We start from the raw sequence: 88,860 nt of genomic DNA on the forward strand, positions 1-88,860 counted from the left end.
AGGTACTCCTCGGTCCAAGATCCGGGAGCGTCGCCGAGCGGGTGCTCGAGCAGGTAGGTCAGCGTCGGTTCGAGCAGGAACACGAATACGAGGAACGGCACTCCGAGGCGCAGCAGGCGGTCGACAGCGAACCGCCGCACACCCTTACGCGCGACAGAGCCGGGTGTGAGCAGTCCGGCGACCAGGAACAGCAGCGCGATCAGGAAGAAGCCGAACGGTGCGACCAGCACGATCAGCACGGCCTCGGTGATCGGATTCAGGGTCACTTCCCGGAATTCGGTGTACGTCCAGACCTCGACCGTGCTGGCGTAACTGAGGACACCGTGGATGGCGATGATGGCCGTGATGAGTAGCACCTTGAGGTTGTCGAGCCACGGCCGCCGGGTGTGCTCAACTCGGCCCGCCAGGGGCAGGTGATCCTCGGTGGCCCGATCCGCCACGAGTCCAGTGTCCCGCCACGGGTCTGCCCGGGGCAACCCGCTAGGCCGCCCGGAAGACCTCCAGCAGGTCGTGGGAGAAGAGCACGAAGGTGACATCGATGGATGCACCGGCGGTGGCCTCGCGCACGGTGTCCACCGCGATCCGCGCCGCCGCCTCGACGGGGTAGCCGAAGATCCCGCAACTGATCGCCGGGAACGCGATGGAATGCAGGCCGTTCTCCTCGGCCAGCCGGATCGAGGAACGGTACGCCGAGGCCAGCAGCCGTGCCTCGTCGTGCTGACCGCCGCGCCAGACCGGCCCGACGGTGTGGATGATGAAACGCGCCGGCAGGTCGAAGCCCGGGGTGATGCGGGCCTCGCCGGTGGGGCACGGTGCCACCGCCCGGCAGGCAGCGGGCAGTTTCGGACCGGCGGCGCGGTGGATGGCCCCGTTGACCCCGGCGCCGTCGGACAGCGCTTCGTTCGCCGCGTTGACCACGGCGTCGACCGCGATGGTGGTGATGTCGCCGAGCACGAATTGCATACCGTGACCGTACTGCGCTGTCCGGACCCCCAGCGCGTACCGTCGGGGCATGGATGTGACCGAACGCCCCGGTGGCGTGGCTGTGATCGGCGCCGGACCGCACGGCTTGTCCGCGCTGAAGGCACTGCTGCAGGTGGGAATCCCCGCGGACGGCTTCGACCGCGCCCCCGACCTCGGCGGCAACTGGAACTTCGGCGGCCCGACCTCCCGGGTCTACGAATCCACGCACCTGATCTCCAGCAAGCCCTTCACGCAGTTCCCGGACTTCCCGATGCCCGACGACTACCCCGACTACCCGAACCACCGGCAGGTCAAGGCGTACTTCGACGCTTACGCCGCGCACTTCGGCCTGCGCGAGCGGATCTCGTTGCGCAGCAGCGTCGAGCAGGTGATTGCCGTCGGCGACGACCGGTGGGACGTCACCGTCGAGCGGGACGGGACCCGGCACACACTGCGTTATGACGCGGTGGTGGTCGCCAACGGCCACAACTGGTTCCCGAAGATGCCGGCGTATCCCGGGCAGGACGACTTCGCCGGGCAGATCCTGCACTCCGCGGACTACAAGAGCGCCGAGCAGGTGCGCGGCCGGCGGGTGCTGGTGGTGGGGGCGGGCAACACCGGGTGCGACATCGCGGTGGAAGCCGAGCAGAACGCAACGGCCACGTTCCATTCCACACGGCGTGGTTACTACTACAACCCGAAGTTCGTGTTCGGCAAGCCGTCGGACCAGATCGCCGACCAGTTGCTGGCGATGCGGGTGCCGCTGCCGCTGCGGCGGCTGGCCTTCGGGGCGACGCTGCGAACCACGATGGGCCGGTTCGAGGACTTCGGCCTGCAGAAGCCCGACCACGCGTTCTTCGAGACGCACCCGATCGTCAATCAGCAGTTGGTCTACTACGTCGGCCACGGCGACATCACCCCGGCACCCGACGTGGACCACTTCGACGCGGCGGGGGCGGTCTTCACCGACGGCACCCGCGCCGACGTCGATCTCGTCGTGTTCGCCACCGGCTACCTCGCCGTGTTCCCGTTCCTGGCCGACCAAGAGGCGCTCGACGCCGGGGACGGCCATCCGCGGCTGGCCCTGCAGATGGCCTCGCCCACCTCCCCGACCTTGTGGCTGTCCGGGCTCATCCAGCCGGACTCCGGGCAGTGGACCATCGCCCACTGGCAGGGCATGGCCATCGCACAGTTCCTGAAGTTACGGGCCACCGATCCGGCGGCGGCGGCCCACATCCATGCCCGGCTCAACGCCCACCGCGAGCAGCGCTTCAGCGGTGGCGCACACTACAAGGAATCGACCCGGCACTACTACGAGATCGCCCACCAGGACTATCTCGCGGCGCTGCAGGACTTCCTCGGTGAGGTGGCCGCGTGAGCAGGGGGCCGCAGGTGCTGCGCCGGGGGGAGTGGGCGTGGCCGACCAAGCCGGTGCACCTCGAAGTCGTGGCCGAGGAGGTGCCCGGGTCGGACCGGCCGCCGCTGTTGTTTCTGCACGGCCTGGGGCACGGCGCGTGGTGCTACGCACAGCACTGGCAGGGCGTGGCCGCCGGACGCGGCTACTCGTCGTACGCCATGTCCTACCGGGGTCACGGCGGGTCGGGCGGGCAGCGGGAACTGCGCCGGGCCACGCTGCGTGACTACATCCACGACGTGCTGCAGGTGATCGTCACACTGCCGCAGCCGCCGGTGATCGTTGCGCACTCGCTGGGCACACTGGTGGCTCAGCGTGTACTGCAGCGATATCCGGCGCGGGCCGGCGTGCTGATGACCCCCATACCTACCGCCGGCATCCCCGCGACGGTCGTGCAGGGCATGCGGCGCAGGCCGGTGGACTTCACCCGCGCGGTGCTCGGCGCGACGCTGCGGCTGACCGCTGAGGACCTGTACGCGGACCTGCCGGCCGAGGTGGCCGCCGGCTACGTGTCGCGGATCGGCCGGGAGTCGCCGTGGGCCCAGTACGCGATGTTGCGTCCGGAGCGCCTCGGTCCGGTGCAGTCGCCGGTGATGGTCGTCGGGGCGGTGCAGGACCGGCTGGTGGCCGCCGCCGACGTGCAACGGTGCGCCCGGGCGCTGGGCGAGCAGGTGGTGTGGGTGCCTGGCGGTCATGACGTCATGCTCGACGGCCCCTGGCGCGAGGTGCTGGACACCGTTCTGGGCTGGGTTGACCGGACCTGCCCGCCCGGGGCGCCGCTGCCGGGTGCCCGCGCGCTTCCGCCGCTGCACATTTCCTGAAAATCGGTTCAAAAACGTTGCATCCAAAATGGTGGCTGGGGGAGAACTCCTGTGTGTAAGCCAATCGCACCCTGGAGGAGCAATGAACATCAAGATCGCCGCGGCGGGCTTCGCCGTCGCCTCACTGGCACTGGTGGGTTGTAGCAGCGGGGATTCCACCGCTGAGACGACCCCGAGCGCCGCCGCCACCAGCGCGGAGGCCTCCCCGATGGCCACCGCCAGCGCCGACACCATCGTCGACGTTGCGGCCGGCAACCCCGACTTCAGCACCCTGGTGGCGGCGGTGGAGGCGGCCGACCTGGCCGAGACCCTGAGCGCCGAAGGCCCGTACACCGTCTTCGCCCCGACCGATGCCGCCTTCGAGGCGCTGCCGGCCGGTGTGCTGGACGCGCTGTTGCTGCCGGAGAACAAGGAACTTCTCACGGAGATCCTCACCTACCACGTGGTGGCCGGTGAGGTGATGTCGACTGACATCGAGCCCGGCGAGGTGCCCACGGTGGAGGGTCAGGACCTGACCATCGAGGTCACCGACGGCACGGTCACCGTGAACGGTGCCACCGTCGAGGCCGCAGACGTCGAGGCCAGCAACGGTGTCATCCACGTGATCGACGAGGTTCTGGTGCCGCCGAACGTGGACGTGACAGCGCTGACCAGCTGATCCCCCCAGCCGACGAGCCCCTGGAGATCCGGTTCTCCAGGGGCTCGTCGTTGTCCCGCGACGCACACCCCGCGGCGAAGGGCGGGAGACATGTCCGGGTCGCTCCCGGATGGAGCTGGCGGGGCGGCGTCAGCGGGCACAGCGAAGGGCGGGAGAGAAAGGGATGGGCGGGAGCGAAAAGGACCGGGTGGATCGCTCCCGGGTTGAGGTTCCTCTCCCGGATGGAGTTGGCGCGGCGGCGTCACGGCACAGCAAAGGGCCCCGGCTCTCTCGAACCGGGGCCTCGCGTCGAAGTCCTCTACTTACGCGGAGCCTTCGAGTCAGGGACGAGCGCGGACTTCTTCGTTACCGCGTCGTGCAGGTGTGCCTTGTAAACGCTGTTGTTGATGTTCAGCTGGTTACTGGTGTTCTCACCCTTGTGTCCGTACATGCTCTACTCACCTCCTCGAAGTTCGTTTGTGGCTTCACTATACGTTTATACGCATACGCCTGTACAGCGGTGGGGACGTGATCTGGCTCACTTCACCCGGACGGCTGACTGCAGCGCCGCGGCCTCGAACGGGCCGAACCCCTGCTGCTCCTCGACGTAGTGCAACATCGCCACCGAGAAGATCGCGCGCATGGCGCTGATCACGACCTGCGCGGCGATGACCACGATGACGCCGAGTGCCGACAGCGGGACCCCGACGGCAGGCGTGCCCGCCATGGCGACGAACCCGCCGACGACGGCGAACAGGATCCCCGGCAGCACCGCGATCAGTCCGATGAGCCCGCCGATGCGTACGCCGCCGGCGATCTGCATGCCCCAGGTCGCGCGGATCACGCTCACCGACTGCTTGATCGCGGCCACAGGGCCCTTGCCGCGCAGGATGATCAGCGGCAGGACGAAGAACGTGATCACCGACCACGCGACCGCCAGCAAGGAGGCGAGCACGAGCCGCAGGACGGTCACAATGACGTTGTTGTCACTGCCGTTGCCCCGCACGGCGGACAGCAGCCACCCCACGGCAGTCTGGATCCCGGCCCACCCCATCAGGGCCGGGAAGCGGCCCATGGCCGCACCGAGGCCGGCGCCGAAACTGGAGTCGCGGCCCTGCAACTCCTCGTCGGCGCACTTCACCAGCCCACCCATGAAGACCTGCGTGATCAACGTCGCCACGTACGCGGCGATGATCAGGATGACGATGCCGACGATCGCGGTGCTGGTCGAGACCTCCCCGCTGGCCGCGGTCTCCTCCACGCCCCGCCAGCCCAGGGCCGCCACGCCGGCCCCGCCGATGACGAGCACGGCGATGATCGCCAGGACTGCGCTCACCACTGGGAAGAGCAGCATGTAGGGGTTCTACTTGATGACCCCCCACGCCTGCTTGGTCACCACGCGGCTTTCGGCCCAGGATCCTCGTGCCATGGTTCTCCTTCGGTCGGGGAGTCTCAGGGTATGGCCCTCGGTAGCCTGCAGGGGTGCTCGGCGCGCTGGTGTGGGCGGTCATCGGCGTGACCTGCGCGGTGCGGCTGTGGGTGATCTGGGGCAGCTTCTTCTGGCAGGACGACTACATCCACATCTGGACGGCGTGGAACGCTCCTGTCGCCGATGTCGTCGGGCAGAACTGGAACGGCCACCGGGAGCCCGCCTCGTTCGCGATGCAATGGCTGCTGGCGAGGGTGGCGCCGCAGGTGTGGTGGCCGGCCGCTCTGGTGCTCAGCGCCATCGCCGTGGCGACCACCGTGGGTTTCTGGCTGATGCTGCGCAGGTGGGGCGGGGTCACGCCCGCCACCGCGGCCGCCGCGATCCTGTTCGCCGCCTGGCCCGCGACCATGCTGGCGCAGTCGTGGCTCTCCGCTGGTCTGGAAACGGTTCCGCTGGTGCTGATGTCCGCCGCCGGGTGGGTCCTGGCCCGGCCGGCACGATGGACCCCGCTGGTGGTGGGTGGGCTGGCGGCGGTGGCGTGGTTGTTCCACGAACGGGCCGTCTTCTTCCTGCCGGTGCTGCTCGCGGTGGCCTTCTTCTTCCACGGCGTACGGGCCTGGCGGGAGAACCGGAGCTCCTGGCTGGTGCTGGCCGCGGTGACGGTGGTGGCCCTCGTCCTGCGGGCGCTCGACGACCTGCCCGGCCGCGCGAGCGGGACCAGCGTGCCGGGGTCGGCCTGGTACGCGGGGCCGGGATCGGTGCTGCGATCGGTGCTCGGCTGGCTGCCGTACGACGCCCGCACGCCAGTGCCCGTCGATGCCGGGCTGTGGGCGCTCGCGGTGCTCGTGGTGTGGATGGTGCTGCTGCTGATCGGCCTGTCATTCGACCCGCGGCGCACGCTGCTGGTCGGTGCGGTCGTGATGGCGTTCCTCGCCGTAGAGGTGCTGTCGTTCGTCACTCTGCGTGGCGGGTTCGCCGGTAGCGTCCTGGCCTCCGACCCCCGCTTCACGTTCATCACCGGCACGGTGCTGCTGGCCGGCCTCGGGTCCTTCGCAATCGACTGGCGGCCGGTCGTGTGGCTGACCACCGGGCTGGCCGTCGTGGGTTGCTGGAGCATGTGGAGCATCGGGGGTCCTGTGGACCCGGGCCGTGATTGGCTGGCGGCCGCGCGCCAGGTCCGCGGCGACCTCGCTCCCACCCCCAGCCCACCGGCGATGCTGGGGCACTTCTTCTTCACCACCGAACCGCCGGTGTACGAACTGGGCACGACTCGCACGCTGCTGCAGGTCGGCCCGCTCCCTGCCCGGTTCCCGCAGCGGTCGACCGCGCCCTTGCAGGTGGACAAAACCGGGACGATCGGACCGCTCCGGTTCACGCCGTTGGTGGTCGCGGAGGGCCGGCAGTGCGGGACGGTCGTGGTGCCGCAGTTCGACGCCGGGGTGCGGGTGGTGCGGCTCGGCGACCTCTACGTCTTCCCGCCGCCCGGGCCGATCGCCCCGATCGCCATCGAGGGGTGCACCGACCGTGTGGAGGTCGGGATCCCCGGTCGGTGAGAGGGTGAGGGCATGAAGAGGTGGATCGCCGCGGGTGCGGCCGTGGCAGCCGGAACCGTGGCGGTGCGCAAGGGCCTGCGCACAGTGCCGCCGCCGTTCGGTCCCTTCGACCGCCCGGCGCCGGAACTGCCGCGCGCGCCGATCCCTGAGGGACTGCCGGAGCCGGTGCAGCGCTACCTCGAGGTGGTTGTCGGCGACACCCTGCCGCTGCAGGATTCCGCCGTGATCAGCGGGCGGATGTCGATGCGTCTGGGCGCCGCGCTGCCCGGCCGCTTCCGGTTCAGCCACATCGTGGGCCGCGGCTACCGCCACTACATGGAGGTCATGCCGTTCGGCCGCAAACTCATGACAGGGCAGGAGTGGTACCTCGACGGCCACGCCCGGCTGGACCTGCCGATGGGCCTGGTGGAGAACCAGCCACGGGTGGACCGGGCGGCGAACCTCAGCATGTGGGGGGAGTACGTCTGGCTGCCCGGGGCGCTGGTGGATCCGGGGGCGCGCTGGGAGCCGATCGATGCCGTCAGCGCCCGCCTGGTGGTACCGCAGACCGACGGCCCCGACGCGCTCGTCGCGTTCTTCGACCCCGCCACCGGCCTGCTCGAGCGCTGGGAGGCGTTGCGCTGGCGCAGCCCGCAGGACGCAGAGCCGATCCGCTGGGTGAGCCGCAACCACGCCTGGACCCGCATCGGCGGCATCGGGGTGCCAGCCCTGTCATCGGTGCAGTGGGGCGACCAGCGCCAGCCCTGGCTGAAACTCAGCCTCGACGATGTCGTGTGGAACGCGGACCTCGCCGGCTACCTGGAGGCCACCGGCCCCTGAGGCCTAGCGGCCGTGGCCGTGCAGCCCCGAGGTGATTCGGCGCACGATCTCCGTGGTGCGGGGGTGCCGGGCGAAACTGGTCAGCGTCAGCGGGCTGGCGAAACGCTCGCGCACAGTGGCCTTGGACCGGGCGAACTCGCGCAGGCCGTCCGGGCCGTGGATGCGCCCGAACCCCGACTGCCCCACCCCGCCCCAGGGCAGCGCCGACACCCCGGCGTACATCACCCAGGAGTTCATGCTCACCATGCCGACCCGCAGCCGGGATGCGGCGCGCTCCATCGTCGAGCGACTGCTGGAGAACACCGACGCCGCCAGCCCGAAGTCCGCGGCGTTGGCCCGGTCGACGGCCTCGTCCATGTCGCGCACGGGATTGACGACCAGGGTCGGCCCGAACGTCTCCTCCATCACTGCCAGGGAGTCCTCCGGGACCCGCGCCAGGACGATCGGCGACACGACCCCTTCGCCGACCGATTCCGGCCCGCCGACCACCGCGGTCCCACCGCGCTCCAGGGCGTCGCGCACGTGCTCGCGCACCACCTCGATCTGAGAGGGCATCGTCATCGGCCCGTACGAGGAGTCCGGCCCGTGCCCGGGGGTCAGCGCCCGTGCCTTCTGCGCGACCAAGTGCAAGAACTCGTCGTACACGCCCTCGTGGACGTACACCCGCTCCACGCCCACGCAGGTCTGCCCGGCATTGCTGAACGCGCCGAACGTGGCAGCGTCCGCGGCCTTCTCGAGGTCGGCGTCTGCGTCCACGAGCACAGCGTCCTTCCCGCCGCACTCCAGCAGCACCGGCGTCAGCGACTGCGCGCAGGCGGCCATGACCTTCTTGCCGGTGGGGGTCGAGCCGGTGAAGGAGATCTTGTCCACGCCGCTGGCGCACAACGCCGCGCCGGTCTCACCCTTGCCGGTGATCAGCTGCGCGACGGGCTGCTCGGGGACGACCTCGCTGATCGCGTCGACCAGCCACTGACCGACCGCTGGGGTGAACTCCGAGGGTTTGAAGACCACGGCGTTGCCGGCGGCCAGGGCGTAGACGATCGAGCCGATCGGTGTGAACACCGGGTAGTTCCACGGCCCGATCACGCCGACGACACCGAGCGCTTGGTACTCCACACGGGCATCGTGGTTGATAGTCAGCAGACCCGGCTTCACCCGGCGTCGCCGCAGCACCTTCTCGGCGTTGAGCGCGGCCCAATTGGTGTGCTCGACGGAGAGGATGATCTCCAGCAGGGCATCGTCGGTGGGCTTGCCGTTCTCGGCGTGCACGAGCTCGGCCAACTCCCGGGAGCGCCGGGCCAGCAGCCCCTTGAACCGCAGCAGCCTCCGGCGCCGCTCGTCGAAACCTAGACCGGCCCACCAGTGCGCCGCGATGCGCGCGCGGTCGACGGCCTCCTGCACGCCCGCGGCGTCCATCATCGGGTAGGTGCCGATCACCCGGCCGTCGGCCGGGGAGTGGCTCTCGAAAGTCTGCGTCGTCGTGGGCATGCGGCAACCGTACCCGCGATTCGGCGTTCGGCACCTCGGGATCGGGATGGCCGCTTGGCCGAGGACGGGAGAGGTTCGGACATCGGGGAGTGGAAAGGCGCGGTTGGATCGCTCCCGGCTGTACGTTTCGCTCCCGCCTTGCGCTGCTGCGGCGGGGTCAGCTCGTCGCCGCCGGCGGCGGTCCGGGACGCATCTCGACCCGCGCCCCCTCAGCCGCCGATCGCTGGGCGGCCAGTGCGAATCCCAGCAGGTCCCGGCCCTGCTCGCCGGTGACCACCGGGTCGTGCCCCTCGAGCAGGGCATGCACGAAGTGCCGGCCGGACTTGACGAACGAGACCCCCCAGTCGGCGTCCATGTCGTCCATGTGGATCGTCCGCTGGTCCTTGTAGAGCACCACCGGGGCGACGTCGAGCATCCGGCCGTGCCCGCGGGTGACCCAGATGACCCCCTTGCTGCCGGTGATCTCGATGCGGTCGTCCTGCCCGTAGTAGTTGCCGTGCAGGCGCAACTCGGGGGAGAAGGTCGCATCGAAGGTCCCGACGGCGCCGTCGGCGTACTGCCAGGTGACCACCGACGGGGAGTCCAGCACGCCGTTGAAACTGCTGCCGATGTAGGCATGCACGGACTGCGGGAACCCGTGCAGGTACCACGACGACGAGAACTTGTGGTGGCCGTCGTCGAAGACCTGCGCCCCGCCGCCGCTCTTACCCGGGTCGAACCGCCAGGCCATGGCCTCGGCCGGCACCTGCCAGCCCTCGGTGGAGTAGCCGGCGGCCGACTTCAGGCGGATGCTCAGGACGTCGCCGATCTCCCCGGCGTCGATCAGGTCCCGGGCCCGCTGGATCGGTGGGTAGAACACGAAGTTCTCGAAGATCTTCAACGTCACCCCCGCCCCGGCCGCGGTGGCGATGATGCGGTCGGCCTCGTCGACGTCCAAGGCCATCGGCTTCTGCAGCGAGATGTGCTTGCCGGCGGCGGCGGCCTGCTCGGCGATCTGCTCGTGCAGATGGTGCGGCACCAGGACCTCGACCATGTCGATGTCGTCGCGGGCCAGCAGGTCCTCGGTGTGGGTGTGTCTGGCATCCTCGGGCACGGCCCAGGCGGCTCCGCGGGTGGCCAGGTTCTCCTCGTTGGGATCCGCGATGGCGGCGATCGTCGCTTTCTTGAAGTGGTGGTACGCAGCCGCGTGCAGGTCCGAGATGCGGCCGCAGCCGATGATGCCGACGCGGATCATGGCGCCTCCCATAGGTCGAGGTCGGCCCCGAGATGGGCCTGTTGGACTCGTTCGGTGTGCAGCCGCCGCCAGCCGGTCCCCGGGTGCGCCGGGGGGACCCACCCGGCCCGCCGGCGCTGCAGTTCGGCGTTGTCGACGAGGAGGTCCAGCCGGCCGGCCGGCACGTCCAGGCGCAGCCGGTCGCCGGTACGGACCAGGGCCAGCGGCCCGCCCACAGGATGGTCTTCAACCCGTTGTCCGGCGCTTTCTCCGACCGCACGTCCGCCAGGCTGGGCCGCCGCCGGCCGTGGATCATCGCCGGGTCGTTGACCGCTGCCGCGCTGATGGTGGTGATGTCCTACCAGGACAGCATCGTCGGCCTGGCCTTGATGTGGTTCGCTGTGCTGGCGGCGGCCAACGTGGCGTTCTCGGCGATGACCGCGTACATCCCCGACCAGGTGCCGGTGAGCCAGCGCGGCTTGGTGTCTGGCTTCGTCGGCCTCGCCCAGGTGCTCGGCGTCGTGATCGGGGTCGCACTGGTCTCCTTCGTCGTGCCGGACCTGCAGCAGGGCACCTGGCTGGTGGCCGGGGTCATGCTCGTCCTGCTCATCCCCATGGTCGTGTTCGTCCCGGACGCCCGGCTGCCCCGGGAGGCCGTCGCGCCGTTCCACTGGGGCCGGTTCTGGTCGGGCTTCTGGGTCAGCCCGAAGCGCCACCCCGACTTCGCGTGGGCGTGGATCACCCGGTTCCTGGTGTGGCTGGGGACCGCCCTTGCCACCATCTACCTTCTGTTCTACCTGAAGGACTACCTGGAGTACCCGCAGCCGGAACAGGGGCAGACGACCCTCATCGGCCTGTACGGCCTGGGGACCATCGTCACCGCGGTGATCGGCGGGCGGATGTCCGACCGGTCCGGGAAGCGCAAGATCTACGTCATCGTGGCGTCGATCGTGATGGGACTGTCGGTGCTGATCCTCGCCTTCGTGCCGGTCTTCGCCGCCGCCTGCGTGGGTGCCTTCCTGCTGGGCACCGGATACGGCGTCTACCTGGCCGTCGACCAGGCGCTGATCACGCAGGTGCTGCCGACCGCCGAGGACCGGGCCCGCGACCTCGGGGTCATCAACATCGCGAACACCGCGCCGCAGATCCTCGCCCCGGTAATCGCAGCGCCACTGGTCACCCTGCTGGGCTACCCCGCCCTGTACCTGGCGACGGCGGTGGTCATGGTGCTGGCCGGGATCCTGGTGCGCTTCATCCGCGGCGTTGCGTAGCACCCGCGCTGGCCTACCGTGGGAGCCATGACCCTGCTGGTCTCCAACGGCGACAACGAGTTCGTCGGCAAACTCATGGACGCGCTGGCCACCAAACACGGCGTCGACGTGACCGCGCTGGTGCCAGAGGGTGGTGAAGCGTCGGTGCCCGGCGTGGCAGTGGCCACCGAGCCCGGCGACCACACGCATGTCCTGGTGACGATGCCCACGGACGACGCCGCGATGCGGCGGGCGATGGACCTGGTCAACTCCCTCGACGACCAGCACGTGCTGTTCATCGCCAATGAACTCGACCCCGAACACCACGAGGTGATGGATCACATCAAGGGTTCCGGCCGCGCGTGGACGATCGTGCCTCCCGTGTCGATGATGGACTTCTCGTTCGCCGCGCTGCCCCCGCAGATCTTGATGGCCCGTGCGGTGTTCGGCATCTCGGGCAACAGCCGCATCGGGTTCGTCGCGGCGTCGGACATCATGCGGGTGCTGTCGGTGGTCATGGCGGAGTCCGGCCACGACGGCCGGGCGTACGTCTGCACCGGCCCGGAGGCGGTGGACATGCCGACGGTGGTGGCCCAGCTCTCAGCGGTCGTCGGGCGCCGGATCGACTACATCGACCTGCCCGAGGACGAGCTGAAATCGCTGATGGTCCAGTACGGCCGGCAGGATCCCGACGTCATCGAGAGGCTGGTCATGAGCCACTTGCGCGCCTGGCGGGACGGGCGTGCCGATGTGGTCACGACCACCGTCGCCGACATCACCGGCCAGCAGCCGCTGAGTGTGTCCGAGTGGTTCGAGGCGCACGCCGACACCTTCGGCAAGGGCCCGTCGCTGGCGCAGCGGGCGGCGAGTGCGCTGGTGAAGGCGCGTTACCGCGACCGGATCCTCGGGGCGGGCTGACCCGCCAGGCGCGCTTCCCCGGCCATCCGCGCCGGCGAGGCGACCAGCGCGAACCGCAACACGCGCAACGCGGCATCGGCCAATGTGCGGTCCACGGCGGCGGTGCGCGGCGACGAGCCCAGCATCGTCAACGCCCACGGCGGCAGGCTGTCCCAGGCCGCGCGGGCCAGCACCCGGTACCCGGGCTTGAGACTGGTCGGCAGTGGTGCGCCGAGGATGAAGCGATGGGTGCGCCGCACGTCGTGATCCACCCGCAGGTCCGGGCCGAACGCGAGCAGGGCGGCGTCCAGACCGGCACGGCTGGTCGGTGGGTCGAGGACGCCCATGGCCCGTGCGACGACCGCCATGTCCGCCACGTACCCGTCGGGGTCGATCGCGCCGTCCCTGCCGAAATCCAGGTAGGCGCGCAGCATCGAGTCGGTCAGGGCGAGGTGCACCCACAGCAACAGGTCCGGGTCCTGCGCGGAGTAGGCGCGGCCATCCGGAGCCGTACCCTGCACCCGGGTGTGCATGGAGCGCACCGCCCGGACGGTCTGCTCGGCGAGGTCCGTCGAGCCGTAGGTGGTCGCGGCGATGAAGGCGCCCGTCCGCTGCAACCGGCCGAAGGGGTCCTCGCGGTAGGAGGAATGCCGGTCGACGCCGGCCAGCGCCAAGGGGTGCAGGGCCTGCAGCAGCAGCGAGCGGATCCCGCCGAGGAACGTGGCCACCGACCCGTGCACCGTCCAGATCGCGTCGTCCGGGGTGAACCAGCCCGGGGCCCCTGTCGGCCGGGCGATCGCACGCGCGACGTCGCTGGCGCCATCCGTGCGCCCGGACAGCACCTCCCGCACCTGACTTGCCAGCGGTGCCAGCGTGGCCTGCATTCCCATGACCCCACCGTCGCAGCCAGTGGCAGGGGCCGCAATCGCGGCGCCGACCCGACACACTGGTGGGCATGCGCGCAGCGGTTCGGCATGAGTACGGCGGTCCGAGGTGGTGGCGGTGGCGGAGGTCGACGCCCGCGGGGGTCCGGGGGGGGGGGGGGGGGGGGGGGGGGCGGAGGGGGGGGGGGGGGGGGGGGGGGGGGGGGCGGGGGGGGGGGGGGCCGGGGGGGGGGGGGGGGGCGGCGCCCGGGGGGGGGGGGGGGGGGGGGGGGGGGGGGGGGGGGGTCGGGGGCCCCCCGGCGGGGGGGGGGGGGGGGGGGTGGCGCCGGGGTGAGTGGGCTGGCTGTGGGCGACGAGGTCTGCGGCATCGGCCGGGGTGCGCTGGCGGAGTTCGCGGCTGCCCCGGCGGCGAAGATCGTGCCCAAACCGCCCGAGGTCGGTTTCGCCGACGCCGCTGCGCTCCCCGTCTCCGGGCTGACGGCCCTGCAGGCCGTGGAGGCGGCGGGCGTGAGCGCAGGTCAGCGGGTGCTGATCCTGGGTGGGTCGGGTGGCGTGGGCAGTTACGCGGTCCAGATCGCCAAGGCCACCGGCGCCCATGTGACGGCGACGTGCAGCCCGGCCAAGGCCGATCTGGTCCGGGAGCTCGGCGCCGACGAGGTCGTGGACCACGCCGCACCGCTGCCAGCCGGGGGTTTCGACGTGGTGCTGGCCATTGGGGGAAACCTGCCGGTCCGGCGCCTGCGCGCCCTGCTGGCCGAGCGGGGCACGCTGCTCGTGATCGGCGGTGAAGGGGGCGGCCAGATCCTCGGTGTCGGCCGCCAGATCCGGGCCGTGGCATGGAACCCGTTGGTCCGGCAACGGCTGGGGATGCTGGTGTCGAAGGAGTCGGGCGCCGACATCCAGCGGCTGGTGGACATGGTGGCGGCGGGCCGGTTGCGACCGGTGATCGGCGCCCGGTTCAGCCTGGACGAGTGCCGCAGGCGCTGGCCGACATGGCTGCGGGCCGCCTGCGCGGGAAGGCCGTTGTCGAGGTGGGCTGACGGCGCCGCGACATCGCACTACCGTCGGGGCATGGAGATCTTGCGCACACCCGAGGACCGGTTCGACGACCTGCCGGATTTCCCGTGGCAGCCGCAGTACGTCGACGTCAACGGGATGCGGATGGCGTACATCGACGAGGGCGAGGGCCAGACCGTTCTGTGCTTGCACGGTGAGCCGTCGTGGGGTTACCTCTACCGCAAGATGATCCCGGTCTTCCTGGCGGCGGGGATGCGGGTGGTGGCGCCGGACTGGCTCGGTTTCGGCCGCAGCGACAAGCCGGTGGCCGATGCCGACTACACCTGGGACTTCCACCACTCCTCGATGCTGCACTTCGTCGATGCGCTGGGTCTGGAGGACGTGACGCTGGTGGTGCAGGACTGGGGCGGCGTGCTCGGGCTGACGCTGCCGGTGAGCCACCCGGATCTCGTGTCCCGCCTGCTCATCATGAACACGGGCCTGGGGGTGGGGTCCAGGCCCACCGAGGGGTTCCTCGCCTGGCGGGATTACGTGGCGAACACCCCGGACTTCAACGTCGGGGAGCTGATGGCCCGTTCGGAGCCCGGTCTGATGCCCGCCGAGGTGGCCGCGTACGACGCGCCGTTCCCCGACTCCCGCTACAAGGCCGGGGTGCGGCGGTTCCCGATGCTGGTGCCGATCAGTGAGGACATGGCCGGGGTCGAGGTGTCACGGGCCGCGGCGGTCTGGTGGGCCACGCAGTTCAGCGGGCAGTCGTTCATGGCGATCGGGACGAAGGACCCCGTGCTCGGGGAGCCGGTGATGCAGCGGATGCGCCAGATCATCAAGGGCTGCCCGGAGCCGATGCTGGTCGACGCCGGGCACTTCGTGCAGGAGCACGGGGAACCGATCGCGCGGGCGGCGCTGGAGGCCTGGGGACTGCTCTAGCCCCGGTCTCTACCGGTACTCCGGGTTCGGGTGGTCGGGCACCGTCAGGTCCCAGTTGCGGGTGTCGTTGCCGTGCGAGGGGATGCCGCCGGCGTCCTTCACGGCCCGCGCCATGTGCAGCAGGTTCCAGGTCATGAACACCGTGTTGCGGGTGGTCCAGTGGTTGTGGGCCCCCTGGTTGTCGTCGAGGTAGCTCGGGCCGGGGCCCGCCTCCCCGTTCCAGTAGGCGTCGGCCTGCGGCGGTATCAGCAGACCGATGTGGCTCAACGCGTAGAGCATCTGCGCGGCGCAGTGCTTCCCCCCGTCCTCGTTGCCGGTGATCAGCACGCCGCCGACCTTGCCGTAGTACGACCACTGGCCCTTCTCGTTGACGTCGCCGGACCATCCGTACAGCCGCTCGATCGCCAACCGGGTCGTCGAGGACTGGTCGCCCAGCCAGATCGGCGTGGCCAGCACGACGATGTCCGCGGGCTCGATGAGTTCGCGGTAGATGCCCGGGAAGTCGTCGCGCTCCCAGCCGTGCTCGCGCATGTCCGGCTGGACCCCGGGAGGGATCACGTGGTCGACGGTCCGGACGGTGTCGGTGCGCGCGCCCACCCCTTCGAGGATGTGGCGGCTGACGGCGATCAGTCCCTCAGTGTTGCTGGTCTCCGGGGACCGTTTGAGGGTGCCGTTGAGGTACACAGCACGCAGGTCGCTGAAGTCGGTGGTGTTGGCGGCGATCTCGGAATCGATGAACGCCTGGACGTCGGCGGGGAGCATGGGCGGAAGTCTAGGCGCGGTACATGGTCTGGGTCACGCGCCCGGGTCGCCACAACCGGATCCGCAACCGTGGCGGCTTCTCATCGGTCAGGCCGGTGTGGACCGCCGAGGTGAGGTCGATGCGGAACCGCACGGCGTGCGGCGGGTAGTCCGGTGGCGCGGGCACCTCGACGGCGACTCCGGACAGTTTCGCCTCACCCGCCCACGCGCCGTCGGGGCCCGGGTCGCGGGTCGGGCTGTGGACGGCCACCCGCGGGTCGCGCCGCAGGTCCAGCGTCTTGCGGGCGTCCGCGGCGGTGCCGAAGAAGATCCCGTCGTCGGTGAACTCCACCTCCGTGCCGCTGATCCGCGGTGCCCCGTCGGCGCGCAGCGTGGCCATGGTGCAGTGCTTGCCGACCGCGAACGCCGCGCGGACCAGTTCCGCCAGCTCCGGGTCGTCATTGAACATCCAGGACCTCCGCCTGCAATTCCTCGATCGACTCCAGGAAGAAGTCGAGGATCCGCTCGGGGTCCTCGGTGATGCCGGTGTCGGAGTGCACGGAGAAGTTCAGTCTCCCGTTCAGCGTGTAGATGCCGAACGACAGGTTCATGTTCCCGCTCAAGCCCCCCATGCCCCAGCTGCCGAGCACCTCGCCGCCGGCGACGTAGATCGGATGGCGCGGACCGGGGACGTTGGTGGTCACGCCGATCGAGTGCTCCTGGGTGACCTTGTGCAGCAGTCGTTCGACGTCCGGGGTCATCAGCGAAGAGACCGAGATCAAACCGAACGACACGACCGGCATCGGCGACTCCTTGAGGTCGTCGAGCCGACGGCTGATCTCCTGCAGCTGTTCCACGGCGTCCTCGATGCTCACCGGCAGCAGGACCGGGATGAGGCCGAAGCGGTTGCCCAGGGTGCGCGGCAGGTCCGCATCGGGCCGGCGCAGGCTGATCGGCACCGCGGTGAAAAGGTCCTCGACGGTCAGGGCGTCCTTCTCGACGAGGTACTTGCGCAGGGCGTTGGTGAGCACGGCGAGCAGCACGTCGTTGATCGTCGTGCCGGTCGCGCGGCCGATGTCCTTGATGGGCTGCAGGTCCACCGGCTCGATCCAGTCGACCTTCTTCTCGCCGCTGACCGGCCCGTGCAGGATGGTCTTCCCGGGCCGCGGTGCGAACAGGAACTCCACGGCGTTCTTCGACACCTCGGCGGTGTCCTCCGCCACACCCAGGATGCCGGTGCCGAACTCGATGAACCGCTTGGGGTACAACGCGACCGACAGCGTCTCCTGCACGAACTCCACCGGGTTGCGCACGACGTCCACCACCGGGGAGGCCACCTTGCCGACCAAGTCGCGCTTGCGGCGCCGGGGTTTGTCCACCGTGACCGGCCGTTGCACGGTCTCGGTGTCGTCGCACAGGCTGAGCACCAGCCGGACCAGGGCCCAGCCGTCGGCGATGCTGTGCTGGATGCGGCTGTGGACGGCCGTGGTGTTCCCGCGGTAACCCTGGATCACGTACATCTTCCACAGCGGCCGGTCACGGTCGAGCAGTTGCGAGCGCTGCTGCGAGACCAGTTCGGCCAACTCCTCCTTCGTCCCCGTCTGCAGGTGCAGCACCTCGACGTGGTGGGCGATGTCGAAGTCCGGGTCGTCCTCCCAGTGCGGGAGGTACACCGGGTTGCGGGAGGGCCGCAAGCGCTGGCTGAACGTCGGGTACTTGTCGACGATGCGTTCCTGCACGATCGTGGCGAACACCTCGGGATCGATCTCGCGGTCCAGCCACATCAGTGAGGAGACGGTCTGGTTGTTCTTCTCCCACTCGCTGTAGAGCCAGGCTGCGTCGGCGGGGGACAGTCTGCGTTCGGCCACGCAGACGAGTCTAGGTCTCTGGACAGGATCGCCGCCGAGTGAACAGATCCCGACGACGAGCAATGGGGAGTCCGGCCTGACCGGCGTCTTCGAGGGGGTGTCCCGCGCGCCACAACTGGGCGACGAACGCCCCACACGGCCGGAATTCGCCCAGTTGTGGGCCTGAAATGCCCTTTGTGCGGCATCTTGGCCCACGTTTCGGCACCACAAGTGGGCGCCTGCAGACCCGCCGCGCCCACTTGTGGCGGCGACCGCCCCGGAACCGTCTGCCTCGGCCAGCCGTACCCTGAATCCGTGGAGTTCACCGGCACCCAGGCGTATCTGACCAACCCCGCGCTCGAGGCGGCCGTGCGCTGCGCCTTGGTGCTGGAGAAACCCCTGCTGGTGCGCGGTGAGCCCGGGACGGGGAAGACCTTGCTGGCCGAGGCGGTCGGGCAGGCGCTCGGGATGCCCCTGATCACCTGGCACGTCAAGAGCACCACCCGCGCGCAGGAGGGGCTCTACCACTACGACACGGTCCAGCGGCTCTACGATTCCCGCTTCGGCGACCACGACGTGCGCGACATCCGCGAGTACATCCACATGGGTGCGCTGGGCCGGGCCTTCCAGTCGCCGGAACGCGTGGTCCTGCTGATCGACGAGATCGACAAGGCCGATATCGATTTCCCCAACGACCTGCTGCACGAACTCGACCGGATGCGGTTCACCGTGATGGAGACCGGTGACGAGGTCGCAGCCGCGCACCGCCCCGTGGTCATCATCACGAGCAACGCCGAGAAGGAACTGCCCGACGCGTTCCTGCGCCGATGCATCTTCCACTACATCGACTTCCCGGACCGCGAGCTCATGAGCCGCATCGTCGAGGTGCATCACCCGGGCCTGGATCAGCAACTGCTCGAGCAGGCGCTGACAGCCTTCTTCGCTGTGCGCGGCATGGACCGCATCCGCAAGCCACCGAGCACCAGCGAACTCGTGGACTGGATCGCGATGCTGCAGGCCACCGGTGTGGACGAGGTGGCACTCGGCGACGACATGCCGTTCCTCGGCACGCTGCTGAAGAAGGAGCAGGACATCGAGGCGTTCCACGCACGGTCCACCCGGCGGTACTGATGTTCTTCCTCGGCCTGCTGTACCGGCTGCGTGACCAGGACGTCGCTGTCGGGGTCACCGAGGCGCTGGCCCTGTCCGCGGCGCTGAAGGCCGGCGCCCACGACGACACGGTCCGCGGCTTCTACTACGCCGCTCGCGTCACATTGATCCACCACGAGGGTCACCTTGACGCCTTCGACCGCGCGTTCCTCGCCGAGTACGGCAACCTCGACTGGGACACCTCCCTGACCGAGCAACTGCGCGAGTGGCTCGACGAGCAGAACACCCGCCTCAGCGAGAGCAGCGACGAGGAGCCCGACTTCGCCGGGTTGCTCGAGATGTTTGAGCAGCGCAAGCGCGAGCAGACCGAGCGCCACGACGGCGGGCCGCACTGGATAGGCACCGGGGGCAAGTCCCCGCTGGGCCAGGGCGGCTCTGCGCTGCAGGGCGTGAGCACGGGCAGTTCCGGCGGCGGGCGGGCGGCGATCCGCATCGCGGACATGCGCTCCTACCGTCCGTACCGCTCCGACGTGACCCTGGACATCCGGCAGATGGAGGTGGCGCTGCGGCGGCTGCGGGCGTTCGTGCGCGAGGGGGCGCAGGTCGAGCTCGACATCGACGCGACCATCGATGAGACCGCGCGCAACGCCGGCGAAATCGAGGTCGTCACCCGCCCGCCGAGCAAACCCAACACCCACGTGGTCCTCATGATCGACGTCGGCGGGTCGATGTTCCCCTACTCGACCTTGATGAGCCAGTTGTTCAGCGCCACGAAGAAGGCCACGCATTTCAAAGAACTACGGACCTACTACTTCCACAACTGCGTCTACGGCAAGGTCTACGGGACCGAACGCTTCACCGAGCCCACGTGGGTGCACGACCTGCTGCGCGAATGCGGGCCGCACTACAAGCTGATCATGGTCGGCGACGCGTTCATGGCACCCTACGAACTCGGACAGGCGGGGCCATGGAGCGCGACCGACTCCTCCCGGGTGCCGGGCCTGGAGTGGCTGCACATCCTGGCTGACCACTTCCGCGATTCCTGCTGGCTCAACCCGGAGCCCCTGAGCCGCTGGAACGGGACCACCATCGAGGACATCGGCCGGGTCTTCGAGATGTTCCCGTTGACGACGGAGGGGTTGACCGAGGCGATGGCGCACCTGAACCGGGGGACCCCGCAGCGCCGCTGATCCCGGGCTGAGCGGCGCAGATGCTGACCAATCGGACCTGACTGCCGGGCTCCGCAGGGTCTAGTGTTGACCACCTGTGCCGGCAATGGCCAACTCGGTGACGGGTCGACAACCGGCAGCCCCACGCCCATCCCGGTCGACGTCTCGGGTGTGCTCAGCGGGAAGGAGGTGACCACCATCAGAGCCGGCGGCGGCCACACCTGCGTGGTGGCAGCATCCCGGGCGTACTGCTGGGGATGGAACGCCTTCGGGCAGATCGGTGACGGCACTATCGCGGCCTCGATGCCGCTGCCCACGGCGGTGGACACCTCCGGCGTGCTGGACGGGAAGAACGTCACAGCGGTCCGGGTGGGTGCCTATCACACCTGCGCGCTGGCCGACGGGGAGGCGTTCTGTTGGGGCGAGAACGTCGACGGTCAGTTGGGGGATGGCACAACCACAGACAGCAAGTCCCCGTCCCGGTCACCACTGCGGGGGCGTTGGCGGGTAAGACGGTGGGCGGCATCACCGTTGGCAACTCGCACGCCTGCGTTCTGGCGGACTCCGAACTCCTCTGTTGGGGGCGCAACAGTTTCGGCCAACTCGGAGACGACTCGACAACCATGAAGTCGACACCGACCCCAGTGGACACCTCCGGTGTTCTCGCCGGGAAGGCGCCCAGGACATTCAGCGCCGGGTTCATGCATGTGATGTTCGTGGCGGCCCAGGTGCCGACCGCTCCCCGTACCGTGGTCGCCGCGACAGGCGCGAGCGAGGTCACTGTGATGTGGCAGCCCCGAAAAACGATGGTGGGCGCGTGATCACGGGTTATCGCGTGTCCGGCGCTGGTGCCTGCGAGACGACCGGCCTGTCGTGCACGGTGGCGGGGTTGGCGCCGGGTGACTACATGTTCAGTGTGGTAGCGCGCAATGAGATCGGGGATTCGACCGCGGCGACCGTGACCGCGACGGTTCCTGCAGAGCTTGTGCCGCCGGTGGCCAAGTCGAAGCAGTCGTTCTCCGCGCCGAAGCGCATCAAGAACCGCGGCGTCACGGTGATCGTGAAGAAGGCCGCGAAGACGGACGCCGGTCAACCGGTGACCACCAAGGTGACGAAGAAGGGCAACGTCAAGGTGATCCGCAAGAAGGGCGCGATCAAACTCCGCACCTTCGGGAAGAAGGGGTGGCGGGTGACCGTGACCCAGGCCGCGCCCGGTACCGATACGCATGAGCCGTTCAGCCAGCGCGTGGTCTACGTGAACGGGAGACGCCGCTAGCCCGCGCCGCCGAGCGCAACACGACACTCGTCCCGGCACGAGCCCCACAGAACCGGTCCCGCCCGCCGCCGGAGCCCAAGTACGGTGAGCCCATGAAGACCGCATGTGTGATCGGGGCGGGGGCGGCGGGTCTGGCGACCGGCAAGGCCCTCGCCGACCGTGGAATCAAATTCGACTGGTTCGAGAAGGGCAGCTACGTCGGGGGGCTGTGGCAGATCGACAACGACAACGGGGGCGCCGCGGCCTACCACTCGCTGCACCTGAACTCCAGCCGCCCGCGCACCGAGTACCCGAGCTTCCCGATGCCCGAGGACTGGGCCGACTACCCGCCGTACTACCAGGTCGCGCAGTACTTCGAGGACTTCGCCGACCACTTCGGCCTGCGTGAGCGGATCACGTTCAACACCGAGGTCACCAACGTGGAGCCGGTCGACGACTACTGGCGCGTTACCACCTCCGACGGCGAGACCCGTGATTACAAGAACGTCCTGGTCGCCAACGGACACCACTCCAGCCCCAAGACCCCGCACTTCGAGGGGACATTCACCGGGGAGTCCTTCCACGCCCACGACTACCGGGACCTGTCGGTGTTCGCCGGCAAGCGGGTGCTCGTCATCGGGGTGGGCAACTCCGGCATGGACATCGCCTGCGACGCCGCCCGCAACGCCGATGCGGTCTACCTGTCCACGCGTCACGGCGTGCACGTCATCCCGAAGTACGCGCTGGGCAAGCCAGTGGACCAGCTCAGCTCGCCGCTGATGGCCTACATCCCCTTCCCGGTGGAGCGGCTGGCGTACGAGGCGATCGTGCGTGTGGCCACCGGCCGCCCGCAGGACCGCGGCCTGCCCAAGCCGGACCACAAGCTGCTCGGCGCGCACCCCACCGTGTCTGCCGAGCTCTACGACCGGGTCGGCCACGGCGACATCACCATGAAGCCCGACATCGAGCGTTTCGACGGGGAGAAGGTCGAGTTCGTCGACGGGACGGCCGAGGCCGTGGACCTGGTCGTCTACGCCACGGGCTACAACATCACGCTGCCGTTCCTCGACCCGTCGGTCTACAGCGCCGAGCAGAACAAGATGCCGTTGTACCTGCGCATCGTGCCGCCGGACCGCCCTGGCCTGTACTTCATGGGGTTCATCCAGACCGTCGGGTCCGGCATCCCGCTGACGGAGTACCAGGCCGAGTGGGTCGGCGACCTCATCACCGGCGAGGTCCCGATGCCCTCGCGCGACGAGATGCGCAAGTGGATCGACAACGACCAGAAGGCGATGGCCAAGCGCTACCTGCGCTCCGAGCGCCACACCATGCAGGTGGACTACTGGCGTTACATCAAGACCATGAAGGAAGCCCGCGGCAAGGGCGGCCTGCTCAGCAAGATCCCGGGTCTGCGGTGAAGGCGGTCCTGGCCGACCTGTCCACGCCGCGGTACCTCTGGACCGCGGCAGCCGGCAAGGTCAAGCACGACGCGGGCTGGGGTCCCGGCGGGCTGATGCGCCTGGCCGATGTGCCGGAGCCGGCATTGCCCAAGGGTGATGGCTGGCTGCGGATCAAGCCCGAACTCAGCGGTATCTGCGGCAGTGACGTGGGCCTGGCGCACGCGAAGTCCTCGTTCGTGATGTCCGCGTTCTACGCCGAACCGAAGGCCATCCCCGGCCATGAGATCGTCGGGGTGGTCACTGAGGGGGCGCTGGAGGGGCAGCGGGTCGTCCTCGACCCGATCCTGTCCTGCGTGCATCGCGGTTTCGAGCCGTGCCGCACCTGCCGGGAGGGCCGGCCGTACGCCTGCGAGCGGTTCGACGAGCCCGGCATCACCGGCTGCCACGCACCCGGACAGGGGTTCTCCGACACCATCGGCGGCGGCTGGGGGGAGTCGCTGGTGGCCCACGAAACGCAGTGCTTCGGCATCGGGGACGTGCCCTCGCGACGGGCGGTGCTGGCCGAGCCGGCGTCGATCGGGCTGCACGCGGCGTTGCAGTGGCAGCGGACCGGCGACCGGGTGGTCGTCATCGGCCCGGGCACGATCGGACTGCTGGTCACCGCCGCCCTGCGAATGCTGCACCCGGACCTGGACATCGCCATGGTCAGCCCGGGGGACTTCGGTTCGGCGAAGGCGACCGACGCCGGCGCGACCCGGATCCTGCCGACCGGGGCGGCGGCGGTGGAGGCACTCGCGGCCAGCGACGGCGGCCGGGTGGTGCGCCCGCGCATGACGAAGATCCCGATCCTCGAGCAGGGGGTGGATGCGGTGTTCGACTGCGTGGGTTACCCGGACACCATCGACCTGTCGCTGCACCTGTTGCGGCCCGGCGGCATGCTCGTGCTGGTCGGCGCGGCGGGCAAGCAGAGCGTCGACTGGAGCCTGGTGTGGAGCCGGGAACTCACAGTGCAGGGGACCATCAACTCCGGCCCGGAACCGTCTTTGGCAGGCAAGCGGACCATGGCTCAGGTGGCCGAGTGGCTGGCCGACCCCGGCTACCGGGTGGACGGGCTGGTGACCCACCAGTACGACCTCGACGAGTGGCAGCAGGGGTTGAGCACGGCGTCGGCCGGGCCGGGTGCGCAGGCGGTGAAGGTCACGCTGCGGCCCAACGCCGACGTACCGCTGGTGTAGCGGGGCTCAGGCTGTCCGCTGCGGCAGGTGGAACTCCGGCTCGGGTCGCCACACGTCGGGCAGGCGCAGGTGGGCCAGGGCCGAGACCGGCTCGCCGGCGATCGCCGCGGCGGTCATCATGCCCCCGCCCAGGGTCCCGCCGATGCCGTGCATGAACCGCGTGTCCGCCCCGACCATCCACAAGCCCTCGACCGGGGTCTTCGCGCTGGGCCGCTTGAGCATCATCTGCGACGGCGTCGCGGCCAGGCCGTAGGACGTGCCGCCGGTGGAACGGACGAAGCGCTCGTGGGTGATCGGGGTGGCGGACTCGTGGAACACGACCGAGTCGGAGATCCCCGGGATCGCGCGTTCTGCCGCGCGCATGAGCGAGTCGTGCAACTCCTGCTTGCGGCGCAGGTAGTCCGGGTTGCGCCGGTAGGACTCCCCGCCCACCGGCCCGCGGCCGTGCAGCCCCCAGAAGCGGTGGTCCGCCGGCGCCACGGTCATGACCTGGATGTTCGTCTGACCGGGTCGCGCGAGTCGGGGGTTCGTCGGGTCCTTCAGGCTGGCGGACGTGAGGTACGCGAACGAGGTGCCGGACATGCGGCCCGCGGCGGCGTCCGAGTACGCGGCGTCGAGGTCGTCGTCGGGGTACACCCACCAGTTGGTGTTCGGCGCGCCCTCGGCGGCCAGGTCCCGGTCGAGGATCAGGTAGTCGACGTACAGCGGCGCGGACATGGTCATCCGCGAGGTCTTGCGGCGCAGGTCGGCGGGCAGCGCCTCGGCGGGCAGCAGTTCCAGGAAGGTGCGCTTGAGGTCGGCGTCGGACACCACGACGGGCGCCGAGATCTCGTCGCCCAGACCGCGTCGCCGGTCGACGGCTGGACGACGCACGCGTACCCCGCGCACCGCGCCGCCGGCCACCAGGATCTCCTCGACCTGCGTGCGCAGCAGCACTTCGCCACCGTTGTTGCGCACCACCCGTGCCAGGGCGTCTGCAATCGGCTGACCGCCCCCGCGCGGGTACCAGGCGCCGTTGGCGTAGTGCAGGAACACGCCGGCATGGATGAAGAACGATGCGCGTGACGGCGGCAGGCCGTACGTCCCGTTGATCGCGGCGAGCACGCTGCGCAGGCGCGGCGAGGCGCCGATCCGGTCCAGGACGTCACCGAGCGTGGCGTTCATCAGCCGCAGCATGCGGTACCCCGGCATCACCAGGCCCGGAAGCTGCCGCAGACCCGGTCGGCGCACGCCGGCGCGCATCATCGCGCGCACGTCGCGCAGCAGGCCGACGTACTGCTCGATGGCGGCACGTTCGGCGGGGAAGGCCGCGACGAGGGCCTGCTGGTACTCGCGCAGCCCCGCCGGCACGCGGAACTCCTGCCCGTCGCCGAACAAGAGGGTGTCGTAGCCGGTCTGGTCCATGGGCAGGTAGTCGGGCCGCACGCCGAGCGGTGCGAGCACCGACGGGATGGAGCCACGTGGCTCGCAGTCGCCAAGGTAGTGCAGCCCGACGTCGAACTCGTACTCGCGGCCGGTGGCCGGGTCGCGGTGGGTGAAGCAACTCATGTTGCCGCCGGGGACCGTGTGCCGGTCGACGACGACGACCTTTTTGCCGAGCGCGCTGAGGTACGCCGCACAGGACAGTCCCCCCGGCCCGGCGCCGATGACGATGACGTCCGCGTCCATAGTTCGAGCGTCCCACAGCCGGATCCGCCTTGGGTGGCGTTCGGGTAGTTGGTTGACGTTCCTCGCGCGACGAGCATCAACCAACTGCACGAGCCCCAACCAGCTGCACGAGCGTCAACCAACGCCAGCGGGCGGTTCCCGGCGGCGTTCCGCCCCGCACCACCCGGGCGGCGCGCGATGATGGAGACGTGTCCGCAAGCCGTCCGGATGGACCGCGGACCGGTGCAACCGTTGTCGCCCGGCCCGCCCGTCGGCCGTACCTGGACAACCTCAAGGTCGTCCTGGTCTCAGCGGTCATCCTGGGCCACGTCTTCATCACCTACGGGGACATCGGGTCCTGGGCCTACCGAGAGCCGTCGGACAACCAGGCCTTCCTCATCGTCGCGGCGCTGGTGGTGTCGCTCGGGTCGTTCTTCGCGATGGGTCTTTTCTTCCTCATCGCGGGCCTACTGACGCCACGCTCGCTGGCGAAGAAAGGAACCGCCGGTTTCCTGCGGGACCGCATTGTCCGGCTGGGGGTGCCGTTCCTGGCGTACTTGGTGCTCTACCCTCTCGTGGTCTGGCTGGCCGGGGAAGAGGCCTGGTCGGCGGTCGCTTCCGACCAGTTGCTGGAGTGGACTCCGGGTCCACTGTGGTTCGTGCTGGTGCTGCTGATCTACTCGGGCGGATACGCATGGTGGCGCGCCGGGCGCCCCGCCCGCGGTTCCCAGGCGGCGTTCCGTCCCCGGGTTCTGGTGTGGCTGGGAGTGGCGATCGCGGCGAGCACCGTCGTGGTGCGTCTCGTGTTCCCCATCAACTCCGACCAGATCTTCTCGCTGCACCTGTGGCAGTGGCCGCAGTGTCTCGGCCTGTTCGCGCTCGGTGTTGTGTGCGCGGAGAACGGGTGGGCGGACCCGGTCCCGTCGCGGGTGCGGCGCGGCTGTGGCTTCGTTGCTCTGCTCGGACTGCTGGTGATGGTCGCAGCCTTCGCTGCGAGTTCGGACTCGGTCGAGCCCTTCGCCGGCGGGTGGCACTGGCAGGCGCTACTGACCGCGGGGTGCGAGGCGGCCATCGCGGTGGCGCTGTCGATCTGGCTGCTGGGGCACTTCCAAAGGCGCCATGACCGGTCGAGTCCGCTTCGTGCAGCACTCGGACGGGCGGCGTTCGGGGCCTATGTGGTGCAGGTGCCGGTGGTCGTGGCCGTAGCGCTGCTGCTGGCACCCGCGCCGTTGGCCCCGGAGGTGAAGTTCCTGATCGTGGCGCCCTTGGCCTGGACGGCATGCTTCGGGCTCGCCTGGCACCTGACCCGGCTGCCCGGGGTGCGCCGGGTGCTCTGAGGCCGGCTCCGATCGCCCTACAACGCCTGGTGCTCCTCAGCCCAGGCCTTCAGCACCTTCTTGCGTGCCCGTGCGGACAGTCGGTCGATGTAGAGCATTCCCTCGAGATGGTCGAACTCGTGCTGCAGGCAGCGGGCGAGCAGTCCGGTGCCCGAGACCTCCACCGGCGCGCCGGCGTGGTCGACGCCGGTGACCGTGGCGAAGTCCGGGCGGGCCAGCGGGTGGAACTGATGGCGCACCGACAGGCACCCCTCCTCGTCCTCGTCGAGGTGGCGTTCTGCCGGGGGGAGCAGCGTCGGGTTGATCACCACGCCGCGGTGGTAAGCCTGGTCGGCATCCGGGCAGTCGTAGACGAACACCCGCAGGCCCACCCCGATCTGGTTGGCGGCCAGGCCGACGCCGTCGGCGGCGTACATGCTCGCGAACATGTCGGCGAGCAGCTGCTTGAGGTCGTCATCGAAGTCCGTGACCTCCGCGCAGCGCGTGGACAGCACCGGATCGCCCACCTGGACGATGGGGCGCACCGAACCTTCGACACCGGCGTAACCGCGCTCACGTTCGCTCATCAACTCACCGGGACCCACACTAGCCGCAGGTCGGCCACCCGGATCTGGGTGCGCTTCAAGGTCACCTCCACCGGCGCGATCGTGGCTGCCTTGGCAGTCCATTCGGCGTCGAGGGCCTGCAGTTCGGCGGTCAGTTCGGCCTCGAGGTCGTTGATCTGCATCTGCACCTCGTCGACCTTGGCCCGCGCGGTGTCCGCCCGGTTCTTCGCGCTCTGGGCACGCCGGGCGGCGGCGCTGATCGACGACACCGACCGGCGGCCGCCGAGGAAGCCGCCGAGCACCGACGCGGCCGAATCCATGACGCTGCCGCTCACCGCCGCGCTGGCCTGCTGCGCCCGCGTCGACGCCCCGGCCAGCCGCGTCTGCAAGCTGCGCAACTTGCCCTCGTACTTCGACCGCAGCGGTGCGGCCTTCTTGTCCGCCTCACCCGCCGCCACCTGCTGGCAGCGCGCCGCGAACGCTTCCGGGCCCTCCCCGACGCGTGCGAACATCTTCAGGTCCGGGTTGCTCAGCACTTCGAGTGACTCGTTCGCCACAAGGTGGTCTGTGAGGTCCTTGGTCAATGTCGACCAGTACGTCTTCGTGCCCACCTTCGCCGCCGGTAGCACGTAGCGGGCGTTGGCCGGAGCCGGGGCGAGCAGGTCGCGGTCGTCGTAGTCGACCACCAGCGGGGACAACTGCAGCGACTGCTCGGGGGCGGGGAACAGCACCGCCTCGTACTCCTCGTCGTGGGAAGCGTCGGGCAACTGGTAGCGCAGCAGGACCCGCGCCACGACCGCGGCCTGCAGGCGGGGGCCGGTGGGACCCGGGGCGACCGCCCCCACCTGCCCGGCCCACGGCGCGGCCGGGTCGAGGTAGGACACCGCCACCCCCTCGGCCACCGCGGGCATGACCGGGGTCTCGTCGTCGGCGGGCTGCGGCTCCGGTACCTGGTCGGGCACCGCTGCAGCTGGGCCACCGGCCGGTGCGGCGGCGGCGCCGAGGGTGGGCGCGGCACCCGGCGGCGGGGCCTCCGGCTGAGTCGCGATTGGCGGGGTGGCCGGTGCCGCGGTCTGCTCCGGGGAGGTGGGGACCTCCGACGGTTCCGGCCCGGCCGTGACCCGCTGGATCTGATCACGGGTCATCGGCCCGCGCAGGTAACTGCGCACCCACCGCGTGCCGAACAACTCGACGTCGTTCTGCCCGGCCTTGCGGAGGAGGAACTGCCGCTTGCCGAGCCCGGAGATCAGCTGCGAGATGTCAGCGCCCGGTGGCATCCCCTCCAGCAGGCGGGCCTTGTCGTTCTCGGTGGTGAGTCGGCCGATCATCCACGTCCCGGCGTTGCTCAGCGCCTTGTAGTCGATGTCCACCGGGTTCTGCGTGCTGAGCACGACGCCGACGCCGAACGCCCGCGCCTGCTTCATGAGCAGCATGATCGGCTTCTTGGTCGGGGGGTTGGCAGTCGGCGGGAGGTAGCCGGCGACCTCGTCCATGTAGAGCAACGCCCGCAGGTCGGTGGTGCCGCTCTGCCGGCGCATCCACGTGACGAACTTGCTCAAGACCAGCGACGTGGCGCTCTGCCGGTCCTCGTCGGACAGGTGCGCGGTGGTGACGATCGCGCAGCGCGGACGGCCGTCAGGCGCCCACAGCATCGACTGGATGTCGATCGGCTGCCCGGCGATCCACGAGGCGAAACCCGGGGCGGCGAGCACGGCGTTGAGCTTCATCGCGAACGCCAGCCGGTCCTTCGGCGGGAAGAACTCGTCGAGGTCGAAGACCCCGAGTTTGCGCATCGGCGGTTGGTTGACGCGGGCCAGCAGGGTGGGCAGGTCGATGTCCTCCCCGGCCCCCCACGCCATCGCGATGATGTTGGACAGCAGGATGTGCTCGCGGCTGCTCAACGGGTCCGCTGAGATCCCGACGACCGACAGCAGGCTGGTCACGTACCCGTCGATCTCGTCGGTCAGCACCTCCTGATCGTCGGTCTGCGGGGCCTGCAGGGAGCCCAGGACGTTGAGCGGGACGCCGGCGGACGAGCCGGGGGTGAAGATCGCGACATCGAACTTCGCCTTGAACGCCGCCATCTGCGCCTCGGCGATGCCCCACGGCGCGAGCCCTTGCTTCCACGTGTCCGCCTGCTGCGCGGCGAAATCAGCGGTGGGCACCCCGGCAGCCTTGGCCTGCGCGGGGTCGACCCACGGTTCGAACTCCGGACCGCTCAGCCCCGGGAACACCAGCGCCAGGTTGGTCAGGTCGCCCTTCGGGTCGATGAGCAGGCACGGCACGCCGGCGTCCAGGCATTCCTCGATCAGTCCCACCCCGAGACCGGTCTTGCCGGAGCCGGTCATGCCGACGATGAACCCGTGGGTCACCAGGTCGTCGGTGGCGACGGTGACGTCGGCGGAGGTGTCGGGGTGCGTCCCAGCAGGAGATCGGCCACGGGTGCGACCCTACGGTCGCGGGGCGGGCGACGCCAATCACTCAGCCAGCTTGTCCACGTCCTCCGGGGTCACGTCATGACCCACCCAGCCCGCGACCCGCTTCTCGACCTTGGCCTCGCTCTCGGCGCGCTTGTCCTCGGGCGCCGCTTGCGCAGCCGCCCAGTCCCGCTGCACCTCGAAGTGCAGTTCCCGGTCGCGCAGGCTGGCCTGAATCCGGGCCATCTGCTCATCGCTGGCCTCGAGGCCGAAGACCTGCCGCACCGCCTGAGGGGTCTCCCGGCGGTAGTCGTGGCCGCCCTCGTCGAAGACCCCGGGCGTGGGCGACAACGCGTTCTGCATGTCCAGGAACGTGGCGAAGAACGTGACCACGGGCTGCCAACTGGTGCCGCGCGGCGCGCCGGGCGGGCGCTGGGCGTCCGGGCCGAGCCAGTCAGGCTGACGCCACAACAGGGTCGGGCCGAACTTGGGGATCGGGTCGTCGCCGTTGTTGAGCAACAGGTAGCGCACGCCGGCGCGCTGCTCGGCGGACAGCCCCCGCCAGTCGCGGATCGCACGCGGCAGGAACGCCGCCCCCGGACCCACGTCCGGCGCCTGCGCGACACTACGGTCGCCCCACAGCTCGTCGCGCCACTTCGTCGCGTTCGGGGTGCCGATCCACACCGCGGCGTCCAGGCTGATCCCGGCCGGGCCGGTGATGCCCTGCCCGCGGAACATCTCCTGACTGACCTGCGAGCCCAGGCTCTCGCCGAACAGCACGAACTTCGGCCGCGCGTCGGCGGGCCGGGCAAGCAGCCGTTGGATGAGCCCGTTCATCACCAACCGGGTCTGCCGGGTACCCATGTGGACGCGGTTGAGCGACAGGGCCGAGGGCAGCACGGAGTACTGGATGCAGGCCGACGCGCAGTCCCCGCGCGTGAAGTATTCGAGGGTCTCCGTGGCCACGTAGTTCACGTAGCCGGAGCCGGTGGGGGAGAACAGGGCGAACACCGAACGGTCCAGGGCGCCGGTCCGGTCGATCTCCGCGAGCAGCAGGTCCGCACGCTCCTGCTCGCTACCCGCGCTCTGCAGCGACGCGTAGACGCGGATCGGCTGCTTGGCCGGCTCACCCATGACCGCGGAGATCTGCTCGGGGCGCAGCACCTCGCGCAACCAGCGGGAGGACTCGCGGGTCTGCTTGTCCCACCCGATCACCGATCCTGGCCCACCGGTCACCTCGGGCAGGTCCGGTGCGGCGGCGTTGGAGTCGTCCGCGGCGTTGCCGCCCACGGCAAGTTTCCGGTTGACCAAGGTCACCGCACCCCAGCCGGCCGCGGCCAGGGTGCTGAAGGAGGCGAGACGCCCCGCGGTGCGGTGGTCGGCGGGATCCCCGCCCAGGATGCGGGCTGCCAGCCGGGCCCACCCGGCGCTGAGCTTGGCCTCCCCGTGGCCGGCGGCGATCAGCAGGGCCGTGGTCACGCCGGCCGCGGCGACGGCAGCGGGCGCAGACACCGACCGGGTCACGTCCTCGTGGACCCGGCCGTCACCGCCGTCCGCCGACCCGACGACGGAGTTGCGGATGGTGGCGTACCCCGCGCCGGCGGTCAGAGCCGCGGTCCCGGTGGTCACCAGTGAGCGGTCGCCGGGCACGTAGCGGGTCACCGCTGTCACCAGTCCGGCGGCACCCGCGGCGGCGTAGCCGGTGGTGGCCAGGCGCAGCAGGGCCCGCCGGGGCGGTTCGTGCTCGTGGGCCGGCAGGGCCTTGAGTACCGCGGCACCTACGGCCACCGCCGTGGCGTCGACTGCCATACCGGCCCCCGACCCCGGCCCGAAGCGGCGGGCGAGCGCGCGCAGGAAGGAGTGCGCGGAGGTGCCCCAGCCGTAGCCGGTGGCCCCGGCGACCCCGGACAGGATCGCCTGGTCGCGGGTCGCGCGCGACAGCAGGTTGGGTTCGAACGACCGCCCGGTCATGAAGGCGCCGAGCAGGATGCCGGCTTGTGCGGAGAGGTCGAGGTCGTCTGTCGCGTCAGTCACCCGGCACAGTCTGCCAGCGCTGGGCCGGGGATCATCCCCCGAAGAGGGGGAGTCAGCGGACCGGGCCGCCAGGTGACGCCCGATCGCCCTATGCAGGCAGCGTTCGCACAGTGATGGAGACGCGCGGCCCGAAGTTGCCGGCCTCGTCCTCGGCCGCGACGGTGTAGGTGTACTCGGTGTCTGGGCTCAGCCCGTCCTCGGTCATCCCGGTGCCGTCCTGGTCGAGCACGATCGTTCCGGTCTCGGTATCAGTGCCGCCGCGGCGGGTCACCTCGACCTGCAGGAAGGTGCCGTCCGGGGGGTTCGTCCACCTCAGCCGGATCGAGGTGGCGGTGCGCGACACGAGGTGCAGGTCGGTGACCGGGCCCGGTGCGGTGGTGTCCGGCCCCCGGTACCGGAAGGCCACGGAGGCGGCCCGGTTCTTCCGTACCCGGACCTTCTTGACCGCGTCCGCAGGTGCCAGGTCGCCGACCTTGGCGGCAGTCAGCGTGTACCTGCCGGGCTTGAGCTTGCGCAGAACGCGTGCAGCATCCACGCGCACCACGCGCGTGAACCCGTTCGGCCCGCGCACCCGGATCGCGGGCTTCAGCCCCTGGGTCCCCACGACCCTGATGGTCAGTGGGCGTCCTTTCGGGACTGTGGCCGTCCCCGGCGCGGCCATGGTCCCCGATGCGATCAGTACGGCACCCACGACTGCGACAACTCTTCTGGCGAACATGACCCTCCCCGCACCTGTCCCCATTGTCCTCCTTAGCCGGCGTCCCGCCCAGCCCCGGCACAATGCCAGGGTGAGGGTCCTCTACGTGCACCGCCAATATCTGCCGCTCCCCGTCGGCTGCGGCCGTGCTGCAGGCAGCCGCCATCCCGGGCGTCGAGGTCCGGTCGGCCGGAACCGCGGCGGTGGCGGGAGCACCCGGCTGCACCCTCGCCCCCCTGCTGGCGGGGTCGGAGCACACCTCACAGCCGCTGACCGCGGAACTGGTGCAGTGGGCCGACCTGGTGCTCACCGCCGGCCGCGAGCACCAGGCCGGTGTCGTGGCGCTGGATCCCGGAGCCCGCACGCGGACGTTCACCATGCGCCAGGCGGGCCGGTTGGCGCAGTGGCTGCTGGACGCGCGCATGCCCGCTGCGGCGCGTGAGCGGGCGGCGGCCCCCGAGGGCTGGGAGAGCCGCTTCGAGCCCGACGATCCCCTTCGGCACGTTGCGCCGATGCCGGCGGGGGGCCGCGCGGCCTGGCTGGTGCCGGAACTGGACGCCGCCCGCGGTTACGCCCCCGCACCGCCCCCGGAACCACCCACCGGCCGACGACGGCGCCGCGCCGCGCCCATGCACCCCGACGACGTGCCGGACCCCCATGTGCTGGGTTCCGAATGGCACGGGACGGCCGCCGAGCAGATCACCACCGCGGCCGTCCCGCTGCTGATCCTGCTGCGGGATGTGGTCCTGGCATCTGGGTGAATGCCGCGAAAGACCGGCAGGCGAGGTGCCGAAGCAGAAGGTGTGACCGTTGCACGTGTACGCCGCGAGGCCCGGACCCCGGTGCTGCGGTGGGTGCTGGCTGCGTGCGTCGCGGGCGGTTCCCTGCTGACCGCCCCGCAGGTCGCGATGGCCGACGATCCGCCGCTCGCGCAGGGTGAGACGATCCGCGACCGCGGGTTCGCGGCGATGGTCGTCGACGGCGACACCATCCGCTTCTCCCATTCCCGCAACCGCCTCACCGACTCCTACCAGTCCATCCGGTTGCTCGGCGTGCAGGCCCCGGAGAAGTCCCCCGGCGCCTCCGGTTGTGAAGGGCCGAGCGCGCACGAGTACCTGCGTGACGCGATCGAGGGGAAGCCCGTCGTGCTGGCCTCCGCCGGCGACTCCCGCTCTTCGATCCGCAACCGCCGCCTGCGCACCGTCTACGTGCAGCAGGGTGACGGGAGCTGGGTCGACGCCTCCGCGCTGATGCTGTCGGCGGGCCTCGGTCAATGGATGCCGAAGAAGTTCGAGCCCGTGCACAACCTCCAGTACCGCAACCTCTTCGACGCCGCCCGTGCCCGCGGTGTCAACATGTGGGACCCGCAGTTCTGCGGCCAGGGCCCGGAGGCGAACCTGCGTCTGGTGATCCAGCCCGATCCCGTTGGTGACGACGCGCAGAACATCAACGACGAGTACGTGGCGATCGTCAACGACGGCACGAACCGCGTGGATCTCTCCCGCTGGATCATGCGCGATGGCAGTCTCGAGTGGCTGCGGTTGCCGGCGGGGACCGCTGTCGACCCCGGCGGTGTGCTGACGATCCGTTCGGGGTCGGGGCAGAACACCGCGTCCTCGGTGTACTGGGGGCGCCGGGCGCCGGTCTGGGCGAACTTCACCACCGCCCGCGGCACCCGCACCAAGTTCGGGTTCATCGGTGACGGTGCGTACCTGCTCGACCCGCGCGGCAACGTGCGCGCCTCCAAGGTCTACCCGTGCCTGGATGGTTGCGCCGACCCGGCCCGCGGTGCCCTGCGCATCGCCAGAGTCAACTACGACCCGCCCGGTGACGAGCGCCGCAAGCCCAACAGCGAGAGCATCACGATGAAGAACACCGGTGCCGTGGCGCTGTCGCTGTTCGGCTATGAACTGCGCGCGGGCGGCTTCGGCTACGAGTTCGGGCCGCACGACGCGCTGGCTCCCGGGCAGCGCTTGACCATCCGCCTCGGGACCGGCCAGTCCACCGCCGCCGAGCGCCACCTCGGTCTGGGTCGCGCGGCGCTGGCCAACAGCGGCGACCGGATCCTGCTGCGCTCCTTCGACGGTGCCCCGCTGGACTGCAAGGCTTGGGGCAAGATGAAGTGCCTGGCGGGGTACTGATCCCGCTCCCTGGGTGAATCCCTCCCGAGGTGGACACTTGGAGTCATGAAGAAGCGCACGACGGTGGTCGGCATCGGGACGGCGGCGCTGGCGGGGCTGGCCGTCGCCCGGTTGCGCAGCCGCCTCCCGCTGGTCGAGACGGGTACCTTCCCCAACGGCATGGACTACGCGCGCTGGGGGACCGGGCCGAAGTCGGTCCTGTGGATCCCGGGCGGTCCGGGCAGTGACGTTCCCCGGGGGACCTTCGGAGCCGTGGCCGGTTCCCAGTTCCGTCCGCTGCTGGAGGCGGGCTTCAGCGTCTGGCAGGTGACGCGGCGCCGCAACATGCCCTCCGGCTACACCGTGCAGCAGATGGCCGATGACCACGCCGGCCTCATCGAGGACAACTTCGGCGGTCGGGTTGACGTGGTCGTGGGCGTGTCGTACGGCGGGATGATCGCGCAGTTCCTCGCCGCGGACCACCCGCAGCGCGTCGGCCGGGTGGTGCTCGCGCTGGCAGCGGCCCGGGTCAGCGAGTGGGGGTACGACGTGGACCGCCGGTGGGCACAAGCGCGAGTGGCAGGGCAGTGGCGGGGGGCCGGGGAGGCGATGGCCGAGTACATCTACCCCGAACCGCAGCACTGGCGTCGCCGCCGCGTGCTCGGGCCGTTGCTGGGGCAGGCGTTCAAGGACGAGAAGGTGCCACCGGGGGACTTGAAGGTGGAGTCTGACGCGGAGGTGCTGTTCGACGCCCGCGAGGCGCTGCCGCGGATCACGGTGCCGGTGCTGGTGATCAGCGCGGAGGAGGATCTCTTCTTCCCTCCGGAGGAGGTCACCCGCACCGTCGATGCGATCCCCCGGCTGCCAGGCGATCCAGTACCAGGGCATGGGTCACATCCGCGCGGCGATGAGTTCGCGGCTGGCCCGGGACATCCTGGAGTTCGCGCAGTCCTGAGCGGGCTCAGCTGCTCGGCGGCCGCGGCGATGTCGGCGAGGTCCTGCTGCATCAGTTTGCGGGTGCTGCCCACCATCAGCCTCCCGACCACTGCGCCGAGGGTCTTGTTGAGAAAGCCGCCGGCCTCGGCATCGAAGTGCATCGACAGCACGCAGCTGTCGTCCCCGGTCGGCGCCACCCGCAGGATCGAGGTGTAGTGGACCTGGCCGTGCTGAGCCTCTGCGGTGTAAGACCGGCCCGGATCGACCGCGGTGATGGTCATCTCCTCGCTGGCCGACCTGCCGAACATGGTCCGGGTCTCACGCCACCGGGTCCCCACCGCGAAGCTGTCGCCGTCGTCGAGGCGCTCGACCGACTGGATGCCCGAGATGACCTCGGGACTGTGCTCGATGTCGGTGATCAGGCTCCAGACGGCGACGGCCGGGGCGGCGACCTCCTGGCTGACCTCGATGGGTCCGGGCATGGGTGGCTCCTCTCGCGCGTTCCATCCTCGCACTGCTGCGTGGCTGGCCGGACCTCAACGACGCCACCACCCGGCGAACTCACCGCGCCGGAACTGCAGCGGCGGTGGCCGCTGGTACTGCGCAATGGACGTGAGCACCGCGATCGCCGAGGTCACGTTCCACCCGGGTGTGCATGCTCGCAGAGATCGGCCGCCGCGATGAGGCGGACATCCCCTCCCGGCAGTTCGTGGCCGACATCCACGGCCAGGATTTCGCGTGGCTGGACGACCGCTCCCGCCGCACCCGCGCCTGCCTCGACCCCGATTCCTACGAGGCCGGACAGACGCTTGGCACCTGGCTGGTGGAACGCGAGATGGGCGGGGTCATCCATCTCGCGGTGCTGCAGCCCAGCCTCGTCGGAAACGTGCGTGCGGTGCGCTGTACCGGCTGACGATCGAGGACGGGCGGTTGGCTGCGGTTCACCTGGTGCGCGTGCGGAATCCGGCATCGCTGGAAGAATCGGTCCCGCGAGAGGAGCACGCGATGCAGGCGATCACCGAACTGATCGGGGTGTACCACGCCGACGGCGGGCTTGCCGGCGAGGCGAAGTACGTGATCGGGAAGTTGCTGGGCACGGCGCACTGCGCACTGTGCGACATCACCCACTCCCCGGTGCGCCGGAGGCCCGCGTGGGACGCCATGGTGGTCCGGCTGGGGGTCCCGTTCCGATTGGTGCACCTCAACGAGATGTCCGACGAGGTGGCCGGCGCCGTGACTCGCAGCGGTTCGCCGGTGGTCCTGCAGCGCACCGACGCCGGCCTTAGCGTCCTGCTCGCCCCCGATGAACTGGAGAGCCTCGGCGGGGCGGTCGACGCCTTCGAGCAGGCGGTCCGCACGCGGCTCAGTCGGGCTTCGTCGCAGTGAGGCGAGGCGGGGATTACCCCGCGTTGGAGGTTGTGCACGGCGTCGGAGAACGCACATGTGGTTCCTCTCACGCGGTGAACGACCTCTAACGCGGCTGGCCCAAGCGGGCGTGTGCCCCGCGAGGCGTAGCCTGTGGACGACGGGAGGAGGCAGGAGTGGACCCACGCTGGCCGGCTGCTGCAGTCGGCGTCACGGTCGCAGCCCTGATCGCAGCGCCGGCTCAGGCCGGAGGCGGATCGGGTGCCCTGGGCGGCGTCAGCGTCTCGTACGCCGTTGATGACGTGGCCCGTTTCGATGGACCGGGCTGTGCCCGGGTCGGATGGAGCGTCGACTACCAGCGGCCTGTCGACTACGACCTCTACGTCGAGTTGGAGTTGCGCCAGGCGGGCAGCAACTCCCCGCTGACCGACGTGGTCACCCCCATGTACGAAGATCCCGATGCGGCGACTCTGAGGGGCGCGTTGTGCATCGACGACGACTTCGATCCCACCGGCGGGGACTTCACCGCCACCAGCACGCTCACCGTCGAGGACGAGAACCTCGTGGAGGTCGGGTCGGTGCAACTGTCCGGCCGGTCAACGGTCAGCGTCGTGCAGAACCGTTCGAAGTTCGTGCGCCTCAAGGTTCGTGCCGGTACCAGGTATGTCAAGCCGCCGACGGTGCGTGGCAAGGTCACAGCATCGACAGTGTCCAAGGGTAGGCTGGGGGCTGACGGATCCGTTCTTGTCGAGGTTCGGGTCAAGGGTCGCTGGCGCACAATCGACACCCTGTCCATCGACCAGTTCGGTCGCTTCTCCGCCACGATGTCCAAGCGGATCTCGAAGGGGACGAAGGTACGAGCACAACTCGCCGGTTGCGGTTGGTGCACCGACGTGTTCAAGACGGTGAAGGCCAAGTAGGCCTGTCCTCACGTGATGCGGACCTTGAACACCCGCGAGTACGCCAGGTAGCCGGGCACGGCAGGTGCCTTGGCGCGCACCTTGCAGGTGCCCTTCTTCTTCGCCTTCAGCGTCGACGACGACACCGAGCACACCGCCTTGCTGCGGCTCTTCCATGTGACCCGCGTGCCTTGCGTGGTCTTCTTCGCGAGCTTGACCTTCTTGCCCTTCTTCAGCCGCGCCGGCGGCTTCTTCACGGTCTGCTTCCCAGCCGCCGTGGTGGGGCTGGTCGTCGGCGTCGGCGTCGGCGTCGCGGTGGGGCTCACCGTGGATTGCGCAATGAGGTCGACGGTGCCGTCGGTGGTGATGGTGACGGTGTCAGCGGTTTCGCAGGTCGCCTTGGCGCTGTGCCACGACTCCAGGGCGCCGGTCGAGGTGGGCTTGATGCGCACCCGGTAGGTGCCGGGAGGCATCGTGGCCGCATACGTGCCGTTGGTGATCGCGCTGTATCCCGGGTAGTCGCCCCGCGCGAAGTCTTGGCAACTGGCGTAGAAGAACACATCGCCGCCGACCACCGGACCTGTCGTGGTGCTGACGGTGCCGCTCACCATCTTGCCGGCCGCCACACTGATGTTGACGGGCGTGTCGCCCTCGACGGTGACCGTGACCGCCTCGCTGCAGGACGGTTTGGCGGAGTGCCAGGACTTGGTGGCGAAACTCTCCGGGTACTCGCTCTGCTCGGGGTAGAACAGCACGCGGTAGGTGCCGTCGGGCAGGTAGTAGGAGTAGGCACCCCCGGTGAAGATGCCCGGCCACGCGGGCCGCGCGTAGTACTCGTCGCACGTGGTGTAGAAGGCCAGCGCACCGCGGCTCACCGTGCCGTTCGGCGCCTGGACGGTGCCGCTCACGTGTGAGCCGGTCGCTGCCCTGAGGTTCACAATGGGGTTGCCGGTGACGTTCACCACGTCGGCCTGCGCGCACCCGGGCTTGGCGTTGTGCCACGACATCACGGCGTCCGGCTGGTCGTCCGGGTAGATGAGTACAAGGTACGGACCGTCGGGAACCGTCACGGAGTAGGTGGCGAGACTGAAGTCGTCGGAGGCGGCCGAATCGTCGTCGTAGTAGTCCTGACAGGTGGCGTAGAACTCCACCCGTCCGCTGGACACCGGACCGTTGCCGCTGCTCACCGTTCCACTGACGACACTGTCCGCCCCCTGAGCCGGAACCACCATGGCCAGCATCCCCGCGAGCAGGCCGAGTACTGCGATGAGGACTTTCGTGAGCGTGCGCACGACAACCACCCCTGCTTCCAGGGTACGCCTGTTCGGCGGCTCTAGAGTCCCAGCGGTCCGCGGGCCAGCCGCTCGAAAACCCGGTGCGGCAAGAGGCGTTTCGCGAACGCCCCGAGGCGTTCGTCCGCGGTTCCGACCGTCACCCGTCGCGGGGGCCTGCGGGCGGTGAGCGCCTTGACCACCGTCGCGGCCACTCGCTCTGCGGGCACCCCGGCACGTTCGTCGCGTTCCATCGTCGTGACCGCCTTGTCGTTGGCCGCCGCATAGGGGTTGTCCGGGTCCGGGTCGCTGCGCCGGCGGTTGTCCGTGAACCCCGTGGCCGCGTTGCCGGGCTCCACCAGCGTGACCGCGATCCCGAACGGCGCGACCTCGTAGGCCAGCGCCTCGCCGAACCCCTCCAGCGCGTATTTGCTGGCTGAGTAGTACGCCTGGAACGGCAACCCGATCACGCCTGCCAGCGAGCCGACGAGCACCACCCGCCCGCCGCCCTGCTCGCGCATGTGGGGCAGTGCGGCGCGCACGACGCGGACGGTGCCCCAGAAGTTCGTCTCCATCTGTGCCCGCGCCTGCTCCAGCGGCGTCGTCTCGACCGGTCCGGACAGCCCGAACCCGGCGGCGGTCACGAGCGCGTCGAGGCGGCCGTGCTGATCCCGCAACTGGGCGATCCGCTCGCTCACCCCGGCATCGACGTCCATGGTCAACGGCGTCCACGCCACACCCGTGGGTGGGCGCCGGCTGGCCCCCACGACGGTCCAGCCCGCCGCCACCAGCCGGTCGGCGCAGGCGCGCCCGATGCCCGATGAGGCCCCGGTGACCAGGCAGACGCCCGGCGTCATGGTTGCGCGAGCCTCATCGCAGCGTCGCCCCGGGTTTCAATGTTGGGTACCACGAACAACTGGGTTGCACCTCATTACCCAACATCATCGGCTCGTCTCCGTCGCCACATCGGTGAGGAAGTCGCCCTCCTCGCGCCAGCCCGGGTAGGCCGCGGCGAAGTCGGCGAGGATCCGGTCCAGCGGCACATCATCGAAACTCCCGCGCTGCCGCACGTACTCCATGTGCCGGTGCCCGGCCTTGTCGAACGGGTGGTAGATCGAGTCGGTGCGGCCGTCGAACTCCAGCGGCAGCAGCCCGAACTTGTCGCACAGCTCGATGTTGAACGCCGGCGTCGCCTTGAGCCACTGCCCGTCGAGGCGGATCTCGGTGAACCCGTGCCAGAGGAACACGTCGGTGCCCATCGCCTCCCGCATCCGGGCGGTGGACAGGTGGTTGCGCACGTCGGCGAACCCGAGCCGGGCCGGGATCCCGCGGGCGCGACAGGCGGCGGCCAGCAGGGTGGCCTTCGGCACGCACCAGCCGAAGCCGCGCTGCAGCACGGTGCTCGCACGCATCCCGGCCGGGGTCAGGTCGATCCGGTAGGGGTCGTAGCGGAAGCCGTCGCGCACCGCGTAGAACAGGGCGACGGCCACCTCGCGGTCGGTGTCACCCTCGGCGCGCTGCGCGAACGCCACCACGTCGGGGTGGCCGCTGTCGACGAGTGGTTCCATCACCTCGAGGTTACGCCCGGCCCGACCCGCGCCTGCAGCCCCCGCAACATCCCGGTTGCCATGATGTGGTCGGCCGGGGTGATCCCCAGGCGGTAGCCCAGCCCCAGCCACCACGGCCGCACCCAGCCCCGGTTGCGGATCAGCATCCGCGTCCGGCCGCCGTCGGCCGGGTCGAGCGCGAACGTCCACACCCAGTCCAGTGCAGCGCCATACTTCTGCGCCCAGCCCGGTGGCAGGTGGGTCGTCGACTGCAGCACCAGCACCCGCGGCGCATCGGCACGCTCCACGACGAACTGCGCGGTCCCCGGTGGGCCGTCGGGGACGATGTCACCGGGCTGCAGGTCGCGCACGAACTGCGGGTCGAGGGTCGTCGCGCTCGCCCAGTTATCGGGGAACAGTAGCCGGTCCACCCACCGCGGCGTGTACCACCCGCCGCTGTGCCAGCCGACCTGCGTGAGCCACGGCCACACCTGCTCCGGCGGCGCGTCCAGCGTGGCGGCGTGGTTGGTGATGAACGTGGCGCCGTCGATCAGGTCGTCGCCGGACAGGCTCCGGCGGCGCTCCTCGAGTGTCGAGCCGGACATCTGGCCCAGGCGGTACAGCACGGCGTAGCCGGCCAGTCCCGCCGCGGTTGCGAGCCTGAGCGCACCCATGGGAGACACCCTAAGCGCGACCCGCGGGAGTACCCTGGCAAGTGGGGGAAGGGGTGGGGAAATGGTTCGTTCATCGACCCTCCGGCTGGCCGTTCCGGTGGCCGTGGTCCTCGTTCTCGGTGGTACTCCCGCGGCCTTCAGCGACCCGGGTGCCACCCTGTCCAGCACGCCGTTGTCCGGCACACAGGAGGCCGGCGGGCACACGCTCACCTGGTCGATGTCCGGAGCCTCGGCGCCGCCGGCCGAACTGGCCGGTTCCTACGACGGCGTAGTCCGGCCCGGCGCCACCGTGACGTTCACCGGATCGGCGTCCTTCAGCATCGGCAAGGGTTATGTCACGAACCTGTCGCAGGGCGCTTCGCTGAGCGGCACCGACGGCGCGTCCTTCTCGGAGCGGGTCGGCGAGGGGACCTACACGCTGCCCTACTCGCTGTCCGCACGTGCGCCGAAGGCGACCGAGGAGGACAAGATCGGCGACGTGATTGGCTACATCTCGGCGTCGGCATCGTCGCGCAACTGCAACGACTACGGCGTGTGTGGCGGGCCGCGGGTCAGCCTGTCCCTGGCCGTGGTCGTCACGTCGTCGGACACTGAGCCGCCGACGATCTCGTTGGAGAAGCGCTCGAGCATCTACGTGGACGGCAAGCCGAAGGCGCACTCCAACGCCGTGCGCTTCCCGCTGAAGCTCACGTTCACCATCAATGACAACTCCGGCAAGGTCATGGGCGGGATGCGCCTGTACTCCGGGGGCACCGCCGTGCGTTCGGCCACCACGAAGGGCTTCGTGAAGAACGGCCGCTATTCGCTGACGCTCACGAAGACCCCCAAGGGTCCGGGTCCCTTCTACTGGTGCGGCCAGGCCAAGGACAAGGCGGGCAACCTCAGCCCGATCAAGTGCAAGTGGTTGTCCATCGCGGTGCCGATCTCGCGCGCGAACGTCAACGGCTGCGGCACCGCCGGCTACGGCGAGGCGGCCGAGTGGCTGCAGAACTACTTCGGTGATGTGCGTGAATACGGCTTCGGGGAAGACCGCACGCAGGTCGCGATCCGCAACGCGTGCAACATCCACGACGCCGCCTACGCGGGCATCACGATCTACGACTCTCTCGACAAGCGCTACGTGGACTTCCGGCAGTGGAGCCGGCTGGAGATCGACGCCAAGTTCCGCACCGACATCCGGGCGCTGTGCGGCCGGGAACTGAGCACGCCGAAGCGCATGGCGCCGTACCTGCGCACATGCACCCACGGCGTCGGGCTGACGACCTTCGTCGGACTGATCCCCATCAAGGGGCTGGCCGCACTCGAGGACGCGGGCGCCAACACGTACTACGACATGGTCCGCGCGTACGGCGCGGTCGGTTTCGACGCCGACGCGACGGTGCCGGGCACGCAGGAGCAGATGCCGAACCGGACCTCCCCAACCGGAGGGGTCCGGAACAACACGTGAGGCGTCAGCCCGTGCGGGTCTCCACGTTGAGAATGTTCCCGTCGGGGTCGCTGAACCACACGCTGCGCATGTCATCCATCTCCGCGACGCCGTCGTTCCAGGTCAGTTCCTCTGCCTCGAACGTGTCGAACGAGACCCCGGCCGCCCGCAGACTGGCGACTACTTCGTCGAACGCGTCGGCGGGCAGTTCGAAGGACAACGCGGTGGCCTTGTTCGTGCCGGCGTAGGCGGACGGGTAGACGAAGAAACTGCTGTCACCCGACGGGTAGAACAGCCCGCCGACGGCGTCTTCGCCTGGCGTGAAGCCGAGCACCCCCTCGTAGAACGCCCGCGAGCGCTCCGGGTCGGCCGTCGGCAGAGTCGGTGTGGGGGTGTGGTCGGACAACATCGGAACCTCCGACGCTAACCGGGCCGGTCGGCCCGGCGCGCTTACGACCGTAGGCACGGAAGGCGCCGCAAGGACAGGGTCCGAACGGACAATCCCGGCACGGTGCGCCCGAACGTCAGAAACTCCCCACGTCGACCACCCGCACCACCGCTTCCCCCTGCTCGTCGCTGGCCGCCAGATCCACCTCGGCCTCGATGCGCCAGTCGCGGTCGTCGTCGGGGTCCTCGAACACCTGCTGCACGACCCACTTGCCCGGCAGTTGCTCGATCTGCAGGAACTGCGGGCCACGCGCCGCGGAACCGGTGCCCACAGACTCGTGCTCGCTGAAGTAGTCCTCCATCGCGGCCTGCCAGCGCGCCGCATCCCAGCCCGCAGCGCCGTCCAGGTCGCCGAGGTCATCCCAGCGCCCGAGCGAGGCGAGTTCCACCCGGCGGAACATGGCGTTGCGCACCAGGACCCGGAAAGCCCGCACGTTCGCGGTGACCGGTGGCGGGCCGGTGTCCACGACGTCGGCCTTCACCGGGGCCTGCGGGTCGATCATCCGCTCCCACTCGTCGAGCAGGCTCGAGTCGACTTGGCGCACAAGTTCCCCGAGCCACGCGGTGAGGTCGTCGAGTTCTTCGGTGCGCGCGGCTTCCGGCACGGTGCGCTGCAGCGCCTTGTAGGCGTCGGCCAGGTACCGCAGGAGCAGGCCTTCGGAAGCGGCGAGTTTGTAGGCGCTGATGTACTCGGCGAACGTCATGGCCATCTCGTACATCTCGCGGGCCACGGACTTGGGCTTGAGCTCGTACTCGGTGACCCAGGGATGCCCCTGCGCGTAGATGTCGTACGCGCCGTCCAGCAGGTCGGCCAGTGGGCGCGGCCAGGTGACCTCCTCGACGAGTTCCACCCGCTCGTCGTACTCGATCCCCTCCGCCTTCATCGCCGCCACCGCCTCGCCGCGGGCGCGGGACTGCTGGGCGTAAAGCACCTGTCGCGGATCCTCCAGCGTCGCCTCGAGGACGGAGAGCACGTCGACGGCGTAGGTCTCCGACTCGCGGTCCAGCAGTTCCATCGCGGCCAGCGCGAAGGTGGACAGCGGCTGGTTGAGCGCGAAGTCATCGGACACTTCGTCGGTCACCCGCAGATCCTCGGTCACCACCCCGGCGGCCACCAGCGATGCGGTGATCGCCTCGGCGCGTTCGGCCATGACTTCTTTCGCCGTGGCATCCTCATGGTTGTCCGTGAGCAACTGCAGCAGCGCGCCCTGCGGATCGTCCTCCCGGTGGGCCACGTTGAACACCATGGCGTGGGTGACGTCGAAGCGGGACTCCAGCGGTTCCGGCTCCGCGACCACGAGCCGGTCGAACGTCGACCGGTTCCAGGTGGGGACACCCTCCGGGGCCTTCTTGCGGACCACCCGCCGGCGCTTCTTGGGATCGTCGCCGGCGCGGGCCAGCAGCCGTTCGTTCTCGATCTCGTGCTCCGGGGCCTGCACGACGACGTAACCGCGGGTGTCGAAGCCCGGCCGCCCCGCGCGCCCGGCGATCTGGTGGAACTCCCGGGCCCGCAGCACGCGCATGCGCCGGCCGTCGAACTTCACCAGCGACGTGATGAGCACAGTGCGGATCGGCACGTCGATACCGACCCCGAGGGTGTCGGTGCCGCAGACCACCTTGAGCAGGCCGTGGCGCGTCAGGCGCTCGACCATGCGCCGGTAGCGCGGCAGCATGCCGGCGTGGTGCACGCCGATGCCGTGCCGGACCAGCCGGCTCAGCGACTTGCCGAAACCGGCGGTGAACCGGAACCCGGCCAGTTCGTCGGCGATCGCCCGCTTCTCCTCGCGGCTGCACACGTTGAGGCTCATCAGCGCGTTCGCCCGTTCCACCGCCGAGGCCTGTGTGGGGTGGACTATGTAGACCGGCGCGCGATCGTGGTTGAGCAGCACCTCGATGGTCTGGTGGATCGGGGTCATCGCGTAGTCAAACTCGAGGGGCACCGGACGGTCGCCACCGGCCACGAGTGCTGCGGGCCGGCCGGTCCGCTCGGCGAGATCCTCCCGGATCCGCGTCATGTCGCCCAGAGTCGCCGACATCAGCAGGAACTGGGCGTCGGTGAGTTCGATCAGCGGTACCTGCCAGGCCCACCCGCGGTCGCGGTCGCCGTAGTAGTGGAACTCGTCCATGCACACGAAGCCGACGTCGGCCGCCCGTCCGGTGCGCAGCGCCTGGTTCGCGAGCACCTCCGCCGTCGCGCAGATCACCGGGGCGTCCGGGTTGACCGCGGCGTCACCGGTGAGCATGCCCACGTGCTGCGGGCCCAGTACATCGCACAGGTCGAAGAACTTCTCGGAGACCAGGGCCTTGATCGGCGCGGTGTAGTACGAACGCCGGCCGTCGGCCATGGCCAGCACCATCCCGCCGAGGGCCACCAGGCTCTTGCCGGACCCGGTGGGCGTGGCCAGCACCACGTGCGAGCGTGCCGCGAGTTCGAGCAGCGCCTCCTCCTGGGCCGGATACAGCGGGCGGCCCGTGTCCGCAGCCCACACCGCGAAGCGCTCCAGCACTTCCTCGGGCTCACCGGTCAGGTCGATCACACACTCGAGGTTGCCATGCCGTCACCCGGCCATCCCGCGCCGCGCCGACCTACCCTGGAAGAGCGTCCGTACGGGGAGGTCCACCATGGAGGACGACACCGTCTGCAGCGAATGCGGTCAGCCGCTTCACCCCACCGACAAGTTCTGCCCCGAGTGCGGCCACCACATCGAGGTCGTCGAGGTCATCGAGGTCGTCGAGGAGCCGGAGGAGACGGAGGTCCTCGAGCCCGCGCCCCCGCCACACCGCAAGCGCCGCGTGCTGGTCATCGGCGGTGTTGCAGCCATCGGCCTCATCCTGGGCGGCGCCGCGTGGTGGGGCCTGACGCAGAACAGCGCGGCGAAGGACCAGTACAACGCGTCGAGCCCGGTGCTCATGTCGTCGCTGGACGACATGTCCGCGGTGCAGTCCACGGAGATGGTCCAGGAGGTCGCCGGCGGGGCGCAGTCGCAACTGACCGCCATCGACGCCACGCTGTCCGAAGATCCGGAGGCCTCTGGCGTGGACCGGCTGGCTACGCTGCGTGACGCTTTCGCGGCCCTCGTTGCGCTCACGGTCTACGAGGAGACGAACACGGATGTGTGGACGGACAACCGCATGCAACTGGTGAGCAGCCTCGACACCCTCACCACCTACGGCGGGCCGACCGAACTCGCCGGTGCTGAGGGGGAGGACGCCGTGCGGACTCTCGACGACCTCACCCGGCGCGTGGACAAGGCGATGGCCAAGTACCGCAAGCAGGTGAAGAAGGTCAGGGCCGAGGCGAAGTCCGAACGCCAGGACGTGCGGACCTACCACGCGCAGATGGAGTCGTTGATCGACCGGTACACCGCGCTGCGCAACGACACCGGTGCCTACGTCGACACGATGTACGACCGCGACCTCTACATGTACGAGGTCATCGACTACTTCACCCAGGCCGCCACCGACCGCCGGGAGACCTCCAACCAGATGGCCGCGCTGCGGCCACCCACTGACATGCGCGGGGTGCACTCCCGCATCGTCACGGTCATCGGCGACGGCGCGGATGCGATCAACTCAGCGGTCGCCGCGCTGGAGGATGCCGAGTGCATCTACGGGCAGTGTTACTTCGAGTTCGACGCGCAGTGGGAGCAGTTCCAGACCGAGTCCGACCGGATCACCGCGCGCTACGGGCAGGCCTACGACGCGTGGCAGGCCGCGATGGCCAAGGCCGAGCGGGGCGCCAAGGGGGTCGAACTGCCGGACCGCCCGGACCTGTGAGGGTGTGGCGGGCCGGACGGCCTCGACCCTGGTGCTAGCACCCACGAGGTCGTCGCAACGTCGGTCACCGACGAACGTCCCCGCGGCCGTGTGCCTTCGGACGATGGCGCCCCTGGTGACCCGGTGGCAGACTCGGACTCCTCTCGAAGGGACCGGCCATGGTACTGGTGGCGCAACGATTCGCGGGATCCTCGACACTGCAGAAATGCGTGACCTCCGGGCACAGGGTGCTGGCCGGTGAGCCCGACAAGGACGCCGTGCGGCGCATCCAGGCATCGCTGGGAAACATCGGCTACCCGTGCGGGGCCATCGACGGCGGGTTCGGGAACGCCACGGGAACCGCAGTCAGGTATATCGGCGCATCGATCGCCTGCCGGGGATGCTGAACGACCTGTCGGCGACGAGTAATGCCGTCCGGGTCGTGGCACCACCGGCCGGACCTGTAGGCCCCGTAGGCCCCGTAGGCCCGGCCGGTCCTCCCGGGCAGAACGGGACCGCGACGCTCGCCGCCGTCTGGGCGCCGGGTGCGCACACCGCCAAAGCCGGCAAGAAGCTGAAGGTCCAGTATGGGGTGACCAACGCGGTCGCATTGCAGGTGCAGCTCAAGGGCAAGAAGACGCTGACCAAGCAGCTCAACGCCAAGGCCGGTACCAACACCCTGAAGTGGAAACTGCCCAAGAAGCTGAAGGCCGGCGCGTATCAGCTGCGTCGGCTCTATCAGGGTGCGGCGAAGGCGACGACGAAGGTGAAGGTCACGCGCTGACCGAGGGCCGGGCGCTGTGTTGGGGCTTCAACAGTGACGGGCAACTCGGCACCGGCGCGCCGTCCGGCACGTCGCCGAACCCTGCCCCGCTGGAGGTGGTGGGGCTGTAGGGCCCAGCTGTACCCGGGAGAGATCCGGACAGCCGGGAGCGAAAAGGACCGGTTGTATCGCTCCCGAACGACGGGAACTCTCCCGGATGGAACTCATCCCAACGCATGTAGACGGGCCAACCGCGGGTCCTCCTTGCCGAGCAACTGCGCCAGGAATCCGCCCACGGCATCGACGTCGAGCTGGCCGGCCGCGGACATGGCCTCCAGATCCGCCCAATCCTTCGTCCGGTTGAAGAAGGCCTTGAAGACCGCCAGGGAAGTGCAGTCGAGCACCGGGATGGTGGTGTCTGCGAAAGGCACGCGCCTGACTCGGGCCCTGACTGTGTCGTGGAACGGGTGGTTGGCGAAGAACAAGTCGAGCGGGGTGTCGTCCCACCAGGCGCGTGTCTGTCCAACTCCCAGTACCTCGGTGCGGTTCTTGGCGGTGAACGTCGCGGCATCGGGCAACGCCGTGATCACATCGTCGGGTGCACCGTGCGGAACGAAGACGTTGATGTCCAGATCGATCGTGCCGCGCGGTTCTCCGGTGCAATAGGCCAGCGCGATGGCGCCGCCGAAGGCATGCGGGACGCCAGCCGCCTCGAATGCGGCATCGATGACCAGCAGTCGCTCGGCAAGGATGCTCATGATCGAGCGGGAGGCAGGGGTCGCAGCGTGAGCGCGCCGCGGCGCCGGGTGGGCAGCAGTTCGGTGAGGTCCAGCACCTGCTCCAGCGCCCGGGCGGCCGCGCGGTCGTCGATCCGCGGCCGTTTCTGGATGGCGAGTGTGCAGTCGCACGCCTCCGCGATGCGCGCCAGGGTGGCCGCAGTGGGGGTTCGGTGCCCCCGTTCGTAGGCGTTGACCGCGGTCCGCGGGATGCCCGATCTGCGAGCCAGCTCAGCCTGTGAATATCCGCGGGTGTTGCGCAACTCGCGGATAAGAGTCGAAGTCGCCATACCAGAAGTGTATCGAAAACGCTACAGCAGGGCGCAACTGTACCCGGGAGAGATCCGGACAGCCGGGAGCGAAAAGGACCGGTTGTATCGCTCCCGAACGACGGGATCGCTCCCGGGTAACGCTGGGGCGTGCCACACTCGCAGCGTGCCCGAGGACTTCGTGATCGCGCGCAACCCCGACCCCGATTCGAGCCTGCCGTACCTGGTGCGCATCCCGGTCGGCGAGCACGGGATCGTGCTGAAGGTCCGCGACACCTGGCCGCGCACCGCGAAGGTGTACTGCCACCGCGCGCCGGAATGGCCGGCGGATCCCGAGGTCGTCGAACGGGTGCCGGTGCGCTCGTGCGTGCGGCGCGGGCCGGCGATCGACCTGGTGCTGGACCGGGGCCGGGAGAACCGTTCGCAGTTCGTGATCACCCGCATCCGCGGCGGGCGGGAGGCGATCTTCTGGCAGTCGCCGCGCACCACCAGGCAGGCGCGCCCTGCCGTGCCGTTGCCGGCCGGACGCGCGCAGGGCATCACGGGTCTGCTCGTGCTGATCGACAGCCACGAGCGTTACCCCTACACCTTCGCCCGGCAGTCGGGGCGCGGGCAGGTGCGCACCGAGCGCCGCGGCCTGCCCGCCGGGGACTACGCCGTGGAACTCGACGGCCGGATCGTGGTGTCGGTGGAACGCAAGTCGCTGGCCGACCTGTCCGGCAGCCTGCTCGACGGGAGGCTGCGGTTCGCGATGGCGGACCTCGCGGCGATGCCCCGCGCGGCGGTGGTCGTGGAGGACCGGTACTCGGCGGTTTTCAAACTCGAGCACGTGCGGCCCTCGGTGGTGGCCGATGCGCTAGCTGAGGCGCAGGTGCGCAACCCGTCGGTGCCCATCGTCTTCGCCGAGACCCGCACACTGGCCGAGGAGTGGACCTACCGGTTCCTGGCCGCCGGCCTGGCCCAGATGCAACTCGAGGCCGCCGGCGACGCGGTGGAACTGCCGGTCGCCGGCCCGCTGCCGCCCGCCGAGCCGACCGTGGCGGTCGTGCGGGCGTGGGCGATGGCGCAAGGGATCGCGGTGTCGGACCGCGGCCGCCTGCGCCCCGAGGTGTGGGAGGCGTACCGGGCCGAGCACTGAGCGCAGCCCGGATCAACCGCCGCCCGCGAGCGTACGACGAAGAGCGGGGGGAAGGGGTGCGCAGGCCGCCCGGCGGGCTGGCGCGGTCCTGTTCGCCACGTCTGCCGTCGGTGGGCGTCCACGCCGCTGTCCGGCAGGCGCCGCAGGCGGGCCCCTGGTGCTGTCCGCGCAGGCCCACCGGGGGCCTGTACGACGGGGTGGTCCCTGCCGGCGGGAGGTCACGTCAGGCGGGCGGGGGCTCCCCGTCGCGGGGGCGGGGGGGGTGCGGGGGGGGCGGCCGCGCCCGCCCGCCCCCCCGACGGGGGGCCCGCGGGGGCCCGGGGCCCCGGGGCCGGGGGGCGCCAACCGAGAACACAACGCCGGAAGCAACCCCCGGCCCCCCCGCCGGGGGCGGGGGCGGGGCGGGGGGCACCGGGGGGGGGGGGGGGGGGGGGGGGGGGGGGGGCGGGGGGGGGGGGGGGGGGGGGGGGGGGGGGAAAAAAAGGTTTTGTAAGCCCGGCCGCTCTGGGCCGGGGCGCCGACGGGCCCGGGCGGCCCACGGCCCCACCACGGGGGCGTCCCGCTGCCGATCACGCGGGTCAAGATCAACGGCTGCGGCACCGACGGCTACGGACCGACGGCTGAGTGGTTGCAGAACTACTTCGGTGACGTGCGCGAGTACGGGACGGGTTCGGACCGCACCGAGGTGCGCCTGCGCAATGCGTGCAACATCCACGACGCGGCTTACACGGGAATCACCATCTTCGACGCGCTCGACAAGCAGTACGTGGAGCAGTACGTGGACTTCACCGAAGCGCATGGCGGCCTACCTGCGCACCTGCACGCACGGGCAGAGCCTGGCCTCGATCGTCGCCCTGATCCCGCTGCAGGGGATGGCCGCGCTGGACGAAGCCGGTGCCGAAACGTACTTCGGGCTGGTGCGTGAGTACGGCGGGGTCGGGTTCGACGCCGACGCCACGGTGCCGGGCACGCAGCCGCAGATGCCGAACCGCACGTTCCCGCCCGGTGGGGTGCGCAACAACACGTGAGGTCCTCTGCCACCCTGAGCGCATGGAGTGGACGTTCACCGCGGAACTGTGGGTCTGGGATGCGCGGCGGTCGGACACGTGGGTCTTCGTGACGGTCCCGCCGGACGTCAGTGGGGACATCTAGGACGCCGCCGACGCGCGCGGGCCGCGGGCGGGGTTCGGCTCGGTCAAGGTGCAAGCGCGGATCGGTGCCACGGTGTGGACCACGTCCGTCTTCCCCGATGGCGGCGCCGGCTGCTTCGTGCTTCCGCTCAAGCGCGCGGTGCGGGAGGCCAACGGGATCGGCCCGGGGGACGAGGCGGCGGTCACGCTGGAGGTGATCTGAGGCCGCCGGCACCAGCCGGTGGAACTTCGCAACTGTGCCGCGGCGCCACCGCAGCCGGTCGTCGGACTTCAGCCCGGTGAGTCCCACCACCCGCAGGGTCCCGGCCTTCGCGCTCGTGTGACGCAGGGGGACCGGATCGGGCGCGAGCAACACGGAGCCTCGAGACGGTGTGGCCCGTACGCAGTGCGCGGACTGTCGTGTCCACTTGCGCAAGGTGCAGCGCAGCTGTTGCCCGGCCGGGGCAGCAGTCCGCCGTCTACACGCGCGTCTGAAGCGGGGAGGCGAGGCCCAGTCGCCCTTCCGCATCACTGAGCACGAGCTCGTTCCACTCTGCGATCGCTTTCCGGTTCTCCGTGGACAGCTCGCGATCGCTGAGAATACTGGCCATCGGCAGGCTGCTGACTCCCAGCTGCAGACTTGCGAGGTCGAGCAGTTGCGCGATGACGTCCTGCTCCTTCTCGTCGAAGCGATCCAGCGGCAGGGGCGCGCTGGGATCCTCATCCTCGATGCGCACCTCGAGGCGCACTAGGGGCTTGAGACCCGACGACCGGATCTTCTCGAAGATCGCGGCGGCCCGGCCGGCCCAGGTTGCGAACTGCTGGAGGTCGTTGCCGAACGTGGCTTGGGTGTTCTGGATCGCGCGCAGTTCCGCGTTGCCGTCCCGCTCGCGCTCGTTGAGACGTTTGCGTTGGCGGTAGGCGACGACGCCCATGACCCCGAGCGCCGGCACCGCGATCAGCCCCGAAAGGAGCGCCGCACCTCCTGCCACGCCCAAGCCACCGGAGGCCAGGGAACCGCCGCCGAGTGCGGCCAGCGTCGCGCTGCTGGCCGCCGCCCCACTCAATGCCGAGATGGCCGTGCCGGTCGATGCGGTGGCCCACGCAGCGGTCGCCGTCAACGCGCCGTAGGCGGCCACTCCACCCGCTGCCGCACCCGCCCCTGCTCCCGCGGCGGTCAGCCCGGCCGAGCGCACCAACTCCCTCTTGAGCCGCGCGTGCTGGAGCTCGAGCCGTTGCTGTTCGGTGGGGTGTTCGGGCTCCTGTGGATCCGTGGTCAGGTGCTCACGGATGTCGGGGATCCGGGCCGTGGCGGCGATGAAGGGGAGGAGGAACTCGTCGCGCACCCGATCGTGCGCGGCCACCAGTTCCTTGGTCGCCTCTCCGGTGAGTTCGTCGAGGAGTTCGGCTTCCTTGAGGATCTCCTCCTCCAGCGCGGCGTTCTCCTCCGCCTGCGGGCCGACGGCGACGCGCTTGGCCACGCTGCGCAGTCGCGAGGAGCGCGACGCCCCCAGCCCGGCGTCTGCATAGAGTTCCTCGGGCGTGGTCTGCAGCGCCTCGGCGATGCGGCTCAACCGGCTCAGCGGCGGGGAGATGACACCATGCTCGATTCGCGACACGGTGACCCCGCCGCCCTGCCCGTAGCCGACCTCGGCGGCTAGCTTCTCCTGCGTCAGATTCAGCTCGCGACGCCGGTTGCGGATCGCCTGCCCCAGTCGCTGGGCCTCGGTGCTGTCAGACATGCTCTCACCCTATCCAACTAAGCGTTGGAAGCCTTGACTTAGCATTGCAGACAGTTCTCCGCTAAGTTCCAGCGAATGGGGGGCAGTCATGACCCACCACCTGAGGAACGGAGTAGAGGGATGAGCAAGGCCCGGGAAGACGCAAGCATCGTCGGACTCGTCATGATGGCCGGCGCCCTGGTCGCCGGGGGAGCGGCGGGAGCGTCGCACCTCGTCGAAAGGGCGAACCGCAAGCGCAACCTGCAGCGTCAGCGAGAGTCGCGGGAAGCGGTGCACGAGGCGGTGCAGGCCGAGATCGAACTCGCCGACCTCAAGCGCGAGGCGGCCCTGCGCGGCGTCGACGTGAGCTTCGTCGAGCAGGAGTGCCGGACTGCCATCGACGGAAATGGCTCGGTGCAACACGTGCGCGAGTTGATCGCGGCGGTGCGGGGGAGTATGTCTTGACGAATGCGTCCTGGAACGCTACCGGCAGCTGACATTCGTCAGCTGGCCTGAGGCTGCCTCAGCTGCTTCCCGGTACCGTGCAACATGTGAACGCGCGCACCCCGACCGGCTGCATCCGATGAGTGGCGGCCTCGCTGCGCTGCTCGACGACATCGCCACGCTTGCGCGCGCGGCCGCAGCCTCGATCGACGACGTGGCCGCCGGCGCGGGCAAGGCGAGCGCGAAGGCCGCAGGTGTGATCGTCGACGACACCGCGGTGACCCCGCGTTACGTGACCGGCATCGCACCCGAGCGCGAGTTGCCGATGATCAAGCGGATCGCGGTCGGCTCGCTGCGCAACAAACTGCTGATCATCCTGCCCGTCGCGCTGCTACTCAGTGAACTGCTCCCGGGGCTGCTGACGCCGATCCTGATGGTCGGCGGTGCCTACCTGTGCTTCGAGGGCGCGGAGAAACTGTGGGAGATGGCGCGCCCCCATGAGCATGGCGTGGAGGAGCCGGTCGTGCTGCAGGGCCAGGAAGCTGAGGACCAGCTCGTGCGCAGCGCGGTGCGCACCGACCTGATCCTGTCCGCCGAGATCATGGTGATCGCGCTCAACGAGGTCGCCGACGAGAGCCTGCTTGCCCGGGCCATGATCCTGATCATCGTCGCGTTCGCGATCACCGCGGGCGTGTACGGCGTGGTCGCACTGATCGTGAAGATGGACGACGTCGGCCTCAAGCTCGCCCGTGGGCGACGCGGCGGCGCGGCGGCGTTCGGCCGCGGGCTATTGCGGGCGATGCCGATCGTGCTCGCCGTGCTCGCCAACCTGGGCCTGGCGGCGATGCTGTGGGTCGGCGGCCACATCCTGCTCGGCGGCCTCGACGAACTCGGCGTGCATGTGTTCTACGACTTCGTACACGGGCTCGAGGCTGACGTTCACCACGGCGCTGCCGGCTGGCTGGTGAACACCGTATTCTCCGCACTGCTCGGCCTGCTCGTCGGCGCGATCATCGTGGCGGTGATGCACCTCTTCGCTCACTTCCGCGGCGGCGGACATGGTGATGCCGAGGTCACGGCGGCCTAGAGTCCTTGCCCGACCGTTGTCATGCGGGGGTCGCCAACGACCGCAACCGAGGCGTACGTGTTGCGGCGAAACGGGGACGGCCACCTGCGCATGGCGGGATCGGTGCCAGTCCGCGCCTGCCTCCACGCGCCCGGCCTGCTGGAGGCTTCAGTGGCTCGTCACTCAGGCCACGGCCTTCGGTCCGAGGTCTATCCCGATCGTGCGTGCCAGGGGCCGCTGCCTTGTTGCAGTCGATCGCCAATGCTCACGCACTTGTGGACGGCAACAAGAGACTCGCTTGTGGCAGCGACGATCGCGTTACTGGGCGTCAACGGCCAACGGGTTGACGTTGCCCCAACGAGCTGGCCTACGTACGGGTGCTGGCCGTCGTTGCTGGGGAGTGCGATGACGTCACGGAGATGGCCCTGCTGCTGCGTGGCCGGGTGGCGTGGAGTTGGCTTCCTCGCGTGCCGTGAGTCGATAGTTGGGTAATCACGTGCAACTGGGTTGCACCTCGCTACCGGACTTCGCCGCCCGCGGCAAGGCGGCCAGCTCGGCGCCGGGCGCCGCGCACCTGCCGGTATTCCTCAGGGCATGGACCCCCAGTACCACTCGAGGTCGCCGCCGACCGACATCCGTAAGTGGGTGGAGCGCATAGCGCCGTTGTACCGGGCGCGAATCGTCATGCTGGTGAAGTGGCCGTTCCTTGGCCGGCTCAAGGTGACACGGGCCTTTCGCGACGACCAACATTCGACTCCGCAGTACGCCCAGAGGGTGCCCAGGCCCTTCGCCTTATGCCGGTTCCACACCCGCCACGTCAGGTGTCCCTCGTTCTTTCCCCACGTGAGGCGTCCCAGCACTGTGTCGGAGGTGTAGCCGATGTGAGACGGCCTCGTGACGAACTTCCCGGAATTCACGTCGTCCAGCACAGTCACCGCCGAGGCCGCGGCAGTCCCCTCGCGCACGGTCGCTGCCCAAGGGCAGACCGCCCGCCACCGCGCCGGCGTGGTCACTCGGGCCGTCTCAACGAGCCGGTCGCCCGTTGTGGTCCCGGTGATGAAGTCCGACCTACTGACCCGGCGCCAATCATCGACGGTTCCGAGTGCGTACTTGACCCGTGGCATCCCGTGCCGGATGCGCCACGTCACGGCGACCTTCTCGTCGGAGTACAGCCGAAACACGCCTTTCATTCGCACGCGGTCGCCGTCGCGACGGCCGGACAGACAGACGCGTCCTTCGAAGAACCGACCGTGGGCCCAGTACTTCCCGCCTCGTCGGATGACCACCATGCCGCCGGTCCACACGCCGGGGTCGCGATCCAACCAGTAGTCGACCCGGGTGCTGCTGGCAGTCGCAGCGGGGGCCACGATGCCAGCGAGCGCGAAGGCCAACAGAACGATCATCAACCGTCGCATCGCCTCACCCCACCGGCTTGAAGGTGCGGCACCACTGGCCGGTGTTGCCGACCGCGTCGGGCACTAACTTGAAGTACTTCTGCACGCTGCCGCGCCGCCACGGGAGGCGGTCCTCAGACACCGATCCGGTCAATCCGAGCACCTTGAGCTTGCCGCCCTTCTTGCGGATCGTGTACCGGGCCGCGACGGGGTCGGGTGCCAGGCGCTGCTCCTTGCCCACGAACTTCTTGCCGCGCAACGTCCCCCACGAGCAGTACGTCCCATCGCCCGGGTAACTCCCCTCATCGCGGTAGAGGCGCAGTTTCGCCCCGGAGCGCCACAGGCGCAGCATCTGGTACGTACCGCCGGCGGGCTTGATCCACACCGACGCACCGTTGGGCACGCGACTGGCGACGGCCACGGCGGCGGTCAGCCCGGAGTCGAAGCAGTACGGTCCCTGCTGGATGCCCAGGCCGCCCTTGTTCGTGCGGTCCATGTTCAGGTCGTCGCGCAACGTCGGCTGCGTGGGGCTCGCCCAGGCGCGGATCACGTACCGCCCGGGCGCAGCCGGTGGAATGGTCCGGTTCACGGAACGCTGCGTGCGCACCCGCACTGTCGCCCGCGGCTTGTCCGTCCCCGCCCAGCAGTACGACGCCCGCTTGCCCTGCGCGGAAGCGAACCACCCGACTCTGGAGCCCACTGGGTTGTCGGCGTAGTGCAGGGCGACCATCGGTACCGATCCGCCCCCGTCGTACTTGCCTGCATCGAGTTCGAATGACAGGCCCCGCGTCGTCGAGGTCGGAACCGCCAGGCGTGCCACTCCCTTGCGCACCTTCGCCGACTTGCGCCAGGTGACGGAGTCGTCGATGGCGTCCCACCCGGGTGCACGCTGTGCACGGCGGTCACCTTGCAGCCGTTGCAGTCCGCCACGCGGATGGCCAGGTCGGTGCTGTCAGCCAGGGCGGGTGCGCCTGCGACGCCGAGTGCCCCGGCGGCCGTCACAGTCACGAGAAGCAGTCGGCGAGATCCCCCGTTGATCATGGTCCGAGCGTATCCCGAGGGACCATAACAAGATCAGATCTTCTGCGGAATCGACCCCACCGCGCGACCGCTGCGCGTTCGGGATCGGACGCCGACCTCAAGCGCGAGACCGCCTGGCGCCGCCGGGCTGCGTGTCTTTGTGCAAACACCTGTCGACTCAGTTGCGGGATATTCACCACGTCGGATCGGCGGGTTGACGCTGCCTGAGACGGCCCGTACAGTTTTCTGTACAGGGAGGTTCGAGCATGAAGACGATGAGTTACACGGAATCGCGGAAGCGCTACGCGGAAGTCCTGGATTCCGTGGTCAACGACCGCGAAGAGGTCGTCATCACCCGCGCCGGTCACGAGCCGGTCGTGATCGTCTCGCTGGCCGACTTCGAGTCCCTGCGCGAAACCGCCTACCTGCTGCGTTCACCAGCCAATGCCCGCCGACTGCTCGATGCGATGCAGCGATTGGAGGCCGGGGCAGGCGCGGAGCATGCGCTTCTGGATGACGAAGGGTGAGGTTGGTCTGGGACGAAAACGCCTGGGAGGACTACTTGTGGTGGCAAGCCCAGGACCGCAGGACGCTCAGGCGCATCAACGCGCTCATCCAGGGCATCCTCCGTCACGGAAATGAGGGCCTGGGCAAACCCGAACCGCTCAAGCACGACTCCGCCGGCTACTGGTCCCGTCGCATCGATGATCAGCACCGGCTGGTCTACAAACTGGCTGGGGACGAGGTTCGGGTCGCCGCCTGCAGCTACCACTATGGGAAATAGCGAACAAGATCAACTCTTCTGCCGAATCGGCTCCCCCCGCGGCCGCCGCGCGTTAGGCTCTGGAGCGGCAAGAAGGGGGATTTCATGCGCAAGGTATTCATTCTCACGATGGCCTTGGTCGCCAGCGTTCTCGGTGCGGCACCCGCGTCGGCCGAGCCGGAGCCGGATAACTGGATCTGGCAGGCGACCGGTCCGGTGACCACTCCGACGATCACTGGGAACATCGCGTCCAACAACGACTACGACTGGTACATGATTTACGCGGCCAGCCAATCTCAGTTGGCCATCACCCTGCAGACCTCGACGTGCGGAAGTGACCACAGCCTCGCCTTGTACGACAGCGCCGGGGACCAGATCACCTACAGGTACGGGTCGCAGACCAAGCCGTCGACGATCAACTACACGACGGGTATCGGCACGACCAGGTACTTCCTGCGCATGCGAGGCTCCTGCATCGGTTCCTATCGGGTCGACGTGTCGCCGGCCGCGGCTCTATTGGGTGGTTCTCCGATGCCCAACAACACCGTGAAGACCGGGGAGCCGAACGAGAACGCGGACCAAGCGCAAGGGCCGTTGTCGGCCGATGTCGTTTACGTCGGTGCCGGGGAGACCTCCAACGACGAGGACTGGTTCTACTTCTACGCGAGTGCCGCCTTCAACGTCACCGCCACCTCGGGGGATAGCTGCGACGGGTCGATTGCGCTCTACGACCAGGAACGGGATCAGATCACCTACCGGTACTACGCGGACAACACCTTCGACACCATCGCGCACACGCCGACCTCTTGGCAGCTCCACTACCTGAGGGTCCGCAGTGACTGTGACGGAGGCGCCTACCGCTTCTCCATCTCGCCTGCCTCTGCCATCCAGGCTGGACCCGCTCCCGCCCCCACGGCGCCCGCACCCATGACCGGCCTGGCGTACCGCAAGACGAAGAAGACGGTGGTGGTGTACTGGGCGGCGATCGGCGGTGCCACGGGCTATCAGGTCCGGATGCGCAAGGGCTCGAAGTGGGGTGCGTGGAAGTCCACGGCGAACACGTGGAAGAGCTACAAGCGCAAGAAACTGCCCAAGGTGACGAAGGTCCGGGCTCGTGCCACCAACGCCGTGGGTGCCGGCGCCGCCCAGACCATCAGGGTGCGCCGCTAGCCGCCGCCGACCGAAGTTGGGTAACCACGGTCAACCGGGTTGCACCTCGTTACCCGCCGCACCAGTCGGAGCCAAGCCACCCGAATGTGCGCATCCTTGAGTCCGCGTGGGGAGGTGCCCGGCTATGCTTCCACGGGATCAAGGCGGGGATTCGAGTCTGGGGTTGTGACTGTGCATCGGTTCCTGGCCGTGGGCGTCGTGGCAGCCGCGACCGTTCTGCCCACTTGGGCCCCAGCCGCCGCGCAGCCCCCCGGCCCCAGCCGGACAGCTCCCCGGCTCGCGACCCCCGCCAAAAAGCCGGTCAAGGGCACGTTGCGCGTGCGGATCACCGGCCTGCCGACCGGGGTGCGGCCCGCAGTCCGCGTGATCGGTCCGCGCCAGTACCGCAAGACGGTCAAACGTACCCGCACCCTGCGCAGGCTCATCCCGGGCGTCTACCGGGTGGTCACCCCCCGGGTCTCCGCGCCAGCCGGCTCAGCGATCGGACAGCCCTCGAAACGGCGGGTGCGGGTGAGGCCCGGAAGGACCGCGAAGGTCGCCGCTGCCTACGTGTGGACGGCCATCCCGACGACAATCACAGCTCCGGACACCACCGCGCCCGGCCAGGTCAGCGCCCTGACAGCAACCGACCGCACCCCGGACAGCATCAGCCTGTTCTGGACCAACCCGCCCGATGCGGATCTGGCCGCGGTGATCGTGCGCCGGGCGAAGGGTGCCACCGCGCCGGCCGGGACGTCCGACGGCACCGGGGTGGCGTTGGGCACGCAGACCGGGGCCACCGACACCGGCCTGGACCCCGACACCACCTACTCGTACGCGGTCTTCACCCGCGACACGACCGGCAACACCAGCGGGCCGGCCACGCTCACGGCAACCACCACCAGCCCACCGGACACCACGCCCCGGCCAGGTCAGCGCCCTTGCAGCAACCGACCGCACCCCGGACAGCATCAGCCTGTCGTGGACCAACCCCACCGACCCGGACCTGGCCGCGGTGATCGTGCGCCGGGCGAAGGGTGCCACCGCGCCGGTCGGACCGTCCGACGGCACCGGGGTGGCGCTGGGCACCCCGACCGGCCTCACCGACACCGGCCTGGACCCCGACACCACCTACTCCTACGCGGTCTTCACCCGCGACACGACCGGCAACACCAGCGGGCCGGCCACCCTCACGGAAACCACCACCAGCGCACCCTCGGTCCACTCCGTCTTCACCTACCCGCAGCCCGGCCAGCCCGACCCGACGATCCGCAACGAACTGGTGGGACTGCTCAGTCAGGTTCCGTCCGGGGCGCAGGTCGAGGCAGCGTTCTTCATCATCACTCCCACCTATCCGGTGGTGGACGCGCTCATCGACGCACACGACCGGGGCGCGGCCGTGCGGGTGGTCCTCGACAGCGGCGACCGGCAAGCGGCGTCCACCAACCAGGCCATGGACGCCACCTTCCAGCGCCTCCTGGACGAACTGGGCGGGGATACCAACGCCGCCTCGTTCGCGATGCAGTGCGACCAGGCCTGCATCTCCAAAGAGGACGACAGCATCCAGCACAACAAGTTCGTGCTGATGTCCGCCACCGGCGACCTCGACGATGTCGTCTTCGAGACAACGAGCAACATGCGGACCGGAGGGTCCGGGGACGCCACGTGGAACGCAGCGGTGGTCAGCAGTGACAACTCCGGTGTGTACGACAGCTTCCGGGCCTACTTCGACGACCTGGCATCACGGCGGACTGTCCCCGGCAACGATTACCACGCCGTGCGCCCGCCCGCGGACCACGGGGGACTCACGCCCTTCTACTTCCCCCGCACCGACGGCACCGACACGGTTGCACAGACGCTGGGCACCATCGACTGCAGCGCCGCCCCGACCGTGGATGTCATGGCCACCCACTTCGTCCGCACGCAGGTGCGCGACCGGCTCAACCAGATGGTTCAAGCCGGCTGCGGCGTCCGGGTGATCTCGCGCCCTGACAACATCAGCCGAGCGTTGTGCGACTCGCTGGTGGCCGGCTCGGTCGAGGTGCGGATCGGGGACGAACCGTCGGATACGGCGGTGGGTATCCACGGCAAGTACCTGACCGTGACAGGCGGAGGGGACGCCCAGCACCTGGTGTGGATGGGCAGCCACAACCTGACCGACAACGCCCTGTGGCGCAACGACGAGACGTTCCTGCTGATCGACGACCAGCCGTGCACGATGCCTTCCAGACGAACTTCCAGACCATCTGGGCCGACCCGTCCATGACACCGGGCTGCAGCACGGTTCCCTGAGGCACCCGCCGCCCCGGGCTCGCTGGGATGAACTTGGGTAACCACGGTCAACTGGGTTGCACCTCGTTACCCAACATCACCGCCCCGGCCCAGCCCCTACCGAACCTTCCGCCGGCGCACCCGCACGGTGTCCGTGACACCCGGGCCTTTGGGATCTAGCCCCTGCCGATCCGCGGTCCGTTCCCGGGTCCAGCCCAGCGGCCCCTCAGGAGCCGCAGTGCGAGAGCCTCGCCAAACGTCGCCCGTTGCTGGCGCATCCTCTGCGAGCGCATGAGGTCGACCCGGGGTGCTCCTCGGCAACGGGCCTTCGCGTCACCGCTTCACCCGGAACCGGTACTTCGTCGCCTGCACGTCCGTCGAGCCCTTGACCACCGAAATGATCGCCCTGTAGCGAACGCCGGGCTTCACCTTGAGAACAATTCGAGGGCGGGGGGTGCTCGTCGCGAGTCGATGGTGCCCGTGCAGCAGGTCCACCCCATAACGTTGCGCGCCGTCAATCCGCTTCCACATGAGAAGTGCCCTGCGCTTCGACTTGAGTTTGACTCGAATCCCCGAGATCGTGCGGCGAGGAGTCACCGTGGGCGGGTTTGATGGGGCGGTTCCGGGACTGGCAACCGGGGCTTTCAGGTGGGACCACACGCCTGGCTTGCCGGCATTGACGATGACCGCGGGATCGATTGGCAGGCCTCCCTTGGCAGGTGTGATCCGGTTGGGCATTGCCGAATTGATGAGATAGGAGTCCCCGTCTGCGGACAGCAGTGTGTCGTCAGCAGGGTAGTAGCGCATATGCGACCACGCGTCAGACTGGTTCGCCTGATCGATGGCCTCTTGCGAAACAGTGACCGGACTCGGGGTGGGCTTGAGGGTCTTCCACCAGGCCAATGACACGTACAGGGGGGCGCCTCCCGCGATGCGGTACACCTCGCCGCGACCCGCGGGCGGCGGCGGGGAAGTGATGTACGTTCCTTCCGCAGGCCGGTAGTGCAGGTGTGACCAGGCCCCGGATTGTCCGGCTTGGTCGATGGCTTCCTGGGCGACGGTGGTGACCGGTGGGGCGGGGTTCATGGTGTTCCACCAGTTGAAGGAGACGTAGATCGGCGCCCCACCGGTCACGCGGTAGACCTCACCCCGGCCGCGGGTGGCGGCGGCGGAGAACTGATAAAAGGTGCCGTCCGCCGGCTTGTGACTCAGGTGTGACCAGGCCCCGGATTGTCCGGCTTGGTCGATGGCTTCCTGGGCGACGGTGGTGACCGGTGGGGCGGGGTTCATGGTCTTCCACCAGTTGAAGGAGACGTAGATCGGCGCCCCACCGGTCACGCGATAGACCTCACCCCGGCCCGCGGGTGGCGGCGGGGAACTGATGAAGGTGCCGTCCGCCGGCCGGAAGTTGAGATGGTTCAGCAGACCGCCCTGACCGGCGGAGTCGATCGCGTACTGGTCGACCTGGATCACCGGCGGTGCCGGATTCATGGTTTTCCACCAGTTGTATGTCACGTAAATGGGCGCCCCACCGGTCACGCGGTAGACCTCACCTCGGCCCGCGGGCGGTGGTGGGGAACTGATGAAGGTGCCGTCAACAGGCTGGTTGCGCAGAGAGGCGAACTCGGCGTCGCTGAGTGCCCGCGTGGGCTGGGGGCCACCTACTCGAGACCAGTCCGAGACCCAGATCGGAGCCCCGCCCGCGATGCGATAGACGTGCCCGCCGTGGGAGACGAAGGTTCCGTCGGAGATCGGTCCCGAGCGCACGGTACCCATGCGGAAGAAGCGGGGGGCGGCGTACCCGGCCATGTTGACGTTCATCACGTGGTCGTTGACCTTGCGGGTGTACCCCCAGTTGGAGTCCACGACCCGGAAGGTTGCGCCTCCTCGGTTCTCCACCACGATGGCGGTGTGCAGCTTGTCGCCCACGGGGTCCCATTGGATGATGTCGCCCTTGGTGGCTGCACCCATTGAGACTTCCTGGGCGCCGGCGGCGAGGAACGCCGAGGAGTAGCCTCCGGCAGGCCACTGCGTGTGGCCCGAGGCCATCCACACGATGCAGTTCACGAAGGCCTTGCATTGGCCGTCATCGTTGTAGCCGTCGCCGAGCGGGGTTCCTCCGGTGGCCCCCGACCTGCCTGCGTCCACACAGGCCGCGGCACCCCAGCGTCCGATGTAGCGCAGAGCGGTGTCGGCGATCGAGGCGTTGTCGTAGCCGCCCACCGCCGCCGCTGACGGCGCCCTGACAACCGCGGGCAAGGCAGTCAAGAAACTGCTCACCAGGCTCACTGCCACGATCCAGACCCACCACCGCGAAGACTTCGTCATGAGATTCCCCCGATCTTTCAGCATCGAATCCATGAGGTGGATGCTCGGTTCGACCCTACACCTAGATGATCAAGGTGCTTCTCTCTTGCGCACCGCACGGCCATCAAGGCCTCACATGGCCGCGTTCTGCGCCGACGGCCACTGCCGATGCCGAAATCTGAAAACGCGGTACCCACCCATTCCCCACCGACTGGGCCTCGGTCCCCGGTTGAGAAGTGGCTGGAACTCGACGTGCTGTCAGCACTGACAACCTGGTGTGGGTCGAGTGCCACCGGCCGATGGACTTCGTCGTCAGCAGGCCGGTAGCCCGAGGTGACTCGTTGACTTCGTGGTCCACGTTGCCGCGACATAGGCATGACCGCCGTTCCAATCGATGCCGAACCACAGATTGGACGTGAACGTCCGGCTATCGTCGCTCGGGTCGCTGTTGTTGCCGTCTGTGATGGTCTGCCCTGTCGTCCAGCAGCGAGCGGTCATGGCCTGTCCGTATCCGAACGTGCCCAGTTTCGTCGCTGGAGTTGTTGGCCGCAGCCGAAACACGCAGGTGCGCAGTTGGGGGCTACCTCAGCCGTGGAGCACGGGTTTCCCACAATGCTGGCAGAAGGTGGCGGTGGTGGAGTCGGGGTCGGGGGACGGGCGCGGTCGGCGCCGGGGCTGGCGTCGGTGTGTCGGGTGACGGCGACGGCAATGTCGCCGGGACCGGCCAGGCGATGGAGTTGCAGCGACGTAGTGTCTTTCTGAGAGCCCGACGGTCGATCGCCGCGTACTTGGCGGACCGCCGGATCTCGCGGTAGCGCTGACCGCCGAGCGTCCAGGTGCGTCGGCCAACACGTAGCGGTATCGGCTCTTGGGACCAGATCGCTCCCGTGGGGTGGTCGGTCACTCTGTGACCGACTAGTTGACCATCGCGATAGGCGCCGCGGAAGCAGTTGGGGTGGCCGGCGCTGGGAATCCACGCGTAACGGACCGTTTGGCCTCGCCGTACGAATAGGACGCGCAGCTCGGTGCCAGGTGGGGTCGTTGTCTTCAAGTAGGTTTTGCCTCGCGGGACTGCCCCGGTCAGGGAGCCGGTCCATGCACACGCTGAGCGCCACCGGGCGGGTGTGGTGATCCGGGCGGTGTCGACGAGACGGGTGCCGGTTGTCGTCCCGGTGACGAAATCGGCCCGGTTCACCCGCCGCCACTCACCGGCAGTGCCCAGCGTGTACGCGACCTTGGGCATTCCCTTGCGCAGCCGCCATCGCACGCTGACCGGCTCGCGCTCGAACTGCTCGAACGTGCCCTTCATCTGCACGGTCGAACCGTTCCGGCGACCCGACAGGCAGACGCGCCCTTCGAAAAACTTGGCGTAGGCCCAGTACTTCCCGCCCCTGCGGATGACGACCATGCCGCCGGTCCACGGCCCGGGATCGCGGTCCAACCAGTAATCGACCCTGGTGCTGCCGGTCGCAGCGGCGACGGGGGTGACGACGCCGGCCAGCGCGAAGGTCAGGAAAAGGATCAGTACGCGTCGCATCGCCTCACCCCACCGGCGTGAAGGTGCGGCACCACTTGCCGGTGTTACCGGCCGCGTCGGGCACCAGCTGGAAGTACTTCTGCACGCTGCCGCGCCGCCAGGCAACGCCGTCCTCCGCCCGGGACCCGGTCAAGCCGAGCACCTTGAGTCTGCCGCCGTTCCTGCGGATCGTGTAGCGCGCCGCGACGGGGTCGGGTGCCAGGCGCTGCTCCTTGCCGGTGAAGGTCTTGCCGCGCAACGTGCCCCACGAGCAGTACGTCCCGTCGCCGGGGTAATTGCCTTCATCGCGGTAGAGGCGCAGTTGCGCCCCCGAGCGCCACAATCGCAGCATCTGGTAGGTGCCACCGACGGGCTTGATCCACACCGACGCGCCCCGGGCACCCGACTGGCCACTGCCACCGCGGCGCTCACCCTGCAGCCCTCGCAGTCAGCCACGCGGACGGCGATCTCAGTGCTGCCAGCCAGGGCAGATGAGGATGTGATGCCAAGCGCCGCAGCGGCAGCCACAGTCACGAGAAGCAGACGGCGAGATCCCCCGTTGATCATGGTCCGAGCGTATACCGCGGGATCAGAAGAGGATCAACGCTTCTGACGATCACGCCCCTCTGAGGCAAACCCGGATCAGCCGAGTTGGTCGCCAACCTGACCGCCAGTACGTCAGAACAGATGCGCTTTGTCCGCTACCGGCACCCGGGGTGGTTCTGATTCGAGAGGCCGCCGTTGCGCAGGCGGTGCATGTTCCGCCCATCGTGGTAGGTCTTCATCGGCGGATTCGCCCAGGCTGCCATCTGGTAGTGCTCGGGAGCAGCCTCAGGAACCGACGCGTTAACCCAGCGCTTCGTGGATATCCCCAGGGTGACGTTACTGGCGCTCGTGCCGGCCCAGCACCACGACCCCCGATTCCCTACTCGCTTGAGGACCACGGTCGGGCGGCCGTACGTCATGTCCAAGACCTCGAAGGCCATCCCTCGGGTCTTCCTCGTGGGTACCTTCAGCGCCACTCGCCCTTTGCGAACCTTCGCCGAGCGGTAGAACGGGTCGTCGCGACCGTCGGAGCGGTAGTACGCCTGGGCGTTGATCGCACTGACTGTGCAGCCCGGGCAATCGATGCTGATCGCGATGGTCGTCGTGCCGCCGGCGGTGGCCGGTACCGTCCCAAGCGTCGTGAACGCGGCGAAAGCCAGCATGGTGAGTGTGCGTCGCATGGAATCCCCCTCGAAACCGACCTTATCGGAACCTCGACAGGTCCCACGCGCTTCGGGTCTTCAGTGCATCCCGCCGGAAGGGACCTACATGTCCACTTGCCCGCACGGGCCGAACAGGGCGTTGACCCTCTTGACCACGCGCTTGGGGACGTCGATCTCAGCCTTCGGCGTCCGGAACACGTTGCAGGGGGTGATCGGCAGGTAGCCGAAACCCGTGATCCTGGTCCAGTGCCTGGATTCCTTGCGCCGCGCCACCAGATCGAGCCCGTTTGAACATGCCGTTGCGGTCCAGTTGAGGACGCCCCACTGCCGCCCCCGTGCGGTGAACTTCCACACCCCCAGGGCCTCCGGTACCCGATGACAAGGCAGGTCACCAGTCGGGTGGACAGGGATGCTCGGCGCCAACTTCCACATCTGCTGAGCCACTGCGGGTGAGGGCTCCGACAGGGCGAGGGCAGGCGTGCCGCCGAGCAAGGAAAGGCCCACTGTCGTGGTCGCGACAGCACAGCCCAGGCGCAGCATCAGATGCCCCCCGTTTAGTTGAGTTCAGTCGTGTGACAAGCGTACTGACGCACGGTGTCTGGATGCGCCGGAACCGGCGTCTACTTGAGTAGGGGTTTCAGGTTGCGCAGCGGCGAGTTCGCCGGACGCATCCACCGCAGGCACCGATCGAGTTGGCGTAGATCGGAGCGCCGGGCGCGGGCAGGTGTCATAGTCTCGCCGGAGACTGCCCTCCGGGGAATCCACTCGCCATTGACGTGACGCATCGGCATCCGGAAACGGATACGCTCCCCGCTACCGGACCTGTGGTAACTGAACTTGACCATGTGTGCGCTTGCCTTGTGGCCCACGTGGCACTCGCCCTCGTAGCGATCGCGGGAGAAGGCGAGTACGACGTTCCCGTGCAACCGGATTCCCACGCGCTCGTCACCGGCCACCGCGATGCTGGCAATGTCACGGTGAACGGTGGCGACTGCCTCTGGCGATGGCAACACCGCAACCGCTGCCAGGAGGACTGCGGCCGATGCGGCTGGGCGGAACGCCTGTCTCGATACCCCGTGACCCACGGCCTCAGGATAGTTGGCACTGCTGGCGCGCGGGTCCACCCCGGCCGTGTCGACGGCGTTACCTCACAATCCCAGGGGGTTACGCTGTGCCAGGGCCAACCGATCAACGACAGCGGGGGAGGAACGGTCACATGTCAGGTGAAGGCACAAGCCACAGGGGGCGGCTCGCGGGGGCGATCGCAGCGTCGTCAGCAGTGGTCATCCTCGCGGCACCCGCCTCGGCGGACACCCGCACGGTCTACATGACCACCAGCGATTCCTGCGTGTACGACTGCGCCGTCGCCGTGATGCAGGTGAAGCGCAACAAGATCCGGTTCAAGATGTCGCCGGCACAAGCCAACGGAATCAGTTCAATCGGCTGGATGCGCCGGCGCGGCGACACCGTCCGGGGCCTGGTGGGCGGCTTCGAGTGTTACCCGCCGACCAAGGAGACCAGGCAGGTTTCGGGTAGGGGTTCGCGCACTCACTTCGTCGACTTGCAGGTCACGTCGAGGGCGCAAGCACGGGCTTTCGCCAACCGCCACAGCGACTTGGGCGTCAGCCTCCCCGACTGGCCGTGGGGGGTCGCTCAAACGGTGGAAAGCCAACTACGCCAAGTTCTGCCAGTAGCCACCTACGACGGATCACCAACTGGGCCAGGCGAAGCCGAAACCACAGAAGCCGGTGCTGTCGTGTTGTTGCCGCGCTCGCTTTCTTGAACCAGGTAGGTGGGGTGTTCGTGGGCTGTCTCAGGAGAAGATCGTCGACTGAGTAGACGGCACGGTGGGAGCGGTCGGTACGAACGACCTTCCCGTAGTAGTTGTCGGTCAGCTTCCGACCGTTGAAGCACGAATCGCCGCGCTTGCCCGAGGAGAACGCCCATGCGAGGAAGCCAACAGGACCGTAGCGCGCGGATGAGAACTTCACGGCGCGGTAACGGTCCTGACTCGGCACAAAGAAGTACCGGATGCCCTTGAAGGGACGCCCTGCTGCTGGCTTCGTGGCGACGACCAGCCGTGCACGATGCCTTCCAGACGAACTTCCAGGACCATCTGGGCCGACCCGTCCATGACGCCGGGCTGCGCCCGGTTCCGGAACAAGGCGTGCCGCCGCCCCGGGCTCCCTGGCGTGAACTTGGGTAACCACGGTCAACTGAGTTGACCCTCGTTACCGGACATCGCCGCCCCTACCGAACCTTCCACCGGCGCACCCACACCGTGTCCGTGACGCCCGGGCCCTTGGCCGTGATCCGCACCCGCACCTTGCCCTTCGGCGCGTGCTTGGTCCGGACCTTCACAGTGGTCGCGGTCTTGACCACGCGCACCTTCTTGGCGGCCTTGACCGCGATCCGGGCACGCTGCCCGGGTCCCACGACCACCTTGCGCACCAGGACCGCCCGGCCGTTGCGGGGGATCGCCTCCTTCGCCGGGCGCGCCGTGACTTTCAGCGAGGCCGCGGGCTTCAGCGAGACGGTCGGACTCGGACTCGGCGTCGGTGTCGGCTCGACTGGCGGCTTCGCCGGGACCTTGCCGTAGAAGACGTACACCGAGCCGGAGTTGTCTCCGTTGCGGTCCGCCGAGTACGCGTCGACGGCGATGTCGACGCCGCCGTCACCGTTGACGTCGCCCAGCCCGGCCACCGCCGCCCCGAAGGCTTCGCTGGCGGGTTGCCGGAACCCGTCCGGCAGGTCAGCCACGGGCCCGCCGGTCATCGACGTACTGCCGCGCACTAGGGCCGCGAGATCCTCGGTGTCGGAGATGGTCGGCGCGCCGATCAGCGCGTCCGGATACCCGTCGGTGTCGAAGTCCCCGGCGCCGGCCAGGGCCCGCCCCACGCCGTAGCTCGTTGGTGTGCCGCTGAAGGTGACGCCCCGGTCGCTCGCAACGGGCAAGTCGATGTCGCCGGACGTGGAGCGGCCGAACAGGATCGTCGCGGTGTCCCCGAGCGTTGCGTATCCGGGCGATCCGACGGCGAAGTCGTCGAAGCCGTCCTTGTTCATGTCACCGAGCCCCGCCATGGCAGCCCCGGTGAAGGAGGCCGGGGTGTCGTTGTCGATGCGGAACCCCTGGGCAGCCGTCATCGCAACGAGACTCAGCCCCGTGAAGCCCGCCTTGCCGTAGATCACGTAGGCACGCCCGTTCTGCGCGCCACCCGGAGCGTTGGACGCCCCCACCCCGATGTCGGGGATGCCGTCGCCGTTCACATCACCGATTCCCGCGACGGCCGCCCCGGCGAAGTCCCGTGCATTCTCGCCCACGATGGGCACGCCCTGGGAGACGTTCATCACGGTGAGATCCAGCTCCGTCGGGGTCGCCCGTCCGAAGACGACGTACACGATGCCCTGCAGGCCGGCAGCCCCGACGGATCCCATCGCCATGTCGGGATAGCCGTCTTGGTTGACATCGCCGACCCCGGCGACCGCGTAGCCTGTGTCCTCCCCGGCCCCTCCGCTGAACTTCACCCAGCCCGTCGCGGGCTGCGTCAGATCGATGTCGGCGGGGGTGCTGTCCCCCAGCACGAGGTAGGCGGCGCTGGCCATGTTCGCACCGATCAGCACGTCGTCCAGCCCGTCCTTGTTGACGTCACCCACCCCGGCCACACCCACCCCGAGTTGGTCATTCGGCGCCTCGCCGGTGATCTGGATGGTCCGAGTGGTTCCCACGATGCCCGTCTTCAAGGAGGGCCCGCCGAACACGATGTAGGCGGATCCGGCAGACGGTACCGCCAGCGATCCCACAACGATGTCGTCGTAGCCGTCGCCGTCGAAGTCCCCGGCGGAGTCGACCGCCATCCCCAGTTGGGACCCCTTGCTGGGCCCGTCGAGTCTCACCCCCGCCGCGTCCTGCACATTCACCACGTCCGCGCCGGCGGGTCCGGTCAGGAACAACCCGGCGGCAAGGCTGACAGCGGCACCACAGGCCAGGAACTCTCGCATGATGACCACCCCCCAGCGGGCATGCGGGTTCACTCCCAGAGTACGCCCCGAGGGGTGTTGTTGATCATGGTTACAACGTCGGTCGCCGGAACAAACGCTCTGTTTCCGCGGTCCTTCCCGTCATGGGGCTCGTCGAAGCGCCCCTGCTGTTGGTCGCGGCGGCCGGGACTCTCTCTAGGCGCTGCTGATTGCGGCCTCGGAGATCGGGCTAGGCTTCTGGCTCATGATCAAGGGCTTCAACGCCGACGCCGTCGAGCGGCTGTATGCCCCCGCGCGCGAACTGGTGGAGGTGGGCTGATGTCGAACCCCGCATACGAACGTCTGCTGCAGGACTACGTCGCCTACCACCTGGCCCTCGTCGTCGTGGGCGGGTTCTTCACGCTGGCGGTGCTGGGGTTCGCCGTGTTCTCGTGGGTCCGCGCCCGGCGGGCGACGAAGGGTGTCGAGCGCCGCTCGCACCTGGCGTTCGCCGCCGCGAGTTCAGTGGTGGGCCTGCTGCTGGCCGTCGTCGTGGCCGGAAACCTCAGCAACGTGCTGAACCCGCGCCAGGGCCTCGCGGGCGCGATCGGATCCCCCGGGGATCTCAAGCCGGCCGCGACGGGTGAGCTCACGAAAGCACTGACCAGGTGGATGCGTTCTGGCAGCGCGGACGTGCCGCCGGTCATCCAAGACGCGGTCGACGCGCGCCTGGCGTGGCAGGAACCGAAGGCGGTCATCGCAGGCGTCCTGTTGCTGGTCTTCGTCGCCGCCAGTGTCGCGGTTTGGCGCAGCGTCTTCACCCGGTCCCGAGCCGGTCATCGCGTCGCCGGCCGGGTGCTGCTGGGATCGGCCTCGGCATGCGCGTGCTTCGTGCTGATTCTCATGGTCATGGGCAACACGCAGGCGTCCTACGCGCCGATCACGATGACGCTGCTGTTCGGCTGAGGGGTCCCGCGGGTACCTGGGCGGGGGTCTTCGTCCGACCGTCCCAGTCGTGGCGAGCCGGTCAACGCGCCGCATTTCGGTGAGAATGTGGCACCTCAACCCGGGTGCGCCTCGTTGTGGTATCAACAGTGGTATCATGCGGCCATGGCGATGACCCTGCGGCTCGATGAAGAGGAGACTCAAGCTCTTCGGGAGCGCGCTCAGTTGGAAGGCCGCTCGATGCAGGACATCGCCAGACAGGCGGTGCGCGACTACATCGAGCGCACCTCACGTCGCGAACTGCTGGACCGGGTGCTCGACGAGGGTCTTCCGCGCTACGCCGAAGCCTTGCGGCGGCTGGGAGAGTGATCTACCTCGACCTCGACGATCTGCTGTACATCGCCGATCGCGTTCTCGAAGACGTGCTCGTCCGCGACATCGGGCTGCTTCAGGCGGCCGTGTCCCGCACTTCCACCATCGCCTTCGGGGCCGACGCATATCCCGACTTGCACACGAAGGCCGCGGCCTTGTTGCATTCCGTGGTCGGCAATCACGCGCTCGTGGATGGCAACAAGCGCTTGGCGCTTGCCGCAGTGATCGCGTTCCTGGGCGTCAATGGTGAGCCACTGAAACTGAGCAACGACCAGGCGTACAACCTTGTGATGGCCGTTGCTGCAGGTGAACTCGACGACCTCGGGCAGATCGCCGCGTTCCTGCGTGCGGACTAGGGGGGCCGGATCGACGACTTGCGTCAGTCGTGGTCCTCGGTCAACCCGAACAGTCCGGCGCGGGCCAGTCTCTGGAAGAGGCGGGGGTCGTGGTTCGGGTAGCCGGCCATGGCCCTCAGCGCCGCCAGTGTCGCCTCTGCGCCGATCCGCGCTTGGCCGGGGCTCACGGTGGGCCTGCCCTTTGTACGCCAGCCGCGGTCGGTCAGGATCTGGGCCACGCCTGCTTCCAGCGCGGTGCCCGAGATCCCCACCGCGCACCCGAGCAGGGCGAACCAGCCGGCCTCGGCCTCGAACCCCTTGCCCAGCGGCAGTCGCGCAAGGACCGCCCCGACGAGTTCCCGGGCATCGCCCGCCGCGTTGCGGGCTCGGGCCGTAGGGGTGAGCATTCCTTTGGACTTACGCAACAGGCCCACTGCCTGGGCGGTCTCCCGCATGGCGGCGACCGGCGGGGTGAGATCCTCCCGGTTCGCCTTGCCGATCCACCAGTCGCTCACCCCGCTGGCCTGGGCGATCTGCTCGACAGTGGCCGGCGGCAAGTAGCCAGCCGTGGTCAGTTTCACGCCGGGGCCGACGGCCTCCAGCACAGACCGCCATGGCCGTGCCGCCCGTTGCGCATCCTCGTCGTCCAGGCCCTGCGGCTGGCGCGGACCCAGCGCGTCCAGCCATGTGCTCACCACACCCCAGCCACGCATTGACGTGAGTAGATCCACGAGCGGATCGGGCAGGCCGTGCCAGGGCAGGTGCTCCCCGGCGGCCCACACGCGCATGGCTTCGGTCGCCTCCTCGGCGTCGAACGCGTCGGGGTGGTAGCCCTCGGGGAGCCAGCCATGGGCGTGCTCGACGTCCTGGAACTGGTCGGGCAGGTCGTCGGCCTGGGCTCCGGCCCGAAGCCATGCGGCGACCTCGTGGTGACTCCAGATCCCGCCGACGTCCTCCGGCGGGCAGGCCCGCTCACCAGCGACACAGCTCGGCTGCCGGTTCTCCGGCGTCAACGGCCCCGTCGACTCCAGCGTGACCCGGTGCTCCCAGCCGTCGCCGAAGTCGTACAGGTAGGTCATTTGATCCCCCGGCGCGCACAGCACCTGGTCCAGGCGCACGGTGTCCTCGCGGATGCCTTCCTCGCCTTCCTGCTCATCGAACTCGGTGATGAAGTACGCCTGGTCGTGCCCGTCGTCGGCGCCGGGGGAGAAGCGGTGCAGGTGTGAGTCCGTCCAACCCATCGCCGCCTGGAACAGGGTGTGGACGGCATCGAGTGTGAGATCACCGGGCAGCGTCAGGCGCCGCCAGATCCTCGGCTGGGATTCCTGCAACTCGATGGTCACGGTGAGCAGGCTCGGGGAGTCGGGTGGCGGCGGGAGATCGATCTCAGGATTCGCCCGAGCCGCGAACGCTGCGAGGTCACCGCTGGTGATGTGCTGGGCCAGCGCCATGAGATCGTCGCGGCCCAAGGCCTCGGCCCATGCCTTGAGGCTCGCCGGATCGTCCGGTAGCGGCGGCAACTCGGTCATGGGCACCAGTGAACCAGCCGCCACGCGGGCCGACGTGGACCGGAGTGCGGCCCGCCCGAGGACAAGTGGGGGCGATCCAGCGCGGCCGGCTCAAACCCCGATGCCGGCACGTCCGAATCCCGCCTTGCAGAAATCTGACATATTGTGAACTAGTGACAGATAGTTCAGTGATTGACATGAGGCTTGGCCCGGAAGGCCGGGTCGTCATCCCGGCGCCGATCCGGCGCCACCTCGGCGTGGGCCCTGGGGATAACCTCCGGTTCCTGCTGCGCGCGGATGGCACAGTGGAGATCGTCAGTCCGCGGGTGCTGGCTGAGGCCCTCTGGGCGAACAACACCGGAGGTGACGCCGTGGACAGCGCCGAGGTGGTGCGGGAACTGCGCCGCGAGGACCAAACGGTGGCGCAGCGTTCCGCAGACGGCCAGGCCGGGCCGGGCACATCGAAGGAACCAGAGCGCCTGCTGCGCGAGATGGGTCTGTCTGAGTGACTCGGTTCGCCCTCGACTCCTCCGCGATGGTCGCGTGGATCCTGCAGGAGTCAGGTAGGTGGGAGGCGGTCGACGCCCTGCTCAACGCGCCGGGTGCACAACCGGTTCTGCCCGGACCTGCGTTGACCGAGTGCATCGTGGCCGCACGTCGGGCGGGCAACGTCAGCAGCCCTGAGCAGATCGCCACCACCTTGTCGGCGGTGGGGGTGTATGTCGAACCGCCGCAGGAGACGGACATGGTCCGCGCAGCCCACTTGCTCGAGGTCTCCCGGGGGAACCCCGGGCGGCACCCAGGATCCGGCGACCAGCTCACCCTGTCTCTGGGAGACGCACTGATCCTTGCTGTCGTGGAGCGCCTGGGTGTGAAGGTGCTGACCGGGGATCGCTACTGGTCCCAATTCGCGGAGGATGGGCACACGCCAGCGGTGGTCGTGCACATGAGGCTGGTGGGCTGCGTAGGTTGGCCTCGAAGTCCCAGTGACCGGTGCGCTGAACGTCAGGATCACATCATCGGTGGTCGTGTAGCCGTTGAAGACCGCCTTCAAACCGGGCCGTGCGATCTCTGGCAGGCCCCGTCAGGTCCGCTGTAGTGCTCGGCACAGGCGATGGCCGGCTGCGCGATGCTGTAGGCGAACTTCTTCTTGAACTTGACTGACTTCGTGTGGGTCTGGCGGCGCGTGCCGGGTGGGTGTTCCATGACCGTTACCGATCCGCAGTCGAGCATCGCGCCGCCGGGTCGCTGCGAGGTGGTGCGCCGGCGCCGCGCCGCCGCGATCTTGGGTAACCACCGTCAACTGGGAGGCTGTCGCGTTTTGTTGTGGGCCGAGATTGGACGGTTGACCGGTCTGGCTTGGGATTGGTCCCGGCGGGCCGGGCTAGCTGGTGGCCCGGCCCCGGTGGTAGAGGCGTTGCAGGTTGACCACGGCGGCCGCCAGGTTGAGTTCTGCGGTGACCGAGGAGACGCCTCGACGACTGAAGCGTTGCAGGCCGACTCCGTGTTTGAGGTGAGCGTTGACTGGTTCCACGGTCGCACCGCGGCGCTTGTACCGCTGTTGGGTGTCGGGATCGGCGAAGGCGTGGCGCATCTGGTCAATCGGCCTGGCCACAGATGGGGCAGGATCATCGCACGGCGTTTCCTGATGCAGATCGCGGCTCTTGCCGGTGGCAATCAACCGGTTCGGGCCGGGCAGGGTCAGGTTGTGCTCGCTGAGGTACCCGGCGTCGGCCAGCAGCAGACCCACACTGGTCTGCCGATGGCCACCGTCGAGGTCCTCCAGCGCCTGCGCGGCGTCCACCACGGCGGTCACCATCGGCTCGAAACTGTCCTGATCTGATGCGCTCTGATGGGCCTGGCAGGCGATGATCACATGATCATCGCTGACGGCCAACTGCACGTTGTACGCCTGCACCGATCCGCCATTACCGGCAGTCATCAGCCGATCCCGTGGTTGCCGGAGTCCACGTTCCACGCCGGGCAGACCGGGCAGCCGACCGGGCCTCACTGCCCGGCGGCCACCGCGGCCGACCGCGGCCACGACGCGGTGTTTGCGGACGCCTCGGGGCATGCGAACCCGGCACGGCAGCGCGCTGGGCCCCGCCACCCCAACGCCCGGCCACCCCGGACACCCCCCCCCCGTCCGACCGGTTACCCCACCCTCTCCCCCCCCGGGACCCCCGACCCTTAATGCCGCCCGGAACCCCCACCCCCGAAAGCCTTTCAACAACCACGCCCCCCCACACCACACCGCGCCACAAACCACGCCAAAGACCCCTGCCCACCACGCAATAACTGCTGATCCGGCTCACCGGCCATACGAACCCGCCACGCCCAATTTTCTCGAACACCCCAAATAGCCCGCCGCCACGCCGACAAATGCGACAGCCTGGGTTGCCTCTGGCTACCCAACATCCCCGCCCCGCGCCATCAGGTCCGCGGCCGGGGCGGGGGCTGATGATGCCCACACCAGTCCTACTCGAACGTCGCGTTGTGCGCGTGGAGCACATCGCGCACAACCCGCAGCGCCTCGGGCTCGATCAGCGGCACGGGCTCGTCCGCAACCTCGAGGGCCTCGACGAACAACACCCACGTGAGGCCGTCCTCGTCGTGTCGGGGCCGGTAGGCGAAGCCCTCGGCCTCCGGGACCCATCGCCGCAGAGCCCTCGCCCACGCGCGGGTCGTCTCATACTCCCCGGCGCCGCACTTGGTCAGGGCCAGCGGCGCACCCACCTGCGTCAGGGCTGGGCCGTGCAGACTCAGAACGCTGACGTCGCGGACCACGGTCAAGCGGGTCAGCACGCGGCGTGCGACCTGAGTCCACGGCACCAGTCGCGCCTGGCCCGTGAGTGGCAGGTCGCGGCACAAGGTCTCCGCGATCGCAGTCGATGGTGAGTCACCCACGTTGATGTAGCCGTAGCTTCCGTCGTCGGAGTCGAAGCGCCCGCCGCTGATCCGGCTGGGCCGCGAGGTGTGGTTCAAAGCGACGGGGTCGCGCTCGGCTGTGTGGATCCGGAAGGCGCTGGTTCCCGCAGGCAGGACTTCCACAATCGGTCCGCCGCGAGGTCTTCGGTGCGGCGGTTGAGGAAGGTCAGCCATCGTCGCTTGAGGCCAAGGTGACGAGATCGTCCTGCCGCTCCCCGCCGACGAGATCCCGAGGCCTGGCACCGTCGAGGCGCGGGTGATCGCTGATCCACCACGAGGCGACGCCCCACGGATCGTCGGCGGCCCCGAGCAGCCGATTCACCTGCGCCACCACCGGGTACACCTGGGCTCGGGCCGCATCGACCTGGAAGCTCGGGTAGAGATACCTGTTGCGCACCGGAACGCCAAGCAGAGCGCCGGCCCGGCGAAGGTCGCTGGCGGCCTCTCGCTTGTTCACCCCACTGGCCCCAAGCGCGACGCCAACGGCAGAGGAGTCGAGGAAGTCCTGGTCCAGCACCGCGGCGTGCGCCTCGGCTTTGATCCGCTGGTCGCGCAGCAGCCGATCCGATTCGGTGCGCACTTCCCAGGGCTCACCAGCCAAGCGCTCGACCTCACTGGCAGTGGTCAATGCGGCGAGCATGAAGACCCGCAACGCCTGGGCGAAGTCGGCTTGGGACGGCTGGAGCAGCTGCCGGAACAACCGCGCGACCTGATCGGGGGAGAGTTCCTCCAGGTCGCGCAGCAGCCCTTCGAGCCGTTGCTCGGCGACGCTCATGACGGACTCCCTACGTTTCCTACAGCATAGTTCTGAAGCGGAAATGTAGGGAAGTCTCTGTGGATACGCAGCTACGTGGCGGCGTTGATCACACTGAAGCTCAGTTGCCATGCCTCATGGGTCGCGCCGTTGACGCTCAACCGCCAGGTATAGCGACCCGCCGGCAACCCCAGGCCGCCCACGTTGAAGGCGATCGGAAGGTCGATGGGGATCCCCGGTTCGATCCCGGCGGGCCTCCCGACCTCCGTTCGAGCCTGTGCCCGGACAGCGGCGCCTTCGGAGTCCCTCACCGCATGACCGTCCTGCGTCAGCAACTGCAGGTCCAACTCGATCGGGGCATTCGTCTGTTCCCAGGGGACCAGCAGGAGCAGGGCGATGGATGTACCCGGCGGAAGGCCTGGACCGAAGAATGCGCAGGCGGATCTCGCCCTGCCCGGAGAGGACAAGGAACCGCTCCACCTTGTGTCGGTGCCAGTGCTGGCCGCGGGTGAAGCCGGGGTTTCGTGGAGTAGAAGACCTGGGTCTGTCCGCCCGCGCCTTTGGCGGCCTCAACGAGGCCCTCGCGGCTGCGGACGGCTTCGGGTGGATCGGGAAGTGCGTGGGGAAGGTCGCCGAGCGGTAGGTGTTGAAGATTTTTTTCGTGGAGGCATCCGACAGGTCCGGCAGCGGCCTGGTCCGTTACTCAGCGGCGATGGTCGTCAGCCGCTCGGCGACCTCGCTGAGCATGGTCTGCCGGCCGGCAACCTCGATCTGTCCAGGAGTGGGGGAGAGTGCCTGATCCAGGAGCAGGGCGGCGATCAGGCCCACGTGGACCAGTGGCAGCGGCTTGTCGGCGACAACCGTGGGGGTCTGCCCGGCCGCCAGTGCGTGGCAGAACGTGGCGACCACCGAGTTGTAGTTCGGCATCCCGTGCTCGCCGAAGAGGTTAGGCATACGGCACCACCAGGCGGGTGCCGGTGAACACCCCGATGGTCAGTTTCGAGTCCGGGCAGTACTCGGTGCCCCACCAACTGCTCGGCCAAACGGTATGGGTGCGGGTGCATGGGGCTGGGGACGGTGAGCAGGTCGTGATCACCCACCTCGGTGACCGCGGCCCAGTCGAGGTGGCACGGCATCTACGGGCCGCGCCGGGCAGCCCCCGGGTCGACGACGGGCATTTCCCGCCCGCGCCCGAGGGCGCGCTGGAGCGCACGCCGCGCCCGCGTACCACCGGGGAGTTGGCGTTCCTGGCGATCGGACCCGGCGCGGGTCTGTGGTTGACCGAAGCGGCCGAGGCCGGCACTGCCCGGATCCGGATCAAGATGGCCCAGGCGGTGGAACTGGCCGGGCTGTTCGGTGCCGGCGAGGTCGACGCCGCGCTCGGACACGCCGCGGTGCACGGCCGGTTCGCCGAAACCGATCTGGCCTCGATCCTGGACCACCGCGCCACCCGGCCCGCGGGCGGGACACGCCAGGCAGGTGAGCAGGCCAGCCTGACCCAGGGCACCACCGCCTGGGCCGCGCTCGGCCAGTCCCGTGAGGAGAACTCACGATGATCACCACCACGACCCCCGAGATCGGCGCCGGCCCGGCCCCGGCCCTGCCCGCAGAACTCACCGAACTGCTGCGGCGGATGCGGCTACCTCACATGCGCGAAGCTGCCCCCGAGGTACTGGCCACGGCGAAGGCCCAACGCTGGGACCCGGCCGAGGTGCTGCGGGTGCTGCTGGCCGAGGAAGTGACCGGCCGGGAACGTTCCGCGCTGGCCACCCGCCGGGCCGCGGCCTGGTTCCCCACCGGTAAAACCTTCGACGCCTGGAACCCCGACGCCTCCTCGATCCCCAAGCCGACCCAGCAGGCGCTGCGCACCCTGGAATGGGTGCACCGCCGGGAGAACCTGGTCGTCTGCGGGCCGTCGGGCACCGGCAAGACGTTCCTGCTCGAAGCCTTGGGCCAGCAAGCCGTCGAAGCCGGGTTGCACGTGGCCTGGCTACGCCTGGAAGACCTCGGGGTGCTGCTACGCCGGCACCGCGCCGACGACACCGTCGCCAAAGCCATCACCCGGCTGCTGAAAGCCGAACTGGTCATCGTTGACGATATCGGGCTGCTTCCGGTGGCCACCGACGCCGCCGAAGGCCTCTACCGCCTGGTCGACGCCGCCTACGAGAAACGCTCGATCGCCCTGTCGTCGAACCTGCACCCCTCCGGGTTCGACGAGCTCATGCCCAAAACGCTGGCCACCGCCACCGTCGACCGGCTGCTGCACCACGCCCACGTCTGCCAAACCAGCGGCGACAGCGTCCGGCTCACCCAAGCCCTCGCAGGCAAAGGGGTGAGGCCCCTGCCATAGCCCCGACCGTGGTGGCCACACTCCGTGCAGAACCCATGGCCATCACCGGGCAAAACTCGTGACCGCCACCGGGCGGGTTTCATGTCCGCCACCGGGCAGAGACCAACGTCCCTCGACACACCGGCCGATACGAACCCGCCACGCCCAATTTTCTCGAACACCCCAAAATCAGACCCGCCGCCACGCCGAACAAAATGCGACAGCCTCTGGGTTGCCTCCGGTTACCCAACATCCCCGCCCCGTCGCCACACTGCAGCGAGAATAACGGGATACGTGCAAACGGGCTGAAAGCCCCGGTTGGCCGGGCAAAGCCGATCTGGGCCGTCCACGGATGAGCGGCCAGCGGCAGGCCCAGGACGGCAGGAGGGGGCGTCTACGTGATCCAACGCGATCGACTCAACCCCTATGCCGACACTTCGGATACGTCGGTTCCTGGACCTGCCGCTACTTGCCCACGCGCGCACGGTGGTGAGTCACCATCCGTTCGCAGCCCCCGAGGTTGGTTGCCTCCTCAGAATCCCCGAATCCGGATGACTCTAGCTGTTGCCAACTCAGCCTTCAGCGGGTCGTCAGGTCGTGGCTGCGGCGTTGATCGCGCTGAAGCTCAGTTGCCACGCCTCATGGGTTGAACCGTTGACGCTCAACCGCCAGGTATAGCGCCCCGCCGGCAACCCAAGACCGCCCACGTTGAATGCGATCGGAAGGTCGATGGGGACCCGGGTTCGATTCCGGCTGGCCTACCGACTTCGGTTCGAGCCTGGATCACGAAACACCTCGGCGCTGAAGCGGCGGTTGCGGCGCGCGACGCCGGCCCTAATCGACCCTCCACTTCCTGGTGAAGGAGTACGCCTGGCATTGATCGTGACCTTGGCCTTGTTCGTCTCCACCCGACGCGTACCTACTCGACTCCGCTTCTCAAGACCCGTAGAACGGCGCTGCAAGCGTAGAGCCGTCCGTAATTGCGCCCGGTGATCTCCTGCACATAACCGAGTTCCTCGAGGCGCTGGAGCGCCGCATTGGCCGGCGGGTATGTAACTCCGTGCAGAGAGGCAGCCTGTGAAGGGGAGATGACCGGATAGCCGATGAGATCCCTTGCTATCTGCAGGATGACCCCCTTCGCTCGCGTGGCATGCAATGCGTCGAGCATGGAGTTGCGAATGTCGATCAGTGTGTCGATCCTGCGCAGGGAATCCTCGGCCTGATCCTTGACCGCCTCTGCGAAGAACTGCACCCAGGGATCGAACTCGCCGCTGCGAGTGGTGCTCAGCAGTAGATCCTTGTAGAGGTCCTTGCGTGGCTCGAGCCACGGTGACAGATTCAGTACCGGGTGCGTGAGCGCTCCCGCGTCAACCAGCTGAAGGACAACGATGAGCCGGCCCAGCCGGCCGTTGCCGTCACTGAACGGGTGCAGTGTCTCGAACTGGTAGTGCCCGATGGCGGCCTTGGCGATCAGTGGGGTGTCGTCCGTCGAGGGATCGAGGTTCAGCCACTTCTCCCACTCACTCATCCCGGCCCGCAGAAGATCTCCGGGGGGCGGGGGGACGAACCGGGATTCCTCGATGCCGAGCCGTTTCTCTCCGATGTATACCTGTCGTTCCCGGAGCCTGCCGGCGTCGTTGGAGTCGCCGCGGGTGCCCTGGACGAGGATGGCCTGGAGTTCAGCGATCAGCGTGAGGCAGATGGGCTTGGTGTCCAGCAACTCAAGGCCGCGCTGGGCCGCCTTGACGTAGTTGAGGATCTCGCGCTCCTCCTCGGTGCGGTCTTTCTCTTGGACGTATTCCGCCTCCATGACCGAGTCCAGTGGCGCGTAGGTACCCTCCAAAGCACTCGTGCTCACTGCCTCCCGGTAGAGCGATGGGCGCACCAAGAGGTTCGGATTGGGAAGGCGCCCAGTCGCGGCATCCAATCGGCCGAGGGAACGCTCAGCCTCCGCAATGACTTTGACAGTCCGTGAAGCGAGTTCCACGTGGTTCGGCAGGGGCTTGGGAATGAAGGCGAAATGTCGGTATTCCCGGTCGAGGAACGTGTCGAAACCCGCGATGGGTGCCAGGCCGCCCATCGGGCTGTGCCGGAAACTGGCGATATCCACGCGACTCAAATCCGTCCTATGAATCCTCGTAATCAATTCATAGGTTATGGCATAAACCTATGAATTACAGTTGTGAAACTATAGTCTGTGGTCAAGACCCCTGCCTCACCCCGCCCCGCCGCCACACCGCGGCCAACTCCCCGGCGGTCACCCCGTACACCCGGGCCATCCGGCGGGGATCCGGCGGTAGTTCAACCCCGGCCTCCACCCGCGCCAGCACGGCGGGCTCGATGCCCAACCGCCCAGCCGCCTGCCCCCGCGTCCAGCCCAGGGTCTCCCGCAACCGCCGCAGGTCCTCGGCCTCGGCCGGGCCGGGCTGCTCGAGGTCCTCGAACCCCATCCCCAGCGCCTGCGCCACCCGCAACTGGGTGGAGGCTTTCGGTGCCCGGGCACCGGTCTCCCAGGCCTTCACCGTGGCCGCGGACACCCCGACCTGCTCGCCGAGTTGGGCCCGGGTCCAGCCGGCCCGCTCACGGGCATCCCGCAGAGCGTAGTGGCTGAACCGCCGGTTGCGTCGCACCCCGGGCCTACCGCTTCACCGTCCACTTCTTGGTGAACGAATACGCCTCGTACCCGTCGGTGGCGGGGGCGCTCAGCCGCAGTTTCACGTACAGCCGCTTGGCCTTGCCGGTGGTCCGGATCGCCAGCTTCCCGGTCTTGTAGCTGACTTCCTGGTTGGCGTACTTGGCCTTCCCACCCTTGGCGGATTTCTTGGTCGACCAGCTCAGTTTCGCGGTGGCCTTCTTGCCGGCGTTGGTGACCACGGCCTTCTTCAGCAGCACGGTCTTGCCCTTGGCCTTGACCTTCTGCGGCAGCTTCACGTCGGCGGTCTGTGCCTGCGGCACGGGCTTGGCGCCGGGCAGGGTCATCGTCCCGGTGAGGTACCAGCCCATGCCCTGCGACAGGTCGTAGGCGATGTTGGCGGCCAGGCAACCGGCCGGGGTGACATCGATCGCGTTCGGCGCGGCGTAGGTGGTGCTGGCCACCGCGAACGCACCGGTGGCCGGGTCGTAGTTCTTCCCCGCGGCCTGCCCGCCGAGCTTCTCGGTGGCCTGCGAGGACAACTGCACGTTGCCGGTCAGCCGGCACTGCGAGGCCCCGGCGGTGAGCAGCACATCGTAGGCAAGAGCCAGGTCGACCTTGCCGGCCGCGTCGACCGTGCCGGTGATGTTCTTCGCGGTCACCGCACTGCTGGCGTTGAGAAACAGCCCGGTGAGCGCCGGCCACGTCTGCCCGGCGGCGGGGAACGACAGGGCCGTGCCGGTCAGGCTGCCGTCCTTCCAGGACACCGCACCCTGCGAGGTCAGGTAGGTGTAGGGGGGCGCGGCCCGCTTGGCCAGGTAGGTGTAACTGCAGTTCGGGACGAATGAGTCGGTCTGGCTGGACCCCTCCGCACAGACACCCAGGGAGACCTCAGCCGGCCCATCGGTCAGATCAACGGCTCCAGCGGGGGGGGGTCCGATCAAAGCGGTGGCGGCGAGCACTCCAGCCGCAGTCAGTCCGATCGTGCGCATTGTTGTCCTCCCCGATTCCCCAACTTGCGATCGACTCTAGCGGCTTGCGGGGTGCGCACAGCGGCAGGCCCAGGAGGACACGTGGGGGCGTCTACGTAATCCAGCGCGACCAGCTCAACCCCGATGCCGGCTCTTCGGATAAGTCACTTCCTGGACCTGCCGACAACAGGGTAGCGCAGTAGAAAAGGACTGCGGCCGAATCAGGCGGTCAGCAGTTTCCTTGCCTTGCTGCCCCTGCGCAGCGGCGCATCCGGCGCTGTCACGTGGACATCGCGGACGCTCAGATCGTCTTGAAGAACGGCGAGTTGATGCACCCCATCGGGACCGATGAGGTAGTACAACTCCAAGAAATCGACTCTTTCGTGAAAGAAGGGGATCTCCACGCGGTACAGCTGGGTGAAGTCGTCGTTCACAGTCAGGCGCAGCCCGCGGGGCGTGGTGATCAGGTTCGCGTCCACGGGCACTTGGTCGACGGACAGCGTGAGGGTATCGGACTCCCTGCCATAACTGGCGTCAAATCTCATCGGCCGCTCCGCCTTTCCCCGGTTCCTCATACTGCATCCTGTCCGCGACCTGTGCCAGACGCTCATGGAAGTGCTCGACGCGCGCGTCCCATGACTGCGGGGTGCAGGTACCTCGAGACTGCGCCGTTCGATGCCATCGGTTTGGCGCCGAAGACCGATTCCTCTCCCGCGGTGCTGGCCGCCAGGAGCGCGTTGACGGCATCCAGAGACCTGCGGGATCCGTGAGCGATCACGTTCCGCAGGCAGTCCACCAACTCCACGACCTTGTGGTCCGCGAGTGGCAGATCTCGTACCCGAGCGCGCCAGGGTCCTGCTAGGTGGGCCTCGCTCTTCTGCACCCACACACTCCTGCCGGATGAGCTGGCGGGTAGGGAGATGTTCCTTCCTGCAGCATCCAGCCCACGCAACCAGCGTCTCAACTGGAGCGATGCCCGCCTGGGGCCGGACATACCTGCGGGTCGTAGCCCACGTTCGGGTGGGTCTTGAGGAACGCCGCAGTCGCGGATGAGTCTTCGAGCCACCGAGCAACGATGAGTGCCGTGACCGCATGGGCACCGGATTCCTTGAGACTCCATGCAGCGGACTGGACATTGGACCCAGTGGTCCAGGTGTCGTCGATCAGGAGCACATGACCACCGGCAACCTCAGGGGCTGCGAACTTGGTCGGGTCGATCACGCGTCCAGGTGCCTGTCCAGTTGAGATGAGTCGAACTTCGTCCAGGCCTGCTGCGGTCAGCCACCCCCGCACGAGATCGCCGAGAGGATGCTCGGTGCGCAATTTCGTCGATGGCACCACGCAGTAGTGGCTGAACGGGACGCCAGCCTCCAGGCACCGCCGATGCAGATGGAAAGCGGCCAACAAGAGAAGTTGCACGACTGTGCGGCGCTGATCGCCAGGTGTGGCTGCTGTGGGCTGCTTGTAGCCGAAGAGCAGTTGCCGCGACTGGTAGGTGTCGCCTCCGTATGCAAGAAGCGCCACCTGATCCGCGAGTTTGGGGGGTCCGGGGGTGTTCGGACCCAATTGAGGGCTGTGGCACCGGTAGCACTCGACGTAGCCGGCGTCGATCGGCCGCAGGCATGTTGCGCAGACTCTCGGACCACGCGGGGACATTGCCCAAGTAGCCCCCCACCAGTCGAGTGACCAGTTCGACCAGGGTGCGCTCAGACTCGCTTGTCATCCCGTCAGGCCCAGACCAAGCCCCTCGATCTGGCTGGCCAGTGGCAGGCTCAGTTCCAGGGCCAGGTCGACCGCGTCAGCCGCATCGCTCGCAACGACGACACCGGGTTTGCTCACGAGGGCCTGCCCCCATGTCGTGCCCGTGGAGACGGCTCGGCTCAGAATCACTGGACGGCCGTGCGCAACCGCCAAGCGGGCCTGGATTCGGGTGCCGCTTGTCTCGCCAGCCTCGACGATGATTGAGGCTCGCCCGTAGCCCGACATGATGGCATTGCGCATGGGAAAGGATCGCTTCGAGGGTGGAGCGTCAGGCCAGAACTGGCTCAGCAGCAGCCCCTCGCGCGCGATGCGCTGCTGCAGCTCGGCGTTTGCCGGCGGATAGGTTCGCCGAATCCCTGTGCCGATCACGGCCACGGTCCGTCCCCCGGCGGCAAGTACTGTCTCGTGTGCCGCCGCATCGATCCCCAACGCGAGCCCTGCCACCACGCTCACCCGAGTCGACAAGGCCCCGGTGACTGCCGTGCGAATTCCAGCCCTTCGGCAGTCGGGTGCCGGGTCCCCACCACGCTGACTGCCCGGTCGCTCGCCCGGAGTGGACCCTTGGCCAGAACAGAACGGGCGGCATCTCGTGGATCGGAGTTGGGCAGGGAAGCCATCGTCCATGAAGGTCAGGAACCCAAGACCTCAGCCGCCAACCGGCGATGTCGCGCTGTGCCAGTTCAAGATCTGCGTGGACAGGGAAGAGCCCATCATCGACCCCCAGCACCGCCCGAGCGCTTCCAGCAGCCTCGACCACGGATTCGATTACGTGGGCATAGGAGTCGCCCTGACGCAGCAGCGTCACCAGCGCTGCGCGCTCCTGATCGTCCCAATCAGCCATGTGCTCACGATAAGGGCACCCCGTGACATTGTCTTCGATCATGTGCACGGCTGCCCCAGGGTGTTGGCGGACTGTGGGGAGGCGAAGTTGCCGCTAACCCGTTCTGTCGCGGGAAGTGTGACCCTGCCCTCACGAGCAGGGGAGCTACCGCAACCCCGACCAGAACTCGTGCTGGAACGCCGTCGACAGGATGAAGTTCACGACCCGCTCGGAGGTGTTCGTGATCCGGTAGTCCGCCGGCCGCTCCGGCAGGTCCTCCCGCGACATCGCGAACCGGATCCCCCGCAGCACCGCCTCCGGTTCCAGGTCGGTCATGGTGATGGACCCGGTGTCCAGCGCCTCGGGCCGCTCGATCGACGACCGCAACGTCACCGCCGGGAACCCGAGGATCGTCGACTCCTCGGCGATCGTGCCCGAGTCGGACAGCACGCACCGTGCACCCATCTGCAGCCGGTTGTAGTCCAGGAATCCGAACGGCTCGTGGAACCGCACCAGCTCGCTCACCGACACGTCCGGGACGTTCTGCAGGCGCTTGCGGGTGCGCGGGTGGGTGGACACCAGCACCGGCAGGCCCCACTCGCCGGCCACCGCGTTCAGGCACTCGAGCAGGCTGCGCAGCCGGTCGGGGGAGTCGACGTTCTCCTCCCGGTGCGCGGAGACCAGGAAGTACTGGCCCGCCTCGACTCCCAGGTCCGCCAGCGCGGTCGACCCGGCGATGGCCTCTGCGTGCTGGTCGAGTACCTCTGTCATCGGCGACCCGGTCACGATGATCCGCCGCGGATGCAGACCCTCGGCCAGTAGGTTGCGCCGGGCGTGCTCGGTGTAGGCGAGGTTGAAGTCGGCGGTGTGGTCCACGAGCCGCCGGTTGGTCTCCTCCGGGACGTTGGCATCGAAGCAGCGGTTGCCGGCCTCCATGTGGTACGTCGGGATGCGCTTGCGCTTGGCCATGATCAGAGACAGCGCGCTGTTGGTGTCGCCCAACACCAGGAACGCGTCGGGCTGTTCCTCGTCGAGCACCGCCTCGGTCTTGCGCAGGATGTCCCCCAGCGTCGCGCCCAGCGACGACACATCGACGTCCAGCACGTGGTCGGGCAGCCGCAAGCCCAGGTCGTCGAAGAACACCCCGTTGAGCTGCCGGTCCCAGTTCTGCCCGGTGTGGACCAGGACGTGCTCGATCCCCTCGGTCGCATCCAGGCGGCGCATCACGGCGGCCAGGCGGATGATCTCGGGCCGGGTCCCGACCACGGTCATGACCTTCACGTCACACGTCCTCGGGGTAGGTGTCCGGGCTGTTCGCATCGTAGATCTCGTCGGCGAAGAACAGCGTGACCAGCGGCTGCGACCCGGTGTTCGTGATCGAGTGGACCCAGAACGTCGGCATGTCCACGATCGCCGGCTCGGCCCCGCTGACCTCGAACGCGACCACTTCGTCGGTGAACAACTTCCGCAGCCGGATCTCGCCCTGCCCGGCGAGCACCAGGAACCGCTCGACCTTGTGCCGGTGCCAGTGCTGCCCGCGGGTGAAGCCAGGGTTGGTCGTGGAGTAGAAGACCTGGGCCTGCCCGCCGGCTCCCTTCACCGCCTCCACCAGCCGACCACGCTGGTCGTCGGACGGCACCGGCCGGATGGGGTACTGCCCGGGGAACGCCGCCGAGCGGTAGGTGTTGAACAGTTCCTTGGTGAAGGGGTCGGACAGGTCGGGCAGCCGCCCGGTGCGGTAGTCCGCGGCGATGTCGGTCAACCGCTGCGCCACCTCGCTCACCCACGTCGGGCGCCCCGGCACCTCCACCGTCCCGGGCTGCGGGTGGGCCGCCTGGTCGAGCAGCACGTCCGCGATCCGGCCCACGTGCACCAGCGGCAACTCCTTGTCGTCGACCACCACCGGCGTCTCCCCGGCGGCCACGGCGTGACAGAAGGTGGCGACCACGGAGTTGTAGTTCGGGCGCCCATGCTCGCCGAAGATGTTGGGCATCACCACGTCTACCAGCGGGGCGCCGTCGCGCAGGATGTCCGCCGCGCGACGCTTCGCCTCCCCGAAGGGCGAGTCGCCCAGGGAGTGGATGGAGTTTCCGTAGACCACGGGGATGGACCGGCCGGTGCGCTGCATGGAGGCCACCAACTGCTCGGCCAGCCACGGGTTCACTCGCTCGATCTCCGCCGGGTCGTGCGCGCGGTTGACTCCGGCCAGGTGGATCACGGCGTCGGCCCCGGCCAGCGCAGCGTCCATCACGCCGGGATCGGCGAACTCCGCCTCGACGTGGATCAGGTCCCCGCTCCACCGCGCCCGCGCCGCACAGCGGACGTGCCAGGCCACGAAGCCCTCTGGCCCGGTGACGGCGATCCGGGGTCGGCTCACGCCAGCGCCTCACGCATCTCCGGCAACTGCGCGAGCAGCTCGGCAACCTCCTCGACCGACAGCCGCTGGGTGTTGTGGGAGGTGTAGTCGTGCTCGTGCTCGACCTCGTGCCCGCCCTCCTCCACGTACAGCCCGTAGTCCAACGAGCGCGCGTCCAGCGGCACCCGGTAGTAGTCGCCGCGGTCCTCGGCCTCGGCCATCTCCTCGCGCGACAGCAGCGACTCGTACATCTTCTCCCCGTGCCGGGTGCCGATGATCTGGATCTGCGGCTCCACCCCCATCACCATCGCCACGGCCTTGGCCAAGTCCTCGATCGTGGACGCGGGGGCCTTGCGGATGAACAGGTCGCCGGGCTGGGCGTTCTCGAACGCGTACTGCACCAGCGCCACCGACTCGTCCAGCGACATCAGGAACCGGGTCATGGTCGGGTTGGTGATCGTCATCGGTTTGCCCGCGCGCACCTGCTCGACGAACAGCGGGATCACCGAACCGCGCGAGTACATGACGTTGCCGTAGCGGGTCACCGACACCGTGGTGTGCGACTCGGGATGGTTGCGTGCGAATGCCATCGCGACGCGCTCCATCATCGCTTTGCTCATGCCCATGGCGTTGACCGGATAGACAGCCTTGTCGGTGCTCAGGCACACCACCGATTTCACGCCGGCCTCGTGTGCGGCGCGGATGACGTTGTCGCTGCCGTGCACATTGGTGGCAACGGCCTGCAGCGGGAAGAACTCACACGAGGGCACCTGCTTGAGCGCCGCGGCGTGGAAGACGTAGTCGACGCCGTCCATCGCCTCGCGCACCGAGCCGGGGTCTCGCACGTCACCGACGTAGAAGCGCACCCGGTTGTCGCCGAGCCGGCGGCGCATGTCGTCCTGCTTGGCCTCGTCACGGGACAGGATCCGGATCTCCTCGATGGAGCCCTCGAGCAACCCGCGCGTCACTGTCGAACCGAAGGACCCCGTTCCGCCGGTGATCAGGACCTTGCGGCCCGCGTTCTCACTGCGTGCAACAACCATCCCCGTTCTTCCCTTTCGTCGAAGAGA

At 68.8% G+C, this 88,860-nt stretch carries 88 protein-coding genes and 3 pseudogenes (1 of these 91 cut by a window edge); 42 read left to right on the forward strand and 49 right to left on the reverse strand.

What is annotated here, in order from left to right:
* A protein-coding gene (locus IPG68_12045) for an acyltransferase (GenBank protein ID MBK6763942.1) crosses the window boundary here: on the reverse strand, positions 1 to 440 show its 5' portion. Its footprint begins 730 nt before the window's first position; 440 of the gene's 1,170 nt are visible here — the first part of the coding sequence; the start codon lies at positions 438 to 440; its stop codon lies off the left edge, out of view.
* Positions 441 to 480: 40 nt separating this feature from the next.
* Positions 481 to 963 (reverse strand): O-acetyl-ADP-ribose deacetylase, encoded by a 483-nt coding sequence (locus IPG68_12050; protein ID MBK6763943.1) that lies wholly within the window; start codon positions 961 to 963, stop codon positions 481 to 483.
* Between the two features lie 49 nt (positions 964 to 1,012).
* Here IPG68_12050 and IPG68_12055 point away from each other — a divergent pair, with 49 nt between their 5' ends.
* From IPG68_12055 to IPG68_12065, 3 genes are all read left to right on the forward strand, one after another.
* Positions 1,013 to 2,341: an NAD(P)-binding domain-containing protein gene (locus IPG68_12055; GenBank protein MBK6763944.1), complete on the forward strand. Its 1,329-nt coding sequence runs from the start codon at positions 1,013 to 1,015 to the stop codon at positions 2,339 to 2,341.
* Positions 2,338 to 3,198 (forward strand): alpha/beta fold hydrolase, encoded by an 861-nt coding sequence (locus tag IPG68_12060; protein MBK6763945.1) that lies wholly within the window; start codon positions 2,338 to 2,340, stop codon positions 3,196 to 3,198. Before IPG68_12055 ends, IPG68_12060 begins: the two co-directional genes overlap by 4 nt.
* Before the next feature lie 82 nt (positions 3,199 to 3,280).
* Positions 3,281 to 3,856: a fasciclin domain-containing protein gene (locus IPG68_12065; GenBank protein MBK6763946.1), complete on the forward strand. Its 576-nt coding sequence runs from the start codon at positions 3,281 to 3,283 to the stop codon at positions 3,854 to 3,856.
* 517 nt (positions 3,857 to 4,373) lie between these two features.
* Here IPG68_12065 and IPG68_12070 read toward each other — a convergent pair.
* On the reverse strand, positions 4,374 to 5,189 hold the full coding sequence (locus IPG68_12070) for a hypothetical protein (protein MBK6763947.1): 816 nt from the start codon (positions 5,187 to 5,189) through the stop codon (positions 4,374 to 4,376).
* Positions 5,190 to 5,317: 128 nt separating this feature from the next.
* Between IPG68_12070 and IPG68_12075 the strand changes: the two genes are divergently transcribed.
* The gene (locus IPG68_12075; GenBank protein MBK6763948.1) at positions 5,318 to 6,817 is read left to right on the forward strand and encodes a hypothetical protein; all 1,500 of its coding nucleotides are present in this window, start codon (positions 5,318 to 5,320) and stop codon (positions 6,815 to 6,817) included.
* Positions 6,818 to 6,829: 12 nt separating this feature from the next.
* Positions 6,830 to 7,636 carry a hypothetical protein gene (locus IPG68_12080; protein ID MBK6763949.1) on the forward strand — a complete coding sequence of 269 codons (807 nt, stop codon included), beginning with the start codon at positions 6,830 to 6,832 and terminating at the stop codon, positions 7,634 to 7,636.
* Between the two features lie 3 nt (positions 7,637 to 7,639).
* On the opposite strand, the gene IPG68_12085 is transcribed toward IPG68_12080, so the two are convergent.
* From IPG68_12085 to IPG68_12095, 3 genes are all read right to left on the reverse strand, one after another.
* Positions 7,640 to 9,124: an aldehyde dehydrogenase family protein gene (locus IPG68_12085; protein MBK6763950.1), complete on the reverse strand. Its 1,485-nt coding sequence runs from the start codon at positions 9,122 to 9,124 to the stop codon at positions 7,640 to 7,642.
* Positions 9,125 to 9,281: 157 nt separating this feature from the next.
* Positions 9,282 to 10,358: a Gfo/Idh/MocA family oxidoreductase gene (locus IPG68_12090; GenBank protein ID MBK6763951.1), complete on the reverse strand. Its 1,077-nt coding sequence runs from the start codon at positions 10,356 to 10,358 to the stop codon at positions 9,282 to 9,284.
* Entirely contained in the window at positions 10,355 to 10,573 is a 219-nt protein-coding gene (locus IPG68_12095; GenBank protein ID MBK6763952.1) for a dihydroxy-acid dehydratase, read from the reverse strand. The genes IPG68_12090 and IPG68_12095 overlap by 4 nt, the downstream gene beginning before the upstream one ends.
* Before the next feature lie 3 nt (positions 10,574 to 10,576).
* On the opposite strand from IPG68_12095, the gene IPG68_12100 reads away from it, so the two are divergent.
* Together IPG68_12100 and IPG68_12105 are read left to right on the forward strand one after the other, a co-directional pair.
* Positions 10,577 to 11,608, forward strand: coding sequence for an MFS transporter (locus tag IPG68_12100; GenBank protein MBK6763953.1), 1,032 nt, complete (start codon positions 10,577 to 10,579; stop codon positions 11,606 to 11,608).
* Between the two features lie 27 nt (positions 11,609 to 11,635).
* Positions 11,636 to 12,505, forward strand: a complete 870-nt coding sequence (locus IPG68_12105; GenBank protein ID MBK6763954.1) for a hypothetical protein — start codon at positions 11,636 to 11,638, stop codon at positions 12,503 to 12,505.
* On the opposite strand, the gene IPG68_12110 is transcribed toward IPG68_12105, so the two are convergent.
* Positions 12,475 to 13,374 (reverse strand): DUF2236 domain-containing protein, encoded by a 900-nt coding sequence (locus tag IPG68_12110; GenBank protein ID MBK6763955.1) that lies wholly within the window; start codon positions 13,372 to 13,374, stop codon positions 12,475 to 12,477. The two genes, IPG68_12105 and IPG68_12110, sit on opposite strands and share 31 nt — an antisense overlap.
* 324 nt (positions 13,375 to 13,698) lie before the next feature.
* Here IPG68_12110 and IPG68_12115 point away from each other — a divergent pair, with 324 nt between their 5' ends.
* Complete coding sequence (locus IPG68_12115) at positions 13,699 to 15,312, forward strand: alpha/beta fold hydrolase (protein ID MBK6763956.1); 1,614 nt, start codon at positions 13,699 to 13,701, stop codon at positions 15,310 to 15,312.
* 9 nt (positions 15,313 to 15,321) lie between these two features.
* Here the strand turns inward: IPG68_12115 and IPG68_12120 are convergent, their stop codons facing one another.
* From IPG68_12120 to IPG68_12130, 3 genes are read right to left on the reverse strand one after another with little or no spacing between them, the layout of a single operon-like run.
* Positions 15,322 to 16,074 (reverse strand): flavodoxin family protein, encoded by a 753-nt coding sequence (locus tag IPG68_12120; GenBank protein ID MBK6763957.1) that lies wholly within the window; start codon positions 16,072 to 16,074, stop codon positions 15,322 to 15,324.
* 10 nt (positions 16,075 to 16,084) lie between these two features.
* Positions 16,085 to 16,522: a pyridoxamine 5'-phosphate oxidase family protein gene (locus IPG68_12125; protein MBK6763958.1), complete on the reverse strand. Its 438-nt coding sequence runs from the start codon at positions 16,520 to 16,522 to the stop codon at positions 16,085 to 16,087.
* Positions 16,512 to 17,921 (reverse strand): DUF1298 domain-containing protein, encoded by a 1,410-nt coding sequence (locus tag IPG68_12130; protein ID MBK6763959.1) that lies wholly within the window; start codon positions 17,919 to 17,921, stop codon positions 16,512 to 16,514. The genes IPG68_12125 and IPG68_12130 overlap by 11 nt, the downstream gene beginning before the upstream one ends.
* 294 nt (positions 17,922 to 18,215) lie before the next feature.
* On the opposite strand from IPG68_12130, the gene IPG68_12135 reads away from it, so the two are divergent.
* The 7 genes from IPG68_12135 to IPG68_12165 all read left to right on the forward strand — a co-directional run bounded on the left by IPG68_12135 (position 18,216) and on the right by IPG68_12165 (position 24,069).
* A complete protein-coding gene (locus IPG68_12135; protein ID MBK6763960.1) occupies positions 18,216 to 19,031 on the forward strand; it encodes a MoxR family ATPase in 816 nt (271 codons plus the stop codon).
* Complete coding sequence (locus tag IPG68_12140) at positions 19,031 to 20,200, forward strand: VWA domain-containing protein (protein ID MBK6763961.1); 1,170 nt, start codon at positions 19,031 to 19,033, stop codon at positions 20,198 to 20,200. The genes IPG68_12135 and IPG68_12140 overlap by 1 nt, the downstream gene beginning before the upstream one ends.
* A 66-nt stretch (positions 20,201 to 20,266) precedes the next feature.
* Positions 20,267 to 20,806 (forward strand): hypothetical protein, encoded by a 540-nt coding sequence (locus IPG68_12145; GenBank protein ID MBK6763962.1) that lies wholly within the window; start codon positions 20,267 to 20,269, stop codon positions 20,804 to 20,806.
* Positions 20,695 to 21,000, forward strand: coding sequence for a hypothetical protein (locus IPG68_12150; GenBank protein ID MBK6763963.1), 306 nt, complete (start codon positions 20,695 to 20,697; stop codon positions 20,998 to 21,000). The genes IPG68_12145 and IPG68_12150 overlap by 112 nt, the downstream gene beginning before the upstream one ends.
* A complete protein-coding gene (locus tag IPG68_12155) occupies positions 20,997 to 21,455 on the forward strand; it encodes a hypothetical protein (protein MBK6763964.1) in 459 nt (152 codons plus the stop codon). The genes IPG68_12150 and IPG68_12155 overlap by 4 nt, the downstream gene beginning before the upstream one ends.
* A 92-nt stretch (positions 21,456 to 21,547) precedes the next feature.
* Entirely contained in the window at positions 21,548 to 22,852 is a 1,305-nt protein-coding gene (locus IPG68_12160; protein MBK6763965.1) for an NAD(P)-binding domain-containing protein, read from the forward strand.
* Positions 22,849 to 24,069 carry a zinc-binding dehydrogenase gene (locus IPG68_12165; protein ID MBK6763966.1) on the forward strand — a complete coding sequence of 407 codons (1,221 nt, stop codon included), beginning with the start codon at positions 22,849 to 22,851 and terminating at the stop codon, positions 24,067 to 24,069. The genes IPG68_12160 and IPG68_12165 overlap by 4 nt, the downstream gene beginning before the upstream one ends.
* Positions 24,070 to 24,075: 6 nt before the next feature.
* Here IPG68_12165 and IPG68_12170 read toward each other — a convergent pair whose 3' ends face one another.
* Positions 24,076 to 25,737 (reverse strand): NAD(P)/FAD-dependent oxidoreductase, encoded by a 1,662-nt coding sequence (locus IPG68_12170; GenBank protein ID MBK6763967.1) that lies wholly within the window; start codon positions 25,735 to 25,737, stop codon positions 24,076 to 24,078.
* 188 nt (positions 25,738 to 25,925) lie between these two features.
* Here IPG68_12170 and IPG68_12175 point away from each other — a divergent pair, with 188 nt between their 5' ends.
* Complete coding sequence (locus tag IPG68_12175; GenBank protein MBK6763968.1) at positions 25,926 to 27,053, forward strand: acyltransferase; 1,128 nt, start codon at positions 25,926 to 25,928, stop codon at positions 27,051 to 27,053.
* Positions 27,054 to 27,070: 17 nt separating this feature from the next.
* Here IPG68_12175 and def read toward each other — a convergent pair whose 3' ends face one another.
* The 4 genes from def to IPG68_12195 form a co-directional block, all read right to left on the reverse strand.
* Positions 27,071 to 27,619: a peptide deformylase gene (gene def / locus IPG68_12180; protein ID MBK6763969.1), complete on the reverse strand. Its 549-nt coding sequence runs from the start codon at positions 27,617 to 27,619 to the stop codon at positions 27,071 to 27,073.
* A complete protein-coding gene (locus IPG68_12185; protein MBK6763970.1) occupies positions 27,619 to 29,970 on the reverse strand; it encodes an ATP-binding protein in 2,352 nt (783 codons plus the stop codon). Before IPG68_12185 ends, def begins: the two co-directional genes overlap by 1 nt.
* A gap of 105 nt (positions 29,971 to 30,075) precedes the next feature.
* Entirely contained in the window at positions 30,076 to 32,049 is a 1,974-nt protein-coding gene (locus IPG68_12190) for an alpha/beta-hydrolase family protein (protein ID MBK6763971.1), read from the reverse strand.
* Positions 32,050 to 32,137: 88 nt separating this feature from the next.
* Positions 32,138 to 32,767, reverse strand: a complete 630-nt coding sequence (locus IPG68_12195; protein ID MBK6763972.1) for a fibronectin type III domain-containing protein — start codon at positions 32,765 to 32,767, stop codon at positions 32,138 to 32,140.
* Positions 32,768 to 32,892: 125 nt separating this feature from the next.
* Between IPG68_12195 and IPG68_12200 the strand changes: the two genes are divergently transcribed.
* Together IPG68_12200 and IPG68_12205 are read left to right on the forward strand one after the other, a co-directional pair.
* Positions 32,893 to 33,507, forward strand: coding sequence for a hypothetical protein (locus tag IPG68_12200; protein MBK6763973.1), 615 nt, complete (start codon positions 32,893 to 32,895; stop codon positions 33,505 to 33,507).
* Between the two features lie 42 nt (positions 33,508 to 33,549).
* The gene (locus tag IPG68_12205) at positions 33,550 to 34,887 is read left to right on the forward strand and encodes a lamin tail domain-containing protein (GenBank protein ID MBK6763974.1); all 1,338 of its coding nucleotides are present in this window, start codon (positions 33,550 to 33,552) and stop codon (positions 34,885 to 34,887) included.
* 950 nt (positions 34,888 to 35,837) lie between these two features.
* On the opposite strand, the pseudogene IPG68_12210 reads toward IPG68_12205, so the two are convergent.
* Positions 35,838 to 36,284, reverse strand: a pseudogene (locus IPG68_12210) (SRPBCC family protein).
* 173 nt (positions 36,285 to 36,457) lie between these two features.
* Between IPG68_12210 and IPG68_12215 the strand changes: the two are divergent.
* The 3 genes from IPG68_12215 to IPG68_12225 all read left to right on the forward strand — a co-directional run bounded on the left by IPG68_12215 (position 36,458) and on the right by IPG68_12225 (position 38,087).
* On the forward strand, positions 36,458 to 36,715 hold the full coding sequence (locus IPG68_12215) for a hypothetical protein (GenBank protein ID MBK6763975.1): 258 nt from the start codon (positions 36,458 to 36,460) through the stop codon (positions 36,713 to 36,715).
* Positions 36,716 to 36,807: 92 nt separating this feature from the next.
* Positions 36,808 to 37,188 (forward strand): hypothetical protein, encoded by a 381-nt coding sequence (locus IPG68_12220; GenBank protein ID MBK6763976.1) that lies wholly within the window; start codon positions 36,808 to 36,810, stop codon positions 37,186 to 37,188.
* A gap of 155 nt (positions 37,189 to 37,343) precedes the next feature.
* Positions 37,344 to 38,087: a hypothetical protein gene (locus IPG68_12225; protein MBK6763977.1), complete on the forward strand. Its 744-nt coding sequence runs from the start codon at positions 37,344 to 37,346 to the stop codon at positions 38,085 to 38,087.
* A gap of 8 nt (positions 38,088 to 38,095) precedes the next feature.
* Here IPG68_12225 and IPG68_12230 read toward each other — a convergent pair whose 3' ends face one another.
* The 4 genes from IPG68_12230 to IPG68_12245 all read right to left on the reverse strand — a co-directional run bounded on the left by IPG68_12230 (position 38,096) and on the right by IPG68_12245 (position 41,558).
* The gene (locus IPG68_12230; protein ID MBK6763978.1) at positions 38,096 to 39,358 is read right to left on the reverse strand and encodes a hypothetical protein; all 1,263 of its coding nucleotides are present in this window, start codon (positions 39,356 to 39,358) and stop codon (positions 38,096 to 38,098) included.
* A 41-nt stretch (positions 39,359 to 39,399) separates the two neighbouring features.
* On the reverse strand, positions 39,400 to 40,194 hold the full coding sequence (locus IPG68_12235) for an SDR family oxidoreductase (GenBank protein ID MBK6763979.1): 795 nt from the start codon (positions 40,192 to 40,194) through the stop codon (positions 39,400 to 39,402).
* An 84-nt stretch (positions 40,195 to 40,278) separates the two neighbouring features.
* Complete coding sequence (locus IPG68_12240; protein MBK6763980.1) at positions 40,279 to 40,905, reverse strand: transglutaminase family protein; 627 nt, start codon at positions 40,903 to 40,905, stop codon at positions 40,279 to 40,281.
* Positions 40,905 to 41,558, reverse strand: a complete 654-nt coding sequence (locus IPG68_12245; protein MBK6763981.1) for a hypothetical protein — start codon at positions 41,556 to 41,558, stop codon at positions 40,905 to 40,907. The genes IPG68_12240 and IPG68_12245 overlap by 1 nt, the downstream gene beginning before the upstream one ends.
* Before the next feature lie 61 nt (positions 41,559 to 41,619).
* Between IPG68_12245 and IPG68_12250 the strand changes: the two genes are divergently transcribed.
* Positions 41,620 to 43,005: a hypothetical protein gene (locus IPG68_12250; protein ID MBK6763982.1), complete on the forward strand. Its 1,386-nt coding sequence runs from the start codon at positions 41,620 to 41,622 to the stop codon at positions 43,003 to 43,005.
* A 4-nt stretch (positions 43,006 to 43,009) separates the two neighbouring features.
* Here IPG68_12250 and IPG68_12255 read toward each other — a convergent pair whose 3' ends face one another.
* Together IPG68_12255 and IPG68_12260 are read right to left on the reverse strand one after the other, a co-directional pair.
* Positions 43,010 to 43,393, reverse strand: a complete 384-nt coding sequence (locus IPG68_12255) for a VOC family protein (protein ID MBK6763983.1) — start codon at positions 43,391 to 43,393, stop codon at positions 43,010 to 43,012.
* 115 nt (positions 43,394 to 43,508) lie between these two features.
* Positions 43,509 to 45,968, reverse strand: a complete 2,460-nt coding sequence (locus tag IPG68_12260) for a DUF3516 domain-containing protein (protein ID MBK6763984.1) — start codon at positions 45,966 to 45,968, stop codon at positions 43,509 to 43,511.
* A gap of 85 nt (positions 45,969 to 46,053) precedes the next feature.
* Here IPG68_12260 and IPG68_12265 point away from each other — a divergent pair, with 85 nt between their 5' ends.
* The 3 genes from IPG68_12265 to IPG68_12275 all read left to right on the forward strand — a co-directional run bounded on the left by IPG68_12265 (position 46,054) and on the right by IPG68_12275 (position 47,971).
* Entirely contained in the window at positions 46,054 to 47,208 is a 1,155-nt protein-coding gene (locus tag IPG68_12265) for a zinc-ribbon domain-containing protein (GenBank protein ID MBK6763985.1), read from the forward strand.
* Positions 47,209 to 47,366: 158 nt separating this feature from the next.
* Complete coding sequence (locus IPG68_12270; GenBank protein MBK6763986.1) at positions 47,367 to 47,594, forward strand: hypothetical protein; 228 nt, start codon at positions 47,367 to 47,369, stop codon at positions 47,592 to 47,594.
* A complete protein-coding gene (locus IPG68_12275) occupies positions 47,588 to 47,971 on the forward strand; it encodes a hypothetical protein (GenBank protein MBK6763987.1) in 384 nt (127 codons plus the stop codon). The genes IPG68_12270 and IPG68_12275 overlap by 7 nt, the downstream gene beginning before the upstream one ends.
* A 203-nt stretch (positions 47,972 to 48,174) precedes the next feature.
* On the opposite strand, the gene IPG68_12280 is transcribed toward IPG68_12275, so the two are convergent.
* Positions 48,175 to 48,708, reverse strand: coding sequence for a hypothetical protein (locus IPG68_12280; protein ID MBK6763988.1), 534 nt, complete (start codon positions 48,706 to 48,708; stop codon positions 48,175 to 48,177).
* Positions 48,705 to 48,989 (reverse strand): helix-turn-helix transcriptional regulator, encoded by a 285-nt coding sequence (locus tag IPG68_12285; protein ID MBK6763989.1) that lies wholly within the window; start codon positions 48,987 to 48,989, stop codon positions 48,705 to 48,707. The genes IPG68_12280 and IPG68_12285 overlap by 4 nt, the downstream gene beginning before the upstream one ends.
* Between IPG68_12285 and IPG68_12290 the strand changes: the two genes are divergently transcribed.
* From IPG68_12290 to IPG68_12300, 3 genes and pseudogenes are all read left to right on the forward strand, one after another.
* Complete coding sequence (locus tag IPG68_12290) at positions 48,937 to 50,133, forward strand: Lsr2 family protein (GenBank protein ID MBK6763990.1); 1,197 nt, start codon at positions 48,937 to 48,939, stop codon at positions 50,131 to 50,133. The genes IPG68_12285 and IPG68_12290 overlap by 53 nt on opposite strands.
* Positions 50,134 to 50,930: 797 nt before the next feature.
* A complete protein-coding gene (locus tag IPG68_12295; protein ID MBK6763991.1) occupies positions 50,931 to 51,161 on the forward strand; it encodes a hypothetical protein in 231 nt (76 codons plus the stop codon).
* 22 nt (positions 51,162 to 51,183) lie between these two features.
* A pseudogene (locus IPG68_12300) lies at positions 51,184 to 51,486 on the forward strand (DUF1905 domain-containing protein).
* Positions 51,487 to 51,742: 256 nt separating this feature from the next.
* Here IPG68_12300 and IPG68_12305 read toward each other — a convergent pair.
* Positions 51,743 to 53,005: a helix-turn-helix transcriptional regulator gene (locus IPG68_12305; GenBank protein MBK6763992.1), complete on the reverse strand. Its 1,263-nt coding sequence runs from the start codon at positions 53,003 to 53,005 to the stop codon at positions 51,743 to 51,745.
* 120 nt (positions 53,006 to 53,125) lie between these two features.
* Here IPG68_12305 and IPG68_12310 point away from each other — a divergent pair, with 120 nt between their 5' ends.
* Both IPG68_12310 and IPG68_12315 read left to right on the forward strand, forming a co-directional pair.
* Positions 53,126 to 53,449, forward strand: coding sequence for a hypothetical protein (locus IPG68_12310; protein MBK6763993.1), 324 nt, complete (start codon positions 53,126 to 53,128; stop codon positions 53,447 to 53,449).
* A gap of 118 nt (positions 53,450 to 53,567) precedes the next feature.
* On the forward strand, positions 53,568 to 54,515 hold the full coding sequence (locus IPG68_12315; protein MBK6763994.1) for a DUF808 domain-containing protein: 948 nt from the start codon (positions 53,568 to 53,570) through the stop codon (positions 54,513 to 54,515).
* 566 nt (positions 54,516 to 55,081) lie between these two features.
* Here IPG68_12315 and IPG68_12320 read toward each other — a convergent pair.
* Both IPG68_12320 and IPG68_12325 read right to left on the reverse strand, forming a co-directional pair.
* On the reverse strand, positions 55,082 to 55,909 hold the full coding sequence (locus IPG68_12320; protein MBK6763995.1) for a hypothetical protein: 828 nt from the start codon (positions 55,907 to 55,909) through the stop codon (positions 55,082 to 55,084).
* A 4-nt stretch (positions 55,910 to 55,913) separates the two neighbouring features.
* Entirely contained in the window at positions 55,914 to 56,708 is a 795-nt protein-coding gene (locus IPG68_12325; GenBank protein MBK6763996.1) for a hypothetical protein, read from the reverse strand.
* Between the two features lie 466 nt (positions 56,709 to 57,174).
* Between IPG68_12325 and IPG68_12330 the strand changes: the two genes are divergently transcribed.
* The 3 genes from IPG68_12330 (at position 57,175) to IPG68_12340 (ending at position 58,841) form a co-directional block, all read left to right on the forward strand.
* Positions 57,175 to 57,435, forward strand: a complete 261-nt coding sequence (locus tag IPG68_12330) for a type II toxin-antitoxin system prevent-host-death family antitoxin (protein MBK6763997.1) — start codon at positions 57,175 to 57,177, stop codon at positions 57,433 to 57,435.
* Positions 57,432 to 57,692: a Txe/YoeB family addiction module toxin gene (locus IPG68_12335; protein ID MBK6763998.1), complete on the forward strand. Its 261-nt coding sequence runs from the start codon at positions 57,432 to 57,434 to the stop codon at positions 57,690 to 57,692. The genes IPG68_12330 and IPG68_12335 overlap by 4 nt, the downstream gene beginning before the upstream one ends.
* An 84-nt stretch (positions 57,693 to 57,776) precedes the next feature.
* Positions 57,777 to 58,841: a hypothetical protein gene (locus IPG68_12340; GenBank protein ID MBK6763999.1), complete on the forward strand. Its 1,065-nt coding sequence runs from the start codon at positions 57,777 to 57,779 to the stop codon at positions 58,839 to 58,841.
* A 545-nt stretch (positions 58,842 to 59,386) separates the two neighbouring features.
* Here the strand turns inward: IPG68_12340 and IPG68_12345 are convergent.
* Positions 59,387 to 59,644: a hypothetical protein gene (locus IPG68_12345; GenBank protein ID MBK6764000.1), complete on the reverse strand. Its 258-nt coding sequence runs from the start codon at positions 59,642 to 59,644 to the stop codon at positions 59,387 to 59,389.
* 191 nt (positions 59,645 to 59,835) lie between these two features.
* Between IPG68_12345 and IPG68_12350 the strand changes: the two genes are divergently transcribed.
* Positions 59,836 to 61,086, forward strand: coding sequence for a hypothetical protein (locus tag IPG68_12350; GenBank protein MBK6764001.1), 1,251 nt, complete (start codon positions 59,836 to 59,838; stop codon positions 61,084 to 61,086).
* Between the two features lie 338 nt (positions 61,087 to 61,424).
* Here IPG68_12350 and IPG68_12355 read toward each other — a convergent pair whose 3' ends face one another.
* The 5 genes from IPG68_12355 to IPG68_12375 form a co-directional block, all read right to left on the reverse strand.
* Entirely contained in the window at positions 61,425 to 63,419 is a 1,995-nt protein-coding gene (locus IPG68_12355; protein ID MBK6764002.1) for a CHAP domain-containing protein, read from the reverse strand.
* 559 nt (positions 63,420 to 63,978) lie between these two features.
* On the reverse strand, positions 63,979 to 64,935 hold the full coding sequence (locus tag IPG68_12360) for a hypothetical protein (GenBank protein MBK6764003.1): 957 nt from the start codon (positions 64,933 to 64,935) through the stop codon (positions 63,979 to 63,981).
* A 4-nt stretch (positions 64,936 to 64,939) separates the two neighbouring features.
* Positions 64,940 to 65,299 carry a hypothetical protein gene (locus IPG68_12365; GenBank protein ID MBK6764004.1) on the reverse strand — a complete coding sequence of 120 codons (360 nt, stop codon included), beginning with the start codon at positions 65,297 to 65,299 and terminating at the stop codon, positions 64,940 to 64,942.
* A 316-nt stretch (positions 65,300 to 65,615) separates the two neighbouring features.
* A complete protein-coding gene (locus IPG68_12370) occupies positions 65,616 to 66,140 on the reverse strand; it encodes a hypothetical protein (protein MBK6764005.1) in 525 nt (174 codons plus the stop codon).
* A gap of 84 nt (positions 66,141 to 66,224) precedes the next feature.
* Positions 66,225 to 66,662 carry a hypothetical protein gene (locus IPG68_12375; GenBank protein ID MBK6764006.1) on the reverse strand — a complete coding sequence of 146 codons (438 nt, stop codon included), beginning with the start codon at positions 66,660 to 66,662 and terminating at the stop codon, positions 66,225 to 66,227.
* Between the two features lie 739 nt (positions 66,663 to 67,401).
* On the opposite strand from IPG68_12375, the gene IPG68_12380 reads away from it, so the two are divergent.
* The gene (locus IPG68_12380) at positions 67,402 to 67,905 is read left to right on the forward strand and encodes a hypothetical protein (protein MBK6764007.1); all 504 of its coding nucleotides are present in this window, start codon (positions 67,402 to 67,404) and stop codon (positions 67,903 to 67,905) included.
* A 467-nt stretch (positions 67,906 to 68,372) separates the two neighbouring features.
* On the opposite strand, the gene IPG68_12385 is transcribed toward IPG68_12380, so the two are convergent.
* The gene (locus IPG68_12385) at positions 68,373 to 70,121 is read right to left on the reverse strand and encodes an FG-GAP repeat protein (protein MBK6764008.1); all 1,749 of its coding nucleotides are present in this window, start codon (positions 70,119 to 70,121) and stop codon (positions 68,373 to 68,375) included.
* A gap of 297 nt (positions 70,122 to 70,418) precedes the next feature.
* Here IPG68_12385 and IPG68_12390 point away from each other — a divergent pair, with 297 nt between their 5' ends.
* The 3 genes from IPG68_12390 to IPG68_12400 all read left to right on the forward strand — a co-directional run bounded on the left by IPG68_12390 (position 70,419) and on the right by IPG68_12400 (position 71,752).
* Positions 70,419 to 71,045, forward strand: coding sequence for a hypothetical protein (locus IPG68_12390; protein ID MBK6764009.1), 627 nt, complete (start codon positions 70,419 to 70,421; stop codon positions 71,043 to 71,045).
* Positions 71,046 to 71,189: 144 nt separating this feature from the next.
* Positions 71,190 to 71,393 carry a ribbon-helix-helix protein, CopG family gene (locus tag IPG68_12395; GenBank protein ID MBK6764010.1) on the forward strand — a complete coding sequence of 68 codons (204 nt, stop codon included), beginning with the start codon at positions 71,190 to 71,192 and terminating at the stop codon, positions 71,391 to 71,393.
* Complete coding sequence (locus tag IPG68_12400; protein ID MBK6764011.1) at positions 71,390 to 71,752, forward strand: Fic family protein; 363 nt, start codon at positions 71,390 to 71,392, stop codon at positions 71,750 to 71,752. Before IPG68_12395 ends, IPG68_12400 begins: the two co-directional genes overlap by 4 nt.
* 23 nt (positions 71,753 to 71,775) lie before the next feature.
* Here the strand turns inward: IPG68_12400 and IPG68_12405 are convergent, their stop codons facing one another.
* Complete coding sequence (locus IPG68_12405; GenBank protein ID MBK6764012.1) at positions 71,776 to 73,260, reverse strand: plasmid pRiA4b ORF-3 family protein; 1,485 nt, start codon at positions 73,258 to 73,260, stop codon at positions 71,776 to 71,778.
* A gap of 176 nt (positions 73,261 to 73,436) precedes the next feature.
* On the opposite strand from IPG68_12405, the gene IPG68_12410 reads away from it, so the two are divergent.
* Together IPG68_12410 and IPG68_12415 are read left to right on the forward strand one after the other, a co-directional pair.
* The gene (locus IPG68_12410) at positions 73,437 to 73,748 is read left to right on the forward strand and encodes an AbrB/MazE/SpoVT family DNA-binding domain-containing protein (protein ID MBK6764013.1); all 312 of its coding nucleotides are present in this window, start codon (positions 73,437 to 73,439) and stop codon (positions 73,746 to 73,748) included.
* Positions 73,745 to 74,338, forward strand: coding sequence for a PIN domain-containing protein (locus IPG68_12415; protein MBK6764014.1), 594 nt, complete (start codon positions 73,745 to 73,747; stop codon positions 74,336 to 74,338). Before IPG68_12410 ends, IPG68_12415 begins: the two co-directional genes overlap by 4 nt.
* A gap of 285 nt (positions 74,339 to 74,623) precedes the next feature.
* Here IPG68_12415 and IPG68_12420 read toward each other — a convergent pair whose 3' ends face one another.
* The 5 genes from IPG68_12420 to IPG68_12440 all read right to left on the reverse strand — a co-directional run bounded on the left by IPG68_12420 (position 74,624) and on the right by IPG68_12440 (position 77,875).
* The gene (locus IPG68_12420; GenBank protein MBK6764015.1) at positions 74,624 to 75,181 is read right to left on the reverse strand and encodes a transposase; all 558 of its coding nucleotides are present in this window, start codon (positions 75,179 to 75,181) and stop codon (positions 74,624 to 74,626) included.
* 536 nt (positions 75,182 to 75,717) lie between these two features.
* Positions 75,718 to 76,290 carry an RES family NAD+ phosphorylase gene (locus IPG68_12425; protein ID MBK6764016.1) on the reverse strand — a complete coding sequence of 191 codons (573 nt, stop codon included), beginning with the start codon at positions 76,288 to 76,290 and terminating at the stop codon, positions 75,718 to 75,720.
* A gap of 43 nt (positions 76,291 to 76,333) precedes the next feature.
* Entirely contained in the window at positions 76,334 to 76,942 is a 609-nt protein-coding gene (locus IPG68_12430; GenBank protein MBK6764017.1) for a hypothetical protein, read from the reverse strand.
* 71 nt (positions 76,943 to 77,013) lie between these two features.
* Positions 77,014 to 77,388: a hypothetical protein gene (locus IPG68_12435; GenBank protein ID MBK6764018.1), complete on the reverse strand. Its 375-nt coding sequence runs from the start codon at positions 77,386 to 77,388 to the stop codon at positions 77,014 to 77,016.
* Between the two features lie 232 nt (positions 77,389 to 77,620).
* On the reverse strand, positions 77,621 to 77,875 hold the full coding sequence (locus tag IPG68_12440; GenBank protein MBK6764019.1) for a hypothetical protein: 255 nt from the start codon (positions 77,873 to 77,875) through the stop codon (positions 77,621 to 77,623).
* A gap of 23 nt (positions 77,876 to 77,898) precedes the next feature.
* On the opposite strand from IPG68_12440, the gene IPG68_12445 reads away from it, so the two are divergent.
* Both IPG68_12445 and IPG68_12450 read left to right on the forward strand, forming a co-directional pair.
* The gene (locus IPG68_12445; protein MBK6764020.1) at positions 77,899 to 78,477 is read left to right on the forward strand and encodes a hypothetical protein; all 579 of its coding nucleotides are present in this window, start codon (positions 77,899 to 77,901) and stop codon (positions 78,475 to 78,477) included.
* Positions 78,474 to 79,271, forward strand: coding sequence for an ATP-binding protein (locus IPG68_12450; protein MBK6764021.1), 798 nt, complete (start codon positions 78,474 to 78,476; stop codon positions 79,269 to 79,271). The genes IPG68_12445 and IPG68_12450 overlap by 4 nt, the downstream gene beginning before the upstream one ends.
* Before the next feature lie 898 nt (positions 79,272 to 80,169).
* On the opposite strand, the gene IPG68_12455 is transcribed toward IPG68_12450, so the two are convergent.
* The 9 genes and pseudogenes from IPG68_12455 to IPG68_12495 form a co-directional block, all read right to left on the reverse strand.
* Entirely contained in the window at positions 80,170 to 81,330 is a 1,161-nt protein-coding gene (locus IPG68_12455) for a Fic family protein (protein ID MBK6764022.1), read from the reverse strand.
* Between the two features lie 121 nt (positions 81,331 to 81,451).
* Positions 81,452 to 81,880 carry a helix-turn-helix domain-containing protein gene (locus tag IPG68_12460; GenBank protein MBK6764023.1) on the reverse strand — a complete coding sequence of 143 codons (429 nt, stop codon included), beginning with the start codon at positions 81,878 to 81,880 and terminating at the stop codon, positions 81,452 to 81,454.
* Between the two features lie 7 nt (positions 81,881 to 81,887).
* Positions 81,888 to 82,874: a hypothetical protein gene (locus IPG68_12465; GenBank protein MBK6764024.1), complete on the reverse strand. Its 987-nt coding sequence runs from the start codon at positions 82,872 to 82,874 to the stop codon at positions 81,888 to 81,890.
* Between the two features lie 200 nt (positions 82,875 to 83,074).
* Entirely contained in the window at positions 83,075 to 83,398 is a 324-nt protein-coding gene (locus tag IPG68_12470; protein MBK6764025.1) for a hypothetical protein, read from the reverse strand.
* Positions 83,399 to 83,813: 415 nt separating this feature from the next.
* Positions 83,814 to 84,377, reverse strand: coding sequence for a hypothetical protein (locus IPG68_12475; protein ID MBK6764026.1), 564 nt, complete (start codon positions 84,375 to 84,377; stop codon positions 83,814 to 83,816).
* Positions 84,378 to 84,572: 195 nt separating this feature from the next.
* Positions 84,573 to 85,455 (reverse strand): annotated as a pseudogene (locus IPG68_12480) (DNA-protecting protein DprA).
* A 144-nt stretch (positions 85,456 to 85,599) separates the two neighbouring features.
* Positions 85,600 to 86,754 carry a UDP-N-acetylglucosamine 2-epimerase (non-hydrolyzing) gene (wecB, locus tag IPG68_12485; GenBank protein MBK6764027.1) on the reverse strand — a complete coding sequence of 385 codons (1,155 nt, stop codon included), beginning with the start codon at positions 86,752 to 86,754 and terminating at the stop codon, positions 85,600 to 85,602.
* On the reverse strand, positions 86,717 to 87,811 hold the full coding sequence (locus tag IPG68_12490) for a capsular biosynthesis protein (protein MBK6764028.1): 1,095 nt from the start codon (positions 87,809 to 87,811) through the stop codon (positions 86,717 to 86,719). Before IPG68_12490 ends, wecB begins: the two co-directional genes overlap by 38 nt.
* Complete coding sequence (locus tag IPG68_12495; protein ID MBK6764029.1) at positions 87,808 to 88,833, reverse strand: polysaccharide biosynthesis protein; 1,026 nt, start codon at positions 88,831 to 88,833, stop codon at positions 87,808 to 87,810. Before IPG68_12495 ends, IPG68_12490 begins: the two co-directional genes overlap by 4 nt.
* Between the last annotated feature and the right edge of the window lie 27 nt (positions 88,834 to 88,860).

This window comes from Micrococcales bacterium (assembly GCA_016703125.1).
Lineage (GTDB): Bacteria > Actinomycetota > Actinomycetes > S36-B12 > UBA10799 > JADKAV01.

Excerpts from the sequence above, each read along its gene's own strand:
- IPG68_12050 (MBK6763943.1), bottom strand. The coding sequence starts at position 963 with ATGCAATTCGTGCTCGGCGACATCACCACCATCGCGGTCGACGCCGTG.
- IPG68_12055 (MBK6763944.1), top strand. The coding sequence starts at position 1,013 with ATGGATGTGACCGAACGCCCCGGTGGCGTGGCTGTGATCGGCGCCGGA.
- IPG68_12065 (MBK6763946.1), top strand. The coding sequence starts at position 3,281 with ATGAACATCAAGATCGCCGCGGCGGGCTTCGCCGTCGCCTCACTGGCA.
- IPG68_12070 (MBK6763947.1), bottom strand. The coding sequence starts at position 5,189 with ATGCTGCTCTTCCCAGTGGTGAGCGCAGTCCTGGCGATCATCGCCGTG.
- IPG68_12080 (MBK6763949.1), top strand. The coding sequence starts at position 6,830 with ATGAAGAGGTGGATCGCCGCGGGTGCGGCCGTGGCAGCCGGAACCGTG.
- IPG68_12085 (MBK6763950.1), bottom strand. The coding sequence starts at position 9,124 with ATGCCCACGACGACGCAGACTTTCGAGAGCCACTCCCCGGCCGACGGC.
- IPG68_12090 (MBK6763951.1), bottom strand. The coding sequence starts at position 10,358 with ATGATCCGCGTCGGCATCATCGGCTGCGGCCGCATCTCGGACCTGCAC.
- IPG68_12100 (MBK6763953.1), top strand. The coding sequence starts at position 10,577 with ATGGTCTTCAACCCGTTGTCCGGCGCTTTCTCCGACCGCACGTCCGCC.
- IPG68_12105 (MBK6763954.1), top strand. The coding sequence starts at position 11,636 with ATGACCCTGCTGGTCTCCAACGGCGACAACGAGTTCGTCGGCAAACTC.
- IPG68_12110 (MBK6763955.1), bottom strand. The coding sequence starts at position 13,374 with ATGGGAATGCAGGCCACGCTGGCACCGCTGGCAAGTCAGGTGCGGGAG.
- IPG68_12120 (MBK6763957.1), bottom strand. The coding sequence starts at position 16,074 with ATGCTCCCCGCCGACGTCCAGGCGTTCATCGATTCCGAGATCGCCGCC.
- IPG68_12125 (MBK6763958.1), bottom strand. The coding sequence starts at position 16,522 with ATGTTCAATGACGACCCGGAGCTGGCGGAACTGGTCCGCGCGGCGTTC.
- IPG68_12140 (MBK6763961.1), top strand. The coding sequence starts at position 19,031 with ATGTTCTTCCTCGGCCTGCTGTACCGGCTGCGTGACCAGGACGTCGCT.
- IPG68_12160 (MBK6763965.1), top strand. The coding sequence starts at position 21,548 with ATGAAGACCGCATGTGTGATCGGGGCGGGGGCGGCGGGTCTGGCGACC.
- IPG68_12170 (MBK6763967.1), bottom strand. The coding sequence starts at position 25,737 with ATGGACGCGGACGTCATCGTCATCGGCGCCGGGCCGGGGGGACTGTCC.
- def (MBK6763969.1), bottom strand. The coding sequence starts at position 27,619 with ATGAGCGAACGTGAGCGCGGTTACGCCGGTGTCGAAGGTTCGGTGCGC.
- IPG68_12195 (MBK6763972.1), bottom strand. The coding sequence starts at position 32,767 with ATGTTCGCCAGAAGAGTTGTCGCAGTCGTGGGTGCCGTACTGATCGCA.
- IPG68_12215 (MBK6763975.1), top strand. The coding sequence starts at position 36,458 with ATGCTCGCAGAGATCGGCCGCCGCGATGAGGCGGACATCCCCTCCCGG.
- IPG68_12220 (MBK6763976.1), top strand. The coding sequence starts at position 36,808 with ATGCAGGCGATCACCGAACTGATCGGGGTGTACCACGCCGACGGCGGG.
- IPG68_12235 (MBK6763979.1), bottom strand. The coding sequence starts at position 40,194 with ATGACGCCGGGCGTCTGCCTGGTCACCGGGGCCTCATCGGGCATCGGG.
- IPG68_12240 (MBK6763980.1), bottom strand. The coding sequence starts at position 40,905 with ATGGAACCACTCGTCGACAGCGGCCACCCCGACGTGGTGGCGTTCGCG.
- IPG68_12245 (MBK6763981.1), bottom strand. The coding sequence starts at position 41,558 with ATGGGTGCGCTCAGGCTCGCAACCGCGGCGGGACTGGCCGGCTACGCC.
- IPG68_12250 (MBK6763982.1), top strand. The coding sequence starts at position 41,620 with ATGGTTCGTTCATCGACCCTCCGGCTGGCCGTTCCGGTGGCCGTGGTC.
- IPG68_12255 (MBK6763983.1), bottom strand. The coding sequence starts at position 43,393 with ATGTTGTCCGACCACACCCCCACACCGACTCTGCCGACGGCCGACCCG.
- IPG68_12265 (MBK6763985.1), top strand. The coding sequence starts at position 46,054 with ATGGAGGACGACACCGTCTGCAGCGAATGCGGTCAGCCGCTTCACCCC.
- IPG68_12270 (MBK6763986.1), top strand. The coding sequence starts at position 47,367 with ATGGTACTGGTGGCGCAACGATTCGCGGGATCCTCGACACTGCAGAAA.
- IPG68_12275 (MBK6763987.1), top strand. The coding sequence starts at position 47,588 with ATGCTGAACGACCTGTCGGCGACGAGTAATGCCGTCCGGGTCGTGGCA.
- IPG68_12280 (MBK6763988.1), bottom strand. The coding sequence starts at position 48,708 with ATGAGCATCCTTGCCGAGCGACTGCTGGTCATCGATGCCGCATTCGAG.
- IPG68_12290 (MBK6763990.1), top strand. The coding sequence starts at position 48,937 with ATGCCCGATCTGCGAGCCAGCTCAGCCTGTGAATATCCGCGGGTGTTG.
- IPG68_12295 (MBK6763991.1), top strand. The coding sequence starts at position 50,931 with ATGGCGGCCTACCTGCGCACCTGCACGCACGGGCAGAGCCTGGCCTCG.
- IPG68_12305 (MBK6763992.1), bottom strand. The coding sequence starts at position 53,005 with ATGTCTGACAGCACCGAGGCCCAGCGACTGGGGCAGGCGATCCGCAAC.
- IPG68_12310 (MBK6763993.1), top strand. The coding sequence starts at position 53,126 with ATGAGCAAGGCCCGGGAAGACGCAAGCATCGTCGGACTCGTCATGATG.
- IPG68_12315 (MBK6763994.1), top strand. The coding sequence starts at position 53,568 with ATGAGTGGCGGCCTCGCTGCGCTGCTCGACGACATCGCCACGCTTGCG.
- IPG68_12320 (MBK6763995.1), bottom strand. The coding sequence starts at position 55,909 with ATGCGACGGTTGATGATCGTTCTGTTGGCCTTCGCGCTCGCTGGCATC.
- IPG68_12330 (MBK6763997.1), top strand. The coding sequence starts at position 57,175 with ATGAAGACGATGAGTTACACGGAATCGCGGAAGCGCTACGCGGAAGTC.
- IPG68_12340 (MBK6763999.1), top strand. The coding sequence starts at position 57,777 with ATGCGCAAGGTATTCATTCTCACGATGGCCTTGGTCGCCAGCGTTCTC.
- IPG68_12355 (MBK6764002.1), bottom strand. The coding sequence starts at position 63,419 with ATGACGAAGTCTTCGCGGTGGTGGGTCTGGATCGTGGCAGTGAGCCTG.
- IPG68_12360 (MBK6764003.1), bottom strand. The coding sequence starts at position 64,935 with ATGCGACGCGTACTGATCCTTTTCCTGACCTTCGCGCTGGCCGGCGTC.
- IPG68_12370 (MBK6764005.1), bottom strand. The coding sequence starts at position 66,140 with ATGCGACGCACACTCACCATGCTGGCTTTCGCCGCGTTCACGACGCTT.
- IPG68_12375 (MBK6764006.1), bottom strand. The coding sequence starts at position 66,662 with ATGCTGCGCCTGGGCTGTGCTGTCGCGACCACGACAGTGGGCCTTTCC.
- IPG68_12385 (MBK6764008.1), bottom strand. The coding sequence starts at position 70,121 with ATGCGAGAGTTCCTGGCCTGTGGTGCCGCTGTCAGCCTTGCCGCCGGG.
- IPG68_12390 (MBK6764009.1), top strand. The coding sequence starts at position 70,419 with ATGTCGAACCCCGCATACGAACGTCTGCTGCAGGACTACGTCGCCTAC.
- IPG68_12395 (MBK6764010.1), top strand. The coding sequence starts at position 71,190 with ATGGCGATGACCCTGCGGCTCGATGAAGAGGAGACTCAAGCTCTTCGG.
- IPG68_12405 (MBK6764012.1), bottom strand. The coding sequence starts at position 73,260 with ATGACCGAGTTGCCGCCGCTACCGGACGATCCGGCGAGCCTCAAGGCA.
- IPG68_12410 (MBK6764013.1), top strand. The coding sequence starts at position 73,437 with ATGAGGCTTGGCCCGGAAGGCCGGGTCGTCATCCCGGCGCCGATCCGG.
- IPG68_12420 (MBK6764015.1), bottom strand. The coding sequence starts at position 75,181 with ATGACTGCCGGTAATGGCGGATCGGTGCAGGCGTACAACGTGCAGTTG.
- IPG68_12430 (MBK6764017.1), bottom strand. The coding sequence starts at position 76,942 with ATGAGCGTCGCCGAGCAACGGCTCGAAGGGCTGCTGCGCGACCTGGAG.
- IPG68_12440 (MBK6764019.1), bottom strand. The coding sequence starts at position 77,875 with ATGCCTAACCTCTTCGGCGAGCACGGGATGCCGAACTACAACTCGGTG.
- IPG68_12450 (MBK6764021.1), top strand. The coding sequence starts at position 78,474 with ATGATCACCACCACGACCCCCGAGATCGGCGCCGGCCCGGCCCCGGCC.
- IPG68_12455 (MBK6764022.1), bottom strand. The coding sequence starts at position 81,330 with ATGGGCGGCCTGGCACCCATCGCGGGTTTCGACACGTTCCTCGACCGG.
- IPG68_12465 (MBK6764024.1), bottom strand. The coding sequence starts at position 82,874 with ATGCGCACGATCGGACTGACTGCGGCTGGAGTGCTCGCCGCCACCGCT.
- IPG68_12470 (MBK6764025.1), bottom strand. The coding sequence starts at position 83,398 with ATGAGATTTGACGCCAGTTATGGCAGGGAGTCCGATACCCTCACGCTG.
- wecB (MBK6764027.1), bottom strand. The coding sequence starts at position 86,754 with ATGCGAACAGCCCGGACACCTACCCCGAGGACGTGTGACGTGAAGGTC.
- IPG68_12495 (MBK6764029.1), bottom strand. The coding sequence starts at position 88,833 with ATGGTTGTTGCACGCAGTGAGAACGCGGGCCGCAAGGTCCTGATCACC.